The 87,450-nt window shown below is 60.8% G+C and carries 72 protein-coding genes, 2 tRNA genes and 1 pseudogene; 44 read left to right on the top strand and 31 right to left on the bottom strand.

The genetic code is table 11. From position 1 onward, the window contains the following. Nucleotides 1-145: 145 nt before the first annotated feature. From QMK33_RS17285 to QMK33_RS17310, 6 genes are all read left to right on the top strand, one after another. Nucleotides 146-712: a hypothetical protein gene (locus QMK33_RS17285; protein ID WP_283565869.1), complete on the top strand. Its 567-nt coding sequence runs from the start codon at nucleotides 146-148 to the stop codon at nucleotides 710-712. Between the two features lie 166 nt (nucleotides 713-878). Next, nucleotides 879-1,535 carry a YiiX family permuted papain-like enzyme gene (locus tag QMK33_RS17290; RefSeq protein WP_283565870.1) on the top strand — a complete coding sequence of 219 codons (657 nt, stop codon included), beginning with the start codon at nucleotides 879-881 and terminating at the stop codon, nucleotides 1,533-1,535. A 22-nt stretch (nucleotides 1,536-1,557) separates the two neighbouring features. Further along, nucleotides 1,558-2,373, top strand: coding sequence for a hypothetical protein (locus QMK33_RS17295; protein WP_283565871.1), 816 nt, complete (start codon nucleotides 1,558-1,560; stop codon nucleotides 2,371-2,373). 225 nt (nucleotides 2,374-2,598) lie between these two features. Beyond that, nucleotides 2,599-4,680 carry a VWA domain-containing protein gene (locus QMK33_RS17300; protein WP_283565872.1) on the top strand — a complete coding sequence of 694 codons (2,082 nt, stop codon included), beginning with the start codon at nucleotides 2,599-2,601 and terminating at the stop codon, nucleotides 4,678-4,680. 203 nt (nucleotides 4,681-4,883) lie between these two features. Beyond that, nucleotides 4,884-5,543, top strand: a complete 660-nt coding sequence (locus tag QMK33_RS17305; RefSeq protein WP_283565873.1) for a pseudouridine synthase — start codon at nucleotides 4,884-4,886, stop codon at nucleotides 5,541-5,543. A 178-nt stretch (nucleotides 5,544-5,721) separates the two neighbouring features. After that, entirely contained in the window at nucleotides 5,722-5,859 is a 138-nt protein-coding gene (locus QMK33_RS17310) for a hypothetical protein (RefSeq protein ID WP_283565874.1), read from the top strand. 89 nt (nucleotides 5,860-5,948) lie between these two features. On the opposite strand, the gene QMK33_RS17315 is transcribed toward QMK33_RS17310, so the two are convergent. The 6 genes from QMK33_RS17315 to QMK33_RS17340 all read right to left on the bottom strand — a co-directional run bounded on the left by QMK33_RS17315 (nucleotide 5,949) and on the right by QMK33_RS17340 (nucleotide 14,773). Continuing rightward, nucleotides 5,949-9,098, bottom strand: coding sequence for an efflux RND transporter permease subunit (locus QMK33_RS17315; RefSeq protein ID WP_283565875.1), 3,150 nt, complete (start codon nucleotides 9,096-9,098; stop codon nucleotides 5,949-5,951). Between the two features lie 154 nt (nucleotides 9,099-9,252). Next, nucleotides 9,253-10,350 carry an efflux RND transporter periplasmic adaptor subunit gene (locus tag QMK33_RS17320; RefSeq protein ID WP_283565876.1) on the bottom strand — a complete coding sequence of 366 codons (1,098 nt, stop codon included), beginning with the start codon at nucleotides 10,348-10,350 and terminating at the stop codon, nucleotides 9,253-9,255. Nucleotides 10,351-10,446: 96 nt separating this feature from the next. Continuing rightward, on the bottom strand, nucleotides 10,447-11,844 hold the full coding sequence (locus tag QMK33_RS17325) for a TolC family protein (RefSeq protein ID WP_283565877.1): 1,398 nt from the start codon (nucleotides 11,842-11,844) through the stop codon (nucleotides 10,447-10,449). A gap of 377 nt (nucleotides 11,845-12,221) precedes the next feature. After that, nucleotides 12,222-13,613, bottom strand: a complete 1,392-nt coding sequence (locus QMK33_RS17330; protein WP_283565878.1) for a sensor histidine kinase — start codon at nucleotides 13,611-13,613, stop codon at nucleotides 12,222-12,224. Nucleotides 13,614-13,641: 28 nt separating this feature from the next. Continuing rightward, the gene (locus QMK33_RS17335) at nucleotides 13,642-14,325 is read right to left on the bottom strand and encodes a response regulator transcription factor (RefSeq protein ID WP_283565879.1); all 684 of its coding nucleotides are present in this window, start codon (nucleotides 14,323-14,325) and stop codon (nucleotides 13,642-13,644) included. Nucleotides 14,326-14,437: 112 nt separating this feature from the next. Then, nucleotides 14,438-14,773 (bottom strand): tetratricopeptide repeat protein, encoded by a 336-nt coding sequence (locus tag QMK33_RS17340; RefSeq protein WP_283565880.1) that lies wholly within the window; start codon nucleotides 14,771-14,773, stop codon nucleotides 14,438-14,440. 158 nt (nucleotides 14,774-14,931) lie between these two features. Between QMK33_RS17340 and QMK33_RS17345 the strand changes: the two genes are divergently transcribed. The 7 genes from QMK33_RS17345 (at nucleotide 14,932) to QMK33_RS17375 (ending at nucleotide 21,416) form a co-directional block, all read left to right on the top strand. Beyond that, nucleotides 14,932-15,672 (top strand): electron transfer flavoprotein subunit beta/FixA family protein, encoded by a 741-nt coding sequence (locus QMK33_RS17345; RefSeq protein ID WP_283565881.1) that lies wholly within the window; start codon nucleotides 14,932-14,934, stop codon nucleotides 15,670-15,672. Nucleotides 15,673-15,814: 142 nt separating this feature from the next. Then, entirely contained in the window at nucleotides 15,815-16,792 is a 978-nt protein-coding gene (locus QMK33_RS17350) for an electron transfer flavoprotein subunit alpha/FixB family protein (protein WP_283565882.1), read from the top strand. A gap of 242 nt (nucleotides 16,793-17,034) precedes the next feature. Then, a complete protein-coding gene (locus tag QMK33_RS17355; protein ID WP_283565883.1) occupies nucleotides 17,035-17,676 on the top strand; it encodes a bifunctional nuclease family protein in 642 nt (213 codons plus the stop codon). 82 nt (nucleotides 17,677-17,758) lie between these two features. After that, nucleotides 17,759-19,000 (top strand): pyridoxal phosphate-dependent aminotransferase, encoded by a 1,242-nt coding sequence (locus tag QMK33_RS17360; RefSeq protein ID WP_283565884.1) that lies wholly within the window; start codon nucleotides 17,759-17,761, stop codon nucleotides 18,998-19,000. 62 nt (nucleotides 19,001-19,062) lie between these two features. Beyond that, nucleotides 19,063-19,743 (top strand): cytochrome b/b6 domain-containing protein, encoded by a 681-nt coding sequence (locus tag QMK33_RS17365; protein ID WP_283565885.1) that lies wholly within the window; start codon nucleotides 19,063-19,065, stop codon nucleotides 19,741-19,743. A gap of 64 nt (nucleotides 19,744-19,807) precedes the next feature. Beyond that, nucleotides 19,808-20,392, top strand: coding sequence for a TetR/AcrR family transcriptional regulator (locus tag QMK33_RS17370; protein WP_283565886.1), 585 nt, complete (start codon nucleotides 19,808-19,810; stop codon nucleotides 20,390-20,392). Between the two features lie 325 nt (nucleotides 20,393-20,717). Continuing rightward, a complete protein-coding gene (locus QMK33_RS17375; RefSeq protein WP_283565887.1) occupies nucleotides 20,718-21,416 on the top strand; it encodes a hypothetical protein in 699 nt (232 codons plus the stop codon). Between the two features lie 172 nt (nucleotides 21,417-21,588). Here the strand turns inward: QMK33_RS17375 and QMK33_RS17380 are convergent. From QMK33_RS17380 to QMK33_RS17410, 7 genes are all read right to left on the bottom strand, one after another. After that, a tRNA-Ser gene (locus QMK33_RS17380) sits at nucleotides 21,589-21,676 on the bottom strand. An 85-nt stretch (nucleotides 21,677-21,761) separates the two neighbouring features. Next, a complete protein-coding gene (locus QMK33_RS17385; RefSeq protein WP_283565888.1) occupies nucleotides 21,762-22,847 on the bottom strand; it encodes an asparaginase in 1,086 nt (361 codons plus the stop codon). A gap of 19 nt (nucleotides 22,848-22,866) precedes the next feature. After that, entirely contained in the window at nucleotides 22,867-23,646 is a 780-nt protein-coding gene (locus QMK33_RS17390) for a TatD family hydrolase (RefSeq protein WP_283565889.1), read from the bottom strand. 119 nt (nucleotides 23,647-23,765) lie between these two features. Beyond that, a complete protein-coding gene (locus QMK33_RS17395) occupies nucleotides 23,766-23,948 on the bottom strand; it encodes a GNAT family N-acetyltransferase (RefSeq protein WP_283565939.1) in 183 nt (60 codons plus the stop codon). A 9-nt stretch (nucleotides 23,949-23,957) separates the two neighbouring features. Further along, nucleotides 23,958-24,218: a GNAT family N-acetyltransferase gene (locus QMK33_RS17400; protein WP_283565890.1), complete on the bottom strand. Its 261-nt coding sequence runs from the start codon at nucleotides 24,216-24,218 to the stop codon at nucleotides 23,958-23,960. Between the two features lie 10 nt (nucleotides 24,219-24,228). Then, complete coding sequence (locus tag QMK33_RS17405) at nucleotides 24,229-25,341, bottom strand: glycosyltransferase (protein ID WP_283565891.1); 1,113 nt, start codon at nucleotides 25,339-25,341, stop codon at nucleotides 24,229-24,231. A gap of 45 nt (nucleotides 25,342-25,386) precedes the next feature. After that, on the bottom strand, nucleotides 25,387-26,136 hold the full coding sequence (locus QMK33_RS17410) for a polysaccharide deacetylase family protein (protein ID WP_283565892.1): 750 nt from the start codon (nucleotides 26,134-26,136) through the stop codon (nucleotides 25,387-25,389). Nucleotides 26,137-26,366: 230 nt separating this feature from the next. Between QMK33_RS17410 and trxA the strand changes: the two genes are divergently transcribed. The 4 genes from trxA (at nucleotide 26,367) to QMK33_RS17430 (ending at nucleotide 31,067) form a co-directional block, all read left to right on the top strand. Further along, entirely contained in the window at nucleotides 26,367-26,675 is a 309-nt protein-coding gene (trxA, locus tag QMK33_RS17415) for a thioredoxin (RefSeq protein ID WP_283565893.1), read from the top strand. Nucleotides 26,676-27,038: 363 nt separating this feature from the next. Next, nucleotides 27,039-29,339, top strand: coding sequence for a TonB-dependent receptor (locus QMK33_RS17420; RefSeq protein ID WP_283565894.1), 2,301 nt, complete (start codon nucleotides 27,039-27,041; stop codon nucleotides 29,337-29,339). 94 nt (nucleotides 29,340-29,433) lie between these two features. Next, the gene (locus tag QMK33_RS17425) at nucleotides 29,434-30,303 is read left to right on the top strand and encodes a DUF4249 domain-containing protein (protein WP_283565895.1); all 870 of its coding nucleotides are present in this window, start codon (nucleotides 29,434-29,436) and stop codon (nucleotides 30,301-30,303) included. 26 nt (nucleotides 30,304-30,329) lie between these two features. Next, a complete protein-coding gene (locus tag QMK33_RS17430) occupies nucleotides 30,330-31,067 on the top strand; it encodes a M48 family metallopeptidase (RefSeq protein WP_283565896.1) in 738 nt (245 codons plus the stop codon). Here QMK33_RS17430 and QMK33_RS17435 read toward each other — a convergent pair. From QMK33_RS17435 to QMK33_RS17450, 4 genes are all read right to left on the bottom strand, one after another. Further along, nucleotides 31,041-31,856 (bottom strand): purine-nucleoside phosphorylase, encoded by an 816-nt coding sequence (locus QMK33_RS17435; protein WP_283565897.1) that lies wholly within the window; start codon nucleotides 31,854-31,856, stop codon nucleotides 31,041-31,043. The genes QMK33_RS17430 and QMK33_RS17435 overlap by 27 nt on opposite strands. A 164-nt stretch (nucleotides 31,857-32,020) precedes the next feature. After that, nucleotides 32,021-33,910 (bottom strand): M1 family metallopeptidase, encoded by a 1,890-nt coding sequence (locus QMK33_RS17440; protein ID WP_283565898.1) that lies wholly within the window; start codon nucleotides 33,908-33,910, stop codon nucleotides 32,021-32,023. 141 nt (nucleotides 33,911-34,051) lie between these two features. Then, on the bottom strand, nucleotides 34,052-35,821 hold the full coding sequence (gene sppA, locus QMK33_RS17445; protein WP_283565899.1) for a signal peptide peptidase SppA: 1,770 nt from the start codon (nucleotides 35,819-35,821) through the stop codon (nucleotides 34,052-34,054). Nucleotides 35,822-36,095: 274 nt separating this feature from the next. After that, nucleotides 36,096-37,388, bottom strand: a complete 1,293-nt coding sequence (locus QMK33_RS17450) for a replication-associated recombination protein A (RefSeq protein ID WP_283565900.1) — start codon at nucleotides 37,386-37,388, stop codon at nucleotides 36,096-36,098. Between the two features lie 126 nt (nucleotides 37,389-37,514). Here QMK33_RS17450 and QMK33_RS17455 point away from each other — a divergent pair, with 126 nt between their 5' ends. The 5 genes from QMK33_RS17455 (at nucleotide 37,515) to QMK33_RS17475 (ending at nucleotide 42,880) form a co-directional block, all read left to right on the top strand. Beyond that, nucleotides 37,515-38,420 carry a DMT family transporter gene (locus QMK33_RS17455; RefSeq protein ID WP_283565901.1) on the top strand — a complete coding sequence of 302 codons (906 nt, stop codon included), beginning with the start codon at nucleotides 37,515-37,517 and terminating at the stop codon, nucleotides 38,418-38,420. A gap of 124 nt (nucleotides 38,421-38,544) precedes the next feature. After that, on the top strand, nucleotides 38,545-39,261 hold the full coding sequence (locus QMK33_RS17460) for an SDR family NAD(P)-dependent oxidoreductase (protein ID WP_283565902.1): 717 nt from the start codon (nucleotides 38,545-38,547) through the stop codon (nucleotides 39,259-39,261). Nucleotides 39,262-39,414: 153 nt separating this feature from the next. Further along, a complete protein-coding gene (locus QMK33_RS17465) occupies nucleotides 39,415-40,725 on the top strand; it encodes a cryptochrome/photolyase family protein (RefSeq protein WP_283565903.1) in 1,311 nt (436 codons plus the stop codon). A gap of 137 nt (nucleotides 40,726-40,862) precedes the next feature. Further along, nucleotides 40,863-41,504, top strand: a complete 642-nt coding sequence (locus QMK33_RS17470) for a TetR/AcrR family transcriptional regulator (protein ID WP_283565904.1) — start codon at nucleotides 40,863-40,865, stop codon at nucleotides 41,502-41,504. Between the two features lie 65 nt (nucleotides 41,505-41,569). Continuing rightward, complete coding sequence (locus QMK33_RS17475) at nucleotides 41,570-42,880, top strand: ABC1 kinase family protein (protein WP_283565905.1); 1,311 nt, start codon at nucleotides 41,570-41,572, stop codon at nucleotides 42,878-42,880. A 141-nt stretch (nucleotides 42,881-43,021) separates the two neighbouring features. Here the strand turns inward: QMK33_RS17475 and QMK33_RS17480 are convergent, their stop codons facing one another. Beyond that, nucleotides 43,022-45,496 (bottom strand): M1 family metallopeptidase, encoded by a 2,475-nt coding sequence (locus tag QMK33_RS17480; RefSeq protein WP_283565906.1) that lies wholly within the window; start codon nucleotides 45,494-45,496, stop codon nucleotides 43,022-43,024. Nucleotides 45,497-45,657: 161 nt separating this feature from the next. Here QMK33_RS17480 and QMK33_RS17485 point away from each other — a divergent pair, with 161 nt between their 5' ends. Then, a complete protein-coding gene (locus QMK33_RS17485; RefSeq protein WP_283565907.1) occupies nucleotides 45,658-46,524 on the top strand; it encodes a dienelactone hydrolase family protein in 867 nt (288 codons plus the stop codon). Between the two features lie 168 nt (nucleotides 46,525-46,692). Here QMK33_RS17485 and QMK33_RS17490 read toward each other — a convergent pair whose 3' ends face one another. From QMK33_RS17490 to QMK33_RS17500, 3 genes are all read right to left on the bottom strand, one after another. Continuing rightward, complete coding sequence (locus tag QMK33_RS17490; protein WP_283565908.1) at nucleotides 46,693-47,556, bottom strand: hypothetical protein; 864 nt, start codon at nucleotides 47,554-47,556, stop codon at nucleotides 46,693-46,695. Nucleotides 47,557-47,850: 294 nt separating this feature from the next. Continuing rightward, nucleotides 47,851-49,035 (bottom strand): alpha/beta hydrolase-fold protein, encoded by a 1,185-nt coding sequence (locus QMK33_RS17495; protein ID WP_283565909.1) that lies wholly within the window; start codon nucleotides 49,033-49,035, stop codon nucleotides 47,851-47,853. A 20-nt stretch (nucleotides 49,036-49,055) separates the two neighbouring features. After that, nucleotides 49,056-49,697, bottom strand: a complete 642-nt coding sequence (locus QMK33_RS17500; RefSeq protein WP_283565910.1) for a hypothetical protein — start codon at nucleotides 49,695-49,697, stop codon at nucleotides 49,056-49,058. 788 nt (nucleotides 49,698-50,485) lie between these two features. Between QMK33_RS17500 and QMK33_RS17505 the strand changes: the two genes are divergently transcribed. From QMK33_RS17505 to QMK33_RS17520, 4 genes are all read left to right on the top strand, one after another. After that, nucleotides 50,486-53,566 carry a SusC/RagA family TonB-linked outer membrane protein gene (locus tag QMK33_RS17505; RefSeq protein ID WP_283565911.1) on the top strand — a complete coding sequence of 1,027 codons (3,081 nt, stop codon included), beginning with the start codon at nucleotides 50,486-50,488 and terminating at the stop codon, nucleotides 53,564-53,566. 19 nt (nucleotides 53,567-53,585) lie between these two features. After that, a complete protein-coding gene (locus QMK33_RS17510; protein WP_283565912.1) occupies nucleotides 53,586-55,205 on the top strand; it encodes a RagB/SusD family nutrient uptake outer membrane protein in 1,620 nt (539 codons plus the stop codon). Between the two features lie 172 nt (nucleotides 55,206-55,377). Continuing rightward, nucleotides 55,378-56,151 carry a SusE domain-containing protein gene (locus QMK33_RS17515; protein WP_283565913.1) on the top strand — a complete coding sequence of 258 codons (774 nt, stop codon included), beginning with the start codon at nucleotides 55,378-55,380 and terminating at the stop codon, nucleotides 56,149-56,151. 156 nt (nucleotides 56,152-56,307) lie between these two features. Then, complete coding sequence (locus tag QMK33_RS17520; protein WP_283565914.1) at nucleotides 56,308-56,754, top strand: DUF4890 domain-containing protein; 447 nt, start codon at nucleotides 56,308-56,310, stop codon at nucleotides 56,752-56,754. A gap of 74 nt (nucleotides 56,755-56,828) precedes the next feature. Here the strand turns inward: QMK33_RS17520 and QMK33_RS17525 are convergent, their stop codons facing one another. From QMK33_RS17525 to QMK33_RS17540, 4 genes are all read right to left on the bottom strand, one after another. Further along, a complete protein-coding gene (locus tag QMK33_RS17525) occupies nucleotides 56,829-58,184 on the bottom strand; it encodes a zinc dependent phospholipase C family protein (RefSeq protein WP_283565915.1) in 1,356 nt (451 codons plus the stop codon). Further along, a complete protein-coding gene (locus QMK33_RS17530) occupies nucleotides 58,181-59,449 on the bottom strand; it encodes a zinc dependent phospholipase C family protein (protein WP_283565916.1) in 1,269 nt (422 codons plus the stop codon). The genes QMK33_RS17525 and QMK33_RS17530 overlap by 4 nt, the downstream gene beginning before the upstream one ends. Before the next feature lie 163 nt (nucleotides 59,450-59,612). Continuing rightward, nucleotides 59,613-60,746, bottom strand: coding sequence for a CaiB/BaiF CoA transferase family protein (locus QMK33_RS17535; protein WP_283565917.1), 1,134 nt, complete (start codon nucleotides 60,744-60,746; stop codon nucleotides 59,613-59,615). Nucleotides 60,747-60,985: 239 nt separating this feature from the next. Beyond that, a complete protein-coding gene (locus tag QMK33_RS17540; RefSeq protein ID WP_283565918.1) occupies nucleotides 60,986-61,726 on the bottom strand; it encodes a class I SAM-dependent methyltransferase in 741 nt (246 codons plus the stop codon). 284 nt (nucleotides 61,727-62,010) lie between these two features. On the opposite strand from QMK33_RS17540, the gene QMK33_RS17545 reads away from it, so the two are divergent. Then, a complete protein-coding gene (locus tag QMK33_RS17545) occupies nucleotides 62,011-63,678 on the top strand; it encodes a DEAD/DEAH box helicase (RefSeq protein ID WP_283565940.1) in 1,668 nt (555 codons plus the stop codon). A gap of 174 nt (nucleotides 63,679-63,852) precedes the next feature. Here the strand turns inward: QMK33_RS17545 and QMK33_RS17550 are convergent, their stop codons facing one another. After that, nucleotides 63,853-64,677 (bottom strand): SDR family oxidoreductase, encoded by an 825-nt coding sequence (locus QMK33_RS17550; protein ID WP_283565919.1) that lies wholly within the window; start codon nucleotides 64,675-64,677, stop codon nucleotides 63,853-63,855. Between the two features lie 226 nt (nucleotides 64,678-64,903). On the opposite strand from QMK33_RS17550, the gene QMK33_RS17555 reads away from it, so the two are divergent. The 10 genes from QMK33_RS17555 (at nucleotide 64,904) to QMK33_RS17600 (ending at nucleotide 75,808) form a co-directional block, all read left to right on the top strand. After that, the gene (locus QMK33_RS17555; RefSeq protein WP_283565920.1) at nucleotides 64,904-67,900 is read left to right on the top strand and encodes a M16 family metallopeptidase; all 2,997 of its coding nucleotides are present in this window, start codon (nucleotides 64,904-64,906) and stop codon (nucleotides 67,898-67,900) included. Between the two features lie 146 nt (nucleotides 67,901-68,046). Continuing rightward, the gene (icd, locus tag QMK33_RS17560; protein WP_283565921.1) at nucleotides 68,047-69,312 is read left to right on the top strand and encodes an NADP-dependent isocitrate dehydrogenase; all 1,266 of its coding nucleotides are present in this window, start codon (nucleotides 68,047-68,049) and stop codon (nucleotides 69,310-69,312) included. A 182-nt stretch (nucleotides 69,313-69,494) separates the two neighbouring features. After that, the gene (locus QMK33_RS17565) at nucleotides 69,495-69,896 is read left to right on the top strand and encodes a hypothetical protein (RefSeq protein ID WP_283565922.1); all 402 of its coding nucleotides are present in this window, start codon (nucleotides 69,495-69,497) and stop codon (nucleotides 69,894-69,896) included. Nucleotides 69,897-70,072: 176 nt separating this feature from the next. Next, nucleotides 70,073-70,699 (top strand): hypothetical protein, encoded by a 627-nt coding sequence (locus QMK33_RS17570; protein WP_283565923.1) that lies wholly within the window; start codon nucleotides 70,073-70,075, stop codon nucleotides 70,697-70,699. A gap of 225 nt (nucleotides 70,700-70,924) precedes the next feature. Further along, on the top strand, nucleotides 70,925-72,346 hold the full coding sequence (locus tag QMK33_RS17575) for a vWA domain-containing protein (protein WP_283565924.1): 1,422 nt from the start codon (nucleotides 70,925-70,927) through the stop codon (nucleotides 72,344-72,346). 3 nt (nucleotides 72,347-72,349) lie between these two features. Then, nucleotides 72,350-72,955, top strand: coding sequence for a hypothetical protein (locus tag QMK33_RS17580; RefSeq protein WP_283565925.1), 606 nt, complete (start codon nucleotides 72,350-72,352; stop codon nucleotides 72,953-72,955). A gap of 63 nt (nucleotides 72,956-73,018) precedes the next feature. After that, the gene (locus QMK33_RS17585; RefSeq protein ID WP_283565926.1) at nucleotides 73,019-73,591 is read left to right on the top strand and encodes an RNA polymerase sigma factor; all 573 of its coding nucleotides are present in this window, start codon (nucleotides 73,019-73,021) and stop codon (nucleotides 73,589-73,591) included. A gap of 30 nt (nucleotides 73,592-73,621) precedes the next feature. After that, on the top strand, nucleotides 73,622-74,080 hold the full coding sequence (locus QMK33_RS17590; protein ID WP_283565927.1) for a hypothetical protein: 459 nt from the start codon (nucleotides 73,622-73,624) through the stop codon (nucleotides 74,078-74,080). A gap of 18 nt (nucleotides 74,081-74,098) precedes the next feature. Then, on the top strand, nucleotides 74,099-74,584 hold the full coding sequence (locus QMK33_RS17595; RefSeq protein WP_283565928.1) for a hypothetical protein: 486 nt from the start codon (nucleotides 74,099-74,101) through the stop codon (nucleotides 74,582-74,584). A gap of 39 nt (nucleotides 74,585-74,623) precedes the next feature. Beyond that, nucleotides 74,624-75,808: an aspartate aminotransferase family protein gene (locus tag QMK33_RS17600; RefSeq protein ID WP_283565929.1), complete on the top strand. Its 1,185-nt coding sequence runs from the start codon at nucleotides 74,624-74,626 to the stop codon at nucleotides 75,806-75,808. A 90-nt stretch (nucleotides 75,809-75,898) separates the two neighbouring features. Here the strand turns inward: QMK33_RS17600 and QMK33_RS17605 are convergent, their stop codons facing one another. Then, entirely contained in the window at nucleotides 75,899-76,345 is a 447-nt protein-coding gene (locus QMK33_RS17605; protein ID WP_283565930.1) for a tellurite resistance TerB family protein, read from the bottom strand. Between the two features lie 223 nt (nucleotides 76,346-76,568). On the opposite strand from QMK33_RS17605, the gene pfkA reads away from it, so the two are divergent. Then, a complete protein-coding gene (pfkA, locus tag QMK33_RS17610) occupies nucleotides 76,569-77,540 on the top strand; it encodes a 6-phosphofructokinase (protein WP_283565931.1) in 972 nt (323 codons plus the stop codon). Between the two features lie 71 nt (nucleotides 77,541-77,611). Here the strand turns inward: pfkA and miaA are convergent, their stop codons facing one another. Both miaA and QMK33_RS17620 read right to left on the bottom strand, forming a co-directional pair. After that, nucleotides 77,612-78,535 (bottom strand): tRNA (adenosine(37)-N6)-dimethylallyltransferase MiaA, encoded by a 924-nt coding sequence (gene miaA, locus QMK33_RS17615; RefSeq protein WP_283565932.1) that lies wholly within the window; start codon nucleotides 78,533-78,535, stop codon nucleotides 77,612-77,614. A 70-nt stretch (nucleotides 78,536-78,605) separates the two neighbouring features. Further along, nucleotides 78,606-79,766 carry a glycosyltransferase gene (locus tag QMK33_RS17620; protein WP_283565933.1) on the bottom strand — a complete coding sequence of 387 codons (1,161 nt, stop codon included), beginning with the start codon at nucleotides 79,764-79,766 and terminating at the stop codon, nucleotides 78,606-78,608. A 103-nt stretch (nucleotides 79,767-79,869) separates the two neighbouring features. Here QMK33_RS17620 and QMK33_RS17625 point away from each other — a divergent pair, with 103 nt between their 5' ends. The 4 genes from QMK33_RS17625 (at nucleotide 79,870) to QMK33_RS17640 (ending at nucleotide 86,700) form a co-directional block, all read left to right on the top strand. Further along, nucleotides 79,870-83,499 carry a PAS domain S-box protein gene (locus QMK33_RS17625; RefSeq protein ID WP_283565934.1) on the top strand — a complete coding sequence of 1,210 codons (3,630 nt, stop codon included), beginning with the start codon at nucleotides 79,870-79,872 and terminating at the stop codon, nucleotides 83,497-83,499. Between the two features lie 245 nt (nucleotides 83,500-83,744). Further along, entirely contained in the window at nucleotides 83,745-84,143 is a 399-nt protein-coding gene (locus QMK33_RS17630; protein WP_283565935.1) for a response regulator, read from the top strand. Nucleotides 84,144-84,238: 95 nt separating this feature from the next. Further along, nucleotides 84,239-85,006 (top strand): MBL fold metallo-hydrolase, encoded by a 768-nt coding sequence (locus tag QMK33_RS17635; RefSeq protein WP_283565936.1) that lies wholly within the window; start codon nucleotides 84,239-84,241, stop codon nucleotides 85,004-85,006. Between the two features lie 116 nt (nucleotides 85,007-85,122). Further along, nucleotides 85,123-86,700, top strand: coding sequence for an NFACT RNA binding domain-containing protein (locus QMK33_RS17640; RefSeq protein ID WP_283565937.1), 1,578 nt, complete (start codon nucleotides 85,123-85,125; stop codon nucleotides 86,698-86,700). 104 nt (nucleotides 86,701-86,804) lie between these two features. Here the strand turns inward: QMK33_RS17640 and QMK33_RS17645 are convergent. Continuing rightward, a tRNA-Leu gene (locus QMK33_RS17645) sits at nucleotides 86,805-86,886 on the bottom strand. A gap of 209 nt (nucleotides 86,887-87,095) precedes the next feature. Between QMK33_RS17645 and QMK33_RS17650 the strand changes: the two genes are divergently transcribed. Continuing rightward, nucleotides 87,096-87,335, top strand: a complete 240-nt coding sequence (locus QMK33_RS17650) for a low affinity iron permease family protein (protein WP_283565938.1) — start codon at nucleotides 87,096-87,098, stop codon at nucleotides 87,333-87,335. Here QMK33_RS17650 and QMK33_RS17655 read toward each other — a convergent pair. After that, nucleotides 87,280-87,450: pseudogene (locus tag QMK33_RS17655) on the bottom strand (IS481 family transposase); the annotation flags it as partial. The gene QMK33_RS17650 and the pseudogene QMK33_RS17655 overlap by 56 nt on opposite strands.

Consider the following 87,450-nt stretch of genomic DNA (forward strand, 5'->3'; position numbering starts at 1 on the left):
TGGGCACGTGGACGGGCAAATGAGGGGACAACCGCGCCCAAAGCGTGTCCGAAATGCGAAATTCTTGAACTGTAGCCATACCCCTAAAATACAACTGATTTTTCCCTATTCGGATAGCCTCTAAGTGCTAGAAATACCAGTAGAAATGGAGGCTAAAGTCATTGCTGCAAATCTGTTACTGCTCGGCTATACCAAGCAATGGCTGGACTGCGGAATCTTAACAGTAGATGACCTCAGCAAGCAATGCGAGGTTTTTCAAACGGGCGAAGACCCCAACTTAGAACACTACCGCTACGGCACTTTCCGGCGGTACCTAACGGCCAATAAATCGCTTTCTGACAGGGGGTTAATCAACTACTTACGCCTCATATTAGCTGATGATGATAGTATGATGGCGGGGGCCGCTGCCAGGGATTTGTTCAGCTTAACTACCCTGACTGATGGCCAATTCAAGTACGCCTGTGAAAAAATTGACACACTCGACGGAGAGTGGAAAACCAGGTTACTCACTAGACAAAAGCTTCTGAGGCTGCTCAAGAAGGATGGTTTAAGCCCCAGCCTGTTCATTAAATGTTTGGATATTGGCGATAAAATAGTGCAGGAATTTATTGTTGGATTGGCTGATAAGCAGCAGCTTACGGAACTCGCTGCAAATGGAATAACCAGGAAAGTGCGAAACCTGGCGGCTGCGCAAGTGAAACACACTGGTTAGGTGGCTTTTCCCCATCATTGCCCGTTGTGGTGGGTTCTCTTGAGCCAATGACAGGTGACTCAAAGTAGTATAGGTAACGTCACTGACCAGCAAGCATTTGAAGAATTAGAAGAAGAAACCACTAACCAACCAGCTAAATATGTCATCGCTAAGTAAGCTGATACTTATGCTCTTAGTAGCTGGCGCGGCCGGCCTTCTCGCCTACCCGCGTCTCTCCACCAGGCTACACCGCTGGCAAACTACCCGCCTCGCTACGGCCGTCATCACTCCCCTAGCGGATACCCTGCATGAAGGCGACCTCATTTTTCATACCTCGCAGTCGGCTCAGAGTCAAGCTATTCAATTAGCCACCCACTCGCCCTACAGCCACTGCGGGCTACTCTACAAAACCAACGGCGAGTGGCAGGTTTTCGAGGCCGTGCAGCCGGTGAAGCTGACGCCGCTGAGCCGCTGGGTGGCGCGGGGGCAGGGCCAGCACTTCGTGGTGAAGCGGCTGCGCGACGCGGCCACAGTCCTCACGCCGGCCGCGTTGGCGCGGTTGCGGGCGGCGGGCCAGCCCATGCTAGGCCGCGACTACGACCTAGCCTTCAACTGGTCGGACAAGCAGATTTACTGCTCGGAATTGATTTGGAAGGTGTACGACCGGGGGCTGCACCGGCAGCTGGGGCAGCTGCAACAGCTGCGCGATTTCGACCTAAATAACCCCGCTGTGCAGGCCAAATTGCATGAGCGCTATGGCAGGCAATTACCCTTAGATGAGCCGGTTATCTCGCCGGCCAGCGTGTTTGCCAGCGCGGAGCTGGTGACGGTACTTAGCCGCTAAAGCTACTCATGCTACAAATACCATGATTGGAAGACTCGCTCCCTCCCTGCTGTTTTGCCTGAGTGCCTTGGGTACGGCTGCCCAAACCAGCCAGGCCTCATTTTCCTTACCGCCCGAAAGCGTGGCTTACCGGCGCATTCAGCTGACTGCAAGTAACTTACGGCTGACTGACAAGCTGAGCCAGTACGCTCAATATGATTTTAGCTCGCTTTGGCTGACAACTGCTAATGAGACGGTGATGGGCTTTATCGGTCCGGGCTATCAGCGCCTGCGCCTTAAAATTCTCACCGCGCAACGCGATAAAGCCGACCCCACCCGCTACCAGGTAACGGGTAAATCGCAGGTGCTGGGTTACGTAAGCGCCTTTAGCGGCGTGGTAGTGGTGCGGCAGGTGCGCGAGCTTCGGGTACTGGCCACCCGCACCGACGAAACCGTATCGCCGGCCCGGCAGGAAGGGATATTGCTGGCAGATTACGAACTGCGCGAAGATGCCTCCCAGCCAAAATCGGGCGTTTTCCGAGGGGTGCTGGAAACCAACTGGTACCTCGATAAGCAGGGCAAACTGGCGTATGACGACATCCGCATGATGAGTGACGGCTTCTGCAACAACCAGTTTGTGGGTACCTGGACGAGCTACACTACCAAAAAAACGCTGCGCTGCAACTGGGGCGATTACCGAATTCCTAATTCGGGCGATTTTGACAGGGGGGCGGGAGAATTTAGCCCCAATCCCAAGTATTACACCAACGGCTGGGACTACTTCGCGGCCCTTTACAGCGGCAATGAAGCGGCACGCGCACGGGCTGAGCTTAAAGAAAAGAAGGTTTGGTGGAAATAACCCCCACCCTACGGTAGCAACCCGATAGCGCATAGCCAAAGGAAGCCGCGCAGCTAACGCAGCCGCAAAAAGCCGCTGAAATGCGCGCGGCGGCGAACGCGACGCGGGCCGGCCGCCGTTAGGCACGCAGCTACCGCGACGGGGGCGCATCTTTGCGGGCGCGTGCTGGTTGGCGGGCTTTTTTCGTTTCTTGCTCCGCGCTGGTTGAAAGGCGCGTTTCTGCCCTTGCTTTCTACTGCCTATTCCCCCTGGTTTATCCTGCTTTGCCTGGCCGTGGGCGCGGGCTACACGGCACTGCTCTACTCGGCCCAGGGCCCGTGGAGCCGGGCCGTCAACTATACGCTGGCGGGGCTGCGCTTTGTGGTAGTGAGCTTTCTATGCTTCCTGCTGCTTTCGCCGTTTATCAAAACGACCACCACGCGCACCGAGGCCCCGACCATCGTGCTGGCCGTTGACAACTCGCAGTCCATCAGCCTATTCACACCTAAGCCGGCGCTGAGCCAACTCACGGTGGGCTTGCCCCAGTTGGCGGCTACCCTGCGCGAGAAAGGCTTTCGGGTTGAAACCCGCACGCTCACCAAGCCCAATACCGCGCCCGATTCGCTACGCTTCACGGCCAGCCGCACCGACCTCAGCCAGCTTCTCAGCGACAGCCGCGAGGCCAACGCCGAGCGCAACCTGGCCGGCGTGGTGCTCGTGAGCGACGGCCTCGTGAACCGGGGCCAAGAGCCGCAGTTTTCGGAATTTAACTTCCCCATTTTCAGCGTGGCGCTGGGCGATACCGTGGCCAAGCGCGACCTGCGCCTCACTGACCTGGTGTATAACCGGGTCGCGTTCAGCGGCAACAAGTTTCCGCTCGAAGCCGAAATCGGCTACGAGGGCTACGCCGGGGGCGCGGCCACCGTGGAGGTGCGCGAGGGCGGCCGGGTGCTGCAAAGCCGCCGGGTGGCGCTGCCCGCCGGCCGCCGCCGCGTCAAAACCACGTTTCAGCTCACCGCGCCCACGCCCGGCAAGCGCCGCTACGAGGTGCGCGTGCTGCCCCAGACCGGCGAGTTTACGGTGCTCAACAACGCCCGCACCGCGTTTGTGGAGGTGGTGAAAGGCAAGCTGCGCGTGCTGCTGGCCGGGGCCGCCCCCCACCCCGACCTAAAAGCGCTGCGGGCCGCCATTCTGGCCAATAATAACTTCGACCTCACGCTGGTGGTGGCCGGCGTGGGCGCGCCGCTGCCCGCCGGCGCGAGCTTCGACGTGGCGGTGCTGCACCAGCTGCCGGCCCGCGGCGGCCTGGGCCAGGAGCTGCTGGCGCGGGTGCGCGCCGCCAAGGTGCCGGTGCTCTACGTGCTGGGCGCGCAGTCTGACTACGCGGCTTATAACCAGCTAATTACGGGCCTGAACGTGCAGCCGCGCGGGGCCCAGACCGACGAGGTAACGCCGCTGCCCAACCCTGGCTTTGCGCGCCTGCCGCTCGATGAGGAAAGCCGGCGGCGCTTGGCGCAGTACCCGCCGGTGCCGGTGCCGTTTGGTGATTTGCGGCTGGGCGGCGGGGCCGAGGCGGCGCTGTGGCAGCAGGTGGGCCGCCTGCCCACCCAAAAGCCGCTGCTGGTATTTGGCAGCGCGGCCGGCAGCGGCCCCCGCGCCGCCACGCTGCTGGCCGAAAACACCTGGCAGTGGCGCCTGGCCGAGGCCATCGCCCACGACAACCACCCCGAGGTGTACGACCGTCTCATTGGCCGCACCTTGCAGCTGCTGACCCAAAACGCCAACAAGAAGCGCCTCGACGTGTACCCCACCCAGGATGCCTTTGGCACCCAGGACGATGTGACGCTGGGCACTGAGACGTATAACGCTGTGTTCGAGCGCATTTACGACCAGAAAATAATCCTCACGCTCACCGACTCGGCCAAGAAAGCCCGCACCGTTACCTTCGCCAACGCCCCCGATGGCTCGCCGCTGCACCTGGGGCCGCTGCCCGCCGGCCTCTACCGCTACCAGGCACGGGCCACCCTCGGCGGCCAGGCCCAGCAGACCAGCGGCGAGCTGCTGGTGCAAAACCAGCCGCTCGAAGCCCAGGAATCCAAGGCCGACCACCGGCTGCTGGCCCAGCTCAGCCGCCGCAGCGGCGGCCGGCTCTACTACCCCGCGCACCTCGATAAGCTGGCCCAGGACATTGAGAAGGCTAATTTCAAGCCCCAGCTTTCCAGCGAAGAGGACTTGAAAGACCTGGTAAACCTGAAGTGGCTATTCTTCGCGCTGCTGGCGCTGCTGACTGCCGAGTGGGCTACCCGCAAGTACCAGGGCGGCGTTTGAGCCAGCTATCGGTTTACGAATAACTCGTTCGTCATTGCGAGTGCAAAGCAGTGGAGCGGGGCAATCTTTCCTTGGTCGTTCGCTTCACTAGGTTAGCAACCCTGGCGTGAAGGAAAGATTGCCGCGCTCCACTGCTTTGCGTTCGCAAGGACAGACGGCTTATTTATAAACGATTAATACCCAAGCTAATAACAACTGAAAATATGCGCTACATCCTCCTCAACAAGCCGTTTGAAGTCCTCACCCAGTTCACCGACGAGCACGGGCGCGCTACGCTCAAAGACTTCGTGGCGGTGCCCAACGTGTACCCCGTGGGCCGGCTCGACTTCGATAGCGAGGGCCTGCTGCTGCTCACCGACGACAAGCAGCTGCAACATCGCCTCAGCGACCCGCGCTATAAAGTAGCCAAAACCTATTGGGCGCAGGTGGAGGGCGTGCCCACCGAGGCCATGCTCACGCAGCTGCGCGAGGGGGTGCAAATCAAGGAGGGTTTTACGCTGCCCGCGGCGGCGCGGCCCCTGCCCGAAGAAGCCAGCGAGGCGCTGTGGCCCCGCAACCCGCCCATCCGCTACCGGGCCAGCATTCCGACTAGTTGGCTGGAAATCAGCATCTCGCAGGGTATGAACCGGCAAGTGCGCAAGATGTGCGCCGCCGTGGGCCTGCCCTGCCTGCGCCTGGTGCGCCAGGCCCTAGGCGACTTGTCGCTGCTCGACGTGGCCCCCGGCCAGTGGCGCGACCTCACGGCCGAAGAAGTTGTGGCCCTGCGCAACTTGGCCGGGGCCGGCGAGCGCCACCCGCGCCCGGCGCGGCCCGCCACCTCGGCCAGCACCTACCGGCCGGGCCCGCGCCGGCCGCGGGCGTAGCGGCTTATCCTGCTCAAAGCACGTTAGGGTACGTCCGCCGGGCCGCCGGTGAAGCTGGCCGACCGATTGTCGCGTGAATGAGGACGGCACTACTGGCTCAGGTGGCACCCGCGACAACCGGTCGGCCGGCTGCGCCAGCGGACCGGAGTCCGTGCCCTTTTACTTGGAAATCACCTAGTTGATGAAGACCCACTTGCTACTGCTGCTGCTGGTGGCCGGCTCGCCGGCCGCCGCGCAGTCTACTACTCCCCTATCGGCCACGATAGGCACCGTCAGGCTGACTTTTGCCCTGAGCCTGGTGGGCCAGCCCAGATAGAAGAGCGTGAAAAGAGAGTGCCCTGCTTCTTGTAGTGAAGCAGGGCACTCTCTTTTCACGCTCTTCTATCTGGCAGCAACCATTTGCCGCTAGTGCGCCGCGAGCTCGCGGTTGGCGGGCAGGTCGTCGGTGTAGTGGGTGTGGGCGGCGCGGTAGGTGCGCTCGAAAATCAGCGGGAAGATGAACAGCGTGAGCACCGTACCCGTGAGCAGGCCGCCGATAACTACGATGGCCAGCGGCTTCGACGTTTCGGAGCCGATGCCGGTGCTGAGGGCCGCCGGCATGAGGCCGATGATGGCCATAAGGGCCGTCATCACCACGGGGCGCACCCGCGAAGCCACGCCTTCGGCCAGGCTGCGGTCGAGGCTCATCTTATCTAACATGTTCTGTTTGAACACGCTAATGAGAATCACGCCGTTCTGAATGCAGATACCAAACAGGGCGATGAAGCCGATACCGGCCGAAATCGAGAAGTTGGTGTGCGTAATGAGCAGCATGGCAATGCCACCAATGAGGGCAAACGGCACGTTGAGCAATACCAGGCCGGCGTCCTTCAAATTACCAAATAAGATGAAGAGGATGAAGAAGATAAGCGCCAGCGAGATGGGCACCACCTGCGCCAGCCGCTGGCTGGCCCGGCGCTGGTTCTCGAAGTCGCCGGTCCACTTCATGGAGTAGCCTTTGGGCAGCACCACGGCCTTGTTCACCTTTTCCTGCGCTTCGGCGATGGCCGAGCCCAGGTCGCGGCCCCGCACCGAGAACTTCACGGCCGAGAAGCGGGTGTTGTCGTCGCGGTAAATGAGGCTGGGGCCGGTTACCTGCTTGATGTCGGCTATCTCGTTCAGCGGCACGGTTTTACCGCTTTGCGTGGGCACCATGAGGGCGGCAATTTGCGTCGGGGTCTCGCGGAACTGCGACTCGTAGCGCACCCGAATCGGGAACTTACGCTCGCCCTCGTACATCTGGCTGGCCTGCTTGCCGCCCACCGCCATTTCGAGCACCGCGTTGGCGTCCGATTTACTCACGCCGTAGCTGGCCATGCGGCGCTCGTCGAGGTCGGCGTGCAGCTCGGGCTGGCCGATGTTGCGCAGCAAACCCAGGTCGTCGATGCCGTCTACTTTTTGCAGCACCTCGAACACCTGGCGGGCCTTACCCTCCATCAGCTTGAGGTCGGTGCCGTAGATTTTGACCGCGATACTGCCCTTCACACCCGAGGCGGCTTCCTCCACGTTGTCGGTAATGGGCTGCGAAAAGTTGAAATCGACGCCCGGAAAGCGGTTCAGCTTCTCCTTCATCCGCGAAATGAGGTCTTCGCGGTAAGCCTTGGATTTCATCTTCTTCTGCACCTCGTCGGTGTGCTTGATTTGCACGAGGAACTCGTTGTTGTAGAAGCCCGTGGGGTCGGTGCCGTCGTTGGGGCGGCCGGTCTGGCTCACCACGTCGCTCACCTCCGGGAAGCCGATAAACACGCGCCGCATCTCGTTACAGAGCTTGTTGCTGGCGTCGAGCGAGATGCTCAGCGGCAGCTGCGCCCGCACGTAAATCGAGCCTTCGTTCAGCTCGGGCAGGAATTCGGTACCCAAAAACTGGTACATGCCCACGCCCACCGCCACCAACGCAGCGGCAAATACCAGGCTGGCCGTTTTGCGGGCATAGGTGAACACAAACACCTTGCGGGCCCCCTTATTGATGGCGCGCAGAAAGAAGTTTTCCTTCTCGCGCACGTTTTTGCGCAGCAAAATGCTGGCCAGCACCGGCACCAGCGTCAGCGTAAAAATAAGCGCCCCCAGCAGGGCGAAGCCCAGCGTCCAGGCCAGTGGCGAGAACACCTTACCCTCTACTTTCTCGAAGGAGAAAATGGGCAGCAACGCCGTGATAATGATGGCCTTAGCGAAGAAAATCGACTTGCCCATGTCGCGGCCGGTTTTCTTGATGATGCCCAGCTTGGCGAGCTTGTTGAAGCGCTCCATGCCCACCTCGTGGGCCTTGTGGTCGAGAGCCACAAATAGCCCTTCCACCATCACCACCGCCCCGTCGATGATGATACCGAAGTCGATGGCACCCATGCTGAGCAGGTTGGCGCTCATACCCTTCAACCGCAGGCAGATGAAGGCAAACAGCAGCGCCAGCGGAATGATGATGCTCACAATCAGCGTAGTACGCCAATCAGCCATGAACAGGAACACAATCACCGTCACGAAAATCATGCCCTCGGTGAGGTTATGGATTACCGTTTCGGTCGAGAAGTCGATGAGCTGCTGCCGGTCGTAGAACGTGCTGATTTTCACGTCGGGCGGCAATATCTTATCGTTCAGCAGCTCTACTTTGGCTTGCAGCAGCTTGATGACTTCCGACGGGTTTTCGCCCTTGCGCATCACCACGATGCCCTCCACCATGTCGTCGTTGAGGCCGCGGCCCACCTTGCCCAGGCGCGGCAGCGCCGACTCCATCACCTGCGCCACGTCCTTCACCAGGATGGGCGCGCCGTTCACGGTTTTCACCACCGTGTTGTTAATGTCCGAGATATTGTTGAGCAGGCCAATGCCGCGCACTACAAAGTTCTGCTGGCCCTCGTTTATCACGTCGCCGCCCACGTTGATGTTCGAGCGCTGCACGGCCGTGTAAAGGTCGAGCGGCGTGAGGCCAAAATCCTGCAACTTGCTGGGGTCCACCGATATCTCGTAGGCTTTCACCTCGCCGCCGAAGCTATTCACGTCGGCCACGCCGGGCACGGCCTTCAGGTTGCGCTCAATTACCCAGTCCTGAATGGTCTTCAGCTCGCGGGTGCTCTTGGTTTTGCTGGCAATGGTGTAGCGGTAAATTTCGCCGGTGGGGCCGTAGGGCGGCTGCACCTCGGGGTTGGCCCCGTCGGGCAAATCAGCGCCGCTGAGCAGGTTATTTACCTGCACGCGGGCGTAGGCATCGTCCACGCCATCGTCGAAAATCACCTTCACCACCGACAGGCCAAAGAGCGTGGTCGAGCGCACGCTGGTTTTTTTCTGCACCGGGTTGAGCGCGATTTCGATGGGCGCGGTCACAAACTTCTCAATCTCTTCGGCCGAGCGGCCGGGCCACTGCGTGATGATGGTAATTTCGGTGTTCGTCACGTCCGGAAACGCCTCGATGGGCGTGTTCCGGTAGCTTATCACCCCGGCAATAATCGCCGCCAGCGTGAGCAGGAAAATAAAGCCCCGGTTTTTCAGGGAAAAGGCAATAATGCCCTGGATGAATTTATTCACTTTAAATAATTATGAGTTATTTTCAATCGACTGTCATTGCGAGCGCAACGCAGTGGAGCGCGGCAATCGCACCGGAACGGCACCCGCGTCAGTCGTTCTGGTGCGATTGCCGCGCTCCACTGCGTTGCGCTCGCAATGACAAATGCCCACATAATTAGTCGTTTAGTTCGTCGTACACGAGCAGTTGGTTCTTGGTCACGATAACGTCGCCGGCCTTCAGGTTAGCCCCGCTCACGTAGCTGACGTCGCCCACGGTTTTGGTCACGGTCACGGGGCGGGTGTCTACCTCGGTGCGGCTCTTGTACACGAGCACGAAGTGCTGGTCCTTGTCGAAGATAACCGAGTTGGCGGGCACCGCTAACTCCTTGGTTTTCTCGGTATTGAGAATACGCACCTGGGCATACATCTCGGGCTTGAGTAGGTAGCCGGGGTTGGGCAGGCGAATGCGCACCTTGAGGGCCTTGCTGTCGGGGTCGAGCACGTTGAACACCTTGTCGACCACGCCCAGGAAGTGCTTGTCGGGGTACGAGAGCGTGGTGATATCGGCCTGGTAGCCCAGCTTCACGTTGGCAATATCGGCCTCAAACACGTTGGCCAGCACCCACACCTGGTCGAGGTCGGCGATGGTAAAAAAGCCGTCGGCATCGGTGTTGGCGTTCGTATACTGCATGCCTTGTGTCACGTTTTTATCGGTGATAAAGCCCGAAATCGGGGCCTTAATCACGTAGTGCCCATCCTGCGACACGCCGTAGATGCCGAGCTGCTTGCCGGTTTTGCCGAGGTTGCTCTGGGCTTTACGCAGTTCCTCGCGGGCCAGCACCACGTCGCGCTCGGCCGCCAAACCGGCCTTAAACTGGTCTTCGGCCACGCTCAGGTTTTTGCTGGCGATGGCCACGTCGGTGCCGGCGGTGCTGTTCTGGTTTTGCACGTCGGCAATTTCGCCCGAGCGCACCACGGCTAGCACCTGGCCCTTAGTTACGTGGTCGCCGAGCTCCACATTAAGCTTCTCAACCACGCCGCCCACGAGCGGGAAAATCTTGGCGGTTTTGTCGCCGTTGGTGGTTACCTGGCCCGAAAACGACTGCTCGCTGCGCACCGGCTCCAGGCGCACGGTGTCGAAAGCCAGCTCTTTCAGCGTTTGGTCAGAAAGCGAGAATTTTTTGGTAGTAGCCTCCGTAGCGGCGGTTTCGGGGGCCTTGGAGCAGGCCCCCAGGCCCAACGTCAGGAGAAATAAAAGCGCGGAGCGATTCATCTTTTCAGTTAGCAATTAGCAGTTATTAGTTGTCAATCATCAGTTATCCATCATCAGCGCACGGGCTTTATGCTGATTGGTAGCTGCTGATTGACTTTACTCGGCCCGGAAAAAGGTGCGGCCGGTGGCCAGGTTTATGCCCTCAAAGGCGCGCATCCGGTTGGCCCGCAGCGTGTTGAGCTGAATGACATTATTCTTGTAAGCTTCGTAAAAGTCGAGGTATTCGACTACACTAATGAGGCGCTTGGTGTAGCCCTGCTCAATGTTGTCGATGAGGCGGGCAAAGGGTGTAGTGTCGCGGCTGGTATTTTGGTACAGCTCATCCTGGCGCAGGGCCACCTGGTAGGCCTCGTGCACATCGCGGCGCACCACCAGCTGCTGCTGCTGGGCCTGGGCCTGGGCATTGCTAATCTGGGCTTTAGCCGCCGCAATGTTGCCCTGGTTGCGGTTGAAGATGGGCACTGCAATGCCCAGCGTCAGCGAGTTATAATTGTTGAAATACGAGCCCAGGCGGTCGTAGCTGTAGCCCACGGCGAGGTCGGGCGTGGCCACGGCGCGTTGCAGGCGCAGGTTCAGCTCCTGGCGCTGCACCTCGGCGCGGCGGGCTAGCAGGTCGGCGCGGCGCACCACGGCCGTATCGGTGAGCTGCTGCTCGGGGAAAGGGGCCAGCGACAGCGTTTGAATACGGTTGACGTTCACGGCCGGCTGGTAGGCCGAGCGGGTCGAGTCGCGCAGCAAAATGTGCAGGTCGGCCTGCGAGTTGGCCTGGTCCGTAACGAGGCCCAGCCGCTCACTTTCCAGCGTAAACAAAAAGGCTTTCAGGCGAATAACCTCTTTGAGCGCAATGTTGCCCTTGTCGTACTGGCTCTGGTAGAGGCCTACGGTGTGGCGCAGCTGCGGAATCTCGTTGTTGTACACGCGCAGCGTGAGCTGGCGGTAGTAGATGTCGTAGAACGTGGTGCGGAGCTGAAAGCGCAGGTTACGCACCAGGTCTTCGAGATTAAACTGCTCTACCACAGCCGCTTGCTGTTGGGCGCGGCCCGCCGCCCGCCGCCGCCCGGCCAGCGCAAACAGCTGCTGCGCCTGAATGGCCAGCTGGTTGCGGTTGAGGTCGGGGTTATTACCCACCGCATCCTGCCGGTGAACGGCCTGCTGCACCACGTTCTGGTCCACCAGGATAGTGGGGTTGTCGATGAGGCGGGCCTGCACAGCCAGCGCCTGCGCCGCTGTAATGTTGTAGCGCTGGGCCAGCAGCAGCAGGTTGTTTTGCACGAAGCGCAGCTCGGCGTCGGGCAGGGTCAGGCGCACGGTGTCTACGGGCAGCGGCGTGCCGCCCACCGTGAGGGGCGCTTGCGCGTGGGCGGCCAGCCCCAGGCTCAAGCCGGCCAGCAGCAGGCCGGCGCGGCGCAAAAGGCTATTCGTGGGGAGGGTGGCCCGCGGCGGGGCGGGCCGCAACCGGCGCTGGGCCGTTTCTAAAAATCTTTGTAAAATCACTTTTTTTTACGCTGTCTAGCGAGGTGCTTGAGCAAAGCTAACAGGAAGCTCTTGGACTTCATTCACGGACATTACACCTTCACTATACCCTCATTAAGAACAGATTAGAAGTACATTAGAAGCTGATTAGGGACGCCTTAGAAACAGGTTAGAAAGCCCGCCCAGGGCCGCCAAAAAGCGCCCACCCAACGGGCCACAGCTTTCTCAATAAATTATATTTCAGACAGTTGCGCACGGTGCCCGGGTGCCCGCAGGCGGTGGCACACTCATTAGCAGGCACCAGCCAAAATAAATGCTAAAAACATTGACGCGGTCCGCACTAAGCCCTTCGCCGGCCGGGCGGCAGCCCCTGTTCGCCCGCAGCCGCTTTGCGCCGCTTAGTCAGCTGCGCGCCCGCCCAGCATCAGCTCGGCCACCGTGCCCCGGCCGGGCTCCGAGCGCAGCGCCAGCGTGCCACCATGCAGCGCGGCAATGCGCTGGGCCAGCGGCAGCCCCACACCGTGCCCCACCACCCCGCGCACCGCCGCCGCCCGAAAAAACGGCTGAAACACCTGCGCCAGGTCCTCGGCCGCAATGCCCAGGCCGGCGTCGGCCACGCGCACCACGCAGCCGCCGCCCGGCTGACAACGCAGGCTCAGCAGCACCTTTTTATCGTCGGCCGAGTACTTGAGGGCATTATCAACGAGGTTGCCCAGCGCCCGCGCAAGCAGGCCGCGATGGCCAGCTATGACAAAGGCCGCCGGGTCGGCGGGCAGGTCGGCGAGGTCGCCCAGGTCTACCTGCACGCGGGCGCGCCGGGCGGGCGTCACGCCTTCGCGCACCTCCCACAGCAGCTCATCGAGGCGTACTTCCTCCGTCAGCTGCATCGAGCCTTCGGCCTGCGCCATATCCAATAGATTGTTAATCAATTCTTTAAGTTGCAGCAACTCACCCAGCACCGAGGCGGCTCCTTCGCGGTAGTTCTCTGGCGAACGCTCGCGGGCCAGCAGCACTTGCAGCTCGCCAATGCTGGCGGTGAGGGGCGTGCGCAGCTCGTGCGAGGCATTGCGCACGAAGGTGCGCTGGCCCTCAAAGCTGGCTTCGAGCCGCCCCAGCAGCCGGTTGAAGGTGCGGGCCAGGCGCGTGAGGTCGTCGCGCTCGCTGGTGCGCAAAAAGCCTTCATCCACGCGCTGGTGCAGGTCGAGGGCCGTAATGCGGTCTACTTGGTCGTTGAGGGCCGCGATGGGGGCCAGCGCCCGCCCGGCAAAAAACCGCCCGGCGGCGTAGATAACGAGCAGGCTCACCACAAAAATCACCCCCATAATGGTGGCCAGGCTTTGCAGCCGGTGGTGGCCATACACGTTTTCGGCGGCGGCTACTATCACGTAGTCGCCCTGGTTATCGCGGTAAAAAATGCCCACGGCCTGCCGCGCACCCAGCTTGAAATACACTTCCCTGCTTAACACGATGCGCGCTAGCAGCGCATCGGAAAGCCGCACTCGCTCGTCGGCCGCCACAAAGCGCACCCGCCCCGAGGCGTCGTACACCTGCAAAATCTCGTTGCTAAGCGCTTGCAGGTATTTTTTCTCAAAGTCGCGGAAGGCACTGGCCCGCATCTCGTCTTTTTCGAGGTAGATGTAGCTCGTCACCTGCGCCCGCTCGCGCAGCCGCTGCTGAAACTCGCGCTGCGAAGAGGTGAGCTGGAGTGCAAATACCAGCGCCAGCACGGCCAGCAGCAGCACGGCCACAATGCTCAGAAAAAGCCAGGTCAGGCGGTTGCGAATGGTCATAGTTTACCAGTGGGGCGCTTCCGTAAAATTACTCTTCGCGCAACACGTAGCCCATGCCTACTACGGTATGAATCAGTTTTTTAGCAAATCCCTTGTCCACCTTATTGCGCAGGTAGTTCACGTACACGTCAATTACATTGGAGCCCGCGTCGGGCGAGCCTTCCCAGGTATGCTCCGCTATTTCGCCCCGGCTCAGCACGCGGCCCTGGTGGCGTAGCAGCAGTTCCAGCAGGTTGAACTCGCGGGCCGTGAGCTTGATGGGCTGGCCGGCGCGCACCACGGTTTTAGCGGCCGTGTCCACCACTAAATCACTCAATACAAGCTCCTTGTTCTTAGCCGCGCGGCGGTCGCGGCGGCGGGTGAGGGCGCGCACCCGCGCCAGCAGCTCGGCAAAGTCGAAGGGCTTCACGAGGTAGTCGTCGGCCCCGCCATCGAAGCCCAGCAGTTTGTCTTGCGTAGTGCCTAGGGCCGTGAGCATGAGCACGGGCAACTCCTGGTTTTGGGCGCGCACGGCTTTCAGTACCTCCAGGCCGCTTTGGCCGGGCAGTATCACATCCAGAATAAGCAGGTCAAATGCTTGCTCCAGCGCCAGCCGCTGGCCAAAGGTGCCGTCGTAGGCCACTTCTACCTCGTAGCCCTCTTCCTCCAGCCCGCGCCGAATGAAGGCCGATACTTTGGGCTCGTCTTCGACTAGTAATATCCTGGTTGACATGAAGTTGTAAGGTAATCTTTAGCTTGCCGCCAGGCGCGTGTACCTGGCCAAGCCCGGCATTTTTCCTTCAATTTGTAACAGCGCCCGGCAAGCTAAAGCTTACGCTACCTCTTTAGTCGTCCTCATAGTCCATCCCCAGGCAGCTATTCAACGCCTGCTGAATTTCGCTGGCGGCGTGCAGCTGCCCGGCTTTTCGGCTCACTACCAAGCCCTTGCGGTATACCTGCTCAGCTTCATCTTTCTTGCCAAAGCCTTCGAGCAGCTTACCGGCGTGGTAGTAGGTGCCCACGTAGTCGGGGTGCTCGGTCAGCAGCTTTTCGTAGTAGTCCCAGGCGCGCAGTGGCTCAGCGGCTCGGTATTCGGTGGCCAGCGCGTAAATGGTGAAGGCATCGGTGGGGTCGGCTTCGTAAAAAGCTAACAGTTGCTGGAGGCGGCTGGGGGTATTCATGGGCAGTAGTTTTGGCTATCTTTGGGGCAAAATTGCGACTTTCAGGCCGCATTCCGGTTGTATGGGTTGTATAGGAGGTTGAAAGACCTTTTTAGGCCTGGCAATTGTTATGCAAGCCTACTGCTTTTGTATTCTCTCCTCACCCTACCCTTGCCTACATGAAGTTTCTGGTTTGTATTTCTAACGTGCCCGACACGACCACCAAAATCACCTTTACGCCTGATAACAAGGAGTTTAATAAGGCTGGGGTTCAGTTCGTAATTAATCCCTGGGACGAATACGCCCTTACCCGCGCCATCGAGCTGAAAGAGGCCAACGCCGGCAGCACCGTAACGGTGATTAACGTGGGCGAGGCCGATACGGAACCCAACATCCGCAAGGCGCTGGCCATCGGGGCCGACGACGCCATCCGGGTGAATGCCGCGCCAAAGGATGCCTTTTTCGTGGCCGAGCAAATTGCGGCCGTCGCCAAAGAAGGCGCTTACGACGTGATTTTGATGGGCAAGGAAAGCATCGACTACAACGGCTTTCAGGTGCACGGCATGGTGGGCGAGCTGCTCGGCATCCCGACCGTAGCGCCCGCTATGAAGCTGGATATGAGCGGCAACACTGCCACCCTGGAGCGCGAGATTGAGGGCGGCAAGGAAATCGTGAGCGTAAACACGCCCTTCGTGGCCTCGTGCCAGCAGCCCATGTGCGAGCCCCGCATCCCCAACATGCGCGGCATTATGACGGCCCGCACCAAGCCCCTGAAAGTGGTGCCCGCCACCGCCGGCGACGCCCGCACCACGGTAGCCGAGTTTGCGCTGCCCCCCAAGAAGCAGGGCGTGAAGCTCATCGACGCCGACAATGCCGGCGAGCTGATTAAGCTGCTCCGCAACGAAGCCAAAGTCATCTAAATTCTAATCTGTCATTGCGAGCAGGAACGACGAAGCAATCTTTCCTTTTCGCCAGGAGTAATAATCCAACGACAAGCAGGGATTGCTTCGTCGTGCCTCCTTGCAGTAACAGCCGTTTTCTAACTCAGAAAATCCCACCGATATGTCAGTTTTAGTAGTAGTTGAATGCGATAAGGGTGAAGTAAAAAAGTCTTCGCTCGAAGTGGCTACCTACGGCGCGCAGCTTGCCGCCCAGCTGGGTACCAGCGCCACCGCCATTGCCGTGGGCGAGGCCACCGATGCCAACCTGGCCAAGCTCGGCGAGCAGGGCATCAGCAAGGTGCTTTATGATAAGGAGCCGCGCCTGAAGGACTTCGTGAACAATGCCTACACCAAGCTCATTGCCACGGCCGCCCAGCAAGAAGATGCCAAGGTGATTGTGCTGGCCAACAGCAACATCGGTGCTTCGGTAGGCTCGCGCCTGTCCATTCGCCTGCAAGCCTCGCTGGCCACCAACGTGGTAGAATTGCCCAAAACCGACGGCGGCCAGTTCACCGTGAAGCGCGGCGCTTTCTCGGGCAAGGCGTTTTCGGACGTGGTGCTGAGCGGCGAGCGCAAGATTATTGCCGTGAAGAAGAACTCCATCGAAGCCCAGCACGAGGCCGGCAAAACGGCCGAGGTAGTGGCGTTCGCCGCCCAGCTCACCGACGCCGACTTTGCCGACGCGCCCAAGCAGGTGGTGATGCAGGACCAGGCCGGCGGCGTGCTGCTGCCCGAGGCCGCGCTCGTAGTGAGCGGTGGCCGCGGCATGAAAGGCCCCGAAAACTGGAACCTCATCGAAGACCTGGCTAAGGCGCTGGGCGCGGCCACGGCCTGCTCGAAGCCGGTGAGCGACGTAGACTGGCGCCCTCACCACGAGCACGTGGGCCAAACCGGCATCACGGTATCGCCCAACCTGTACATTGCCTGCGGCATTTCGGGAGCCATCCAGCACTTGGCCGGCGTCAATTCATCGAAGGTGATTGTGGTGATTAACAAGGACCCCGAGGCGCCGTTTTTCAAAGCGGCCGACTACGGCATCGTGGGCGACGTATTCGACGTGCTGCCCAAGCTGACGGCCGCCGTGAAGGCGCTCGGCTAAGGCGTACTGGCTGAAGTAGACCGTCATGCTAAGCTTGCCGAGGCAGCTCGCTCGTATCGTTGGGTTTGCAAACCCCAACGGCGTGGTAGAGAGGCTTCAGCAAGCTCAGCATGACGGTCTTTATTTTTTATTTAACTACAAATTTGGCGATTTTCGTGAGCCGTTTCCGGCCGTAAGCGCTTTATTTGTCGTAGAGAACTCACACTACCCGTTTCACCGGACTCGAAACGTCCCCGCGAACCTTGAAAAAAATTCCGCTCGAAATTCTGGGCCTGTCCTCCTCGCAGTCGCAATCCGGCTCTTTTGCCCTCATCCTGGGCGAGAAGCATGGCAATCGCCGCCTGCCGATTATAATCGGTATGTTTGAGGCGCAGAGCATCGCCATCCAGATTGAAAAAATCAGCCCCAACCGCCCCCTCACGCACGACCTGTTCAAGGCCTTTGCCGAACACGTGCATGTAACTATTATTGAAGTAGTTATCTCCGACCTCAAGGAAGGCGTCTTCTATTCGCGCATCGTGTGCTCCGACGGGGCCACCACGTTTGAGATTGACGCCCGACCCTCCGATGCCATCGCCATCGGCCTGCGCTTCGGCGTGCCCATCTTCACGGTGGAGAGCGTACTGGGCGAAGCCGGCATCATCCTGTCCGACCTCGACGAGGCCGGCGAAGAAGGCGAGGATGAGGACGACCACGACGAGGAGGACGAAGACGACAGCGACAGCGAGGCCGCCCGCCCGGCGGCGAAGGCCACCGAAGCGCGTGAGCCCAGCGGGCAGGTTTCGCTTGATGAGCTAACCAAGATGTTGGCGCAGGCGCTGGAAAAGGAAGACTACGAAAAAGCCGCCAAAATTCGAGACGAGCTCAATAAGCGTAACGGCTAAGCTGCTCCTCCCTTATCAAAGTCCCGGCCGATACCTCGGCCGGGACTTTTAGGTATCTGCTTTCTGTAAAATATTTAGTACTATGTCGTTATCCGTGTCGCAGCGCGGGCAGGAAATGCCCGTTTCCCCGTTTCGCAAGCTGGCCCCATTTGCCGAGGCTGCCGAGCAGCAGGGCAAAAAGGTGTACTACCTCAACATTGGCCAGCCCGATATTGCCACGCCGCCCAGCCTGTTTGAGGCCTTGCGCAAGGCCGACATCCGGGTGCTGGCCTACAGCCACGGCGCGGGCACCGACAGCTACCGGCAGAAGCTGATGGCCTACTACCACCGCGCCGGCATTGAGGTGAGCGTGGAGGAAATAATGGTGACTACGGCCGGCAGCGAGGCCATTTTATTTGCGTTGCTCACGTGCCTCAACCCCGGCGACGAGCTGGTGGTGCCCGAGCCGTTTTACGGTACGTACACGGCGTTTGCCGTGGCAGCGGGCGTGAAAATAGTGCCCGTAACGGGCACCATCGACAATGGCTTTGCCCTGCCCCCACTGGCTGATTTTGAGCAGGTTATTACGCCGCGCACCAAGGCTATTCTGCTTTGCAACCCCAGCAACCCCACGGGCCACGTGTACACGCAGACCGAGTTGAACGACCTGCTGAGCCTGTGCCGGCGGCACCAGCTGTACCTGCTTTCGGACGAAGCCTACCGCGAGTATTGCTACGACGGGGCGCGCTCCATCAGCGCGCTCAACCTGGCCGGCGGCGAAGAGTACGTGGTGGTGCTGGATACTATTTCAAAGCGCTACAGCGCCTGCGGCGCGCGGGTAGGCTCGCTCGTGACGCGCAACCAGCGCGTGTTTCAGGCGGCCTTCCACTTTGCCCAGATGCGCATAAGTCCGCCCGGCCTGGGCATGCTGCTGGGCGAGGCCGCCGTGGCCCTGCCCGAAAGCTACTTCGACGAAAACCGGGCCGAGTACCAGGCCCGCCGCGACCTCACCGTGCGCCGCCTGCGGGCCATGCCCGGTGTGCAGTGCCCCTTACCGGGCGGCGCATTCTACGTAATGGCCCACCTGCCGGTGGATGATGCCGAGCGCTTCGGCGAGTGGCTGCTAACGGATTTTGCTTACGAAAACCAGACGCTGATGCTGTCGCCGGCCAATGGCTTTTACCAAACGCCCGGCCTGGGCCAGCAACAGGTGCGCCTGGCCTACATCCTGAACCTGCACGACCTCGACCTGGCCCTCACCTGCCTGGAGCAGGCGCTGCTGGTGTACCCCGGCCGCATACCAGAGCCAACGGAGGCGCTGGAAACGGCCAGCAATTTTTCTTAAGGTAGTTTTAAGTAACAGCAAGGCTGGCAATTACGTCTGAGAGGGTTCACTGCCCCCCCTTTATGCAAGCCACTACTGCCCCGCCCGCCACCGCTACCCACGACTACTCGGCCGCCATGCGCGCATGGCACTGGGTAAATGCCACGTTGGTATCGGGCCAGCTGCTAACCATTCTGTTTCAGAAGGTTATCGTGAATGCTAAGGGAGCCGTGCCCGAGTTTCAGGCCGCCATTACCAAAGGTGGCGGCACGCTTACGCAGCAGCAGGGCCGGGCCGTGGCGCACGTTATCAGCGAGCGCATCTGGGCCTGGCACATATGGATGGGCGTGACGCTGGCGGCCTTCTGGCTGTTCTGGACGGTGATGCAGGCGCTGGACCCGGCCGGCCGGCGCTTTGGGGCGCGCCTCATGGCCGCCGCCCGCCGCTACAAACTGGCCGCCCCGGCCGAGCACGCCGACGCCCGGCACGCGCTGCTGGCCAAACTCACCTACGCGGTGTTCTACCTGGCTATCACCCTTATGGTAATAACCGGGCTGGGGCTGATTTGGGCCGATGACGTCGCCTTTTTGGGTAACATTGAGCATACCGTGAAAGAAGTGCACAGCGCGACGATGTACGTCATTATCGGCTACATCGTGCTGCACGTGGCGGGCGTGGTGTGGGTGGAAATCACCAAGGACCACGGCTTAATCTCGCGCATGGTGAGCGGCGCGGCCCGCGCCAAAACGCCGCACAACTCTTAATAAACGGTCGTTAGGTTGGCGCACGGGGCAGTAACTTTGCCGCTACTTCCTTCTCCCACCCGCCATGGTTAAAACGAAAAAATCGGTCAAGCGCGAGCTGATTCTGGCCGAAGCTGCCAAGCTCTTCAAAGACCGGGGCTACAGCGGCACGTCGATGCGCGACTTGGCCGGGCAGGTGGGCATGGAGGCCGCTAGTATGTACAACCACATCAAGTCGAAAGACGAGCTGCTGGATACCATCTGCTTCCGCATTTCGGACACGTACATCTCGCAACTACATGAAATAGAGCGTACTGCTATTCCGTACGGCGAGAAAATAAAATCACTCGTGCGCCTGCACATTCGCCTGATGGTGGAAGACGGCGCGGCCGTATCGGTGGCCAACCACGACTGGAAATACCTGCCCGAGCCGCGCCTCACCGAGTTCAAGCAGGCCCGCAAGAGCTACGAAAAAGGCTTTGCCGCGCTGATTGAGGCCGGCATTGCGGCCGGCGAGTTTCGGCCCGTCAATGCGTCGGTGGCGCTGTTTACGGTGCTTTCGGCGGTGCGCTGGGTCGAGTTATGGTACCGCCCGGGCCGGGGCCTCACCGCCGAGGAGCTGGAAAACAACATTATTACCGTGCTGCTGGGTGGGCTGGAGCAGCGGTAACCCAGTCAAAGACCACAACAAAAGGGCCGCTCCTTATTCAAGAAGTGGCCCTTTTTATTTTAGTATAATCAATTGAAAGTCAGTATTTTATACTATAAATCAATCCTCGTCTTGGAGCCTTGGCCAGCCTACTTAGAATAGCAGAGGCCTTCTTGAAGCAAGCTATAAGCAGAAATTATTACTCACGAAATCGCGGCCGTCCGGCCAACAGCAAACCTAGCCAGTGCGAGTACGAAGCTCGCACGATGACCCACTTCAAGGGAATAAGCTCGCCCGTTGCGGGACGAAAAGAGGACACAGAAGCTGGCGCGCTACTTTTACGGCTATGCCTACCCGCGTACTCGCCTACATCGCTTTCATCGCAGCCGTTTGCTGGACGCTCTTCGCCAGCTGGTTACTCATCATCACTGTGCTGGACGACCCTCAACACGCCTGGCTTTCAATTGGGTTGATGTCGCTGGTGATAATTCCCACTACCTGCACTGCGCTCTACGTGTACCGCACCAGCATCAACCAGCGTGCGGATGCCAACGCGCAGGTGCCTTTGGGCTTTACGAATAATTTGGAGGGGAGGCTGCACCAATTTCAATGGGCGCAACAGGCTTTTTTCAACCATCTTGGCATCAGTCGCTGCCTTACGAATGGGAAGATGAGCGCGGTGGCGCAAAGCCACTACAAGCATGGCCGCGGCATGAACGATATCCCCGTTGCTTACCCCGATGTACTTGACTACCAGCAGCAGCAGTGGGTGGAGGCCTACACCGAGCGCAATGCTACCACAGAAATACGGGTCAAGCTGGATAACAGTGGCGAATGGGAGCCAAGCAACCAAATCAACTTTCACATGCTGGCTCTCTGGCAGCAGGAGGGGCTGGTATGCGCCGTGTGCAGTCACTTGCCCAAGCCCGCCGAACTGGCGTATGCGCCCGCCGACGCAGCCCTGGGGGGCGAGGTGGGCACGGTGCTTTACGGCAACACGGGCCTACTGCTGCTAAACCCCGCGCTTGGATTCAGAAAAACGTAAGCTTACCCGCTGCCTACGAAAGCGCGCTCCACCAAGCGTTGACGCACTTTTTTACCCGGGCAGGCCAGTCCGGCGCTTGGCCAATGCGCAGCGCCTATACTGAGTGGTAGTTCTCAAACTACTTTTTGACAACGCAAAAGCCCCACTTGCAGCTTGCAAATGGGGCTTTTAGTAGAGAGGATGGGATTCGAACCCACGATAACCTTTTGGGCTATACACACTTTCCAGGCGTGCTCCTTCGACCACTCGGACACCTCTCTGAATGGGGGTGCAAAGATAGGGCAAGGTTGGGGGTTTTGGTTGTTTGCTTACGGGTTTTTGGATGTAAAAGGGCGATTACTACCCCTACACGGGGCTTATTTCGCCCCGCAGGTCGTGGCTGAGGAGGTGGCGCGTTTCGGCCTCGCCCCGACCCAGGCCCAGTACAAACATGAGCTTGGTGATGGCCGCCTCGGTGGTGATGTCGTCGCCGCCGATTACGCCCAGGTCGGTGAGGTGGGCGCTGGTTTCGTAGCGGCCCTGCACCACGCGGCCCTCCTCACACTGGCTCACGTTGAGGATATAAACCCCACTGGCACAAGCTTTTGCCAGGCAATCCAGGAACCAGGGCGCGGTGGGCGCGTTGCCCGAGCCGTAGGTTTCGAGCACGCAGCCGCGCAGGCCGGGCACGCCCAGCACGGCCCCCACCACGGCCTCGGTGATGCCGGGGAAGAGCCGCAGCACGGCCACTTTTTCTTCGAGCTGCTGGTGCACGTGCAGCCGGGCGGCGGGCAGCAGTCGAATACTCTTGTCGTTAAAATCGAGGTTGATGCCGGCGCGGGCCAGGGGCGGGTAGTTTTCGCTTTTGAAGGCGGCAAACTGCTGGCTTTCCACTTTTTTGGCGCGGGTGCCCCGAATAAGCACATCATTGAAAAACAGGCCCACCTCGGGCAGGCGCACGGTATGGGCACGGGGGTGGCGGGCGGCAGCTATCTCCAAGGCCGTGAGTAGGTTGCGAGCCGCATCGGAGCGGGTGCGGCCCACCGGCACCTGCGCGCCCGTAAACACCACGGGCTTGCCCAGGTGCTCGAGCAAAAAGCTGAGCGCCGCCGCCGAATACGCCATGGTATCGGTGCCATGCAGCACCACAAACCCATCGAAATGGGCATAGTGATGGCCGATGAGCCGGGCCAGCAGCAGCCAGTTGGCGGGCGTTACGTTGCTGCTGTCGATGGGCTGGGGCAGGGCCAGCAGCTCCAGGCGGTAGGGCAGCTGGCGCAGCTCGGGCAGCTGGCTATCCAGCTTTTCGAAGTGCATGGGCACCAGCTCCTGGCGCTCGTTGATGACCATGCCCACCGTGCCGCCGGTGTAGAGGATGAGCAGGCGCGGGGCAGTGGCATCGGTCGCGTCGGCGGCGGTAGGCAGCGTGAGCAGGGGCAGGTTGGTAGGCATGAGGCTAGTAATCAGCGCACTATTGGGCGGCCAGGCGAAATAATTCTTGCGCGTTGCGGGTGGTAGCGGCGGCCACGGCCTCGGGCGACTGGCTCAGCAGACTAGCCACGCGGTGCAGCACCAGCGGCAGGTAGGCGGGCTCGTTGCGCTTGCCGCGGTAGGGCACGGGGGCCAGGTAGGGGCAGTCGGTTTCGAGCACCAGGTGGGCTAAGTCAATGTGGGGCAGCACCTTATCGAGACCACCATTTTTGAAGGTAGCCACGCCGCCAATGCCCAGCTTGAAGCCGCCCAGCGCGATAATGCGCTCGGCCTCGGCCACGCCGTCGGAAAAGCAGTGAAACACGCCGCGCAGCTTGCCGTCCTGCGCCTCAGCCACCAGCTCAAACGCCTCCTCGAAGGCGCTGCGGGTGTGCAGCACAATGGGCAGGTCATATTGCTTGGCCAGGCGCAGCTGCGTGCGCAAAGCTTCCTGCTGCTGAGGCAGATAGGTTTTGTCCCAGTAGAGGTCGATGCCGCACTCCCCCACCGCTACGAAAGGGCGCCTGGCCAGCCAGTCGGCCACTAGTTGCAGCTCCTTTTCAAAATCGGGGCCCACGGAGCAGGGGTGCAGGCCCATCATGGCTAGGCAGGTGGTGGGCGCGGCGGCCTCCAGGGCCAGCATGGCGTCGATGGTGGTGCGGTCCACGTTGGGCAGTAGAATGGTGCCTACGCCGGCCGCCACGGCGCGGTGCAGCGCCTCGGCCTGGTCGGGCTTAAACTGCTCGGAGTAGAGGTGGGCGTGGGTTTCTATTAAATTCATTATCAATAAGTTGTGAGCTATTAGCCTTTAGCGGCTAGCTTTTAGCTTTCATTTTGACTAACAAGGCGCTGCCACTAATTCAATGGCAAACTGCTTTTCTGGCGAATACTTATTTTCTGCTAAGTAAGTGAGCCGCTGAGCCGCAGGCAGGGTACGTTGTCTTTGTAAAAAACCACTCCCTCGGCCGCCAGGCCAAAGCGTTGGTAGAAGGGCAGCGTGTGCTGGCGGGCAGCGCACCACAGCAAACGCGTGCCCTGCCTACGGGCGGTGGCCAGCACGTGCCGCAGCAGCGCCGTGCCCAGGCCCCGCCCCTACCAGGCCGGGTCGGTGGCAAACTTGCGGAAGCGGGCCACCCCATCGGGCCCCACGAACAGCGAAATTACCGCTACCAGCGCGCCCGCCACAAACGCGCCGAAGTGCTGCCCGGCCGCATCGTCGGGCGGCTGCACGTAGGCCAGCGGCTTGGCGGGCCACAGCACAGCGTGGCGCAGGGCGTAGGTGCCGGACGCCGCAACAGGCTGAATCAGGCAGGGCGCTACGCCTTGATTATCAATACGCTGCTCCTTATTCATTGCTCCTTACTCATTGATACTGCCGGCCCTTCCACTCTACGCCGCGGCGGCCCAGGAAGCGGGCCAGCGTGAGGTGCGTGGTAAGTACCAACGAATAGATTTCAAACGCGGGCAGCAGCCACCACGCCGGGCGGGGCAACCCGGCGCGGTGGCTGGCCGCCCGCGCCAGGGCGTAGTGGCCGATAATTTTCAGCGCCAGCGCGGCCAGCGCCAACCCCGGCCGGCCGGCCACGGCCAGGCCCAGCGCCGCCAGCCAGTAGCCGCTAAAAAAAATGAGCCCGGCCTGTACGTGCCAGGGCAGCGCCGCCACGCCGCGCAGCCAGCGCAGCCGCTGCCGCACCAGCGCGCCCCACGAGCCGGTGGGCAGCGACACCGCCCGCACGGCCGGCTCAAACAGTTGCCGGTAGCCAAACCCCTGCGCATTCACGGCTTCAAACAAGGCAAAATCTTCGGTGACGGAAAAGGGCAGCGCCTCGTAGCCGCCGGTGGCCCGGTAGGCGGCGCGGGTGATGAGCATGTTGTTGCCCATGGCCGTCATGGGTTGGCCAGCCTCAGTACCCACCTGAATGAGGGCCAGGGACATCAGCCAATCGAGCCCTTGGAGGCGGGCCAGCCAGCCGGGGCCGGCCACCACCGTGAGGCCCGTGACGGTGCCCACGCCGGGCGCGGCGTGGGCCAGCATGGCCGGCACCCAGGTGGGCGGCACGGCAATATCGGCATCGGTAATGAGCAGGTACTCGGCCTGTGCGGCGCGGGCGAGGTGGGCCAGCACGTTGGCCTTGCCACGCGCCTGACCCAGGTTTTCAATAATGCTAATTATTTGATAATCACCACTATATCCAGCCAGCGCTGCTTCGGCCACGGCGCGGGTGCGGTCGGTGCTGGCGTCGTCGCCCACCAGAATTTCGACCAGCTCGGCCGGGTAGTCGAGGGCGCGCAGGCTGGCCAGGCAGCGCGGCAGGGCCGCTTCCTCGTTGCGGGCGGCCACTAGGATGCTCACGCGGGGCGCGGGCGTGGGCAGCGCCGCCGGGGCCGCCGCGCCGCGCCGCGTGGCCAGCCGCCAGGTAGCGTAGGCCATCACGAGCAGCCACAGCGCGCAGTAAAAAAGACAGATTACCCCCACAGCATCACGGAAAACAATGCCGCAAAAGTACCCCCGCGCCCGGCGCTACACCAGCCCAAACTCAAACCCGCGCGCGCTATAGTGCGCCAGTAGGCGCGGCAGCAAAAAGCGCAGCGAGCGGCTGGCCTTGCGCGAGTCGTGCAGCACCAGGATATCGCCGGGCCGGGTGGCGGCCAGCGTGAGGCGCAGGGCGCGCTCGGGCGCGAGGCTGAGGTCGTAGTCGCGGGTGAGGAGGCTCCACATTACCACGCGGTAGTGCGGGCGCAGCGCGCGCAGCACCGGCCAGGTGAGCCGGCCATAGGGCGGGCGGAAAAGGGGTTTTAGGGTGTGAGGATAGGAGGGTATTGGGGAGTGAGGGTAGGAGGGTGTGAGGGTAGGAGGGTGTGGGAGTAGCACTTTATTTTCATCAGATTCTCCTACTCCCTTACCCTCATACCCTTCTACCTTCCTACCCTCATACCCTCCAACCCTAAAATCCTCCTCCCCTCTCAACAACGCTGCGCACTCGGCCACGCCAGCCAGGTAGGTAGCGCGGGGCGTGTTCCAGGCGCTGCGGTGGTGCTGGGTGTGGTTGCCGAGGCGGTGGCCGGCGGCCAGGGCGGCGCGGGCTATTTCGGGGTGGCGGACCAGGTTGTCGCCCACGCAAAAAAACGTGGCCGGGGCCTGGTAGGCGGCCAGCTGCGCCAGCACCCAGGGCGTTTCTTCCGGAATGGGGCCGTCGTCGAAGGTGAGGTAGAGGCGCGGGCGGCCCGTGGGGCCGGCCGGCGCGGCGCGCCACTCGCTGCCCGGAAACAAGGGGTGCAGCCAGGCCGGCGGGCGGGTGAGGGGGGAATTAATTAGGAAGGAAGAATTAGGAAGGAGAAATTAAAATACCGGCTTAGCCGCGGCGGGGCAGCCGCTGTTTATTGGTGGCGAACGTACACTAAGCAGGCGCGAAAGTACGTGCTCGTGGAAAAAGCGCGCCTATTCCCACACCAAGTACCTACTTCATACTTCTTCAGCTCTTCTACTTCATTCAAAACGCCATGCCCCGCAAGTCCTTCTCCGAACTCATCAACAGCCCCGGCATGCCCGTGCTGGTCGATTTTTATGCCGACTGGTGCGGCCCCTGCAAAACGATGGCCCCCATTCTGCAACAGGTGGCGACCCAGCACGAGGGCAAGCTGCGCATCATCAAAATCGACGTGGACAAAAACCCCGCCGTAGCCCAGCAATTCAAGGTGCAGAGCATTCCCACGCTCATTCTCTTCAGCCAGGGAAAGCCGGTGTGGCGGCAGGCGGGCGTAGTACCCGCCGCCCAAATTGGCCAGGCTGTGAGCCAGCACCTGAGCTAGCCGCTGGCTTTACGCTGGCTTTAGCGCCCGGCTGCCTTGCGGTGGCTGGGCGTTTTGGTGGAATAATTTCTTGCTATTCAACGCTTTACAATAAGCATTACTAAGCTGCCATACTATTTTCAGCAGCTTATTATTTATACTTAACAAATAGGTTCTTGTACTGAAAACAAACTCCTGCTTGAACCTTATGTACCAAATACCACGGTAAGCGGCTGGCCTCAGCCACCCTCCCCAACCCGGTTTCCCCACCCGGCGAACTTGCTTTTCCGCGTGGGGGTTTGGTGAATTGCCGCCCGTAGCGGCGTAGTTTTGAGTATGTTCGGAAAAGCGCGTCGATACGGATTATTAATTACGGGAGCGCTCTTGCTGGCTACTCCGCGCCCGGGCTGGGCGCAGGCGCAGCACGTGCTCAGCGGCCTGGTGCGCGGGGCCGATGGGGGCGCGCTGCCCGGCGCTTCGGTAACCGTGCTAGCCCTGAGTCTGGGCACTGCTACCGGCGCCGATGGCCGGTTTAGCCTGAGCCTGCCCGAGGGGCCGCAGCAAGTGGTAGTGTCGTTTGTGGGCTACGCGTCGCAAACGCTGAACGTTAACCTGCGCCGGCCGCAGCAGCACAACTTTACGCTGGCTGCGGCTACCAGCGAGCTGGGCGAGGTAGTGGTGCAGGGCCAGCAAACGCTGAAGCAAAAGCTGCAATCGACCCAAATGGGCGTCGAGCACCTCAGCATCCGCGAGGCCAAGCTGCTGCCGGCGCTGTTTGGGGAGGTTGATATCCTGAAAACCTTGCAGCTGAAGCCCGGCGTGCAGAGCGGCGGCGAGGGCAGCAGCGGCCTGTTTGTGCGCGGCGGCTCGTCCGACCAAAACCTGGTGCTTGTGGATAACGTGGTGGTGTACAACCCCAACCACTTGTTCGGGCTGTTCTCGGTGTTTAATTCCGACGCCGTGCAGAGCGTTGATTTATACAAATCGGGTTTCCCGGCGCAGTTTGGCGGGCGGCTCTCGTCGGTGGTCGATGTGAAGCTGCGCGAGGGCGACCGTAGCAAGTTTGTGACCACGGGCGGCATCGGGCTCATCTCGTCGCGCCTCAGCTTTGAGGGGCCGATTCAGCAGGGTAAGGGCTCGTTTATCGTGAGCGGGCGGCGCACGTATTTCGATATTTTTACCCGCGCCCTCAACCGCGCCAATGAAGGCAAGGAAGACTACACGCCCATTCCAGATTACTATTTCTACGACTTCAACGCCAAGGGCAACTATACGCTGGGCGACAAGGACCAGCTGTTTCTGACCGGCTACCTGGGGCGCGACGTATTCGGCTTTACCTCTCCCAATGGCTTCCAGGCCAAGTTTACCTGGGGCAACACGCTGGGCGCGCTGCGCTGGCAGCACGTGTATTCGCCCCGGCTCACGCTGAACACCACGGCCTCGGTGAGCAACTATAAGTACAATTTGGGCAACAGCCTCGACCAGTTCAGCTTCGACCTGGGCTCCACCATTCTGGACTACACCGGGCGCGCCGATTTCGACTACCTGCCCAACGACCGGCACACCATCAGGTTTGGGGCGGCGCTCACGCACCACAACTTTGGCGTGGGTCGCTTACAGCGCAGCTCGCAGGACAACAGCGTGAACTTCGGCTCCGACGTGAGCTACACCGGCCAGGAAGGCGGCTTGTATATCTCTGACAACGTGAAGGTTAGTGAGAAACTCCAGGCCGAGCTGGGCCTGCGGGCCACGGGCTTTCGCAGCGGCACCGACCTGCACGGCGGCCTGGAGCCCCGCTTGTCGGGCCGCTATTTGCTGAGCGACAAAATCGCGCTTAAGGGTAGCTATGCGCTTATGTACCAGTATGTTCACCTCGTGTCGAACTCGGGCGCGTCGCTGCCCACCGATATCTGGTATCCGTCGCGGCTGTCGGTGCTGCCGCAGCGCTCGCAGCAGGTGAGCACGGGCGCGAGCTTTTTACTGGGCGGCGGCAAGTACTTGCTTACCAACGAGGTATACTACAAGTGGGCCCGCAACCAGATTGACTTCAAGGACGGCGCGCAGATTTTTGCTAATAACGACCTCGACTCGCAGTTCCTGTTCGGGCGCGGCTGGGCCTACGGCAACGAGCTGTATCTGGAAAAGAAGACCGGCAAAACCACTGGCTGGGTGGGCTACACCCTGGCCTGGACCAAGCGCAACTTTCCGCCGCAGCTGGGTACTACGGGCATTAATAATGGCCAGGATTTTTACCCCAACTACGACCGGCGGCACAACCTGACGGTGGTGGTTATTCACCAACTCAATGCGCGTATCAGCCTCACGGCCAGCTTTGTGTACACGAGTGGCGCGCCCACTACGCTGCCGCTGGGCCGCTTCGCCATTCAGGATGTTTACCAGGGTGGCATTCAGGCGATACCCATTTACCCCGACCGCAACTCGTACCGGCTCATCCCCTACCACCGCCTCGACCTGGGCATGGTGTACAAGCTGCGCCCCTCACGCATTGGCGGCGAGCGCGACCTCACGTTCAGCATCTACAACGCTTATAATCGGCGCAATGCCTACTTCATTTACTTCGACCAAACCCGCGACAAGGCCACCGATAAGGTGACCGGCTACCGGGCGCAGCAGGTATCGCTGTTTCCGTTTATTCCGTCCGTGACGTACAATTTCAAACTCTGACCGCAGATTCAAACGGATTCAACGGATTTCGCAGATACGCCGCTTCGCGGCTGGCTTTTCTCTTTTTTTGGATACGGTTTTAGTTTTGTTTTTTATGGAAGTTCGTTTGTTTTTGGGCGTTTTGAGTGGGGTGATGCTGGCGGGTTGCGGTAAGTTTCAGAATGATGTGAACGTGCCCCTGCCCTACTACGCCAACCAGCTCGTGGCCGAATGCTACTTGCAGAACGGGGTGATACCGCAGCTTACCATTACCGAATCGGTTCCGTATCTGGACGACGGCCAGGCCATTGCGGCTGGCTCTCAGATTCTGAAGCTGGAGAATGGGCAAACGGTGCAGCTGCCTACCGATGTGGCGGTGACGCTTACGCTGCCCGGCGGGCGAGCCATGAAGATGATTTTCCTGCCCGGCATCAACCCCCTTACTGGTAAGTATTTTACGCACATCGGCACGGCTCCCATCGTGGCGCGGGCGGGCCAGCAGTTTGGCCTCGATGCGCAGGACAAGCGCGGGCGGCACATCACGGGCACCACCCTTGTGCCCACGTTCGTGCCGATTGACTCGGTGCGCTACCGCTTCAACGACCTCACCGGCGATAATAAGAAGGCGTATTTCCAAACCAAGTGGACCGACCTGGGCACTACCCGCGACTACTACCGCCTGATGCTGCACAAGGGCAAGCCGGCCAATAATTCTGAAACCGATAACACCCTCACGGACAGGCTTTTCAACGGCCAGCCTTACTCGCAGGTAACCACCTACCGCTTCCGGCCCAACGATACTGTAACGGCTACGCTCTACCACATCGACTCGCTGTTTTATGATTTTCGGCAGTCGATACGCGATGCGCGCAATGCCAATGGCAACCCGTTTTCGCAGCCTTCGGGCATCCACAGCACCGTGCAGGGCGGCATCGGCGTGTTTGCGGTGCTGGTGAGCGACCAGCGCCGGGTGGTATTGAAGTAGCTGTAGTACGTAACTGGTTTAATATTTTGCCCAAAACTGCCGCTCCTGCCGCCCAACACACCGTGCGCTACGGCCCGCACGAAGTAGCCTACCACCTGGAGTTTCGCCGGCGGCGTAGCGTAGGCTTTCGGGTGCTGGCTACCGGCGCGGTGCACGTGGCCGCGCCCCTGGGCACCCCGGCCGCCTGGGTGGCCGAGCAGGTGCTGCGCAAAGCCCCCTGGATACTGAAGCACCAGGCCCGGTTTGAGGCGGCGCGGCCGGTGGTGCCCGCCCGCCAATACCTCAGCGGTGAATCGCAACTTTTTCTGGGTCAGGAATATAGCTTATTGATAATTGACGCGACGCGGCCGGCCGTGCAGCTCCTTGATAACCAATTAGTAGTGGCCTACCCCGCGCCCCACGCGCCCGAGCGCACGGCGGCGCTGCTGGCCGGCTGGTACCGGCAGCAGGCCGCCGCGCAGTTTGCCCAGGCGCTGGCGCGCACCTGGCCCCGGTTTGCGGAATTTAGGCTGCCGGTGCCGACCCTGTTTGTGCGCCAGATGCAGACGCGCTGGGGCAGCTGCACGCCCGCCACGGGCCGCATTCGCCTGAATGTGGACCTCGTGCGCACCGACGAAACCTGCATCGACTACGTGCTGGTGCACGAGTGCTGCCACCTGCTGGTACCCGACCATTCGGCCCGGTTTTACGCGCTGCAAACCCGCCTGCTGCCCGGCTGGCAGCAGGCGAAAGCCTTGCTAGCCAGCCAGCAGCGCCTTCATTAGGGCCGTGAGGCGGGGCTCGGCCACGGCGGCGGCGGCCATTATCTCACTGATAACCACGGGCTTGAGCTGGCCGGGGTAGCACAGGTCGGTGATGACGGACACGGCCAGCACGGGCAACCCCATGTGGCGGGCGGCAATAACCTCGGGCACCGTGCTCATGCCCACGGCATCGGCCCCGATGGTACGCAGGTAGCGGTACTCGGCGGGGGTTTCGAGCATGGGGCCGGGCGCGGCCACGTACACGCCGCGCTGCGTGGTGCTGCCGTAGCCCAGGGCCACGGCGGCGGCACGCGCACGGGCCAGCAAATCAGCATCATACGGCGCAAACATATCGGGGAAGCGCGGGCCCAGCTCATCCAGGTTGGGGCCGATGAGCGGGTTGCCGGGCAGCAGGTTGATGTGGTCGTCGATGAGCATCAAATCCGACAGCGCAAACTCGGGATTTAGCCCACCAGCCGCGTTGCTCACGAATAACTGACTGATGCCTAGCAGCTTGAGCACGCGCACGGGTAGCACTACCTGCTGCATGGTGTAGCCCTCGTAGTAGTGAAAGCGGCCTTGCAGCACGGCTACCTTGTGGCCGGCCAGCGTGCCCAGCAGCAGGCGGCCGGCGTGGCTCTCCACCGTCGAGAGCGGGAAATTGGGAATATCGGCGTAGTTGATTTCAAATTCTACCTCAACCTCGCGGGCCAGCGCGCCCAGGCCGGTGCCGAGAATGATGCCCGTAGTAGGTTGGAAATTAGCAGAATGGGCCTGAATATAGGCGGCGGCTTCTTGAATGGCTTGCATTGGGAGAGTAATCAGATTGAGTGTTTACGCGAAAATTATAAAAGAACGTCATGCTGAGCTTGTCGAAGCATCTCTACCACGCCGCGGGGGTCACCGACTCAAACGGCGTGGTAGAGATGCTTCGACAAGCTCAGCATGACGTTCTATAACAAGTACTTATGACTTTACTGCGCCGTCAGACGGTCGTTGCTGGGGTCGGCATCCATGTAAAGGCCGTGGTCAAGGGCCACGGCCTGCACCACCTTGCCGGCCGGAATAACGAAGCTGGCCTGCTGCTGGTTGGCGCGCCAGATGTCGGCCGAGCGGTGCAGGGTTTCGGTGCTGCCGTCGGCGTAGGTCACTTTCAGGTCGACGGGCACGGCGAAGCCACCCACGTTTTTGAGGGATACCGTAGTGCCCTTGGCCGTTTTATCTAGTTTACTGATAGCCAAGTCAATATAGCCGTTGCTGAAAAACCAGTTGTTGAAAAACCACGTCAGGTCCTGGCCCGAGGCGTTGCTCATCGAGTTAAAATAATCCCACGGAATGGGGTGCTTGCCGTGCCAGCGGTCCATGTAGGCGTGCAGGCATTTCTTGAACAGCTCATCGCCCAGCATGTCCTTGAGGGCCAGGTAGCTAAGCGACGCTTTGCCGTAGGAGTTGTTGCCGTAGCCCGCCCTCAGCTCGCTGCTGGGCGTGATAACGGGCAGGTCCTCGGCCGTAGACCGGTCATTTATCCAGCGGTTTACCCGAAACTTGCGGTAGAACTCGTCGGCCGCCGCCACGCCGTTTTCGGCCCGCCCAATGAGCAGCTCAAACGTGGTGGCCCAGCCCTCGTCCATGAAGGCATAGCGGCTCTCATTGATGCCCATGTAGAACGGGAAATACGTGTGGGCGATTTCGTGGTCCTGCACCAGCTGCGCGAATTGCAGGTCTTTCTGGGGGCTGTCGTTCACCATCATGGGGTATTCCATGTCGGCAAAGCCCTGGATGACCGTCATTTTCGGGAACGGGTAGGGCACGCCCGGCCAGTTGCGCGAAAACCAGCTGAGCGCGTTCTGGCTGAACTTGACGGACGAGCGAAAATCGACCGTCGAGTCGGCGTAGGCGGCCTGCACGCTGGCCCGGCGCTTGGTGGCGGGGTCCACGATTACGCTGGCCGCGTCCCACACGTAGTGGTCGCTGAAGGCCAGGGTCACGTCCGAAATGTCGTCGGCCTTCCACACCCAGGTGTTGAAGGGCTGCTGGGCGGTGATGTTTTTCTTGGCCAAATCAGCGGCCGTGGCGATGTGCATAATCGCCTCGCTCGTCATCGATTTGTCCAGCTTCTTGGCGAAGGCGGGTTGCAACACCTGCTTCGGGTTTTGGAGCGTGCCGGTGGCCCACACAATGTAGTTGGCCGGCACCTTCACGCGCAACGTGTAGTTGTTGAAGTCGTTATAAAATTCCTTGCTATCCACAAACGGCAGACGGTCCCAGCCGTTGTAGTCGTCGTACACCGCGATGCGCGGGTAGAAGTAGGCCAGGAAGAACGTCGTTTTATCCAACATGCCTTCGCGCCCGCTTTCCAGCGAAATGGGGAAATGCCAGGCAAACGACAGCCGCACCGAGTCGTGGGGCGCCAGGGCCTTGGGCAGCGCAATGGTTTGGGCAGTGGCTGCCCCGCGCCCGTTGTAGGGCCGCGCCTGCCCGCCCACGGCAAACGAGTCGATGGCCACGCCGGTGGTCAGGTAGTCGGGCGAGGCGTCGCCGTCGCGGGACACGCCGGGCTTATGAATATTCTGGATAAGCCGAATAACCAGGCTCTTCAGCGTATCGGGGCTGTTGTTGAAATACGTAATTGTTTCACGCCCCTTGATGTCGCGGGCGGGCGGCGCGGCCTGCACCGTGATATTGTAGCGGGCCGTGTTTTGCCAGTATTTGGGGCCGGGCCGGCCGTCGGCGGCGCGGGTGCCTTTGTCAAACGCCCGCTTGATGTCGCGGGGCTGGTAGAGGGTGGTTTGAGCGGTGGCCGTGTGGGCGAGGCCGGCCAGCGCAAAGGCGCTGACAGCCAGGCGAAAAGATGGGGTTTTCATGTAGGAATCAGGGTTAATCCAGAACGTCATGCTGAGCTTGCCGAAGCATCTCTACCACGCCAGTAGGGTTGGTAACCCCAGCGGCGTGGTAGAGATGCTTCGGCAAGCTCAGCATGACGTTTTATTTTACTTATTAGTCAATTACTTGATTTCCAGCTCATACGGCAGGCGGGCTTGCACGCCGCGCATCTGCATAAGCTGCTGGTACTGGCGCACGGCCGGGTAAAGCGGGCCCAGCTTGGCTTGCAGCAGGCGGGCCTCGGCGGCGGCCTGCTCGTCCTCATCGCCGCCGGTGAAGCGGCCGAAGAACTTCTCCACCGCTGATTTCTGGCGCGGCAGGCGCTGCACGTTGTAGTCGTCGCCCTTGAGGTGGGCGCGGGCAGCCGCGATTTTCAGCGCGTCCTCATACGAGCCCAGCACATCGACCAGGCCGATTTCCTTACCCTCGGTGCCGCTCCACACGCGGCCCGAGGCAATGCGGCGCAGCTTCTCGACCGGCATGTGGCGGCCCAGGGCGGCCTTGCTGGTGAAGTCGGCGTAAATCTCGTTCACCGCTTGCTGCATCTGCTGCTTCTCGTAGGGCGAGAGGGCGCGGGTGATGGTGGGCAGGTCGGAGAACTTGCCGGTAGTGACGCGGTCCACGGTAATGCCCAGTTTATCAGCTAGTAAGGGCTGAATATTGGGCAGCACGCCGAATACGCCGATGCTGCCCGTGATGCTGTTGGGGTGAGCCACAATGGTGTCGCAGGCCATGGCGATGTAGTAGCCGCCGCTGGCCGCCACGTCGCTCATACTGGCGATAATGGGCTTTACTTTCTTGGTGAGCAGCACTTCGCGGTAAATAATGTCGGAGGCCAGCGACGAGCCGCCCGGCGAGTTGATGCGCAGCACTACGGCCTTCACCTTGTCGTCGAGCCGCACCTTGCGGATGGCCTCGGCAAACTTGTCGCTGCCGATGTTATCGTCGGAGCCCCGGCCGCTTACGATGTCGCCTTCGGCGTAGATAACGGCGATGCGGTTGCCGCTGGTGCTGCCTTCGTCGGTTTTGTTGTTGTTCTGGTAGTCGCTCAGGCTCACGAGGCTGGGCTTTTTATCGGCCTTCACGCCCAGCTTGTTACGCAGGTAATCCTGCACTTCGTCGTAGTAGCCGAGCTTGGTCACGAGGTGCAGTCGCAGGGCATCCTTGGCGTTGTGCACCAGCATCGAGTCGGAGATAACGTGCAGGCGGGGCACCGCAATCTGCCGGCTCTTGGCTACTTGCCCAATCATGTGGTTGTTGAGCGAGTTGAGGTACGACACCGTTTGGTAGCGGGCCGAGTCGGAGAAGTTTTCGCGGAAAAACGGCTCTACGGCGCTCTTAAAGGAGCCCACCCGGAAGATGTAGGGCTCAATGCCCGCCTTGTCGAACAGCCGCTTGTAGAACATCACCTCCGAGCTGAGGCCGTTGAACTCCAGCGTGCCCTGCGGATTCAGGTAAATCTCGTTGGCAACTGACGAAAGGTAGTAGCTTTTTTCGGAGGCGATTTCGTGGTACGCCACGATAAATTTGCCGCTCTTTTTGAAGTCGAGCAGCGCGTCGCGCACTTCCTCCAGCGAGGCCATGCCGCCCTGCACCAGCTCCAGGTTGAGCAGGATGCCCTTGATATCGCCGTCGGCTTTGGCCCGGCGGATAACTTCCTTCAGCCCTACCAGCCCGATGGTGGAGCCGCTACTGCTCAACAGGTCAGCGCTTTCCTTACGTTCTGAAATCGGCTTGTCGAGCTTCAGCTCCAGCACCGAGTTGCTGGCCACGGGCTTATCGGAGCTGCTGCCAAGAGCCGCGCCCAGCCCAACCAGCAGCACAACGCCCAGCAACGAAAACACCAGCAAGCCCACCAGGGTGGCCAGCACAAACTTAAAAAATTGTCCCATAAAATCGCAGATTTAGACAGATTGCGCGGATTTCGCTGATTCGAATGGCGCGGCTGGCTGGTTAGTTAAAAATCGTGACAAGATACATGCCTGCCTTGGCGACGCGGGCTGGCGGAGCGCTTTGCGTGGTATTTATCGGGGCAGCCAGCGCGGCATTACACTTGGCTAACGCTACTCCGTCCCAGCCACCGCAAACTCTGCGCGGAACACAGCCGCGCCATTCGAATCAGCGAAATCCGCGCAATCTGTCTAAATCTGCGATTAAGGCTGCGATTTAATACGCGTACTTCTCCTGCCACCACTCGCGCAGGCGCTCCCGTATTTTGGCCTCGGCGGGGTTGTCGCCGGGGTCGTAGTAGCGGGTGCCGCTGAGGGCATCGGGCATGAATTCCTGGTAGGCGAAGTTGCCCGCGGCGTTGTGCGAATACTGGTAGGCCTGGCCGTAGCCCAGCTCCTTGAGCAGCTTGGTGGGGGCGTTGCGCAGCGGCACCGGCACGGGGTGCACGCCCTGCGCGCGCACCTGCGCCTGCGCCGCCCGAATGGCCGTGTAGGCCGCGTTGCTCTTGGGCGAAGTAGCCAGGTAAATAACTGTCTGCGAGAGAATTAAATCTGACTCGGGAATCCCGATAACGGTGCAGGCCTGGAAGCAGCTCTGGGCCAGCAGCAGGGCATTGGGGTTGGCGTTGCCGATGTCTTCGGAAGACAAAATGAGCAGACGACGGGCGATGAATTTCACGTCCTCGCCGCCTTCCAGCATCACGGCCAGGTAGTAGAGCGCCGCGTTGGGGTCGGAGCCGCGAATGCTTTTGATAAAGGCCGAAATCACGTCGTAGTGCATCTCGCCGCCTTTGTCGTAGCGGGCCAGTGGGCGCTGGGCGGTGAGCTGCACGGCGGCATCGGTGAGCTGCACGCGGCCGGCGGCATCGGGCGGGGTGCTTTGCACCACCAGCTCCAGCAGGCCCAGCAGCTTGCGCGCATCGCCGCCGCTGAGGGCCAGCAGGGCGTGGTCCTCCACCACATCAACGGGAATTTTGCGCAGCATCTCATCCTCGGCCAGGGCGCGGCGCACTATTTCGCGCAGCGTGTCGGCGCTCAGCGCCTCCAGCGTATAGACCTGGCAGCGTGAGAGTAAGGCCGGAATAACTTCGAACGACGGGTTTTCGGTAGTGGCCCCGATGAGCGTGACGGTGCCGTTCTCCACCGCGCCCAGCAGCGCATCCTGCTGCGCCTTGCTGAAGCGGTGTATCTCATCAATAAACAGCACGGTGCCGGTTTGCTTCTTGGCTCGCTCGATGATTTCGCGCACGTCTTTCACCCCGGCATTAATGGCCGAGAGCATGGCGAACGGTCGCTTCAACTCCTCGGCTAGCAGCAGGGCCAGGGTGGTTTTGCCCACGCCCGGTGGGCCCCACAGGATGAGCGAGGGCAGGCGGCCCGCGGCCAGGTAGCGGCGCAACACGCCGTTTTCGCCCAGCAGGTGGGTTTGGCCGGCGTAGTCTTGCAGGCGGCGCGGGCGGCGGCGCTCGGCCAAGGGCGCGGCGGTGGGGGTATCAAAAAGGGAAGCCATAATGCGGAGTAACGGAAGTAGCGCGAACTTTGTGGCCCGCGGCTCGCGCGGGTCAACTTCAAGCTGCCAGCCACTTCTGACCCAAACGCGAACTACAAAGTTCGCGCTACTTCGCGCCCCTCCCCTATGGTTTCCAAATTTCGGCTGCACACGGCCCTGTTCTTGGTTTCGCTGATTTACGCGGCCACGTACAGCTTGGCTAAGGATATTATGCCGCTCTACATGCAGCCGCTGGGCATCGTGACGCTGCGCATTGCGGGGGCCTCGCTGTTTTTTGCCGTGGCCAAGCGGCTGGCCGCGCCGCACGAGCGCATCAGCGGGCGGGCCGACAATGTGCGGGCCATTTTGTGCGGCGTGCTGGGCATCGGGCTCAATCAGCTCTCCTTCTTCGCGGGTCTCAACCTGACTACGCCCATCAATGCCTCGCTGCTCCAAACCGTCTCGCCCATTGTGGTGGTGGTGGCCTCGGCGGTGCTGCTCAAGGATAAAATCACGCTGCCCAAGGTGGTGGGTATTTGCCTGGGCGCGGCCGGCGCGGCAGCCCTCATCCTGAGCCGGCCCAGCAACGGCGCGGTGCCGCAGGAGGCTTTCCTGGGCAACCTCTACTTGCTGCTCAACGCCACCGTGTTTGGCCTGTACCTGGTGCTGGTAGCGCCACTCATGCGCAAGTACCACGCCTTCACGGTGTTGGCGCGCATCTTTATTGTGGGGGCAGTTATTGCCGTGCCGGTGGGCCTGCCGCAGGCCCTGGCGGCCGACTACGCCAGCTTCCCGCTCTACATCTGGGGCGAGCTGGGGTACATGATTTTCTTCCTCACCATACTGGCTTACTTGCTGAATAACTGGGCGTTGAAGTACGCCACGCCGGCGCTGCTGGGCGTGTACATCTACCTCCAGCCGGTGCTGGCCGTGGGCATCGCCGTGGCCACCGGCAAAGACCGCCTCACCCTGGATAAGGGCTGGCAGGCGGCCCTCATCTTCGTGGGCGTGTGGCTGGTGAGCCGTAAGCCCAGGGCGGCAGTGGTGAAGTAGCGCGGACTCTCAGTCCGCACATGGTGTAACTCGTTCGTCCGCGGACTGAAAGTCCGCGCTACTTTTTACCAACATTCTTCGCCTGTGGCCGTTTGCAAAGCCCATCCTTTGCTCAACCACCCGCATGAATTTTACTGGTAAGAATATCCTCCTCATCGGCGCTTCGTCCGGTATCGGGCTAGCCACGGCGCAGCTGCTGCACGCTGGCGGCGCTACGCTGTTCACCGCCTCACGCCACCTCTCCGAGGAGCTGGCCGCCCTCGGCACCACCCAGATTACCTACGACGCCACCCAGCCCATCGGCACGGCCTTCGACGCGCTGCCCGAGGTGCTGCACGGCCTCGTGTACTGCCCCGGCTCCATCAAGCTGCGCCCTTTTGAGCGCGTGCCGCTCGATGATTTTCGCAGCGATTTCGAGCTGAACGTGCTCGGCGCAGTGCAGGCGCTGCAAGCCACCGCCAAGCGCCTCAAAAAGGCCGAGGGCGGCGCTAGCGTGGTATTGTTCAGCACGGTAGCCGCGGCCGTGGGCATGAGCTTCCACACCAGCATTGCCACCGCCAAGGCGGCTATCGAGGGCCTCACCCGCGCCCTGGCTGCCGAGTATGCCGCCAGCGGGCTGCGCGTCAACTGCCTGGCCCCCAGCCTCACCGATACGCCGCTGGCCGCCGCCCTGCTCAACACCCCCGAAAAAGCCGAGGCCGGCGCCAAGCGCCACCCCTTGCAGCGCGTGGGCCAGCCCGCCGACCTGGCCAACATGGCCGCCTTCCTCCTCTCCGACCAGGCCACCTTCATCACGGGCCAGGTGCTGGCCGTGGATGGTGGCATGGGCAAGTTGAAGTAGGAGAACTTAGCATTTAAATAAGAACGTCATGCTGAGCTTGCCGAAGCATCGCGCGTGGGGTTGTAATCAATACCGTTAAACGATTGAGTTACTACCCCGCGCGCGATGCTTCGGCAAGCTCAGCATGACGTTCTTTACAAAGAACTTAAACCCATGAAAATCACCCTCTTCTGGCACCGGCGCGACCTGCGCTTCCCCGACAATACGGGCCTGGCCGCCGCCTTGGAAAGCGGCCACCCCGTGCTTCCGCTATTCATCTACGACCAGACCATCCTGGAAAAACTCCCGAAGGATGACGCCCGGCTCACCTTCATCTTCGACCAGGTAGAGCGCCTGGCGCACGAGGCCCAGCAGGCCGGCGGCGGCCTGCTGGCCCGCTACGGCCGCACGCCGGAGGTGTTTACTAAGCTCCTGAAAGACTACGACATAGCGGCAGTATATACCAACGAGGACTACGAGCCCTACGCCACCGAGCGCGACGCGGCCATTGCGCAGCTGCTCGAAAAAGCGGGCGTGGAGTTCAAGGCGTTCAAAGACCAGGTAATTTTTGCCAAGGACGAGGTGCTGACCAAGAACGGCAAGCCCTCCAAGGTATTCGGCGCGTACTCGAAGGCCTGGCAGGCCAAGGCGACGCCCGCCGATTTTGAGCCGCACCCCTCGGCCCGGCTTTTCAAAAAGGAGAACCTGGCGCGCCCGCACGCCGGCGATGCCAAGCGCCCCACGCTCAAGGACATGGGCTTTGAGCGGCACGAGCAGCCCACGCCGCCCGCGCACCTACCCGCCCCGGCAGTGGTAAAAAACTACGATAAGGTGCGCGACTTCCCGGCCGATAACAAGGGCACCACGCACATGTCGGTGCACCTGCGCTTCGGCACCATCAGCATCCGGCAGCTCATGAAGCAGGCCAACGAGCTGAATAACAAGCTCCTGAATGAGATGATATGGCGCGACTTCTTCATGATGTTGCTCTGGCATTTCCCCAATACCGCCACCGAAGCCTACGACCCCAAGATGCGGCACCTACCCTATCGTGATGACCCTGAGCAGTATAAAGCCTGGTGCGAGGGCCGTACCGGCTACCCGCTCGTAGATGCCGGCATGCGCCAGCTCAACCAAACGGGTTACATGCACAACCGCGCCCGCATTGCCACGGCCGGCTTCCTGGTGAAGCAGCTGTTCATGGACTGGACGCTCGGCGAGCACTATTTCTCCGAGAAGCTCATCGACTATGACATGAGCAATAACATAGGCAACTGGCAGTGGATGGCCGGCACCGGGGCCGTGGCCGCGCCCTGGTTTCGGGTCTACAGCCCCGATAGCCAGCAAAAACAGTACGACCCCGAGTACAAGTACGTGAAGCAGTGGGTGCCCGAGTTTGGCACCGATAAGTACCCCGCTCCCATCGTGGACCACAAATTTGGCCGCGAGCGCGCCATCGACGCCATCCGCCAGGGCCGCAAGTAGCGCGAACTTTTCAGTTCGTGCGCGAGCGCAGCGAGTAGCTGGCGGCCGCTGGCATCAGAACTCGCTGCACCCATATACGAACTGGAAAGTTCGCGCTACTTGCCGAACCGGCCGGGCTACCAATGGGTTATACCAGCATGGAACCAACCTTGCTGAAGCCCGCCTACCTCGACTACCTGCGCCGCCACGGCCACGCCCCCAAAACCGTTTTTGCCTTTGCCGATGCGCAGGGTATCACGGAGGGTGAGTTTTACCGCCAATACGCCTCGTTTGCCGCCATCGACCGCGAGGCGTGGGCCGAGTTTGGCCGTGAGGCGCGCGCCCAGGCCGCCCAGGAGCCCGCCTGGCAGGGCTACGGAGCCCGCGAAAAGCTGCTGGCATTCTACTACACGCTACTCGAAATTCTGAAGAATAACCGCAGCTTTGCCTTGCTCACGCTGGGCCGCTCGCAGCGCCGCCAGTTTGCCGTGGTGCCCACGGTACTCCGGCAGTTTGAGGCTGAATTTAAGGAGTTTGTGCAGGAGATTCTGCATGAGGGCCGTGCCACGGGCGAGGTAGCCAGCCGGCCATTTTTGCAGGATGGCTACGGGCGCATTTTCCTGCGCCAACTGCAATTTTTGCTGCTCTATTTCGTGCGCGACGAGTCGGCCAACTTCGAGCGCACCGATGCTGCCGTGGAGAAAGCCGTGACGCTAAGCTTCGACTTGGTGGGGCGTAACACGTTTGATTCGGCCCTCGATTTCGGCCGGTTTCTACTGCAAAAAAGCCACGTAGGTTAAGCTTTAGCTTGCCGCCTTTGCGCCTCCCCCTACCTACGGCAAGCTAAAGCTTACCCTACATTCTTATGCCCGACCAACCTCAGGAATCGCTGCCTACTTCTAAGGTGGCGCGCGCGGCCCGCTTTGCCAAAACCGGCTTTAAAGTGGGCGCCAACTACGTGCAGCACTACGCCAAAAGAGCCGTGGGGGCCGACTCGCCCACCGCCGAGCTGCACCAAGCCAACGCCGCCGAGCTCTACGGCACGCTCAGCGAGATGAAGGGCTCGGTGCTGAAGGTGGCCCAGATGCTGGCGATGGAAAAAAACCTACTGCCGCCTGCCTACGCCGAGCAGTTTCGGCAGGCGCAGTACCAAACGCCGCCGCTGTCGGGGCCGCTGGTGGTCAAGGCGTTCCGCGACGCGTTTGGCCACTCACCGAGCGAGATTTTCGATGAGTTTGAGCCCGAGGCGCGGCAGGCGGCCAGCATCGGGCAGGTGCACTTTGCACGCAAGCTGGGCAAGCCGCTGGCCGTGAAGGTGCAGTACCCCGGCGTGGGCGCCAGCATCCGGTCCGACATTGCCATGGTGAAGCCGGTGGCCCTGCGCGTGATGGGCCTCAAGGAGGAAACCCTGCGCCCCTACCTCGCCGAAGTGGAAGCCCGCCTCATCGAAGAGACTGATTATAAGCTCGAACTGAGCCGCGGCCAAGCTGTGGCGGCCAAATGCGGCCACCTGCCGCACCTGCAATTTCCGAGTTATTACCCCACGCTATCGGGCGCCCGCATTCTCACTATGGACTGGCTGCCCGGCCAGCATATGAAGGAGTTTCTGGCTGAAAACCCCAGCCAGGAAGTGCGCAACCAGCTCGGCCAGGCGCTCTGGGATTTCTACCAGTACCAGTTGCGCGAGCTGCGCCAGTTGCACGCCGACCCGCACCCCGGCAACTTCCTGTTTAGCCTCACCGACGGCGGCACGGTGGGCGTGCTCGATTTTGGCTGCGTAAAAGACGTGCCCGAACTAGAGCAGCGCCAGTTTCTGTCGCTGCTCGACCCGGCCACCCTCACCGACCCCACCCGCCTCGAAGCTCTGCTTACCGAAGCCGGCGTGCTACGCCCCGCCGACTCGCCCGCCCTGCGCAGCATGTACCTGCGCACCCTCACCCAGTCGCTGGAGCTGGTGGGCCGCCCCTTCCGCGAGGCAAGTTTCGACTTCGGCGACCCCGCCTACATGAAAAGCCTCTACGACCTGGGCGACGACCTGATGCAGGACCAGGACCTACGCCAGCAGCGTGAGCCCCGCGGCTCGGCCCACTTCGTGTACCTCAACCGCACCTACGTGGGCCTCTATTCGCTGCTCACGGAGCTGGGCGCGGTAGTGCAGACTACTTATAAGAGTTAGCGCTTTTTAGCTTATCTATTATTTGACTACAAAGTGCTATTTACCAGCACTTTGTAGTCAAATAATAGATAGAGATTGGGTCAGATAGCGTCGTCCGGCGGACAGCCGGCAAAAAGCCGGCAGCCCGCCCAATGCCAGCCCCTACGGCGCGGCCTCAATCTCCCGGATGGCGGCTTCCACCAGCGTGCTGGCCAGCGCGGCATTGGGGCGGGCGGCTTGCTGCTGCTGCAAGCTGCGTAGCGACCTGATAACGCCCTTATCCACGCCGTAGGACTTGTATTTCACGCCCAGGTCTTTGAGGCGGTCGATGCCCTGGGGCAGCGCCGCCGGGTCGTCGAGGTGGCAGAGCAGCGCCGTCAGGCCGGGCCCAATGTCGAAGCGGCCCTGCGGGCCGGCGGCGTCGAACTTGCGCAGTACCAAGGGCCACTGCGCGGGGCCACCCGCCTGGCCGTACACAGTAGTGAGGGCCCCGGTCAGCGCGCCCTTGTTATCGGCCTCGAAGGCGATGGCCCGCGCCAGGGCCCGCGCCGGTTGCAAGGGCAGCAATCCCAGCAGCGCCGCTGCCTGCACCTTGTATGACGGGCTAGCGAGGGCCCGCTCAAATAAGGTGGCGTAAGCTGAATTTTTCAGCGTGCCCAGCGCCTTGAGGGCGGCGGCCCGCACCTTAACTATCTCATCACCAGCGGCCAGCTTGGCCAATACGGGGGCGGCGGCCTTGCGGGTGGCGGCGTCTTTCAGGTCGAGCAGCCCGATGGCCAGTTCGCGCAGCGCGGGCGACTTATCGCGCAGGCCGGCCAGCAGTAGCTTCCGCGCCAGTGGGTCGGGAGCCAGCGGCCCGGCGGCGGCCAGGGCCTCGCGCCGGTCGGCGTAGCGCGGGGCGTGGGCGTATTGGTAGGCAAAGGCGGTCAGCGGCTTGCGGTCCTGCTTTTGCCAAACCAGCACCTTATCAACATCCACGTTCACCAAATCAGGTTGGGTAGCCGACGGAAAGTACAGGGTATCAACGGCGTGGCTCAGCAGGGCGGGGTAGTTTTGCACGCGGCCCTGGGCGTACACCGCCACCGTGAGCGGCACCCGAAACGGTGCGCCGGCCTGAGTCTGGCGGACCACCACGGCCTGCCGATGCCGAGCCGCATCCCACTGATACTCAATGGTTACGATGGGGTGGCCCGCGCCGTAGTACCACTGGTTGAAGAACCAGTTTAAGTCCTGGCCTGAAGCGGCTTCCAGCGCCAGCCGCAGCTGCTGCGCCTCGCCGGTGCCGAACGCATTTTGCGTCAAGTAGCCTTGCAGGCCCCGAAAAAACACGTCTTCGCCGAGGTAGGCGCGCAGCATGTTCAGAATGCTGCCGCCCTTTGCGTAGGTCACGTTGTCAAACAGGTCCTCCTTGTCGGCGTAGGTGAAGCGCACCAGCGGCTTGGCGTAGTTGGTCGGGTCGCGCAGGTAGGTGCGCAGGCTGAGGTCGGCGTGCGCGGCCCCCGCGTCGGGGCCGTGCGCGTGCTCGGCCCACAAAATCTCGCTGAAGTTGGCCAGCGACTCGTTCACGGTCAGGTTGCTCCAGCTTTCGCAGGTCACGTAGTCGCCAAACCAGTGGTGAAACAGCTCGTGGGCAATTTCGCGCTCCACGCCCGCGTACTCCCAGTCGAGCAGCTCGCGGGCGGTGCCCTGCGCCTGCTCGCCAAACAGCGAAGCCGTTACGTTTTCCATGGCCCCGCTCGTGTAGTCGCGGCACACAATCTGGCTGTATTTATTCCAGGGAAATGCCACGCCCAGCCGCTGCGAAAAAAACTCCAGCATCTGGGGCGTTTTGCCAAAAATGGCCGCCGCCTGGTTGGCGTACTGCGGCTCTAGGTAGTAATTCACTTCCTTGCCGCGCCAGGTGTCGCGGTGCACCTTAAAGCTGCCCACCGCCAGCATTACTAGGTAGGGCGCGTGCGGCTCGCTCATCGTCCAGGTATCGGTGCGCAGGCCGGGGCCGGCGGGCACCTGGCTCGTCAGCTGGCCATTGCTCAGCGTCAGGTACTTGCTGGGCACCGTGAGGCTGATTTCGGACGTGGTTTTCTGGTTGGGCTTGTCGATGGTCGGAAACCAGGCCGAGTTGGACTCCGTTTCGCCCTGGGTCCAGATTTGGACGGGCTTGCCGCTTACCGCACTGTCGGGGTTGATAAAAAACAGCCCCTTGGCCTCCTCAATGGCGGCGCTACCCTTGGCGTGCAGCTCATCGGGCTTAGCCGTGTAGGCCAGGTAGATGGTGTAAGCCTCCCCAGGGGCCAGCGCCCGGCCTAGGGCAATGCGCAGCTGCTGCTGCCGGTAGACATAGGTAAGCGGCCGGCGCGCCGTGCCCTGCACCAGGCTTAGCTCGCTTATATCCATGCCCTTAGCATCCAGCACGAGTGAGTCGGTGGCGTAGCCCTGGGGCTTGAGGGTCAGCCAGGCCTTACCATAAGCATACCGCTTGGCGTAATCAAAGCGCAGGTCTAGCTTGGTATGGATGAGTAGGTTGGCCTGGCTCGCAGCGGCGCGGTAGGCCGAAGGCGAGCCCGGCTGCGCGCGGCCAGCGGTGGGCGCAGCCACCAGCAGCGTAGCTAAAAAGCAGGAATGGGGTAAAAATCGCACAGACAGCATGTTAAGATTGGGGCCAAACGGGCCTGGCCAGGTTACTTCCTGAATGGCCGACACGTTACAAAACTCGCTACGCGCGCGACTAATCGGCCCGCGCGGCAACATTCTGTTGGTTTTCAGCTTATGACCATTCACCTGCTTAGTTGCAACTTTCCATGAAAAAACTACTTCTTCTGCTAGCAGCCGCCCTCACCTTCGGGTCGGCGGCGGCCCAAACCAAAACGGCTACCTCGCTGGCTTGCTGCGTGCGCCCGGCCCAGGCCAGCGCCACCGAGGTATTTGCCATGCTCGCCACCGAAAAAGACTTTTCGGGCGGCCACGATGCGCCGCTGCCCTACACCTACGCGGGTGATGGCCAGATGATTGAGTTCAAAACCAGTGATGGCCAGGCCGGTCACGCCTTCGAAATCAAGAGCGCCAAGCCCAGCAACAAGTACCTGTTCGTCATCCACGAGTGGTGGGGCCTGAACGACTACATCAAGAAGGAAGCCGCCATGTATACCCAGGAAATGCCCGGCGTAAACATCTTAGCCCTTGACCTTTACGATGGCCAGGTAGCCACCACCCCCGAGGAAGCCGGCAAGCTGATGCAGGGCGTGAAAACCGAGCGCGCCACCGCCATCATCAAAGGCGCGCAGCAATACGCGGGCGCCAAGGCGCAGTTTGCCAGCATCGGCTGGTGCTTCGGCGGCGGCTGGAGCCTGCAAAGCGCGCTGCTCGGCGGCAAGCAAACCGTGGGCTGCGTCATGTACTACGGCATGCCCGAGAAGGACGTGGCCAAGCTTAAAGGCTTGAACTCCGACGTGTTAGGCCTGTTCGCTGAGCAGGATAAGTGGATTAACCCCGAGGTGGTAAAGCAGTTTGAGAAGGACATGGCCGCCGCCGGCAAAAAGGTAACGGTGAAGGAATACCCCGCCGACCACGCCTTTGCCAATCCCTCTAACCCCAAGTATAACAAAGAGTTAGCCGACGACGCGCACCAGAAGGCACTAGCCTACCTCAAGGCCCGCCTGAAATCGTAGCTACCCGTTGCAGTAATGCGGGTTTTCAGTCGATATGAATGCCCCGGTCGGCCGGCTTCGCCGGCGGACCGGAATAGGTATACGAACTCGAAAGCCGCTTCAATAGCCTTTAACGCAAAAGCGCCCACTTCCTGCGAAGTGGGCGCTTTTGCGTTCGGTGCCAGCTAATTAGCTAGACCGCCGCAGCCCCGGAATACGGGCCGCAAACGCGTGGCTCCGGCTGTTGTACTCAGCGGGCACGGTGGCAAAAGGCAGCGGCCGCGCCCCCACGGCCTGCCGCTGCAGCTTCACCAGCTCGTGGCGCAACTGCTGAATAGCGGCCCCCAAATCGGCCCAGTCGGCGGCCACAAAATACGTTTCCGGTTCCACGGCCGTGAGGCTGGCCTCGGCGAGCAATGGTTGGCTAAGCTGCTGTATAGCAGTGGCCAATGGCAAGTGAGTGCTGGCTTCGGAGGCCGCCGCCCCGTGCAGGTGCCGGGCCGAAGTAAGCAGCGCCACCCCATAGAAGTGTGGCCGGCCCTCGGCCGCAGGCGCCAGTAGCCCCCGCTCAAGCGTGGCCCGCGAGAAGCGCCGCAGCAGCGCTACCGCCGCGGGCGTAGTGGCCAACTGCCAAGCGCAGCCTAAGGCCTGCAAGGCCTCGGCGTAGCCCGGCTCCAGCAGCAGCGGTACCCGGCCAAAGAGGTCGGCAAACAAGTCGGGGCCGCCGGGTGGCTGGTCAAACTCGCTGAAGCTGCGCAGCCGCGACACTACCGGCAGCTCGCGCCGGGCCAGGGCCGCGTAATAAGCCGCCTCACTCACGGGTGCGCCGGTGAGCAACAGCGTCCAGCCGGTGCGCTGTTGCATCAGCCTGCTGATTTGCTGAAGGTTGGGAAGCGCATCGCGGCGCAGGCCCAATTCCGCTATTGCCCGGCTAAAAGCTGGGCTGGCCCAGCGGTGCAGCAGCGCCTGCTGGCGGTCAAACAACATCTTCCAGACCATGCCGGAGGCGGGGGCGGCGGGGTGGTGCGGGCGGGCGAGCAAGTGTAGTGACATAGCGGTAACGGGAAGAAAACACTCAAAAAAAAAGCCCGATTCCAGGGGGCTGAAATCGGGCTGTAAAGCTGTTGCTGAACCGGAGGGGAGTAGCATATTACTTGCTAAGTACCCGTGGCAGCTGGCCATGACGCGCGATTCCGAAACCCGGTTTGGGTCGGTGATTCAGCATCATAATGACTAGCGTCTGGTGGTTCATACGGTGGCAAATATACGGGCGGCATCCATAATCGCAACTCTTTTTTTTACGCAACTTCATAAAGTATTCACCTGACCCGGCTGGCCGGCCGGGCGCTACCGGGCCAGCAGCCAGCGGTAGGCGGAGCCAAACTCGCGCCGCCAAAACCATTCGGCGTGCTTGCCGTCGGCGGGGGCCACGAGCCGAATATTTTTAGCAGGCACCCCACTGGTTAGCAAAGCATTGCGCGCTTCCGCCATGAGCGGCAGCATGGTTTCGCTTTCCGTGGGGCCGGCCACAAAGTAGAAGCGGCTGGCCCGTGGCGCGGGCCGGCGGCGCTCGTAACTCAACATGGAGTCCTTCGCAAACCAGATGGCCGGCGAGAAAACCCCCACTCGCCCAAATACCTGCGGGTACTTCAGCCCCGCATACAGGGCGATGAGCCCGCCCATGCTGGAGCCGGCAATGGCAGTGTGCGCCGCGTCGGGCCGGGTGCGGTAGTGGGCATCGATGTAGGGCTTAAGACTGAGAGCCAAGAAGTTGGTGTACTGGTCGCCCTCGCCGCCCTTTTTGTATTCGGCATTTGCCCAGGGTGAGTACTCATCGAGGCGGCGGTCGCCGCCGTTGTCCACGGCTACCACAATGCAGCCCGTCGGGTCTTGGCCGCTGACGCGCAGCTGGTTCAGGGTTTCATCTACCCCCCACTCGCCCGAGTAGGCGGTGGCATCATCAAACACGTTTTGGCCGTCCTGCAAATACAGCACCGGGTAGCGCTGGCGGCGGGCCTGGGCGTAGCCCGGCGGCAGGTAAAGCCACACGCGGCGCGCCCGCCCCGCCAGCTGTGGCAGCCGAAACGAGTCGGCTAGCACGCGCACGTTGGCGGCCAGCGTGTGGGGCCGGGGGCCGGCGGGGGCCGCGCCGCCGGGGCCCTGGTCTTGCCAGGCCGCCACCTGGAAAGTGAGCGTGGCTGGGCCAGCCGCCAGGGTAGCCTGCCGATTGGCCACCGGCTGAAAATTGGCCGTGGCCTCGCTGGTAACCCACGCGCCACGCGTGAATTTAAATTCCTGTGGGCCAACTACTTCTGGGGGCAACGCAAGTTGGTAGCTACCATCGGCCTGGCGCGCCAGGGCATAAGCGGATGCGGCGGGCTGCCAGTTGTTAAAGGAGCCCGCCACGTAAATAACCGAGCCTGCCGGAGTAGTCTCTGGCAGGCTCGTGAGGCGCAGCGTGGTTTGGGCCTGCACCGAATGGCCCGTTGCACTCGCTAGCAGCGATAATACAATTACCTTATAATCAATCATTTAATAACGTTGGGCATAAACTACCGCACAATCTCACCCGTTTCGGAGGAGTCAATTTTACGCAGTGTATATACCGCCCGCACCGAGTCTACCCCCGGTAACGCGTTCACACTGAAGTCAATGCGCGAGCCTTTCTTTTGGGGGCCGCTCACAAAGTGGCGGTAATCCTCGGCCGACTCGCGCACCACGTACAGGTCGCCGTGGCCCGGCACTTTCAGGCGCGCATAGGTGCTGCGGCCGTCGGGAGCGGCCTTGCGCTTCTCGCTCTTGGCCAGCTGGCTCACACCGGTGAGGCGGTATTTATCGGCATCGGCCGTGCCCTTGGGTGGGTCGTAGTTGCCCAGGCCATCGATAAATACTTCCCGGCGGGCCACCAGCTCTTCCAGCGGCGTAGTCTTGAGCAGGCCCATGCTTTTCTCGTCCATCAGCAGTTGCTGCACAGCGTTGGTGGGGCCAGCCTGTTGGTAGAACACCAATACGGGGTCGTTCAGCTTTATCTTACTGATTACCAGCGGCATTTTATCCTCGTCGGCATTGTCAATGCGCTTGGCCGACTCTATGGGGGCGGGTGGGGTAACCACCCGCTGGCTAGGCCGGCTTTTCACGGTCGGTTTGCCAGGGGCGGGCCGCCGCGACTGGGCAGTAGCGCTCGGGGCAGCCATGAGCAGCAAGCAGCTAGAGGCGAGTACGTAGTATATTAATTTCATATAAAGCAAGTGGATTCAGCCAAAAGTACGGCACTCGCCGCGTAGCTGGCAAGCTTAGCCATCCCAAACTGATTGCTCAAGATGCAAGCTGGTTAGCGTAGCCGTTTTAAAACGCAAAAGCTAGCGCCTGGAGCTGCAAGCGACTAACCGGGCCACTTCTCGGCGCTCGTTAGCGCTTAGCCCACAATTCGTGCTTGTGAGTGAGCGTGTTTGCTGCCACTGCCAAGGCTACGCCCAAAGGATTATTCAGGAAATTAGGCAGGAGAAGGCACTTGGCGTTTTCAGCCAAAAAAAACGCGCCAACGAAAAGTTTTAGCTTGGTTATTTATGAGCAATTTATTCATTATCACTTTTTTAATCATTATTTTTTTACAAGTTATTAAATATTTTTTTCTTAAGTACTAATAATTTTCACAAATGAGCAGCTGCCTGCCCTTTTGGCTAGTTACCAAGCCTTAGCTGTGTACCCTGCCAAACCGGTTTATACACACGCTACTGCTATTGAGTGAGTAGTTGCTTTCTGGTAGGATGCTGGCTTATCTTGGTATGAATTCTAACAGTTTCTTAACATTCTGACGCATTCCGCCTGCAATCGATTGCAGATGCGTTGCGGTTAGTTAGCCAGCTTTTTTTTCGTAGCGCTGGTTTGCCTTTGTTCTCATTCTGAGCGCTACTAGCGCAGAATGACGGGCTTTTTTTCACTTGTTCTTTATTTCACTTTCCCCCACCCAAGTTTCAACTATATGAAACAACCCTACCTGGCGAAGCTACGGTTTCTGCTTTTTGTACTATTTGGTTTGACTACCGTGCTGGGTGCCTGGGCCCAGACGGGTACCGGCGCTGTGAGCGGCCGCGTAACAGATGCTAAGAATGAAGGTATTCCGGGTGTTACCGTGCTAGTTGATGGTACCTCCGTAGGAGGCTCAACCAATGCCGATGGCACTTACACTATTTCGGGAGTGCCGGTTGGTGCCCGTACGCTGGTTATTTCCTTCGTGGGCTACTCTACGGTACGCCAGGCTGTGACGGTAACCGCCGGCCAAACGAGCAATGTGGCCGCTCAGAAGCTGAGCGAAAACGCCACCGCCCTGGGCGAGGCCGTAGTAGTAGGCTACGGCACCCAGCGCAAGCAGGACGTGACGGGCGCCGTAACTACGGTAACTGCTAAAGACTTCGTGAAAGGCCAGATTACCAACCCTGAGCAATTGGTGCAGGGTAAGATTGCGGGCGTACAGATTACGTCCAGCGGGGGTGCTCCAGGCGCAGCCAATACCATCCGCATTCGTGGGGGCTCGTCGCTGAATGCAAGCAACGACCCGCTGATTGTAATCGACGGCGTGCCCGTTGATAACAGCCAGGGCAGCACGTCAGTTAGCGGCGGGGTAAGTGGTGTATCCAACCCGCTCTCGCTCATCAACCCTAATGATATTGAAACCTTTACGGTGCTCAAGGATGCTTCGGCCACGGCCATTTACGGCTCGCGCGCTTCGAACGGCGTTATTCTTATTACGACCAAAAAAGGCATTGCTGGTGAGACCATTGGCGTGAATTTCAGCTCGCAGACTTCGCTGTCCAAGCGCTACAACTCGGTGAAAGTGCTTTCGGCCGATGAGTATCGTGCTACCGTGCAGAACGTAGCCCCCAGCAAGGCTGGCCTGCTCGGCTCGGCCAACACCAACTGGCAGGACGAGATTTTCCGCACGGCCATGACCTATGATAACAACCTGAGCCTGACCGGCTCGATTGGCAAATTGGTGCCTTTCCGGGTTTCGTACGGCAACCTCAACCAACAGGGTATTCTCATCACCAACAAGCTGGTGCGTAACACGGGCTCTATCAGCCTGACCCCCATTTTGCTGGATGACCACCTGCGCGTGACGCTGAACGTGAAAGGCTCGGTGACCGACAACAACTTTGCCGACGCTGGTGCCATTGGCGCGGCTCTGGCTTTCGACCCCACCCAGCCAGTAACAACGGGCAACGGTGCGTATGGCAACTACTTCGAGTACCTGCAGAACGCGGCAATTCCGACCAGTGCCCCGCAGCAGCTGGCGCCTAAAAACCCGGTGGCTACGCTCAACCTGACCCGCGACCGCAGCACGGTGCTGCGCAGCATCGGCAACGTTCAGCTCGACTACAAGCTACATTTCCTGCCCGACCTGCACGCCAATGTTAACGTAGGCTACGACGTTACCAAATCGGAAGGCGCTAAGAACCAGAATACTTCGCTGTCCGACACTTACTTCAACGTGCCTTTCGACCCCACCATCACGGGGCAGCGCGGCGGCTCGTACTCGCTTTACAGCCAGAACCGCCAGAACAAGCTTCTGGAAACCTACCTTAATTACAGCAAGCAGTTTGGCGACACTCGCTTGGAACTGCTGGCTGGTTACTCGTATCAGGACTTTGTAACGACTTCGCCCGTTTACCCCACTTACCTGGGCCGCACCAGCGAAACCCCATTGGTAGTTTCGTCGCCGGCGGGCCCCTACCCTTTCCGCACGGAGTACACCATTCTGTCGTACTACGGCCGGGCCAACCTCAACATCAAGGACCGCTACCTGCTCACGGCTACGTTGCGTAACGATGCCTCGTCGCGCTTCAACAAGAACAACCGCAATGCGTTGTTTCCAGCAGCTTCGGTAGCTTGGCGCATTAAGTCGGAAGACTTTTTAAAGGATAACAACGCGTTTTCGGAGCTGAAGCTGCGCGCTGGCTACGGCCGCACCGGCCAGCAGGATGTGTACAGCATTGCTGGTGACTACCCCACTATTCAGCGCTACGTGCAGAACAACCAGCAGGCCAACTACCTGCTTGGCGGCGTGCCATACAATCCGTACTCGCCCCAGGGCTTCAACAGCAACCTGAAGTGGGAAACCACCACCACTTACAACGCGGGCCTCGACTTCGGCTTCCTCGATGGCCGCCTCACCGGCTCGGTTGATGCGTACTACCGCAAAACGACGGACTTGCTAAACGGCATTTTCCTGGGCGGCCTCACCAACTTCACCAACTACTACGTGTTTAACGTGGGTGCGCTGGAAAACCGCGGCATTGAGTTGAACCTGAACGCTATCCCAGTTCGCACGGCCGACTTCACCTGGAGCGTTAACGCCAATGCGACTTATAACAAGAACAAGATTCTGTCGCTGGGTACGCAGCAGCCCGGCTTCCCCGGCATCGAGACCAACGGCGTACCGGGCGGCACGGGCACCAACATTGGTATCTACTCGGTAGGCCAGTCGGCCACCTCGTTCTACGTGTACAAGCAGGTGTATGACACCAACGGCAAGCCACTGAACGACGTGTATGCTGACCTGAACGGCGACGGCAAAGTGGACAGCAACGACCGTTATCTCTACAAGCAGTCGGCCCCGCCGGTTATCCTGGGCTTCACGTCCAACATGACTTACAAGCAGCTGAGCCTGGCGTTTACGTTGCGCAGCAACCTCGGCAACTACCTATACAACAGCGTAAACGCGCAGAATGGTAACTACCAGGGCATCAATTACTCGTCTACCTACCTGACCAACGTAACGCAGGATGCCAACTTCACGCAGTTTGCGAACGTGACCCAGAACCGCTACTCGTCGGACTACTACATCCAGAACGCTTCTTTCCTGCGTATGCAGAATGCTACGCTAGGGTACAACGTGGGTAAAGTATTCAACGGCAAAGGGAATCTTGGCCTAACGGCTGCGGTTCAAAACGTATTCCTGGTAACGAAATACACCGGCCTGGACCCGGAGATTTCCAACGGAATTGACAACAATTCCTACCCACGGCCCCGCGTGTACACTTTCGGTCTCAACCTGAACATTTAAGAATTCCCTCTACCCTATCATGAAAAACTTTATTGTTCGTGGCGCGACGGTCCTCTCGCTCTCGACTGCGGTGCTGGCAGTAACCCCCTCCTGCACCAAAGACCTGGACCGTACGCCTACTTATGACTTGAGCACCGACGCGGTGTACAAGGACGCGGCTGGCTACAAAGCCGTGCTGGCCAAAATCTACGGCGGCTTTGCCCTCACCGGCTCTAAAGGACCAGCCGGCGACAATACTACCAGCGACATCAAAGGCATTGACGAAGGCACTTCGGACTACCTCCGGCAGTACTGGAGCGCGCAGGAGCTGACTACCGACGAAGCTGTTATTCAGTGGGGCGACCCCGGCATTCAGGACTGGCACAACATGAACTGGACGTCGAGCAATGTGCTCGTCCGGGGCCTGTATAGCCGCCTGATGTACGAGGTAACTATCTGCAACAGCTTTATCAGTGAGGCTACCGACGCCAAGCTGACCTCCCGGGGCCTCTCGGGCGCAGAGGCGACCAACATTGCCGCCTACCGCGCCGAAGCCCGCTTTCTGCGAGCCCTGTCGTACTACCACGCCATGGACCTGTACGGCAACGTGCCTTTTGCCGACGAGACTTTTCAGATTGGGGGCACGGCACTGCCGCCCCGCATCAGCCGCGCCGACCTGTTCGCTTACCTCGAAAAAGAGTTGAAGGACATGGACAGCGGCTTGGTAGACGCGCGCAAGAACGAGTATGGCCGCGCCGACAAGGCGGCAGCCTGGGCTTTGCTGGCCAAGATGTATCTGAACGCCGAAGTGTACCTGGGCGCCGGCAAAGGCCGTTACGCCGATGCTGCTACTTATGCCAAAAAGGTTATCGACGCCGGCTACTCACTGGTGCCGAAATACGACAACCTGTTTTTGGCCGACAACGACAAAAACAACCAGGAAGTAATCTTCCCGATTGTATTTGATGGCAAGAACACGCAGAGCTACGGCGGCACTACCTTCTTGACCCACATGGCCGTATCGGGCACGGCCGACAAAAACTGGGACCCTGGCTACTATGGCATCGGGAGCGGTTGGGGCGGCAGCCGGGCCACGGCCAACCTGTTTCAGCAGTTTCCGGATACGGCGTCCGACTCACGCGGCCGGTTCCATACTGCTGGCCAAACGATGGCTATCACCTCCCTCACCGATTTCAAGTATGGCTACGTGCCCGTCAAATTCCGCAACGTAACCTCAGCAGGCGCAGCCGGCTCCGATAACACGTTTGTGGATGCGGACTTCCCCATGTTCCGCCTGGGCGATATGTACCTGACTTACGCTGAGGCAGTAGTGCGCGGTGGTGGCGACCAGGCGCTGGCCTTGACCTACGTGAACCTGGTGCGCACCCGCGCCTACCGGGGCTCCACGGCTGGTAACATTACGGCCGCCAACCTGACGTTGCCCTTCCTACTTAACGAGCGCTCGCGTGAGTTGCATTGGGAGGCTACCCGCCGCACCGACCTCATTCGCTACAACCTCTTCACCAGCAGCGCCTACGTGTGGCCCTGGAAAGGGGGCGTACAGGCCGGTAAAGGCGTGGCCGACTACCTCAGCCTGTTCCCCATTCCGTCGTCGGAGTTGAGCATTAATGCTAACCTGACGCAGAACACAGGCTACTAAACCCAGCTACTTACTTGCCTGGGCTTTGAAATTATTTCCGCTATGGAAAGCGTTCCGAGCCTAGGCAAGTCAGTATTGCCTATCCTCTTTTCTCACCCACTCGTTAGCTTATCTCATGCAATCCTGGTTTACTAAAACTACCGTTAGCGCGCTTGCGCTATCGGCTTTGGCCTTGTCGTCCTGCAAAAAAGAGGATGTGCAGGCTACCCTCATCCCGACCAGCACGCCTACGCTGGCCGCCTCAACTAACACGGTGGTGCTAACGCAGGCCAATGCCGCTCAACCGGCCGTTACCTTCACCTGGACGCCCATTACCGGCTTTAACTGGACCAACGCGGAGCATCCATATAACCCGGCCGTGGCCTACACGCTGCAGTTTGATAAGAAGGGTAACAACTTCGCCTCTGCGGCTTCTATTGATGCCGGGTCTGGCCCCAACACCGTACTAAACGTGGCCGACCTGGACGCCGCCCTGCTGGCGGCGGGCATTGTGCCCGGCACAGCTACGGCCCTAGAAGTACGCCTGCGTTCAGTGTACGCAGCTAACTCGCCGCTGTACACGGCCGCCCTGCCACTCACGGCTACCACGTACGCCTACTGCGCGCAGCCCGCTAAGGCGTGGGGCATAGTGGGCCCAGCCGGCCCAGGCTGGCCCGGTGGCTCCATCGACTTCGTGATGACTTACGACTGCGATGCCAAAACTTACACCTATACTGGCTTATTCAATGGCCCTTCAGCCACCGCTACTGATGCTAACCAGTTCAAGTTTCGTTTCGCTAAGCATTGGGCTACCAGCCTGGGTGGCGTCGGCCCTGATGTACCGCTGGTTAGTGACAATGGGGGGAACTTGAAAATCAACGCCACCGGTACCTATACCGTTACGCTTTACAATGCGGCTGATACAACTAAAGCTGGTCTTGCTAAGGCTTACTACACCATTAAGTAGTAAGCCTAGTCCTTTACTAAAAAAGCCGCTGCTGGTCAGCGGCTTTTTTGTTGCCCTTCGTTTTCGGCACTAAAATGGCTAAATCCCTCTTTACCCGGTAACAACCTGCGCCAGCCTGTTAATTTTGGGCTTCCATCCGCTGCCGCTTACTCTATTATGTCAAATACCTTTTGCTTTAGCCTGCTGCTAATAGCTTCGCTGGCGCTTACCAGCACGGATTCTTTTGCTCAAACCTCCCTGGCCGGCACCCCGCGGCCCACGGTGACTACTGCCGCCGACCGCACCGATGCGCTCACCAACAACATGGCCCAGGCCCTGAGCCTCACGCCCGCCCAGGTAGAGAAAGTACGCGCCATCAACACCACGGCGGTGCGTAATGTGGAGGCCGCCCGCCAGCGCTACGCTCAGGAGCCAGCCAAGCTGCGCAGCTATGTGCAGGACATCAGCCTGGCCCGGCTCGACCGGCTCAAGGAAGTGCTTACTTCTACTCAGTTTACCCGCTACCAACAGAAGCGGGAGGAGAAAATGGGTATTCCAACTGTACGCGGCAACCAGGGCACGCCGCCTCCCGGGCTCCAGACTGGCCGTGGCGATGATAACTAATTTATTTACATATATTTAATAACTAGATACGAAAAAGGTCTGCTAACCAATTGGTTAGCAGACCTTTTTCGTATCTATGGCTTTGTTGCCGCCGGGCTCAGGTGGCGTAGCTCGTTGAGCGCAGCCTGGGACTCCTCGCGGTTTTTGTGGTTTTTGCGCGAGTTTTTATCTTCGTCTTCGGTGGCCTTAGTGTGGCGGGCAGGCGGCGCACTAGGCGCGGGGCCAGCTGCGTAAAAAGCCAGGATATTTTGTTGAAGCGCGGGCGTCAGCAGCTTGAATTTATCCTTCTGCAATTCACGTAGCAGTTCCTGGTAGGTTACGTCGGCCAGGATGTACTCGGTGGGCCGCGTGGGGCGGCCGGTATCGAGGTTGGTGTTGGGTATCGGTGGGGCCGCCTTGGTAGCCGCGGTATCGGTGGGCTGCTCGCGCACCAGTACCACGTACCGGGCCAGCGCATCGCGGTAGCTTCGCCGAAAGCGCGCCTCGTCGGCAGCGCTGGGCACGTTGAAGGCAAAGGCGCGCAACGGCCCGATTTTGGGCATAATGCTGAGCACGCCCGCCAATATGCGCGCCCCCAAACCCGGCCACTGGGCATCTGTGCCGAATTCCTTCTGGTAGGCACGGCGGCTGGTGTGGTACACGTAGTCGCGGCGGCGGGCGCGCGGGCTAATCCTGCGGATAGCCTTGCGTTGATTGACCCAAGCGGCGCGGGCGGCGGCGGGCAGCAGCTGGTTCACGGCCAGCCGGAAGGCCGCCAGACTAACATCCACATTGAACACCACCTGCCCCAGCTCTATGCCATACGTATCGCGGAAGGCACGCTCCAGCAGGTGTTTACTCGCCCGAAAGCCCACGTACTTGTGATAGTCCTGCGAGCGGTAGTGGCCGGCCGCTATCTGCACTACATCGAAGGAAAATTCCACTTCGGTGTGGTTAATCGGCGCTTGCTCGTAGGTGATAACGGGCCCAAACTCCGCCTTCTTTTTGGGGTACACGTTGGGCAGCACCAGGTTGGTAGCCTCGGGGTGGCCTACGTTGTCGGATGCGTAGTGGGCCAGCGCGCCCAAGGCAAAAGCATACTCGTTGCGCCCGTGGGCATCGCGCAGCAGGTTGGCCACAAAATCGCCCGAGCGCACGTAGTGCGTGAGGCTGGTAAATAATTCAGCCCCAAGCGGATAGTAACCCATGTCCTGCACAATGGCCCCGCCGTAGGCATAGCTTTTGGCCAGCAGCCAATCTTCCTTATTGCCACCGGGGTAGCGCAGTTGTAGCTGGGGCAGCAGGTACTTATTCCAGGTCGAATCGATAACCGACTGATGGGTGAGCACCGAGTATGCAGTGGCTGGCCACGCTTGCACTAGTAGCAGCAGCACCAGGCAGCGGCGCAACCAGCGCTTGATACGCAATGAGTTAGGAGTAAATGGGCTCACATTTTCAGGGCGCGCAGCTTGCTGAGCGCATCGGCCGTTTTCCGGCGGTTATCGGCCTCTTTCTCTTCCTTATCGGCCGGTTGGTTGGGTGCGTTGTTGAAGAAGACCAGAATGTCTTTTTTAATAGTAGGTGTCACCCGCTTGAAATCATCTTTGGCCAGCTCGCGCACCCACTCGCTGTAGGTGCGGTCGGCCAGCGGGTATTCGCCCAGGTGGGTGGGGTGGCCGGTATCGAAGTCGATGTTAGGTAGCCGCGGGGCCTGGCCCACGGCGCTGGTTTGCTCATGCAGCAGGTGGGCATAGCTGAGCACCGCTTCGTGAAAGCTTTTGCGGAAAACTGCCTGGGCCTCGGGCGTAGGCGCAATGAATTTCAACGACTTTAGCTTACCAACCTTGGGCAGCACCTGAATAATGCCCGCCAGAATGCGCGCCCCAAAGCCCGGCCGCTCGTAGTGCTTGCCGTACTCCTGCTCATACGCTTGCTTGCTTTGCTTATACACGTAGTCGCGGCGGCGAATGCGGCGGTTTACCTTGCGCAGCTCGTGGCGGTTGGCGCGCCAGGCAGCGCGGCTGGCCAGCGGAATGAGGTTGCGCACGGCAAAGCGGTACGAGCCCAAGGCCAGGTCGGTGTTGAAGAGTATCTGCTTCATTTCCAAGCCGTATGTTTCGGCAAAGGCCTGCTCTAGTAGCTCCTGGCTCACCTTGAAGCCGATAAAATCGTGATAGGCGGCGGTGCGGTAGCGGCCGGCAGCCAGCTGCACCACATCGAAGGCAAACTCGGTGCGGCCGTGCGCCACGGGGTCTTGCTCGTAGGTAATCACGGAGCCGTATTTGGCTTTCAGTTTCGGGAAAAGCATTGGCACCGTTTTGTTGATGCCTACCTCGTGCCCATAAATATCGGCCGCATAATGGGCCAATGCACCCAGCGCAAATGCATAGTCGGTACGGGTTTGAGCATCCCGAAGCAGATTCTCTACAAACTCGCCCGAGCGCACATAATGCGCTAATTCAGTAAATAGCGCAGAACCAAAGGGATAATACCCCATATCCTGCATAATGGAGCCGCCGTAGGCGTAGGCCTTGGCCTCGCGCAACTCCTCCTTCGTGCCCCCCGGGAAGCGCTTTTCCAAGGCAGGCTGAATGTAAGGTGCCCAGCAGGAGTCGATATTAGCCTGGTGGCTCAACACGGAGTAAGCTTGCGCGGGGCGGGCCAGCAGCAGGCCTGCGCCCAGCAGCAGCCCGAAGAGAAAACGTAGATTTAACACAGTATGAGGCAGAAAAAAGGTACAACCTCAACGGGGAAGTGGGGTGCCGTGTTGGGCCAACACCTGGCCTGCCAACTGCCAGCGGTTAGCCCCCTTACATAATTCCTTTCAAAACAAGCATTTATACCCAATTACTGACGAATTATTTTTTGGTCGACCTCCGCTATTGCGCATCCGGTGCCTGTTGCTCGGGCGGCGCGCTCAGGGCCGCCGCCACCGGCCACGCCGAGCTGCGAAACGCCACCGTGCGCAGCCCCGGGTACGGAAACTGCGGCGGCCCGGGCGGCAGCAGCATCGGTTGCGCCGCCTCCTGGCTCAGGGCCTCGCCCACCGAGCGCACCGCCCCGGCCGGCACGCCCAGCCGGGCCAACTCGTGCAGCAGCGCCGCGCCGTTGAGCTCAGCAATACGCACGAGCAGCAACTCCTCCAGGGCCGCCCGGTGGCGCACCCGCGCCGGGTTGGTGGCAAAGCGCACCTCCTGGGCCCAGTGGGGGCGCATCAGCACCAGGCACAGCTGCCGAAACTGCGCGTCGCTGCCCACAGCTAGCACCAGCCGCTGGCCGTCGGCGGCGCGGTACACGGTGCCGTAGGGCACAATACCGGGGTGCCCCGAGCCCAGTGGCAGGGGGTCGTGGCCGGTGCTGAGCCAGGTAGCGCCCTGGTTGGCCAGCGAGGCCAGCGCACTGTCGAGTAGGCTCACTTCAAGGAGTGCGCCAAGGCCGGTTTTTTCGCGCTGATATAACGCCGTTAGAATGCCTTCCTTGAGCTGGTGGGCGGCCAGCAGGTCGATGAGGGCCACTGGCATTTTTTGGGGCGGGTCATCCAGGCTGGCGGCGTTGAGGTGCATGAAGCCGGTTTCGGCTTGCAGTACGGCATCGTAGCCCACCCGCGGGCTGGCCAGCCCGTAGCCGGTGAGGTGCGCGTAGATGAGGCGCGGATTGGCCGCCGCCAGCGCGGCGTAGCCCACGCCAAATTTCTCGGTATCGCCGGGCTTGTAGCTTACCAACAGCACGTCGGCGGCCAGGGCCAGCCGGTGCAGCTCGGCCCGGGCGGCGGGCTGCGTCAGGTCGAGCGTAAGGGCCTCCTTGCCCCAGTTGGAAGCCGCGAAGTAGGCCGATACCGAGCTGTCGGGATTGTCGCCGGCCGTGCGCCAGGTGCGGGTTACGTCGCCGGCCGGCGGCTCTACTTTCAGCACATCGGCCCCCAGCTCGGCAAAAAACTGGCCCACCTGCGGGCCGGCCAGCACGGCGGCCAGCTCCAGCACCCGCAAGCCGGCAAAGGGAAGGTTATCAGACATTGGAAGCATGATTGAGGACAGCTACTATATCAGGGTACATGCCCCGGTCGGCCAGCGAAGCTAGCCGACCGGTTGTCGCGGGAGCGATAGCCGCACGACGCGTGCGCCGGTTGACACGTACGATGCCTGGCTGGTTGTTCCAGCATCGTTCCCGCGACCACCGGTTGGCCGGCTGCGCCGGCGGACGGGGCAACGGCCTGATATCAGCGCTAACTACATCGCCAACACCCGCTGGCGCATTACACCACGCCGGCCCGCGCAAACACCGGGAAAACCACCTCGCGCTCATCCGCGCCCCATAGGCGCGTCAGCTCCTCGGCCACCAGCAGCACGGCATCGGCCCCGTCGTGCTGCTGGCCGTAGTTGACCACCGCCGACCATGTGCGCAGGTAGCCCAGGTACCAGGCCGCCGACCACTGCCGCCGCACTGCAAACCGCGCCGTGCGCACCCGCGCAAACGGAAATTGCAGCCGCGCGTACTCGTCCAGCACGTGCCAGCGGTTGGCATCCCAGTAGGGGCCCACGGTTTCGTTATGAAAGTGCAGTATCAGCGCATCCAGCTCAGCGTCACCGGTTTGGCCCAGGCCGTAGCCCCACTCGGCCAGCACGGTGCCGGGGCCGGCCACGCGCCGCACCTCGGCGTGGTAGGCCGCCTGGTCGAACCAGTGCACGGCCTGCCCCACGGTAATGAGGTCAAAGTAGTCGTCCGGAAACGGCGTGTGCTCGGCAGTGGCTACCTGGTAGTGAATATTAGGCCGCTCGGTGGCTTCCGATAATTGATTGGCGCTGAGGTCAGTAGCTTCTACATCGCGAAACGACTCGGCCAGCACCACGGCCACCTGGCCGTTGCCGGTGGCGCAGTCCCAGGCCCGCAGGCGGTTGGGTACCTGCGGCAGCAGCCAGGCGTAGAGCTCGGGTGGGTAATCGATGCGGTAGCGGGCGTAGGCGGCGGCTTGGGCCGAAAAACGGTCGAGGGACATGGCAGGGAGGGTAAGCTGTGGCTTACCAGCCGAAAGGTCCATCTAATAGGACTACTTCGACGCGCAATCAAAAATTAAAGCCGGAAATGCGGGCCGGTGAGCCACCGCTTACCGCACACGCTGCCCCGCAAGCGGGACACTTATCCGGCTTACCTTTGTGCTAAATCAAGCGGTTTGCTGGCCCAGGAATGCAAGGTCAGCCCCTATTTCTCACTTCATTAGCTGCACCTTTGACTTTCCACGATTTCAATCTTCACGACGACCTGCTGGCCGGCGTGGACGCCATGAACTACCTCAACGCCACGCCCATTCAGGAGCAGGCGATTCCCAAAATCCTCGCCGGCAAGGACCTCATCGCCTGCGCCCAGACCGGCACCGGCAAAACGGCCGCCTACCTGGTACCGCTGCTCGACAAGATTTCGCACGCCGGCCACGGCACCACCTCCACCCTGGTGCTGGTGCCCACCCGCGAGCTGGCCACCCAGATTGACGAGCAGGTAACGGGCTTTGGCTACTTCGTAGAAGCCTCATCCATTGCCATTTACGGCGGTGGCAAAAGCGAGAACTGGGAGCAGCAGAAGCGCGCCCTCACCAGCGGGGCCGACATTATTGTGGCCACGCCCGGCCGCCTCATCGCCCACATGCAGCTCGGCTACGTCAAGTTCGACGACCTGAAGTACTTGGTGCTCGACGAGGCCGATAAGATGATGGACATGGGCTTTGCCGATGACATCCTCAACATTGTGCGCCAGCTACCCAAGCAGCGCCAGACGCTACTGTTTTCGGCCACCATGCCGAACAAAATCAAGGACTTCTCGCAGCAGATTCTGCAAGACCCCGACGAGGTGCGCCTGGCCGTGAGCAAGCCCGCCGCGGGCATCAACCAGCAGTTCTACATGACCTTCGACCACCAGAAGCTACCCGTGCTGGAGCACCTCATCAAGGCCCAGGACGTGCAGAGTATGGTCCTTTTTACCAGTAAGAAAGCCGCCGTGGCCGGCATCGTACGCTCGCTCAATAAGCTGGGCTACCCCGCCCAGGGCATCAGCTCCGACCGCACTCAGGAGGAGCGCGAGGACACCATGCGCGCCTTCAAAAACAAGCAGTTTCCCATTCTTGTGGCTACCGACGTGGTAAGCCGGGGCATTGATATTGACTCGCTGAGCCACGTAGTGAACTTCGATGTGCCCCGCGCCGCCGAGGATTATGTGCACCGCATTGGCCGCACGGCCCGCGCCGCCACCACCGGCACGGCCATCACCTTCATTGCCGACCAGGGCCAGGACCGCATCCTCAAAATCGAGCAGCTCATTGAGCGCGAAATCGAGAAGCAGGCCATCACCGAAGGCCTCGGCTACGGCCCGGCCCCCGAGTTTGACCCCAAGCGCTTCAGCGGCCTGCGCGGCAAAACCGGCCCGCGCGACGGTAACCGCAGTGGCGGCGGTGGTGGCCGCGACCGTGGCCCCCGCCGCGAGGGCGAAGGTGGCCCGCGCGCCGAAGGCGACCGCCGCGGTGGCAGCGGAACCGGTGGCGGCCGCGACCGCGGCCCCCGCCGCGACGAAGCCAAAAACGACCCGCAACGAGCTGAGCGAATGGCTAATGCCGCCGCCCGCCTGGCGGCCATTGATGCCGGCCAAACGCCCGTAAACGCCTACGTGGCCCCGCCCCGCGAGGCGCGCCCACCCCGTGAGCCCCGCCCCGAGGGTGAAGCCCCGCGTGCCCCGCGCCCACCCCGCGAACCCCGCCCCGAAGGCGACAGCCCCGAAGGCCAGCGCCCCCCGCGTGAGCCCCGCCCCGAGGGCGAGGCTGCTACTCCCCGCGAGACCCGCGCCGAAGGCGACAGCCCCGAAGGCCAGCGCCGCCGCAAGCGCGGGGGCCGCAACCGGGGCGGCCGTGGCCCCCAGCCCGAAGGCGACACTACCGCCACGCCGGCTGCCCCCAGCGCCGAATAGCACGCAGTCTTTGCACTGAATTTACAATCTCTTGGTTAACAATTAGTTAGCCAAGAGATTTTTTAATGACTACCCGCGTAGGACTTGTTGCATAGGTCTTGGGCGGGCTGCACACGAGCTGTTGCACTGCGTTTGGCATGACGCTCCTTTTCATTACTCATTCCCCACTACTCGTTACCCGTTACCCGCAAAATTCTGCTGAATCATCTGCATAAAGTTGCCTTCGCTCATTTTTGCTTTTGCTTCCAGAATACCCTGCGCATCGGCCCCGGCAATGTAGCGCAGCTGCGTGGTGCCATCGGTGGCCGCTTGATAAATGACTTCGGCAATCTGCTCGGGCTGCGAAGCGGCCCCGCCGCGGCGGTTGAAGGCAGCGAGTACGACGCGCATTTGCCCGGCGTAGGGGTTGGCCGCGCCGGCCGGGTCGGCAGTCATGTGCAGCGAGCGGCCAGCGAAATCAGTAGCTACGCCGCCTGGTGCCACCACTTTCACCCGGATGCCAAATGGGGCCAGCTCGTACCAGAGCGATTCTGAAAAGCCATCGAGGCCAAATTTGGTGGCGTGGTACAGCGAGTTCATGGGGAAGGCCGTGCGCCCACCGACCGACGTAATATTGATAATAACGCCCGCCTGCCGCGCCCGCATGGTGGGCAATGCCGCCTGCGTCACGGCAAAAACACCGAACACGTTGGTGGCAAACTGCTGCTGAATCTGCTCGGCAGTAGCCGTTTCAAATGGCCCCACCAGCCCGTAGCCCGCGTTATTGACGAGCACATCGAGACTACCAAAGTCCTGCTCGGCTTGCGCCACGGCTTGTTGCACGGAGGCCGCATCCGTCACATCGAGCGCATACACGCGCACGCCAAGTAAGTCACTGAACTTGGCATCGGCGGGGTTGCGCATGGTGGCGGCTACCTGCCAGCCGTGGGCGGCAAAAAGACGCACCGCCGCCGCGCCAATGCCCGTGGAAGTACCGGTAATAAAAACTGTTTGGGTCATGAGGAGGAGGAAGAAAAAATTGCGTTATAGGGGACGCAGCCGGCCTCTTTTTATTGCGGGCGTACGCAACATTTTAGCGCAAATGCGTGTCTTTTAAGATACTAACGCTTCTGGCCCGACCAATAAAGGTAACCCAGCGGAATTGATTTTTTTGTTTTTTATTACCCGCACGAACTTCTACCTTTGTGCCCCTACTACCCTCCCCCGCGCTCTGACTAGTAAGTTTGTGAATAGACCTTTGTTGCTCTTGCTGCCCGCGTTGGCAGCCCTTGGCCTGACCACGCAGTGCCAATCGAGCAAGCCCGCCGTAACGGCTGCCGCCGTGGCTCCGGCTACCAGCACGGCTGCGCCTAAGGAATATAGCTACACCACGGCGCCCAATGACCCGCTGGGCGTGCGCGTGTACCAGCTCGCCAACGGCCTGACGGTCTACCTGTCTGACTACAAGAACGCGCCGCGCATCCAGACGTACCTGGCCGTGCGCGCCGGCTCCAAAAACGACCCCGCCGCGGCCACCGGCCTGGCCCACTACCTGGAGCACATGGTGTTTAAGGGCACCTCGCGGCTCGGCACCAAAGACTGGAGCAAGGAAAAGCCGGAGTTGGATAAAATTGAGGGGCTGTATGAGAAATACCGCGGCGAGCGCAACGACCCCGCCGCCCGCAAGCGCACCTACCACCAGATTGACTCCGTCTCGGGCGTGGCGGCGCGCTACGCCGTACCCAACGAGTACGACAAGCTCATGGGCAGCATTGGGGCGAAAGGCTCGAATGCGCACACGTCCAATGAAGAGACTGTTTATCAAGAAGATATCCCGAGCAACCAGCTGGAGAAATGGGCCGCCGTGCAGAGCGAGCGCGTGAAGGAAATGGTGCCGCGCCTGTTTCACACCGAGCTGGAAGCCGTGTACGAGGAGAAGAACCGGGGCCTCGACTCCGACTTCAGCAAGGAGTTTGAGACCCTGAACGCCAGCCTCTACCCTACCCATCCGTATGGCACCCAAACGACCATCGGCACGATTGAACACCTGCAAAACCCGTCGATAACCGAGATTAAGAAGTACTTCGGCCAGTACTACGTGCCCAACAACATGGCGCTTTGCCTGAGCGGCGACCTGGACTACGACCAGACCATCCGGCTGATTGACAAGTACTTTGGCGAGTTGCCGAGCAAGCCAGTGCCCGCCTTTAGCGCGCCTGTGGAGCCGCCCATTACCGCGCCCATTATCAAGGAGGTGGTGGGGCCGCAGTCGGAAAACGTGATGCTGGGCTACCGCTTTGCGGGCAAGGCTACCCGCGACGGCCTGCGCATGCGGATGTTGGACAAAATCATGACCAACGGCCAGGCTGGCCTCTTCGACCTCGACCTCAACCAGCAGCAGAAAGTGCTGCAAGCCCAGACGTTTGCCGACCTCAACGACGACTACTCGACGCATGTGCTCTACGGCACCCCGCGCCAAGGGCAGAAGCTGGAAGAAGTGCAGGCCCTCATGCTGGCCGAAATCGCCAAAGTGCAGCGCGGCGACTTCCCCGACTGGCTCATCCCGGCCATCGTCAACAACGAGAAGCTGAGCCGCACCAAGAGCTACGAAAGCAACGAGGCCCGCGCCTCGGCCATGTACGAGGCCTTTATTGAGCGCATAAGCTGGGCCGACTACGTGAAGCAGAACGAGGATTTTGCAACCATCACGAAGGCCGAAATTGTTAAGTTTGCCAACGAGCACTACGGCTCCAACTACGTGGCCGTGTTCAAGCGCAACGGCGAGGACCCTAATAAGGTGAAGGTTATCAAGCCGGCCATCACGCCGGTGCCCGCCAACCGCGACGCGGCTTCTACCTTTTACACGCAGGTGAGCAAATTGCCGGCTACCGATTTGCAGCCGGTTTTCCTCGATTATAAGAAGGATATCCAGACGGCTACCATCAAGCCCGGCCTGCCACTTTATTACACCAAGAACAGCGAGAACGGCTTATTTAGCCTGTTCTACGCTATTGACCTGGGTACCAATAACAACCCGCTGCTCGACGTAGCTACGGACTATTTGCAGTACCTGGGCACTGGCAAGTATTCGGCGGCGCAGCTGCAACAGGAGTTTTACAAGCTGGGCTGCTCGTTTGCCGTCAGCAGCAGCCAAGACCGCGTGCTCATCAGCCTCAGCGGCCTCGATAGCAACCTAGAACCAGCGATGCAGCTGTTTGAGCAACTGCTCAACAGCCCGCGCCCCGACGCGGCAGCCCTCAAAAACCAGGTGGCCGGCATTTTGAAGCAGCGCCAGGATGCTAAGCTCAACAAGGGCGTGATTCTGAATCAGGCCATGCTGAACTACGCCAAGTATGGCGCGCGCAATCCGTTCACTGATATCGTGCCGGAAGCGAAGCTGAAAACCTTGAAGCCTGAGCAACTGACTTCGTTACTGAAGTCGCTGCCGACATACCAGCACCGCGTGCTGTATTACGGGCCACGCGAAATAAATGACAACCTTGGCTATGTTACTACGCCTAGCATAGCTACCATAATTAAGACCGACCACAAAACCCCCGCTACCCTCAAGCCAGCCCCGGCCGCCAAGGACTTTGCTGAGCAGCCGCTCAAGGAGAAAAAGGTGTACTGGGTTGATTACAAGATGGTGCAGGCCGAAATCCTGTTCCTGACCAAGGGCGACGTTTACGATAAAACGATGGCCCCCACGGTGGCACTCTACAACGAGTACTTCGGCGGCGGCATGGGCAGCATCGTTTTCCAGGATTTGCGCGAGAGCAAGGCGCTGGCCTACTCGGCCATGTCGCGCTATGCAAACGCGGATAAAACGGGCCGCTCCAACTACATTCTCAGCTACATCGGCACGCAGAGCGACAAGCTGCCCGAGGCCATGAGCGGCATGCAAAGCCTGCTCACCGACATGCCACTGGCCGATGCCAACCTGGTGATTGCCAAGCAGAGCATCCGCAACAGCATTGCCACCGACCGCATCACCCACGAGGGCGTGCTGCTCAGCTACGAGCGCGCCCGCCGCCTGGGCCTCGACTACGACGTGCGCCGCGACGTGTATGACCAAACCCAGAACATGACGTTTGGCGAATTACAGAAATTTCAGCAGGCCAAAATCAAGGGCCAGAACCAGGTTATCCTGGTTATCGGCTCTAAGGACCGGCTGAATTTCAAGGAATTAGCCAAGTATGGTACCGTGCAACAGCTTACTCTGAAAGAGATTTTCGGATATTAATTTCTCCCCTCCATCCCACCCCCGCTGGCGAGCGAAGCGTTGACCCGCTTTTGCCGGCTTTTTACTTTTTAGCGGCGCGAACGCGCACCTGCCCTTCGCCGCCGCTACACTGACATTTAATTTCCTAAATCACGCCCACCTCCATCATGGCCGAGCAGAAAATCACCATCAAAAACGGCAAGCTTAACGTTCCTGACCAACCCATTATTCCCTTTATCGAAGGCGACGGTACGGGGCCGGACATTTGGCGCGCCTCGCAGCTCGTATTCGATGCGGCGGTAGAAAAAGCCTACGGCGGCAAGAAGAAGCTGGTGTGGAAAGAAGTACTGGCCGGCGAAAAAGCCTTCAAGCAGCTCAACAACTGGCTACCCACCGAAACCCTTGATGCGTTCCGCGAATATCTGGTGGGCATCAAAGGCCCGCTGACGACGCCCGTGGGCGGCGGCATTCGCTCGCTCAACGTGGCCCTGCGCCAGGAGCTGGACTTGTACGCCTGCGTGCGCCCCGTGCGCTACTACGACGGCGTACCCTCGCCCGTGAAGCACCCTGAGCTGACCAACATGGTCATCTTCCGCGAAAACACGGAGGACATCTACGCCGGCATCGAGTACATGAACGGCACGCCGCAGGCCCAGAAAATGCTCGAATTCCTGCAAGACGAGATGGGCGTGAAGAAAATTCGCTTCCCCGACTCGTCGTCGTTCGGCATCAAGCCGGTGTCGAAAGAAGGCACTGAGCGCCTCGTGCGCGCCGCCATCAAGTACGCCCTGGAGCACAAGCTGCCGTCGGTAACGCTGGTGCATAAGGGCAACATCATGAAATTCACCGAAGGCGCGTTCAAAACCTGGGGCTACGAGCTGGCCGAGAAGGAGTTTGGCGCGAAGGTGTTTACCTGGGCGCAGTACGATAAAATCGTGGCCAAGCAGGGCGTGGCCGTGGCCGATGCCCTGCAAAAGCAGGCCGTTGACCAAGGCAAGCTCATCATCAAGGACAGCATCGCCGATGCCTTCTTGCAGCAGATTTTACTGCGCCCCGCCGAGTACTCGGTAGTGGCCACGCTGAACCTGAACGGCGACTACATTTCCGACGCGCTGGCCGCCATTGTGGGCGGTATCGGCATTGCGCCGGGCGCCAACATCAACTACCTCACCGGCCACGCCATCTTCGAGGCTACCCACGGCACCGCGCCCAAGTACGCCAACCAGGATAAGGTGAACCCCGGCTCGGTTATCCTCTCGGGCGTGATGATGCTGGAGCACCTCGGCTGGAAAGAAGCCGCCGCCCTCATCAACAAAGGCCTCGAAGCCGCCATCGCCAACAAGCGCGTCACCTACGACTTCGAGCGCCAGATGGAAGGCGCTACCTTGCTCAAAACGAGCGAGTTCGGCGAGGAGATTATTAAGAATATGTAGTAGCTTGGCAGTAGCCAATTAATGACAACCCCCGCGTTGGCTGAAAGGCTGGCGCGGGGGTTTTGCTTTGCAATAAACTTGTTACTCAGACAATTGCAAGTATAGAAGCCCCGTTTATTAACTTACATTGCGACAAGCTGGCTTTCGTTTGGCCATTCTACCTACTGAATTAGCTTTATAAAATGAAAAAGCGCTTGCTACTTGGCTTTTTACTGTGCAACATGGGCGTAGCCTATGCACAGGTATCCGTGATAGTAAACCCCGATGGCACGCACTCAGTGCTGCACCAAAACGGCAATACTGGCGTATTGGTGAACCCTGATGGCACCCATTCGACGCTGACACAGAATGGTAGTACAGCCTTGCTCGTCAATTCCAACGGCACGCATTCAGTTATCCCCAACACCAACACCAACCCAGCGGTGCTGGTGAATGCGAACGGCACGCATTCCATTATCCAGCGCACGGGTAACATCACTACGGTTACTGGCCCCGAGGGTACGCAAACGCTTATCGAGCCCACGGCTACCGATAGCACACGCCGGCTTAATTGGGGGTGGCTGCTGGGTGAGCGCAAGAAATAGCCTGCGTTGCGTAGCACATGCATACTGTAGAGTAGTGCCAAATATACTAAACCGTATCAGGCCTAATCTTACTCACCATCTGAAAGTTAAGTTTTTATAATTTCTCGCTTTGCGGCGGTGATAATGTCGGCAAAAGTTTTACTTTTGCCGACATTATCACTATTTCATTTTCCCGCATGACGAAGTCTTTACCCTGGCTGGCAGCCGCGCTTCTCCTCACCACCGGTTGCGAAAAGGCCCAGAAAGCCCAGGAAGCTTACAGCAACCTCTCAAAGCTCAGCGAGGCCGGTAAGAAGCTGGAAACGACGATGGAGGAAGCTAAGGACCGGCACGCCGAGCGCGTGCAAAAAGGCGACACGCTCTCCCTGCCCTACAAAGACCTTGAAAACTACCTGCCCGCCGAGGTGAGCGGCTATACCGCCGCCGCGCCCAGTGGCCAGTCGATGCGCACGGCCGGCATGGCCTTCTCCTCCGCCGAGCGCACCTTCACCCGCGACACGGCCGAGGTGAAAGTGAGCATAGTGGACTACAACGGGGCCAACCAGCTCTTTCAAGGGGCCTCGGCCATGTTTAGCCTGGGCCTCGAAAGCGAGGACGACGAAAGCCTTACCAAGGAAGCTAAACTCGACCTGAGTGGGGTGAAAGGCTCCGAAACTTTCCGCAAGAAAACGGGTGGGGCCGATATTACGCTGGCCGTGGGCGACCGCTTTCTGGTCACCATTTCGGGTACCAAGCAGCCCGACCTGACGCTGGTAGAAACCGTGGCCAAAAGCATGGACCTGCCAAAGATGGCCAAGCTTTGACCAACCCTGTGCCACTGGCTTTACTAGGCAAACAAAATAGACCTAATTATCAATAAACCTGATAATTAGGTCTATTTTGTTTGCCTGAATACGCTACTGCTAGCAGGCGATAAAAGCCAGCGGCCGGCCGGCCACCATGCGCTGGGGGTTGGGGCTACGGGCCGCTGGCGCCCCACCCCAGACTTGGCGGCGCCAAAGTCGCGGCCAGCACCGTAAATTTCGCCGATGCTACCCACCCGCCGCTCGTCTATTCGCCACGCCATGCGCTTGTTGCTGGCCCTTACGCTGGCGGTTACTGCTTTGCTGGCCCGCGCCCAGAACGCCCCGCCCGAGCGGCCCAAGGTCACGCGCATCCTGTTTTTGCTCGACGCCTCGGGCTCGATGATGGCCCCCTGGGAGGGCAAGCCGCGCTGGGAGGTGGCCAAGCGCCTGCTGGCCAAAATGGCCGACTCGCTCAACACCTACCCCAACCTGGAGCTGGGCCTGCGCGTGTATGGCCACCAAAGCCCCAACGCCGAGCAAAACTGCGAAGACTCGCGCCTCGAAGTGGCCTTTGCCCCCAGAAACGCCGCCGCCATCAAGGCGCGCCTCAAAACGCTGAAGGCCCAGGGCAACACGCCCATCACGTATTCGCTGGAGCAGTCGGCCAAGGACTTTCCGCTCGACAAAACCTCGCGCAACGTGCTGCTGCTCATCACCGACGGCGTGGAGTCGTGCAAGGGTGACCCCTGCGCGGCCTCGCTGGCGTTGCAGCGCAAGCACATTTTCTTGAAGCCCTTCGTAATTGGCATTGGGGCCGAAAAGGACTTCGGGCGCGCCCTGGAGTGCCTGGGCAAGTACTACAACGCGGCCGAGGTGAAGACCTTCCAAACGGTGCTCAACGACGTGATTGCCCAAACGCTGGCCAAAACTACCGTGGCCGTAAACCTCACCGACGAGGGTGGCCGGCCCGTGGAGTCGAACGTGAACCTGACGTTTGTGAACAACGTGACCGGGCAGCCCGAGTACAACTACGTGCACTACCGCGATAGCAAGGGCCAGGCCGACGTGCTCGACATCGACGCCTTGCAGAGCTACGACCTGGTAATCAACACGGTGCCGGCCGTGCGCCAGGCCAACCTGGTTATTCGCGGCGGCAAAGCCAACGTACTGACGTTCAAGACGCCGCAGGGTACGCTGGTGCTGCAACCGGCCAGCATTACGCCCAACCCGTATGGCGGGGCGGTGCAGGCCGTGGTGCGGGCGCAGGGCAGCACCGCCACCGGGCTGGCCCTGCCCTTTGGCGCGCACCAAAAAATGCTGGCCGGCAACTACGAGGTCGAAATCCTCACGTTGCCGCGCACGGTGCAGCGCGTGAGCGTGCGCCAGGGCCAGGCCACCACCGTGAGCTACGCTGTGCCCGGCACGCTCAACATCACCACCGACCTCAAGGGCTTCGGCAGCCTCTACAAACTCAACGACGACGAGTCGCAGACCTGGATTTACAACCTGCCCGAGAGCAGCAGCAAGCTCAACCTGGCCATGCAGCCGGGCGCGTACCGGCTGGTATTCCGCACCGCCACCAGCACCGGCAGCAAGTTTACCGACGTGCGCAACTTCACCATTCGCTCGGCGCAAACAACTTCGCTGAGCATTTTTGGGCGGTAAGTAGTGAAAGCTGTAACAGGTAATTTTCTGTACGATGCAGTGCTCCCCCGTATTGAGCAGATATGCTGGCCAATAGCTGGCCTCGGGCTAGTATACCGCTATTGCTTGCTTCGGGGTAACGATACGATGCTCATGGTGGCGCTAGGAACGCTGGCTACCGTGTATTTCTTGCGGGCTTTCGAGCCAAGTGATGAACTGGCTGAAACCGGCCCACCGCTCAATTTTAATTACGAACCAGTTGTTACTACGCCCAACCTGCTCCAGCAATTTCAGGGTATTTCTAGCGGCGGCCCGTTGATGGGCATTCTTTTCAAATTATTGTTTTGGGAAGGCGCGACGATGTCACTACTGCTAAGCGTACCAATAGTGGTCACAGTAGTTGCTTGGCGGCTAGCCAATGGTAGCCTAACCCGGCCAGCGATAGTAATTGCTGGCTTAAGAATTAGTGCCTGGGCCTATCCTACCGAGATTATGGTGCGTCAGTTTTACCGCGATGACCCGGATTTGGTGGAGAAAACGCTATACCAAGTCCAACATCCTAACGACCGGGCTGCTACTGCCGAGGTCCATCGCTTGCTCCAAAAGCGGCGCAAACGGCACCTCAAGTAATCCGCCCGTTAAACCCCGCCCCCCTTCCGGCGTCCAACCCGCGCATTCGCCCCCATCTCGCGTTTGGAAGACCCCGAAATCCTCCTCAAATTCCAGGACCCCGCCAGCCGCAACCTGGCCTTTAACCAGTTGGTGCGCAAGTACCAGCAGAAGGTGTATTGGCACGTGCGCAAGATGGTAGTGGACCACGCCGACGCCGACGACCTCACCCAGGACGTATTCGTGAAGGTGTTTCAACACCTGGCTAATTTCCGGCAGGATGCGGCCCTCTTCACCTGGATTTACCGCATCGCTACCAACGAGTGCCTGAGTTTTTTGCAAAGCAAGCGGCGCAAGTTTTTTCTGCCGCTCAATGACGTGGGGGCCGAGCTGGCCGCCAAACTGGAGGCTGACCCGGCCATTGCGGGCGATGAGATTGAGTTGCGGCTGCAAAAGGCCATTCTGCGCCTGCCCGATAAGCAGCGCCTCGTTTTCAACCTGCGCTACTACGATGAAATGCCCTACGAGCAGATGGCCGAAGTTACTGGCACCAGCGTAGGTGCTCTGAAGGCCAGCTACCACCACGCCGCCCGCAAAATTGAGGACTACGTGACGAAGGCCGATAACCTGACCGCAGCTACCGACGAAGCCGATTAAACTTTGCCGCCGCCTTTGTATCCAACGTTCATGAAAACGCCCTTCCGCCTCGATGAGCACCCGCGCCGCGGGCCGCAGCCGCTGAGCAGCCCGCCGGCCGGCTACTTCGAGCAATTGCCCACCCGCATCATGGCCCAGGTGGCGGCCCCGGCCCGCCGGCCGCAGCCGCTGGCCTGGCTGTGGGCTGCGCCGGCTTCGTTGCGTACGGGCCTGGCTTCCACACTGTTGCTGGGTACATTTGCGGCTTCGCTGTGGCTGGGTAATACCCCGCTGGGCCGCCCGGCCGCCACTGCCGATACCCTCGCGGCGGTGCCCCAGCAGCAATTATTGGAGTACCTCACCAACGGCGAAACCCACGTCGATATGCTGGATTTGGCCGAGCTGCCCACCCGCCAGCTGGGCCTGACCAAGCACTACTTGCGGCCGTCGGCCAGCGAGCTCACCGCCGCCCTGGATGGCCAGCCCGCCGATGAGCCCGGTGTATTATAAAAGCATAATCTATTATTGATGAGCACTTTACGATTAATACTAACTACCAGCCTGTGTTTACTGCTGCTGGGCGCACGCCAACCGGCGCACGCCCAGGGCCGCGGCCGCCCGGCTGCGCCGGGCGGCCGCATTACGCAGCTCGACAACGCCAAAATCGCCTTCATTACCTCGCGCCTCACTCTAAGCCAGGACCAGGCCCAGCGCTTCTGGCCGATGTACAACGACTTCGTAGGCAAGCGCCGCGAGCTCAACCGCTCGGCGCGCCTGCTGCGCCGCGACGCCAATAATCCCGGCCTGAGCGAGGCCCAGCTGCGCGACAATTTCACCCAGGATTTTACTATCCGCCAGCAGCAGCTCAACCTGGAAAAGGACTACTTCGAGCGCGCCCAGAAAGTGCTGACCTTGCGCCAGCTGGCCCAGCTTTACCAGGCCGAGCGCGACTTCACTAAGGAGGTACTGCGACGCGTGGCGGGCCCTAATGCCGCGCCGCCCGCTGCCGACTAGCCCCGCCCCTACCCCGGCGGCGGTACCTTTGCGGGCGTTATGCTTACCCCCCGCCAGCTTTTTCTGCGCCACCAGGCCCAAACCTCCGAGTTTCCCCTTTTACTGGAAATTGAGCGCGCCGAAGGCGTGTACATGTACACCCCTGAGGGCCGCCCAATTCTGGATTTGATATCCGGCATCGGTGTCAGCAACGTGGGGCACCGACACCCGCGCGTGATGCAAGCCATTAAGGACCAACTCGATAAATACCTGCATCTCATGGTGTATGGCGAGTTGGTGCAGGCCCCGCCCGCCCAGCTGGCCCACGCGCTGGCCGCCACCCTGCCCGCCCCGCTCGACACGGTGTACTTTACCAACTCGGGCACCGAGGCCATCGAGGGCGCGCTCAAGCTGGCCAAGCGCCACACGGGGCGCACGGGCCTGGTTTCCAGCCTCAATGCCTACCACGGCTCCACACACGGCGCACTATCCATCACCGGCTCCGAGGACTTTAAAAACAGCTACCGGCCGCTACTGCCGGGCGTAGTGCACCTGCGCTACAACGAGCTGGCTGACTTGCAGTTAATCACCCACGACACGGCCGCCGTAGTGCTCGAAACCGTGCAGGGCGAGGCCGGCGTGCGCCTGCCGCTGCCGGGCTACCTGCCCGCCGTGCGCCAGCGCTGCACCGAGGTGGGCGCGCTGCTCATCCTGGACGAGATTCAGTGCGGCTTTGGGCGCACGGGCACGCAGTGGGCCTTCGAGCAGTTTGGGGTGGTGCCCGATATATTGGTGTGTGCCAAGGGCATGGGCGGCGGCATGCCGATTGGGGCCTTTATCTCATCACCCGAGATTATGGTGGGCTTCCAGACCAACCCCATTCTGGGGCACTGCACCACGTTTGGGGGGCACCCGGTAAGCTGCGCGGCCTCGCTGGCTACGCTCCAAGTTATTCAGGAAGAGAACTTGCTGGCAGGCGTGGCGGCCAAGGCCGAGCGCCTGCGGGCGCAGCTGGTGCACCCTGCCATTCGGGAGGTGCGCAACTGCGGCCTGCTCATGGCCGTGGAGTTCGACTCGTTTGAGGTGCTTAAGCCGGTTATTGACCGCGCCCTGGCCGAAGAAGGCGTGCTGACCGACTGGTTTCTGTTCTGCGACAACTCGCTGCGCATCGCGCCGCCCCTCACCATCACCGAGGCCGAGATTGACGCGGCGGTGGCGGGGTTGCTGCGGGCTATTGGTAAGTGAGTAGATGAGTAAGTGAGTAAAGTCACTATTGACCACCTAATTGGTAGCCGATAGTGACTTTACTCACTTACTCATCTACTCATTTACAGCCTACCGCTGCGGCAACGCGTTGTAGTTCAAGAAGCTAAGGCTTTCCTCTTTGATGCGCTCGCGGGGCACGGCATCTTTCACACCTTGCGAAATCTTGCGCACCAGCACGCCCACAATGGCTTTGCGGAAGCCCAGCTTCTCGGCCATTATGATGCAAAAGTCCATTTCGGTTTCGTCCACGATGCCATCGGCGAGCATCATATCCACGAGGTCAAAAATCTGGTCGAAGCGCTCTGAGTCGTTGCCGGGCAAGTCGGAGAGGCAGTTGGTTTGGCCTTCCACGAGCTTGCGCACCTCACCGGCTGATACGCCGTTTTTCTTGCCCACCGTGATGATAAAATTCATCTCGCGGTCATCCACATGGCCATCGGCTTTGGCAAGGGCGGCGAGGTTGCAAAGGTGGCCTTTTATTTTTTTGGCCTGCTCATTTTCGAAAAAACCAAACATAGGAGTGCGGGTTGAGGGTGGGCGGTAAGACACCGAAAAATAGGCACGAAACACCTAATAACCAAGCGCCTGCTGCGCTATTACGGGTACTTGTACGTAACTACAACAAAAATGTCGGGCTTAAATTGCCAGGCCGCGTTCGGCAAGTGCGTTCGCCTCACGACCTTTGCGGGCTTACGGCCAATCCTGGGTTGGCACCGGGCGCTTTAGCGGACTTTTGACCATGAAGAGAATTGGAGTTTTTACCAGTGGGGGCGATGCCCCCGGCATGAACGCGTGCCTGCGGGCAGTAGTGCGGGCGGGTGTGTACCACGGCATTGAAGTCTACGGCATTATGCGGGGCTACAGCGGCATGATAAAGGGCGAGTTCGTGCGCATGGACTCGGCATCGGTGTCGAACACCGTGCAGCGCGGCGGCACCATTCTGAAATCGGCCCGCTCGCAGAAGTTTACCACCAAGGAGGGCCGGCAGGCCGCCTTCGACCAACTCGTGAACCACGGTATTGAAGGCCTAGTGGCCATCGGTGGCAACGGCACATTTGCGGGGGCCAACATCTTTGAGAAGGAGTTTGGCATCCCGACGGTGGGTGCGCCGGGCACCATCGACAATGACCTCTACGGCACCGACTACACCATTGGCTACGACACGGCGGTGAACACGGCGCTGGAGGCCATCGACAAGATTCGGGACACGGCCGACTCGCACGACCGCTGCTTTTTTGTGGAGGTGATGGGCCGCGACTCGGGCTACATCGCCATTCCGTGCGCTATTGGCGGCGGGGCCGAAATTGTGATGGTGCCCGAAACGGCCATGAGCGTGGAGGCCGTAATCGAAACATTACAAGATAGTTACAAGCGCCACAAAACCTCTTTTATCGTTATCGTGGCCGAGGGCGAGGAGGAGGGCAACGTGCACCAGGTGGCCAAGCGCGTGAAAGAAGCCATTCCGCAGCTCGATACCCGCGTCACCATTGTGGGGCACATTCAGCGCGGCGGCTCGCCCACGGCCTCCGACCGCCTGCTGGCCTCGCAGCTCGGCATTGCCGCCGTAGAGGGCCTGCTCAACGGCATGAAAAACGTGATGGCCGGCATCGTGGACCGCAAGCTGATGTACACGCCTTTTGAGGACACCATCAACAAGCGCAAGGTGATAAACCAGAGCTTCATGCGCATGGTGGAGATTCTGTCTGTTTAGTTGTGAATGAGTGAGTTGTGAATGAGTGAATGAGCATATTTTTCTCACTCACTCATTCATAACTCACCCATTTACAACTCAACCCACTGGTACGCCGCGTCGCGGCGCAGCCAGGTGAGTTGGTGCTTGGCGTAGCGGCGGGTGTTGCGCTGAAGCAGGCGCACGGCCTCGGCGTAGTCGTAGCTGCCGTCGAGGTAGCCGAATAGCTCCTGGTAGCCTACCGTTTGCAAGGCTTGATGGTAGCGGAAGGGCAGCAGGCCTTCTGCCTCGGCTGCCAGGCCCGCGCCGAGCATTTGGATAACCCGCTGGTCGATACGCTGATACAGCTCTTCGCGGGGGCGCGTGAGGGCTACTTTTACCACTCGCCAGGGCCGGCCGGCGGCCGTAGCTGCTACTGCCGCCGGGCCCCGGTGAAAGCTGGAAAACGGCTGGCCGGTGCCCCGCGTTACTTCCAAGGCGCGCAGCACGCGCTGGGGGTTTTGCAGGTCGAGGCGGGCGTGGGCGGTGGGGTCGGTGTGGGCCAGCTCGGCCACTAGGGCGGGCAGGCCCAGGGTGCTGAGCTCGTGTTGCAGCTGCTGGCGCACGGCGGGCGGCACGGCGGGCAGGTCGTCGAGGCCATCGGTGAGGGCCTGCAAGTACAGGCCCGAGCCGCCCGTGGCTACCACTACCGCGTGGCGCTGAAATAGCCCGGCCAGCCGGGCCTCGGCCTCGGCGGCAAAGCGGCCGGCGTTGTAATTCTCGGTAATACTATGGGAATCAACAAAATGATGCCGTACGCCCTGCATTTCGGCGGGCGTGGGCTTGGCGGTGCCGATGCTCATTTCGCGAAAAAACTGGCGCGAGTCGGTCGAGACGATTTCGGTGGCCAGCTGCTGCGCCAGCGCCACGGTGAGGGCGGTTTTACCCACGGCGGTGGGGCCGGCCACGGCCAGCAGCACGGGGCGCGGGTCGATGGCGGTGGGCGCTAGCTGGGCAATAATTTCGGGCGGGAGCATGGCAGGTGTGCGGTAAGCTTTAGCTTGCCGTAAAAAAATAGCGGGCAATAATAATCCGGCAAGCTAAAGCTTACCGCGCATTCAGAAGGTCAGCATACAGCTGCACCAGGGTTTTTGCTTCCTGCTGCCAGCTCCACTCGGCGCGGGCGCGGCGGCAGTTGGCGGCCAGGCGGTGGTAGTGCGGGCCGGGCTGGCCGCCGGGCAGCAGGCGGGCCAGCGCCGCAGCCAGCGTAGCGGGGTGCAGGTCGGGCACCAGCTCAGCTACCTCATACTGCTCATTGAGCGCGCGGTACTCGGGGAAGTCGATACAGAGCTGCGGAATGCCCGCCTGCACGTAGTCGAAGAACTTGTTAGCCAGCGAGTAATAATAACTCAAGCCCGTGTTTTCGAGCAGCATAATGCCCACTGTAGCCTGCGCCGTGAGCACCCGCAGCTCGGCGGGCAGCACGTAGCCCCGAAACTCGGCCTGGCCGCCCGGGTACGCCCCGGCGGCCAGCAGCCCCAGCCGGGCCGCCTGCTGGCGCAGGGCCGCCGAGCAGTCGCCCTCCCCACAAATAACGAGGCGCGCCGGCACCTGGGGCAGCGCGGCGAGCAGCTCGGCCAGGCCCCGGCCTACGTTGAGCGCACCCTGGTAGAGCAACGTAGACGCCGGGTTAGCTGATTTATCAAGTAATTGATAATCTGATACTTGTGTTTCATTAATCGGCACGTTGCGCACCACGCCAAACGGGCAGCCGGGGTGGCGCTGCGCAAAGAGCCGGGCCAGTGCCGGCCCCACCGTGTAGCGCAGCTGCGCGCGGGGCACCACGAAGTTTTCGACCCATTGCCAGGCGCGCTGCACGCGGGGGCGGGCCACTACCTCGGGCACCTCCGTAAACAGCTCGTGGGCGTCGTACACGAAGGGCTGCCCCCCCAGCCGGGCGCGCAGCCAGGTGGGCAGCGCGGCATCGAGGTCGGCGCAGGCCCAGGCGGCGGCGCGCTGGCCCAGCAAGTAAAGCAGCAGCCGAAGGTTGTATTCGAGGTAAAACAACTTGCCGTGCTGAAACCAGCCCCGCAGCCGGTGCTGGGCGTAGGGCTGCGGGGCCAGCGGCACCGAGCCGGGGCGTTGCCAGCCCACCAGCAGCACCGCGTAGCCGGCCTGCGCCAGGCTGCCGCAGATGCGCTGCATCCGCTGGTCGTAGCTAAGGTCGGTGGTGACGGCGAAAACCAGCCGGGCAGGAGATATTGGCACGAAATAGGCGGAACGGCGGAGCCGCCGTAAATTCAACCCAAAACTAAGCCCGCCGCCGGCCCGGCAACACGCCCGGTCAGCTTGGCAGGTTTGTTAAATCACTATGCTAGCTCACTCTCCGGGGCCGCTGTTGCCGGCTACTGCGCTTATGCTCGACCAGTTGCAGCTCGCCTACATCGTGCTCAACTGCCAGGGTTTTTTCATCGACGTCAACGAAACGTTTCAGGGCATCAGTGGCTACAGCCGGGCCGAATTACTGGGCCAGCACTACCACCAGCTGCTGGCCCCGCCCGACCGGCAGGCCGCGCGCATAGCGCGGCTAGGACGTATTCTGGACGGCAGCGAGGCTGGCCCCACGCACTACGAGTCGGAAATCAGCACCAAGGAGGGCGAAATCCTTACTATGCAGTGGCAGGCCAACCTACTGCGCGATGAGCAGAACAAAATAGTGGGCCTGTGGGGCGCGGGCTACCAGCTCACCGGCGGGCTGGTGGTGGGCAAACCCATGCCCGCCCTGCCGGAGCCCACCTATCTGCGCGAATTTTTCGACAGCTCGCACGACCTGATTTTGCACTTGAGTGCCACCAACGTGCTGCTGTTTGTGAACCGGGCAGGACAGGAAAAGCTGGGCTACACCGAGGCCGAGCTGCTGGGCCGCCCCCTCACCGACGTGGTGCATCCTTATTACCGCGCCAAGCTCCTCTACCAGCTGCGCCGCCTCTACGAGGGCCAGGCGCTCAACAAGCTCGAAACCGTGCTGCTGACCAAGTCTGGCCGGCCGGTGCATCTTATTGGCTCGGTGAGCAGCGAGCAGGTGGCGGGCCGCTTGCCCAGCGCCCGTGCCGTGCTGCACGACATTACCGACCGCATCAAGGCCGAGCGGCTGCAAAAAGTATACTACAGCATTGCCAACCTGGCAGTATCGGCCCACGACTTGCCGGCCCTTTACGGGGCTATTCACCGCGAGCTGGGCAAGGTTATCGAAACTGATAACATCTTTATCGCCCTCTGCGACGACGACCGCACGCAGCTCCAGTTTGTGTACTACGTTGACCAGCACGCCTACTTTGAGCAGGGCGGCGGGCGGCCGTTTTCGCTGGGCATTACCGAGTACGTGATTGAGCAGGGCCAGCCCATGTTCTTTACCCAGGCCGACTTGCTGCGCCTGATGCGCAGCGGCGAAATGACGGCCTTTGGGCGGCTGCCGGCCGTGCTGCTGGCTTCGCCGCTGAGCGTGGGCGACCGCACCATTGGCGTGCTCACGGTGCAGGAATACGAGCGCGCCGACCTCTACACGCCCGGCGACCTCGACATTCTGCACTTTATTTCGGGGCAGGTGGCGCTGGCCATCGACCGCAAGCGGCAGGAGGAGCACGTGGCCCGCCAGAATGCGCGCCTCAACGCCATTTTTGAGAGCGGCGACAACCTGATGTGGAACGTGAACCGCCAGGGTATTCTGGTATCATTCAATCGTAACTACGCCAATTTTTACCAGCTGCGCAACGGCGTACTGCCTACGCAGGGCCAGAGCGTATTTGAGAATGACATTGCACTGAGCGATAAATCTACGCGTAAGCTATTCAAGAACAGCTATTTATCTGCCGCGCAAGGCACCGCGCAGCAGCTGGAAGTGCAGCTGCGCATGGCCAAGGCCCCCAGCATCTGGCTGAGCGTGAACATGGCCCCGGTATACTTGTCGGACGGCTCGTTTGAGGAAATTTCGGGGCAGGCCCAGGATATTACGGCCAGTAAAAACTCGCAGTTGGCGCTGGCTGCGCAGGAAGAGAAGTTTCGCTCCATCTTCGAGTCGTTTCAGGACATTTACTACCGCACCGACCGCGAGGGCCGCTTTACCATTCTGAGCCCCTCGGTGCGCGATGTAATGGGCTACAACCCCCTGGAAGCCCTCAGCTACCACGTGCAGGACTTTTACTGGCAGCCCGAACAGCACCAGGTAATGCTGCGCACCCTGCGCGAGCACGGCGAGCTGCGCAACTTCGAAACCCAGCTGCGCCACCACAACAATTACCCCGTGAGCGTGCTCGTGAACGCCCGCCGCACCAAGTTTGGCACCGAGGGCATTGCGCGCGACATCACCGAGATTCGCCGCATTCAGGACGACCTGCGCCTGGCTAAGGAGGAGGCCGAGGCCGCCTCGGCCGCCAAAACGCAGTTTTTGGCCAATATGAGCCACGAGTTGCGCACGCCCATGAACGGCATCATTGGCATGATTGACCTGCTGGGCCAAACCAACCTCGACGGCGAGCAGGCCGATTACGTAGACACCCTGGGCACCAGCACCGAGTCGCTGATGACCATCCTCAACGACATCCTGGACCTGTCCAAGATTCAGGCCGGCAAAATGCGCCTCAATGAGGCCCCCCTGGAGCTGAGCCCGCTGCTCGATCGCCTAGTGGCCCTGTTTCAGTACCGGACTACTCAAAAAAACCTGCGCTTTACGTGCATATTGGCCCCCGGTACGCCCACCATCGTTATTACCGACGAAACGCGCCTGCTCCAAATTCTTACCAACCTCATTGCCAACGCCATCAAGTTCACGTCGCAGGGCTCGGTGAGCGTGGTAGTGTCGGCCTCGCCGGCCGAGGAGGACTTTTACACCCTGCGCTTTGCCGTGCAAGACTCCGGCATCGGTATTTCGGCCACCGATGCCGCCCGGCTGTTCACCAGCTTCACGCAGCTCGACACCACGCCCAGCAAAGCCTACGGCGGCACGGGCCTGGGCCTGGCCATCAGCAAAGAGCTGGCCGAGCTGCTGGGCGGTACCATCGGGGTGCTGTCGGACACGGGGGAGGGCAGTATTTTTTGGTTTACTATTCGTTGCCAGGTACTCACCCCGGCCCTGGGCACCGCGCCGGCCGCATTGCTCACCCCGGCCCCGCCTGCTCCGCTTGCCCTGCCGGCGCCCGCGCCAATAGCCCTGCCTATGTCCGCCTCCCCCCCCGCTATACCCGCCAGCACCGAGCCCCTTGCGCCGGGGCCTCGCATTCTGCTGGTCGATGACAATGCCATCAACCAAAAGGTAGCCGCGCGCTTGCTGAGTAAGCTCAACTACCAGGTCGATATTGCCAGCGACGGCTACGAGGCCATTGCCCGCGCCACCGCGCCCGATGCTGATTATCAGCTGATTCTGATGGATATCCAGATGCCCCGCCTCGACGGTATTGCTGCTACCCACGCCATTAAGGAGCAGCTGGGCGCGGCCAGCCCGCCCATTGTGGCCATGACGGCCTACTCCATGCCCGACGATGCGGCCCGCTTTGTGGAGGCCGGCCTCGATGACTACCTGGCTAAGCCCGTGCGGCACCAGCAGCTAGCCGACATCCTCACCCGCTGGATAGCCCCGCCGGCCGCCAAGCTGGCGCCGGTGGCTCCCGTGCTAATCGACCCCGATGTGCTGGCGCACCTGCTCGATTTGGGGGGCATCGACTTTGCCAATGAGCTGTACGTCGAGTTTGTGGAAGAAGCCTCCGCCCTACTGGCGCAGGCCACTGTGCACTGGCAGGCGGCCAACCTCGATGGGCTACATCCCCTGCTGCACCAGCTCAAGGGCACGGCCGGTACGCTGGGCCTCACCCAGCTAGCGGCGCAGGCACTGGTATTGGAAAAAGCTGTTAAACACAAGGAAAACAGTATTTTGCAAGCCGGAATACCCGAGCTAAACCGGTTGTTTGAGCATTTTATTGCTCATTACCCTACCCAGCTCACTACGTAGCCGGCGCGGCCGGCGGCCCTGGCATGCGGGGCGGATTGCTGATTTCTTGTAAAAAATGCCAGCTGCCGGCTGGGGTCGTGGCAAAGCGTGCAACGTTAGCTACTGCTTCACTGCACGTTCGCGGCAAACTATGCTGCAATAGTCGCGCAATACGTTCTTTTTAGTTGACATTGCGTTACGTTTAGTGTTTATTGTCCCTATTCCATTATACCCTTTCCTCTCACCCCCCCTTGCCCACCTTTCCTATGGCTCCCAGCGCTACCCCCAAAACCATCCTCATTGCTGAAGATAGCGGCGTCATCCAGGCCATTACCCGTAAGATTCTGGAGCAGCAAAAGTACCGTATTCTCATCGCCAAAAACGGCGGCGAAGTATTACGGCAACTCGAAGCCCAGCTCGAAAGCCAGCCCGTCAATGGTGTGCTGATGGACATTAATATCCCCGTTCGCAACGGCTTGGACTGTACCCGCGACATTCGGGCCCACGCCGACCCGCGCATTCAGGAACTCCCCGTGATTGCCATTACCGGCAACGCCAATAACTACTCCATGGAGCAGTTTCGAGAGGCAGGCATTACCGATTACCTCCCCAAGCCGCTCGACTTTGATGCCCTGGTGCGCATGGTGCGCCAGCACATCGGCTAGCTGCGCATCGTAGCCAATGGCTGTTGGCTGGCTAGCCGCTTTTTTTGTTGCCCAAAAGCTAACGGCCAACAGCTATTGGCTAAACGCCTATAACTATGAAACTGACCTTCCTGGGCACGGGCACCTCCTCGGGCGTGCCGATGATTGGCTGCACCTGCCCGGTGTGCCGCTCGCTCGACTACCGCGACCACCGCCTGCGGGTGTCGGTGCACCTGGCCGTGGAGGGGCGCAGCCTCGTCATCGACACGGGCCCCGATTTTCGGCAGCAAATGCTGCGCGCCCACATCAGCCACCTCGACGGCATCCTGTTTACCCACGAGCATAAAGACCACACAGCGGGCCTCGACGATGTGCGGCCCTTCAACTTCCGGCAGCAGCAGGAGCTGCCCATCTTCGCCGAGCCCCGCGTGCTGGAGCAGCTTAAGCGCGAGTATGCCTACGTATTTGCCGAGCACAAGTACCCCGGCGTGCCGCAGCTGAGCGTGCACCCTATTCTCGACGACCAGCAGACTTTCGACGTGCTGGGGCTGGCCGTGCAGCCGCTGCGGGCCCTGCACCACAAGCTACCGGTGCTGGGCTTCCGGCTCGGTGGTCTGGCCTACATCACCGATGCTAATCACCTATCGGATAGCACATTAGCGCAGATGCGTGGGGCTGACACCATCGTGCTCAATGCCCTGCGCCACGAGCCGCACGTGTCGCACTTTACCCTCAGCGAGGCCGTAGCCATCCTGGAGGAGTTGCAGCCGCGCCGTGCTTACCTCACCCATATCAGCCACCAGCTGGGCCGCCACCGCGAGGTAGAGGCCCAGCTGCCGCCGTGGGTGCGGCTGGCCCACGATGGGCTCGCGGTGGATATTTAACAAGCAGCCGACCCTGGCAGCCAGGGCCGCGTGGCGTGCCTGCTACGTGGTGCAACACGCTGTTTCCACAAGCACCTGGGCCCAGGCTGGGCGCTGCTTAGGCCCGTAACCAGTTTATGCACACCAATTATTATTTTCTGCGCCAGCTGGCTCCGGCCCTCACAGCGCAGCTGCGGGGCTACCGCGTGGCTAGCTGCTTTTCGCAGGAAAAGGACGAGCTGGTCATCGGCCTGCTAAGCGAAACCGGCACCGAGTTTTGGCTGAAAGCGCAGCTGGGCGCGGCCTTCCCGGCGCTGGCCCTGCCCGAAACCTTCCACCGCGCCCGCCAAAACTCGGTCGACCTGCTACCCGAGCTGCTGGGCCGCACCGTGGCCCAGGTAACCGTTTGGCCCCAAGACCGAGTGCTGCAATTCACGTTTACCGAAGACGGGGCTACGCTGGTTTTCAAGCTCTACGGCCCCCGGCCCAACGCTATATTTCGGCCTGCGCCCGGCGCGCCGGCCCAGCTGTTTCACCAGCGCTACGCCACCGATGCCGACCTTGGCCCCAGCCCCGCCGATGCGCCCGCGCCCCCCGTGGGCCCCACCGGTAAGCTGCCCCCCGCCCTGGCCGACCTGCCGGCCCGCTTCCTGCGCGAGCAGCGTGGCTACGCGGCAGCTTCCTTACCCCAACAGCAGCAGCTCGCCGATGCGCTACGCCTGGAGCTGGAAAACCCGGCCCACTACTACGTCATTTACCTCGATGGCCGCACCCGCCTGAGCCTGGTGCCGCTGGGCGAGCTACTGGCCACGCTGCCCAGCGCCGACCCCATCGGGGCGCTGCGCCGCTTCGTGCCCCTGGCCCTGGCCCGCCGCGCCCTGGAAACCGAGCGCCGCCAGCTACGCCAGCTGCTCACGCGCCGCGCCGACGAGGCCGGCACCAGTGCCCACTTAGCTGGCCAGCGCCTGCACGCCTTGGCCCACGAGGCTGGCTACCGCCACCGCGCCGACCTCATCATGGCGCACCTGCACGCCATTGCGCCGGGCACGGCCCAGCTCGAAGTCATCGACTTTTACACTAATGAGCCCGTGGTGCTCAAGCTCAAGCCCCTCGAAAAGCCCCAGCGCACCGCCGAAAACCTCTACCGCAAGGCCAAAAACCAGCAGATAGAAGAGCGGCAGCTGCAAGGCCGCATCAACAGCCGCGAGGCCGAAGCCCTGCAAGCCCTGGAGCTGCTGGAAGAGCTGGATGCCCAGCCGGCCCTGGCCGAGCTGCGCGGCCTGCGCGCCTGGCGCAAGCAGCACGCCCTCGACCCCACCCCGGCCGCCACGAAGGCCGCCACGGAGCTACCTTTCAAAGTATTTGAGGACCAGGGTTTTACTATTCTGGTGGGCCGCAACGCCCAAAACAACGACCTGCTCACCCAGAAATACGCACACAAAGACGACCTCTGGCTGCACGCCAAGGACGTGAGTGGCTCGCACGTCGTTATCCGGCATCGGGCGGGGCAGCCGGTGCCCGAGCCCGTGGTGGAGCACGCCGCGCAGCTGGCCGGCTGGTACTCGCGCCGCCAGCACGACTCGCTGTGCCCGGTCACGGTGACGCCCAAGAAGTTTGTGCGCAAGCCCAAGGGCGCGCGGCCCGGCCAGGTGCTGGTCGAGCGCGAGCGCGTGGTGCTGGTAGTACCCGGCAATCCGTTCGAAAATGTAGCGTAAGCTTCAGCTTGCGAATCGCGCAGTAATCTCCCCACAATTTGCAAGCTGAAGCTTACGCTACATACAAAAAAAGCCCGCTTTAGAGCGGGCTTTTTTATTCTACGTGCGCGCGGGGAGATTCGAACTCCCACACCCGAAGGCACCACCCCCTCAAGATGGCGTGTCTACCAGTTTCACCACGTGCGCAAAGGGCAATCGGTAACTTGCAGTCGGCTTGTGGCCGAGTTCGCTGAGGCGGCGAACTGGGTGCAAATGTACTACGGCGGGCCACATTATCAAATTAACCGGCTGCTTTTAACTCAAAAAATGGCTCATTCAGGCTACCCTCATTTCTTTAGCCCTTACTTGGCAGCCCTTTAGCTGCCGCTGGGCTACCCCTATTTTTTCTGTTACGTATGCTCTCTCCTTCTCCACCGGCTAATAAAAGGTCTTTTTTCGGGCGCTTCGCTGAAAAAACTGCCAAGTATTCGGGCTCGACGGCCGTTTTTGTGAGTGCGGTAGGCATCGTGCTAATCTGGGCCATTACGGGACCGCTTTTCAAGTATTCCGAAACCTGGCAGCTGGTCATCAACACAGGCACTACCTGTATGGTCCCGGAGGATAGGGGAGTGGGTCAAGCGTCAGGTCACGTTTAAAGATAGTAGGATTTTTACGCCATTCGGCGCAAATGAATTCGTAGGGAGTCAGGCCCTTTAACCGCTTGAGCCGTTTGGCATAGTTGTAAGCAGCTAAGAAGGTCTGCAGGTGGGT

The sequence above is a fragment of the Hymenobacter sp. H14-R3 genome, from assembly GCF_030063445.1.
Classification (GTDB): domain Bacteria; phylum Bacteroidota; class Bacteroidia; order Cytophagales; family Hymenobacteraceae; genus Hymenobacter.

Coding starts and splice junctions, on each gene's coding strand:
- QMK33_RS17285 (WP_283565869.1), top strand. CDS start 146: ATGGAGGCTAAAGTCATTGCTGCAAATCTGTTACTGCTCGGCTATACC.
- QMK33_RS17290 (WP_283565870.1), top strand. CDS start 879: ATGCTCTTAGTAGCTGGCGCGGCCGGCCTTCTCGCCTACCCGCGTCTC.
- QMK33_RS17295 (WP_283565871.1), top strand. CDS start 1,558: ATGATTGGAAGACTCGCTCCCTCCCTGCTGTTTTGCCTGAGTGCCTTG.
- QMK33_RS17305 (WP_283565873.1), top strand. CDS start 4,884: ATGCGCTACATCCTCCTCAACAAGCCGTTTGAAGTCCTCACCCAGTTC.
- QMK33_RS17320 (WP_283565876.1), bottom strand. CDS start 10,350: ATGAATCGCTCCGCGCTTTTATTTCTCCTGACGTTGGGCCTGGGGGCC.
- QMK33_RS17330 (WP_283565878.1), bottom strand. CDS start 13,613: ATGACCATTCGCAACCGCCTGACCTGGCTTTTTCTGAGCATTGTGGCC.
- QMK33_RS17335 (WP_283565879.1), bottom strand. CDS start 14,325: ATGTCAACCAGGATATTACTAGTCGAAGACGAGCCCAAAGTATCGGCC.
- QMK33_RS17340 (WP_283565880.1), bottom strand. CDS start 14,773: ATGAATACCCCCAGCCGCCTCCAGCAACTGTTAGCTTTTTACGAAGCC.
- QMK33_RS17345 (WP_283565881.1), top strand. CDS start 14,932: ATGAAGTTTCTGGTTTGTATTTCTAACGTGCCCGACACGACCACCAAA.
- QMK33_RS17350 (WP_283565882.1), top strand. CDS start 15,815: ATGTCAGTTTTAGTAGTAGTTGAATGCGATAAGGGTGAAGTAAAAAAG.
- QMK33_RS17360 (WP_283565884.1), top strand. CDS start 17,759: ATGTCGTTATCCGTGTCGCAGCGCGGGCAGGAAATGCCCGTTTCCCCG.
- QMK33_RS17365 (WP_283565885.1), top strand. CDS start 19,063: ATGCAAGCCACTACTGCCCCGCCCGCCACCGCTACCCACGACTACTCG.
- QMK33_RS17370 (WP_283565886.1), top strand. CDS start 19,808: ATGGTTAAAACGAAAAAATCGGTCAAGCGCGAGCTGATTCTGGCCGAA.
- QMK33_RS17375 (WP_283565887.1), top strand. CDS start 20,718: ATGCCTACCCGCGTACTCGCCTACATCGCTTTCATCGCAGCCGTTTGC.
- QMK33_RS17385 (WP_283565888.1), bottom strand. CDS start 22,847: ATGCCTACCAACCTGCCCCTGCTCACGCTGCCTACCGCCGCCGACGCG.
- QMK33_RS17390 (WP_283565889.1), bottom strand. CDS start 23,646: ATGAATTTAATAGAAACCCACGCCCACCTCTACTCCGAGCAGTTTAAG.
- QMK33_RS17400 (WP_283565890.1), bottom strand. CDS start 24,218: ATGAATAAGGAGCAGCGTATTGATAATCAAGGCGTAGCGCCCTGCCTG.
- trxA (WP_283565893.1), top strand. CDS start 26,367: ATGCCCCGCAAGTCCTTCTCCGAACTCATCAACAGCCCCGGCATGCCC.
- QMK33_RS17425 (WP_283565895.1), top strand. CDS start 29,434: ATGGAAGTTCGTTTGTTTTTGGGCGTTTTGAGTGGGGTGATGCTGGCG.
- QMK33_RS17435 (WP_283565897.1), bottom strand. CDS start 31,856: ATGCAAGCCATTCAAGAAGCCGCCGCCTATATTCAGGCCCATTCTGCT.
- QMK33_RS17440 (WP_283565898.1), bottom strand. CDS start 33,910: ATGAAAACCCCATCTTTTCGCCTGGCTGTCAGCGCCTTTGCGCTGGCC.
- sppA (WP_283565899.1), bottom strand. CDS start 35,821: ATGGGACAATTTTTTAAGTTTGTGCTGGCCACCCTGGTGGGCTTGCTG.
- QMK33_RS17450 (WP_283565900.1), bottom strand. CDS start 37,388: ATGGCTTCCCTTTTTGATACCCCCACCGCCGCGCCCTTGGCCGAGCGC.
- QMK33_RS17455 (WP_283565901.1), top strand. CDS start 37,515: ATGGTTTCCAAATTTCGGCTGCACACGGCCCTGTTCTTGGTTTCGCTG.
- QMK33_RS17460 (WP_283565902.1), top strand. CDS start 38,545: ATGAATTTTACTGGTAAGAATATCCTCCTCATCGGCGCTTCGTCCGGT.
- QMK33_RS17465 (WP_283565903.1), top strand. CDS start 39,415: ATGAAAATCACCCTCTTCTGGCACCGGCGCGACCTGCGCTTCCCCGAC.
- QMK33_RS17470 (WP_283565904.1), top strand. CDS start 40,863: ATGGAACCAACCTTGCTGAAGCCCGCCTACCTCGACTACCTGCGCCGC.
- QMK33_RS17475 (WP_283565905.1), top strand. CDS start 41,570: ATGCCCGACCAACCTCAGGAATCGCTGCCTACTTCTAAGGTGGCGCGC.
- QMK33_RS17485 (WP_283565907.1), top strand. CDS start 45,658: ATGAAAAAACTACTTCTTCTGCTAGCAGCCGCCCTCACCTTCGGGTCG.
- QMK33_RS17490 (WP_283565908.1), bottom strand. CDS start 47,556: ATGTCACTACACTTGCTCGCCCGCCCGCACCACCCCGCCGCCCCCGCC.
- QMK33_RS17495 (WP_283565909.1), bottom strand. CDS start 49,035: ATGATTGATTATAAGGTAATTGTATTATCGCTGCTAGCGAGTGCAACG.
- QMK33_RS17500 (WP_283565910.1), bottom strand. CDS start 49,697: ATGGCTGCCCCGAGCGCTACTGCCCAGTCGCGGCGGCCCGCCCCTGGC.
- QMK33_RS17505 (WP_283565911.1), top strand. CDS start 50,486: ATGAAACAACCCTACCTGGCGAAGCTACGGTTTCTGCTTTTTGTACTA.
- QMK33_RS17510 (WP_283565912.1), top strand. CDS start 53,586: ATGAAAAACTTTATTGTTCGTGGCGCGACGGTCCTCTCGCTCTCGACT.
- QMK33_RS17520 (WP_283565914.1), top strand. CDS start 56,308: ATGTCAAATACCTTTTGCTTTAGCCTGCTGCTAATAGCTTCGCTGGCG.
- QMK33_RS17535 (WP_283565917.1), bottom strand. CDS start 60,746: ATGTCTGATAACCTTCCCTTTGCCGGCTTGCGGGTGCTGGAGCTGGCC.
- QMK33_RS17540 (WP_283565918.1), bottom strand. CDS start 61,726: ATGTCCCTCGACCGTTTTTCGGCCCAAGCCGCCGCCTACGCCCGCTAC.
- QMK33_RS17545 (WP_283565940.1), top strand. CDS start 62,011: ATGAACTACCTCAACGCCACGCCCATTCAGGAGCAGGCGATTCCCAAA.
- QMK33_RS17550 (WP_283565919.1), bottom strand. CDS start 64,677: ATGACCCAAACAGTTTTTATTACCGGTACTTCCACGGGCATTGGCGCG.
- icd (WP_283565921.1), top strand. CDS start 68,047: ATGGCCGAGCAGAAAATCACCATCAAAAACGGCAAGCTTAACGTTCCT.
- QMK33_RS17565 (WP_283565922.1), top strand. CDS start 69,495: ATGAAAAAGCGCTTGCTACTTGGCTTTTTACTGTGCAACATGGGCGTA.
- QMK33_RS17570 (WP_283565923.1), top strand. CDS start 70,073: ATGACGAAGTCTTTACCCTGGCTGGCAGCCGCGCTTCTCCTCACCACC.
- QMK33_RS17575 (WP_283565924.1), top strand. CDS start 70,925: ATGCTACCCACCCGCCGCTCGTCTATTCGCCACGCCATGCGCTTGTTG.
- QMK33_RS17590 (WP_283565927.1), top strand. CDS start 73,622: ATGAAAACGCCCTTCCGCCTCGATGAGCACCCGCGCCGCGGGCCGCAG.
- QMK33_RS17595 (WP_283565928.1), top strand. CDS start 74,099: ATGAGCACTTTACGATTAATACTAACTACCAGCCTGTGTTTACTGCTG.
- QMK33_RS17600 (WP_283565929.1), top strand. CDS start 74,624: ATGCTTACCCCCCGCCAGCTTTTTCTGCGCCACCAGGCCCAAACCTCC.
- QMK33_RS17605 (WP_283565930.1), bottom strand. CDS start 76,345: ATGTTTGGTTTTTTCGAAAATGAGCAGGCCAAAAAAATAAAAGGCCAC.
- pfkA (WP_283565931.1), top strand. CDS start 76,569: ATGAAGAGAATTGGAGTTTTTACCAGTGGGGGCGATGCCCCCGGCATG.
- miaA (WP_283565932.1), bottom strand. CDS start 78,535: ATGCTCCCGCCCGAAATTATTGCCCAGCTAGCGCCCACCGCCATCGAC.
- QMK33_RS17625 (WP_283565934.1), top strand. CDS start 79,870: ATGCTAGCTCACTCTCCGGGGCCGCTGTTGCCGGCTACTGCGCTTATG.
- QMK33_RS17630 (WP_283565935.1), top strand. CDS start 83,745: ATGGCTCCCAGCGCTACCCCCAAAACCATCCTCATTGCTGAAGATAGC.
- QMK33_RS17635 (WP_283565936.1), top strand. CDS start 84,239: ATGAAACTGACCTTCCTGGGCACGGGCACCTCCTCGGGCGTGCCGATG.
- QMK33_RS17640 (WP_283565937.1), top strand. CDS start 85,123: ATGCACACCAATTATTATTTTCTGCGCCAGCTGGCTCCGGCCCTCACA.
- QMK33_RS17650 (WP_283565938.1), top strand. CDS start 87,096: ATGCTCTCTCCTTCTCCACCGGCTAATAAAAGGTCTTTTTTCGGGCGC.